A 113,404-nucleotide genomic window follows, 5' to 3' on the forward strand; every position below is an offset into this window, starting at 1 on the left:
CGCCGAGGAGCGAACTCCCCTCCTCCCCGGCGCGTCGCGAGCGCCGCGCGCCGAGGTCGGGAGCGCGGACGCGCCGGAGCTGACAGCGCCGGACGTCCTTGGGGAGGTCGAGGGGAGTCGGGGCGGCGGTCGCGCCCGGTCCCGCTCCGCAGACGCGACGGAGGGCCCGCGCGTTCGGACGCGCCGAGCGGAGTCGAACGACGACGTCGACGCCGCGGCCTCGGTCCGCGCGGCCGGTGCGCGCGGCGCCACGAGCGTCGAGTCCAGGGACCTCCGGCAGTCGGTCCGGCAGACCGACGCCTCGACGCTCGTGGTCTTCGTCGTGGACGCGAGCGCGTCGATGCGTCCGGCGATGCGAGCCGCGAAGGGGACCGTGCTGGAGCTCCTGCAGGACGCCTACCAGGAGCGCGACGAGGTCGCCTTCGTCGCCTTCGCCGGCGACGACGCGGAGGTGCTTCTCCCGCCGACCGACAGCGTCACGCTGGCGGCGCGGCACCTGAAGGACCTGCCGACCGGCGACCGAACGCCGCTGCCGGCGGGGCTCCGATCCGCGAGCGACGTGCTCGACCGGGCCGATCCCGCGGCCGGCGTGGTCGTCGTCGTCACCGACGGCCGCGCCAACGTCGCCGACGGGAGCCCCGTGAAGGAGACGCGCGCGGCGGCCCGCCGACTGGCCGAGCGCGACCCCCGCGTCCTCGTCGTCGACGCCGGCGAGGGCGAGAGAGGCAGGCGTGGGCTGACCGACCTCGTCGCGACGGAGACGGGCGGCGAGCGCGTCCCGCTGTCGGCGCTGTCGGCCGAGCGGGTCGACGCCGCCGCGGGCGCGGCCGACGAAAGCTGAGTTTCGCCGGTCCGGAAGTTTTACAATCTCACTTGATTTTTTGAAACTGTGGTTTAGAATGGCGACAGCCAACGACACCGTACACGGTCGGATCGAACAGGCGCAGGTCGAACTCTCCCCCACGAAGGTGGCCCTCGGACTCGCGCTCGCCGCAGCGCTGGGGTTCGCGCTCCTCTTCGTGCAGGAGCCGATGCTCCACGACTCGATGCACAACTTCCGCCACGCCGCGGGCATCACCTGCCACTGAGGCCGGAGAATGGAGACGCTCACCGAGTATCTGAGACGCGGCGTGCTCGCCGGGGCGGTCGCGGGCGTCGCCTTCGGACTCCTGCTCGCGCTCGTCGCCAATCCCCTCGTCGGCGTCGCCGAGGGACTCGGCCACGGCGGGCACCACGCGCTCGACGGCCACGCCCACGCGAGCCAGGATCCGAGCGTCGTCTCCGCGACGGTGACGAACGCCGTGAGCGTCGTCTCGGGCGTCCTCTGGGGGATCCTCCTCGGCGGCGTCGTCTTCGGCGCCGGGTTCTACTTCCTCGAACCGATCCTCCCGGGCCGGGGCGCGACGCAGAGCTACCTCCTCTCGGCTGCGGGCTTCGTCACCGTCTCGGGCGCGCCGTGGCTGGTGCTGCCGCCCCGACCGCCGGGCGTCGTCGAGGCGCTCCCCGCCGACACGCGGACGCTGCTCTACGCCGGGATGATGGTACTGGGCGCGGCCGTCTGCCTGCTCTCGGGCGTCGCCTACGACCGCTTCCGGGCCGAGCGGAGCCGGTCCGTCGCGGTCGCCGGCGCGCTGCTTCCGTTCGGGCTCCTCGCGGTGCCCGCGGTGCTGGCGCCGGGGGCGTCCTCCGCGGCCGCCGAGAGCGCGCTGCCGCCCGAGCTGGCCGCGGGCTTCACGGGGCTGATCGTCCTCGGGCAGGCGCTGCTGTGGCTCCTGCTCGCGGGGACGCACGCGCGGCTCCGGCGAACGGGCGCCGAGAGCGGTTCCGGAACCGTCGGCGTCGACTCTCTGGCTGACTGATGCGCGATCGCACCGCCGAGGTCCGCGAGCGCGGCGTGTCCGACCACGTGCTGGTCTGCACGCACAAACGAGAAAGCGAGTACGCGGCCTGTGCGGAGGCCCACGGGCCGGCAGTCTACGAGGCGGTCGCCGAGTGGTTCCGCGACCGCGACGTCTTCTGGTCCCGCGTCCAGGTCGCCCGGACCAGCTGTCTCGGGCTCTGCAGCGCCGAGGGGACGGCGGTTGCGATCCACCCGCGGGGGCGCTTTTACTCCGACGTCCGGCCGGCGGACGTGACCGACCTCCTCGCCTCGGAGTTCGGTCCCGACGCGACGCGGTTGGGACTCGCCGGGGCGGACGAGAGTGATTGCTCTCACTGTTTCCCGCCGAACGTCACCTCCGATGGCGGCGCTCGGCGGTAAGAGACGAGAGTAATCGCTATGAAAAGCGCGGCCGTCCGCTTCTCCTCTTACTCCTCGACCGGGAACGTCTCGTGGAGCACGTCGTGGGCGTCGCCCAGTCCGTCGAGGACGCTCTCGCCCTGGTCGGTCAGGCGCGAGAGCGCGCGTTCGGCGTCGCGGACGGCGACGAGTCGGCCGCGGAGGTAGTCGTATTCGGGATCGTCCGCGTCGCTCTCGGCGATCTCCGCTTCCAGGTCGACGAGCGCGGCGTCGAGGTGTCGCTGGAGCTCCGAGAGCGTCTCCGCGTTCGCCAGGGCCTCGATCGGGCCCTCCAGGTGACCGTCCAGTTCCTGTTCGGCGTGCTCGCGCACGCTGCGGTCGGCGGTGCCGAGCACGTTCATCAGTCCGAGTCGTAGCGCTTCGATTTCGTGGCAGCTCATTGCTTAGAGTGTCTGATCGACGAGGTCCGAGACGATGCGGTCCCGATCGAGGTGGGACGAGACGATGCGTTCGGCGTCCGCGGCGTCGACGCCGCCGTACCAGACGCCGTCGGGGTAGACGGCGACCATCGGGCCGTCGCCGCAGCGACCCAGGCACGACGAGCGCGTGATCCGCGCGTCGCAGGCGTCGGAATCGCGGGCGGCCTGCCGGAGGCGTTCGAGGACCTCCGGCGCGCCGTCGGCGGCGCAGGTCTGGTTCGTGCAGACCGCGACGTGGTGGGCCGGCGCGTCGTGGACGTGCGGGTCGTCGTCGACGTCGTCGCGGTCGGCGTGGGAGGCCTGGTGGGTCAGCGCGCGCAGCGTCGCCCGCGCGCCGCCGACGTCCGCCTCGTAGCCGTCGAGTTCGACCTTGTACTTGCAGGTGTCACACGACATCTCCACCGACTCCGTGCGCGCCTCCTGCCAGCGGTCGCCGAGCACGTCCAAGAGTCGGGGGTCGGTCCCCAGCGGGTCGCCCGCGGCGGCGTCGACGTACGGGTACTCCCCGTCGAAGTCGGCGGTCCACTCGCGGACGCGACCCGTGAGCACGCCGTCGCCGAGCATATACGGGAGCACGACGACGCCGTCGGGGCGGTCCTTCGCGAGCGTGTGGAGCGCGTCCGTCAGCTCCGGCTCCGTGACCCCGACGAACGCGGTCTCGACGCGGTCGAACGCCCGGCCCTCGTAGAGCAGCCGCGCGAGCTTGTGCGCGTCGGCGTTCGCGTCGGGGTCGCTGGAGCCGCGGGCGCAGACCACGACCGCGACGTCGTCGGTCTCACGGTCGAGCCCGAGCGTCGCCTCCACGTCGGCCGCGCGGTCGTCGAGGAGGTCGACGAGCGCGGGGTGGATCCCAAGGTGCGCGCCGTTGTGGATCGTGAGCGACGGGTGGGCGGCGCGGGCGCGCTCGACCGCCAGCGGCACGTCGTTCTTCACGTGGCTCGCGGCGAACAGCGAGAGGTGGACGACCGAGATCCGGGAGACGCTGGCGGCCAGCCCGTCGATCGCGTCCGATAGCGACGGCTTCGCCAGTTCGAGAAAGCCCGCGTCGACGGGGACGCCGAGCCGGTCCTCCAGGCCGGCGGCGAGCTCCCGCACCTGGTCGTTAGACTTCTCGCGGCGGGAGCCGTGACCGGCCAGGAGGACGGCCTCGTCGTCGAGCCTCGCCGACGCGGCCGAGGCGTTCGTCGTCATTCCGCGAGCGACCCCACCTCGCGGCCGGCCGCGCGCTCGACGCTCCGCCGGAGCTTCCCCCGCCGCGAGTCCGAGTACAGCCCCGAGGCGTCGCTTCCGGCGTAGAGCCAGCGGGCGACCTCCTCGACGTCGGCCTCGTCGGCCAGGCCGAACCAGTACCCGCCCGAGGAGGTCTCCGAGAGGTCCTCGGTGGGGGCGTGCGGCTCGGCGGCATCGAGCTGCGACCGGACCGTCTCCAGGCACGCCGCGTCGTCGTGGACGAACGAGACGCCGACCGACGCCGACGACTCCCGGAAGCAGACGGTCCCGCAGGCTTCGAGGATCCCCCGGGTCAGCTGCGGCCGGTGGTCCGCGAAGGCGTCGAGCCGGTAGCCGCCGGGTTGGTCGTCGATCGGGAGCCCGAGCGCCGCGGCGGCGCGCTCGGCCGGCGCGCCGAACACCTTGAGTTCGTACTCGTCTTCGAACCGGACGATCGAGGCGTCGTGGGCGGACTCGCGCTCTGCGACCTGGTGATCGCGATCGGTCCGCGCGGTCCCCGCCACGGTGGCGAGTGCGTCGGCCGCGGTCGGGTCCGCGGCCCGGACTGTCACGCAGTCCCGCGAGAGGTCGCCGTCGCCGACGACCCGGCCCCAGAAGTACGCCGTCTCGGGGGTCGCGGCGAGCAGGTCCGCGGCGGGCTCAGGCATCGGCGTCGCGGCGTCGCTCATCGTTCGCCCCCTTGGGCCTGCGCCGTCGCCCCTTCTGTCTCGGCGGCCGTCCGCGTCACCTCGATGGCGTCGAGCGGACACGCACGGGCGGCCGCTTCAGCGTCCCTCAGGCGGTCGTCGTCGGCGTCGACGACGAGTTCGTCGCTGTCGGTCGGATCCGCGGCGGCTCCGTCTCCCGCTTCGATCGCCGCCAGCCCGTCGTCGGCCTCGACGAAGCGGTCGTCGCGGACGAGACACGCGAAGACGCCGTCGCAGGCCTCGCGGTCGAGTCTGATGCGGTACTCAGTAGTCATACTTGGACTCGTAGCCCCGCGGCGTCACCATCCGGTCGTCCCAGACGTAGGTCTCCTCGTTGCCGACGAGGATCGTGGTCGTCATATCGATCAGGTCGGTCTCGCCCAGCTCTTCGAGCTCGCCGAGGTCGACGATCTCGACTTCCTCGTCGTCCCGGCCGGCGCCGTGGACGACGCCGACGGGGGTGTCGGGATCGCGGTGCTCAAGTAAGATCTCACAGCACTTCCGGAAGTTCTCCCGGCGCTTGCGGCTCCAGGGGTTGTAGATCGCGATGGTGAAGCCCTCCTTGGCGGCCGCGTGCAGGCGGGACTCGATCGTCGGCATCGACGTCAGGTGATCCGAGAGGGAAATGCTCACCGTGTCGTTCACGAGCGGCGCGCCCAACCGGGCGCCGCAGGACTGCGCCGCCGGGACGCCGGGGACGACCTCGAAATCGACCAGATCGGCGGTGGCGCCCTTGGATTCCAGGATTTCGAGCGCGAGCCCCGCCAGCGCGTAGACGTTGGGGTCGCCGCTGCCGACGATGGCGACGTCGTTGCCGGCGAGCGCGCGGTCGATCGCCTCCTCGGTTCGGGAGACCTCGCCGCACATCGGCGTGTCGTAGAGTTCGTCGGCCGACTCTCTGACCTCTTCGGGCAGGAGCTCGATGTAGGTCGTATAGCCCACGACGTGCTCGGCGTCGAGGAGGGCGCCGCGGGCGCGCTGGGTCATCCCCTCGGGCTCGCCCGGGCCGAGGCCGACGGCGACGAGGCGGCCCGGGTCGGCGTCGAAGTCGTCGACGCTCGCCTCGACCTTCTCCTCGGTTTGCTCGCGCTTCGAGGCGCCGCAGGCGGAGTCGGACGAGTCGGAATCGGCCGTCGCCGAGGACGGAGACGACGAGGCGCCGCACCCCGAGGAGTCGCCCGCGCTCGCGACGCCGCCGTCGGTCTCCGCGTCCGGGGCCGAGGCGCCGCATTTCGATTTCGATGTCGCGTTCGATGCCGCTTCGGTCGAATCGGTGTCGGTGGTGTCGTCAGTGCTCATTGGTGTCAGAAGTCGTCGACGTCACGCCCGCCGCGCGGGGTGACGAGGTACTTTCGCTCTCGATTCTCCCAGACCGCGGTCTCGTGGTTGCCGATCAGGATGGACGTCCCCATCCCGCCGACCTCGTCGTCGTGGTCCGTGGCTTCGCCGAGCGTAGTGATCGTGTGCGTCTCGTCGTCGAGGTTGCGCCCGGCGTCGCCGCGGCCGGCGTCGTTGAAGATGCCGACCGGGACGTCGTCGGCGCGCTCCTCGCTCACCACTTCGATCGCGCGCTCGTAGTCGCGCCAGCAGTTGTAGAGGACGATCACGAAGCCGCTGATCGCCGCCGCGCGGAGCTTCTCTTCGATCTCGTCCCAGCCGCGCCACTTGTCCGACAGCGAGACCGTACAGAAGTCGTTCGACAGCGGCGCGCCGAGGTTCGCCGCGCCGCCGAGCGCCGCCGTCACGCCGGGGACGACCTCGATCGGGACGTCGTCGGCGCCCTCGGCGTCGGCCATCGTAAAGAGGAGGTCGCTCTTGCCGTAGACGTTCGGATCGCCGCCGGAGACGTGGGCGACGTCCTGGCCCGCGCGGACGCGCTCGAAGGCCTCCCGTGCGAGTTCGATCTGCCGCCCCATCGTCGAGCGGACGAGCGTCTGCCGGCGTCCGTCCGGGCGTTCGAGGATCGTGCCCGTCTCCTCACCGGGCCTCTGATCGCCCGCCGAGGAGGCCGCGTCGCTCGCGGCCGATCCGCCGTCGGCGGCCGCCTCGACTTCGGCGGCCTCGGGGGGTAAGGTCCCGTCGCGCCGGAGGAACTCCTGGTAGAGGTTCGAGGCGATCACGCAGTCCGCCGTCGCGATCACGTCCGTCGCGCGCTGGGTCATCGCGTGCGGGAGGCCGGGGCCGATGCCGACGACGTAGAGCGTGCCGCGGTCGTCGTCGGGGGAGGCGTCGGCAGAAGTGCCGGGAGCGCCCGCCATTCTACCGCCCCACCGCCACGGTCACGGCGTCGTCGAATCGCTCTTTCTCCCGCGCGAGTTCGTGCTCGCGTCCCCCGGCGATGGCCGACGCCTCGGCGATGCCAGGCCAGCCGATGAGCTCCTTCGAGCGCGACGGCGACGGGCCCTCGAAGCCTTCGAGCGTCTCCTTCTCGAAGAGGACTACGCCCGCGCCGATCTCCTGGGCGGCCGCGTAGAGCCCGTCTTCCCCTTCTTTTCGGGTTCCGGTCGCGACGAAGTCGACGTCGTCGAAGTCGAGGTCCAGGTCGCCGAGCGCCGACTCCCAGGCGTCGAGCACCTGGGCCTTCTCGACGCCCGCGACGGTCCCGGTCCCGAGGACGACGCCCGCCTCGCCGTTGCGCTTGAGGACGGTCACGTCGTCGTCGACCAGGACGGCGCGCGGGCCGTCGAGACGGACCACGGGGCCGAGGTTCTCATTCAGGACCGCGAGGTTCGTCGCGACCGTGGAGTCGCCGTTGACCACGTGGGCGTCCAGCGCCTTCGCCTTGCTCTCGACGCCCTGCTTGCCCGCGGCCTCGCTCGCGGTCGTCATCGCGGGCACGGCCCCCAGCTGCGAGAGGTCGTGGGCGACCTGATTGGCGCCGTGGTGGCCGCCGGTGATCGGGATCGCCCAGGTGAGTTCCTCGTCGACGACGACGATCGCGGGGTCGTCCCACTTGTCGTCCAGCAGGGGCGCGGTCTTCCGCATCGCGATCCCCGAGGCCATCAGCCCGACGAAGCAGTCGTACGCGCCCCAGTGCTCGGCGAAGACGTCGCCGTGGTACTCGATTACGTCGACGGTCTCGTACGCGTCGCCGATGCCGTCGACGATCTCGCGGGCGGTGTCGAGCTTCCGCTCGAAACTGACGATCGCGATCTCTTCTGCGACCTCGCCGTCGGAGTCGGGCGTCGAGCAGTGGCCGCCCGAGCCCTCGGTGTCTGTCGCGCTGTTCGCCTCGTCCGTGCCGTCCGTGTTCGCGTCCGTGCTCATACTTTCATCTGCCTCAGTCGTCGGCCTCGCCGTTGGCCGTGTCATTCTCCCCGCTCTCGCCTGCGCCGCGGTTCGCCCAGTCGCCGTAGAGGTAGGAGCGCTCGTAGCCCTCCTTGCGCGCCGCGTCGCCGATCACGACGAGCGCGGAGGCGCGGTAGCCCGCCGCCTCGACGCGCTCGCCGATCGTCCCGATCGTGCCCTCGATGACGTCCTCGTCCGGCCAGGACGCGTGGTAGACGACCGTCACGGGCGTGTCGGGATCGCGGCCGGCGTCGAGGAGGCGGTCCATCGTCTCCGCGACGGCGTGGGTCCCGAGGTAGACGCAGGTCGTCACGTCGCCCATCTCGACGAACTCGGCGATGTGGTCGTCCTCGGGGACGAGCGTCTTGCCCTGCGGCCGCGTGAAGGCGACGTGGTTGGCGACGCCGTTCAGCGTCAGTTGGGTGCGGAGGGTGGCCGCGGCCGCGAACGACGAGGTCACGCCCGGGACGATGTAGGTCGGGACGCCCTCGTGTTCCAGTGCATCCATCTGCTCGACGGCCGCGCCGTAGATCGCGGGGTCGCCGCTGTGGAGGCGCACGACGTCCCTCCCCGCCTCGTAGGCGTCGCGCATCAGCGGGACCAACTCCTCCAAGTCCTTGCCGATGCTCGACACCGTCTCCGCGTCGGCGCAGTACTCCTCCAGGAGGTCACTGTTGACGAGCGAGCCCGCGTGGACGACGAGGTCCGCGTCCTCGACGAGCTCCCGGCCGGTGACGGTCAGGAGGCCGGGATCGCCCGGTCCGGCGCCGATGAAGGGGATGCCCTCGCCGACGTCGCCGGCGTTCCGCGCCTCGATGCGGGGATCGCGCTCCCGCGCGCCCGCCGCGGTCTCAGCGTCGATGGCGGTCTGTGGGTCGGCCGCGCCGGTGTCGGTCATCGGCGCACCCCGTCTCCCGCACGCGGGTCGTCGCCGCCGGCTTCGCCCTCGGCGCGCTCCGTCTCGCCGAGCCCGCTCGCGGCCGATCCGCCGTCGGTCTTGGCGGTCGGCTCCGCGTCGGACTCGGCCGCTTTGGACGCGTCCTCAGTGTCGAACGCGGCGGTGGCGGGCGTCGCTCCCGCGCCCCGCTTTTCGGCGTAGGCCAGCGTGTAGTAGTCGCGGTCGTCGATCTCGCTCGGGTCGTCGGTCACGACCGTCTCGCCCTGCTCCATAAACAGCCGCCGGCCGTAGACGACGTCGTAGCCGGCCTCGGTGAGACCCTCGTGGGTCGCGGGCGCGTCGGTGACCTTGAAGAGGATCAGCCGGTCCGGACCGACGGGCGCCGCGCCTCGAGCGGCTTCCCGGAGCGCGAGGCGCTCGCCGGCGGCGACTTCCACGCCGAGCGCGGTCGCGAAGGCGGTCACGGCGCTGACGCCGGGGACGACTTCGAGATCGACCTCGGGGTGGAACGCCGCGAGCGTCCGGCGCAGGTGGCCGAACGTGGAGTAGACGTTCGGGTCGCCGAGCGTGACGAACGCGGCGTCGCCGTCGCGGGCGCGCGGCGCGATCTCCGCGGCGGCCGCCTTCCAGGCGCGCCGGAGTTCGTCCTCGTCCCGCGTCATCGGGAAGTCGAGGTCGCCGATTCGCTCCTCGGGGACGTGCTCGGTCGCGACGCTCCTGGAGAGCCGGCCGGGCGAGTAGACGACGTCCGCATCGTTCAGCACGCGCTTGCCGCGCACCGTCACCAGGTCGGCGTCGCCGGGGCCAAGCCCGACGCCGTAGAGCGTCATCGGCGGCCTCCGTCCGCCGCGGCGTCGGGTGCCGCGTCGACTCCCCCGACGAGCATATACACTGGATTCTCCGAATCGAAGCTCGTCGCGCCGGCGAGCTCGTAGCCGTGACTCACCTGGAACTGGACGACCTCCTCCAGGAGGCCGCGCTCGCGGAACGCCTCCGTGGCCGCACCGGCCACTTCGAGCCGCGAGACGTTCATCACGATCCGGTCGACGCCGGTCTCGACGGCGCGGTCCAGCACCGCCTCGTAGTTCCGACTGCCGCCGAGGAAGAGGGTGTCCGCGTCGTCGGGGAGCCCCTCGGGCGCCTCGGTCGCGCGGAGCGTCACGTCGGCGTCGGCGACGTCGATACCGTTCGCCGCGAGGTTCTTGCGGGTCGTTTCGAGCCGGTCCGGCTTGCGTTCCAAGGCGGTCACGCGGCCGGCCCGGCGGGCCGCTTCGGCGGTCACGGCGCCGGTACAGGAGCCGACCTCCGCGAAGTGGTCGGCGGGGTCGAGGTCGAGTTTGGCGAGGAGCACGGCCCTGACCTCGGGCTTCGTCGGGCCGGCCTTCGCGTCGTGCGGGAGCGATACCTGAGCCATCGACGGAAACAACTTCCGTGGACCGTAAAACAATTTTGGTTGTTTTAGGAAAATCTAGATTGTTCAAAACGGCGCGAATCGGGACGCTCGCGCAATCGGACCGGAATTAGGGCAAAGGTACTTTAGTTCCCGGCCGTGAGGACGAACGATGGCCGAGAACGCGGACGACGCGGAGGAGTTCGGCGTTCTGCGGAGCAAGCGGAACGCGACCAGGTACCAGATCCTCGTCCAGATCGCCGAGCGCCAGCCCGCGGTCAATCAGCAGGAGATCGCCGACGCCATCGGCATCACGGCCCAGGCCGTCAGCGACTACCTGCAGGACCTCGTCGAGCAGAGCTACGTCAACAAACACGGCCGGGGCCGCTACGAGGTGACGAAGGAGGGCGTCGACTGGCTGATCTCCCAGACCGACGAACTGCGCCGCTTCATCGAGCACGTCTCCGAGGACGTGATCGGCCAGGTCGAGATCGAGACCGCGATCGCGACGACGGAAATCCGCGAGGGCGAGACGGTCTCGCTGACGATGCGGGACGGCGTCCTCCGGGCGATGGCCGGCGACACGGGCTCTGCGACGGCGGTCGCGGTCACCGACGCCGACCCCGGCCGGGACGTCGGGATCACGAACGTCCAGGGCGTCGTCGACTACGACCTCGGGACCGTCACCGTGGTCGCGGTGCCGCAGGTCCAGAACGGCGGCAGCGCCGCCGTCCCGACAGACCGGGTCCGAGCGCTGGCCGACGAGCACGACCTCGTGGCGGTCGCCGAGACCGTAGCGGTCGCCGTCGCCGACGCCGCCGACCTCGATCCCGACATCCGTTTTGGGAGCGCGGTCGCGGTCGGGGAAGCCGCCGCCAGGGGCTTGGACGTGCTGCTCGTGGCCGCCACCGACGTGCTGTCGAGCCACACCGACAAGCTCCGCGAGCAGAACGTCAGCTACGAGGTCGTCGACATCGTCGAGGACTGAACCGAGTACGCTCGTCTCTTAGCCCCGTCAACGGGGATGGCGCTCGGCGGGAAACAGTGAGAGCATCAGTATGACTCCCACGCTCGGATCACCGCGAGGAGTCCCGCCGCCGATAGTGCCCACACTGCCGCGTTCCCGCCCCTTATCCCCGTCAGGCTCCTCGAATCACGTATGTCGACCGACGAGAGCGATCCCGAAAGCGGGAGCGCAGACGGCAGCCCGGTCCCTGGTGAAACGGTCCAACACGGGACAGGCGTCACCTCCAACCGCGCGTTCCCGACGAGCCACTACGCCGCCCACCTGGATCCGTTCGTGCTCTTCGAGCGCTTCTACATCGATCCCGACCAGGGCTTTCCGATGCACCCCCACAAGGGGTTCGAGATCGTCTCCTATCTCCTCGACGGGGGGATGGCCCACGAGGACTCGCTCGGCGTCTCCCACACGGCCTACGAGGGCGACGCGATGCGGATCACGACCGGCGGCGGCATCCGCCACTCGGAGTTCCCAGCCGACGGCGCCGCCTGCAACGGCCTCCAGCTGTGGGTGAATCTCCCGCGGGAGGACAAGGAGATCGACGCCGACTACACCGACGCGAGCGCGGACGAGCTCCCGACCCGCGAGGCCGAGGGCGCGACGGTCACCATCGTCGTCGGCGACGGCTCGCCGATCGACCTCCGCACCGAGATGGAGTACCTCGACGCCGTCGTCGACGACGCCTGGACCTGGTCGGTTCCGGAGGGCTGGTCCGGGTTCCTGTACGGCGTCGAGGGCGACGGCACCGTCGCGGGCGAGCCCTTCGGCGAGGGCGACGTCCTCCCCGTCACGGAGGCTCGCGACGTCGCGGTCGCGACCGACTCGCGCCTCAGGGTCGTCGCCGTCGCCGGCCGACCGCACGGAGAGCCGATCCAGCAGCGCGGCCCGTTCGTCTTCTGAGGAGCGCAAGACCGGCCTTGATATCCCCCGCGCTCGAACGGCGGGTATGGCGACGGAACTGACCGAGGGCGTGTGGCACTTCTCGCTGCGGGGCGTCAACGCCTACCTCGTCTTCGACGACGTGCCGACGCTCGTGGACGCGGGGACGCCCCTGGACGAGTCGCGGCTCCGCGCGGAACTCGGCGAACTCGGGATGGAGCCCGGCGACGTCGGGCGGGTGCTCCTCACCCACTACGACCTCGACCACATCGGGACGCTCGGCGCGCTCGCCCCGGAGCTGGACGCGACCGTCTACGCCGGCCCCGACGACGCCGAGATCCTGACCGGCGCGCGCTCGCCGCCGATCTCGAACCACAAGGGCGCCTTCCAGCGGCTCGTCGGCGTCTTCACCTCGGCCCCGAACCTCGACGTCGAGCCGATCGACGACGGCGACACAATCGGCTCGTTCACGGCGTACCACACGCCCGGCCACACACCGGGCCACGTGGCGTACGTGAGCGCGGACCTCGACGCGGCGCTGCTCGGCGACCTCGTCGCGGGCGCCGACGGCGCGCTGGAGCCCTCCGGCTGGGCGATGAGCTACGACACCGAGCGGGTCCGAGAGAGCATCGACGACCTGGCCGCCCGAGCGCCGCCCTTCGAGGTGGCGTGTATGGGCCACGGGACGCCGCTCACGGCCGGCGGCTCGGAGGCGCTCGCGGCCCTCGCCCGAGAGTGATTTCAGGGCCCGAGAACGTCCAGCACGACGACTGAGAGGTAGAGCTGTCCGAGACCGGCGACGACGAGCAGGGCGCCGGCGGCCTGTTTCATCCGCCCCGCATAGCGGCCTGCGTCGCGCCAGGCAGTCACTCCGGCGTCCGCCAGCAGCGTCACTCCGACGAGCGGCGCCGCCACCGCGACCGCGTACCCCGCGAGGACGAGCGCGCCCTGTCCCGGCGGCAGCGCCGACGCCTGAGCGACGACGCCGAGGAACAGCGGAACGACACAGCCCGCGGCCGCGACGGCGTAGACCGCGCCGAAGGCGCCGAAGCCGACGAGCGACTCGGGCCGCGCCGGGAGGGACGGCGTCGGCGCCGTCCACCCCGAGAGGACTAGCAGGCCGAAGGCGACGAGCGCGAGGCCGATCGCCGGCTCGACGACCGGCAGGAGCGAGGTGAGCCGCTGGCCGAGCGCGAGCGCGAGCCCCGCGACGACGCCCAGCGAGACTACCGCGCCGGCCGCGGCGACGACGCCCGAGACGAGCCCCGAGGCGCTCTCCGTCCGCTGGAGGTAGTAGCCGACGTAGCCCGGTAGCAGCGGGAACGCACACGGCGCGAAGAACGTCGCGACGCCGGCGCCGACGGCGAACGCCGCGGTTCCGAAGAAGGCGGGGGAGAGCACGGTTAGGACCGAGGCGTCCCGGACGCCGAACCGGATTCGAGCGCGCGCTCGACCTCACGCCGGAGCGTCGCCGTCGACGCCACGCCGGCGTGGGTCCAGCGGATCTCGCCCGAGGCGTCGGCGACGGCCAAGTAGGGAAGGCCCGAGGCGCCGAGGGCGCTCATCAGGTCCGATTCGGGGTCGAGGCCGACCGTCCAGGCGCCGTCGTGGGTCCGCCACCACTCCCGGACGTCCGCGCGGGAGAGCGTGCCGCCGATCCGCTCGTTCGTCACCGAGACGAACGCGACCTGGTCGCCGTACTCTTCGTGGACAGTCGAGAGCGCGTCCATCTGCTCCTTGCAGGGCGCACACCAAGTCGCGAACAGGTCGACGACGGTGGGCGCCCCGGGCGCGGGGATCCGGACCTGCCCCGCCGTCGAGCCGCGGGCGTCCATCGTCTCGACGCGGAGCGGAAGCGCCGAGTCCGACCCGTCGAGTCCGGGGAGTCGATCGGTGACCGCGAGCGCGCTGGCGCCCGTCAGTCCGAGGCCCGCGAGCGCGGTCACGACTCGGCGGCGGTTCATCGGTCCCGGACGGTCGCGAGGTCTTCGATGATCGCTTCGGCCCTCGGCTGTTTCGTCCGGTAGGCCCGCTCGACGTAGCCGTCGGCGTTGACGAGGAACGTCAGGGCCGAGTGCCTGAACATATACATCTCCATATCCTCGGGATGGGTCCGCTGGAAGGTCACGCCGAACTCCTCCGCGACGACGGACTCGGCCCGCGATTCGGATTCGGGACGGAGGAAGTGCCAGTTGCCCGCGTCCATCGCGACGTTCATCTGCTCGCCGTAGGCCCGGAGGCGCTCGGCGTCGTCGCGCTGGGGGTCGAACGTCGTCGGGAGGAACGTCACCGCGTCGGCGTAGCCCTCCTCGATCGCGTGGGTCTGGACGCTCCGCATCGTCTGTATCAGAACAGGACAGACCGTGTTGCAGTGGCTGTAGAAGAAGGTGAGAAGCGACGGCGTCTCGACCTCGCGGGTCGACACCTCGGTCCCCTCGATCGGCGCCGGGAGCGTCACGTCGGGGACGCGCTGGCCCCACGCGGGGTACGGGAGGTCCTCGCTCGTGTACTCGCGATCGGGCTCGGGGAGCGCCACGTCGGGGTTGTCGTCGCCGAGGCCCAGACAGCCGGCGGTGCCGACCGCGCCGCCAACGCCGATCCCGCCGGCCGCGCCCCTGAGGAAGGTCCGTCGTCGCATCTTGGTCGAGCGGAGTTCGACCTTCGGGGGCATAAGCGGACGGATCGGTTCTCAGCGTCTGGGTATCGGGTGGCTCCCCTCGCCGATCGCCGTTCGCGAACCTCGGGACCTCACGGCCGCCAGTCGAGGAGCGCCGCGGCGACGAACACCGCCAGCCCGCCGAGGAAGAAGAGGAGTCCGGGCTCGGCCAGGAGGAGCACGCCGCGGACGAGCGGATGCGACGGCGCCGCGCCGAGGCTCGCCGGCTCGAAGAGCGACGCCGCCGGGCCGCCGAGGAAGCGCTCGGCGCCGACCTGGACCGCGAGGCTCGTCAGCGCGAGGACCGCGACGCCCGTCGCCCAGTCCGCGAGCGAGCGCCGGAGCGCCCCCTGCTCGGCCGACGAGGCGTCGCCGACCAAGACGATCGGGTCGGCCGCGGGCCCGTAGACGGTCATCTCGTTGCCCTTCTCGGAGAGGCGCGTCCCGACCGACTCGACGACGCCGGCCGACTGGAGCTTCGAGAGGTGGTAGTGGACGTTCTGGACCGACGTGTCGAGGTCGCGGGCCAGCTCCGAGGGCGGCGCGGGCTCCCGGTGCAGCGCGCTGTACAGCTCGCGGGCGGTCTCCGAGCCCAGCGCGTCGACCAGTTCGCCCGCGTCGTCGTCCGCGACGTCGACGACCGCCGGGGACGCGTCCGGCGCCCGCGTGCGGTCCCCCAGCCTGGCGATCGGGGATGACATACGCGACCATAGCGCCACCGGGCACATCAAGGTCCGCGTAGCTCAAACGCGCGTTTGAACGCTCCGAGAGCGGCTTCGAGAGTCGTCGAGGCTACCGCGAACGGGCGCGCTGGACCGCGGCGACGGCGTCGAGCCGACCCCATCCCGAGGCGAGGTCGGTGCCGGGGCGGCCGACGTCGCCGGCGGACGCGCGGAGCGCCGTCACGACGTCCGCGGGCGAGAGCGACGGCGCCGCGCCGCGGAGCAGGGCGACCACCCCGGCCGTGCGGGCGGCCGCGGCCGACGTCCCGGGGCTGCCGTCCGCGATCCAGGGACGCGGCGGCGCGACGACGTCGACGCCGGTCCCCCCCTCTCGGGTCGGTCCGCGGCCGCTGTACGGGGCCACGGCGTCGGCGGTCGTCGCCGTGGGCGAATCGGCGACGGCGGCCGGCGAATCCCCGTCCGTGACGCCGACGCCGACGACCCCCGGGACGCTCGCGGGGACGGCGATGCTCCCGAGCGGCCGCGCGGGCGAGAGCGCGTGCGTCGGCGTCGTGACCTCGATCCGCCCCGTTCGGGCGCCGCCCGTGGACCGGGCCGCCGCGGCCGGCCGCACGACGAGCGCGTACGTGCCGTCGTCGAGGTCGGCGACAAGGCGCTGTCCCGCCCGCGACGCGGCGGGCTGGGAGACCGCGACGAGGTTCCACCGCTCCCCGTCGTCGACGGCGCGCAGCAGCGCGAGCGTGAGGTCGGTCCGGACCTCAGCGTCCGCGACGAGCCAGGCGACGAACCGGCCGCGGACGGAGCCCGCGCCGGCGCCGTCGGCGGAGAGCGGGCGAACCCCCAGTCGCGTCGGGTCGGCGTCGCCGTCGGCGGCGACCGCCGCGAGCGGGCCGCGCCAGTGGCCGAGCGCCGCGTTCCCGGTGGGCGCGACGACGGTAGAGCCCGCCCCGATCGCGCGCCGGACCGCGCGGTAGACGTCCGTGCCCGGCCTCGCGACCGCGCCGTGGGCCGCGACCGGCGCCAGAATCACGTCCGTCCCGCGCTCGCGACACCACTCGACCGCGTCGACGAAGGCCGACTGCTCGCGGAAGGACGCGAGCGAGAGGGCGGCGTCGGGCGCGAGCCGCGCCACGGCGGCGGCGGCCGCGGTGCCGTGGGTCGTCCGGTCGACGACGGCCCGGTCGGGGCCGAACTGCCGGATGTCGGCGACCGCGTCCGCGAGCACGTCGTGCGTCGGATCGAAGCCCGTCGGATCGAGGACGGCGACGTCGACGCCCGCGCCCGCGACGCCCGCGTCGTGGATGCGTGCGATCGGCTCGTCGTCGACATCGCTTCCGCCACGTCCGCCCCCGTCGTCCGAAGGGTCGCCGGCGGCGTCGAAGCGAGGGAGCCGGCGGGCGCTCGCGAGGCTGAGCGCCGCCGCGCCGCCGACCGCGAGCGCCCGCCGCCGGCTGATTCGGAACCCCTCGTCGTCGCGTCCGTCCGTCACGTCGCCGACGGTTCCGGCCGGCGGCGCTTGAATCTCCCGGACCGGGCAGTAGCGTAAACGGCTGTCGAAGCAATCGGTCGTTCTTAACCCCGCGGCGTCGTCTGTCGACCCGTATGCCCTCCACGGAATTGCGGTCCGACGCGACGGATAGCCCGAAGCGACGACGGCGGCACAGAGAGGTGCGGGATGCGTAGCCGATTCGCCCGCGTGCTCCTGGCCGCGGTCGTGCTGACGAGCGTTCTCGCGCCCGCCGTCTTCGCGACCCCAGCCGCCGCCGATCCCAGCGTCGCGATCGAGTACGAGGGCGACCGAGTGACGGTCGCCAGCGGGCCCTCGCAGGTGATCCGCGGGACGGCGGACGCGCCGACCGGCACGGAGATCCTCGTGCGGGTCCGCTCGACCGGCGACACCTCGCCCGCGTTCCTCAAATCCGAGTCAGCGGTCGTGACCGACGACGGCACCTGGGCGGTCGCGTTCAACTTCTCGGACATCGGCGCGGGCGGCACGATCGCCCTCACCGCGCGCTTCGAGGACGGCTCGGCCGAGACGAGCGTCGACGGCGAGATCGTCGCCTGCGAGGGCGACTGCGCCGACAGCACCCCCGACGCGACGCCGACGCCGATCCCCGAGCAGACGGCGACGCCGACCCGGACCGACGGGGCCGATTCGCCCGTCGCCTTCGGCGAGAACATCTTCCTCGTGAACCGCGGCGGCGTCGCGGCGATCCCGGTCTCGTTCACCGGCGACGCGAACGCGGCCGTGATTGTCGTCGGCAACGAGACCAAGGTCAACTACGAACTCGACGCCGTCGTCCGCGACGAGGACGGCGACGGCGAGGCGGTCCTCTACGTCGACACGTCGCTGGCGGGGCGCGGCGGCGAGACGGTAAGCGTCTCCGGCGGCGACACCGTCGACGTGCGCTCGGAGACGTCGCTGGACGCGATGCTCGATCCCGCGAGCTACGACGTCTCGCTGTACGCCGGTACAGAGAGGGACGACCCGGTCGACGTGGGGAGCCTCGTCGTGCAGGAACAGTCGTCGCAGACGCCGACGAGCACGCCCGCGGAGATCGACGAGAGCGACGTGGCCTCACCCGACGGCGACGGACTCGGCCCGCTCGCGCTCGGCGGCCTCGTCAGCGGGGCCTTCCTCGTCGGCGGCGCGGCGCTGGCGGCAGTGCTGCTACGCGGGTGATGATCTGTTTACCGGATGGTAAGATACTTCCTTCCGGCGGGAAAATGGGGAGGTATGGTAGACGTAGCAATCGTCGGCGGCGGACCCGCCGGACTGAGCGCGGCGCTGTTCGCCGCGAAGAACGACCTCGACACCGTCGTGTTCGACACCGACGAGTCGTGGATGCACAAAGCACACCTGTTCAACTATCCCGGCATCCGGAGCATCAGCGGCGACGAGTTCCTCGTCGTCGCCCGCGGACAGGCCGAAGACCGGGGCGCGTCCCTTCAGGATGCCGAGGTCACGGGCGTCGAGCAGGCAGATGAGGAGTTCGTCGTCTCCACCGACGACGACGAGTACGTGGCCGACTACGTCGTCCTCGCGACGGGCGGCAACCGCGATCTCGCGGAGGACCTCGGCTGCGACTTCACAGACGAGGACGTCGTCGACGTGAACCTCGACATGGAGACCTCCGTCGAAGGCGTCTACGCGACGGGCGCGATGGGCCGCGCCGAGAAGTGGCAGGCGGCCATCGCGGCCGGCGACGGCGCGGCCGCGGTCCTCGACATCCTCTCGAAGGAGAAGGGCGAGTACTACCACGACTTCGATATGCCGTCGGACGTCCCCGAACTGTAACCGGGGGACTCATAGTGATTACTCTCGTCTCTTACCGCCGAGCGCCGTCACCGGGCGTCGCGTTCGGCGGTAAACAGTGAGAGTAATCACTATCAGGCGAGAAGCGAATCGTAGACGAACTCGTCGATAGCCCGGCGGGCCTCCGCCGGCGCGTTTTCGTGGCCGAGCGCCAGCCGCCGCTCGCGCGCGGCGTGGATCACGTCGGTGATGAGCTGGCCCATCAGGTCGGCGTCGACGTCGCGGAACGCCCCCGACTCGATGCCGGCTTCGACCACCGTGACGATGCTGTCGCGGATGTGGTCGTAGTGGTCGTTGAAGATCTCGCGGTGTTCCTCGTCGTTCTGGGCGTAGGCGAACAGCTCGTGGTACACCTTCATCCGGTCCCAGTGGGAGAACTCGTCGAACTCCGGCCCCAGGAGACACCGGTCGATCCGGGCGTCGAGTTCGGTTTTCGGGTCGGTGTCGGGCTCGACCTCGACGCTTCCCTCGTACTGTTCGATGACGTATTCGAGGAACGACGAGAGGAGATCGTACTTGCCGTCGTAGTGGTAGTGGATCACCTGCCGGGAGAGGTCCATCTCCGCGCCGATGTCCCGCATCCGGAGGTCCTTGTAGCCGTGCTCGCTCACGGCCCGGAAGGTGGCCTCCATAATCTGCTCGCGCGTGTCCGTGGTGCCGACGTCCCCCGTCGAGTCGTTCCCCCGAGATTCGCTCATACGCGTCCCTTCTCGTGAGGGACACATATCGGTTTCTCCCCGCCGAGCGCGCTCAGTCGTCTCCGGGGTCAGTCCGCGAACTCGACGCCGGTGATCTCGAACCGCGCGCCGCCGTCGTCGCTCTCGGTCGCTTTGATCTGCCAGTCGTGGGCCGAGACCACCTGCGCGACGATGCTCAGCCCGAACCCGACGCCCTTCGAGGAGGTGGAGTAGCCGGTCTCGAACACCTTCTCGCGCTCGTCGGGCGGGATCCCCGGCCCGTCGTCTGCGACGTAGAAACCGTCGTCGAGGTCGCCGACCGTCACGGTGACGTCCTCGCCGCCGTGTTCGACCGCGTTGCGGATGAGGTTCTCCAGGAGTTGCTGGAGTCGCGACTGGTCCGCGCGGACGACCCGGTCTGTGCGGGAGTCGAGCGTCGCCGACCCCGTCTGGACGCTCTGCCAACTCCGGTCGAGCAGCGTCGAGAGGTCGACCGGCGAGCGGTCGGTGACGGGCTGGTCGCTCCGCGCCATCGTCAGGAGCTCGTCGATCAGCGTCTGCATTCTCTCGTGGGCGCGAGCGACGTGGGCGAGGTGTTCGCTGTCGCACTCGCGCATCCCGAGTTCGAGCCGGCCCGAGGCGACGTTCAGGGGATTCCGGAGGTCGTGGCTGACGACCGAGGCGAACTCTTCGAGCTGCTTTTCGCGCCGCTTCCGGTTCGAGATATCGCGGCTGATGCTGAGGATGGCGGTCTCGCCCTCGTAGGTGATGAGGCTCGAGCTGATCTCGACGGGGATCGTCTCGCCGTCTTTCGTCTCCCGGACGGTCTCGACCATCTGGATCTCGTCTTCCGGCATCGTCTCGATGAGCCGGGTGATCTCCGCGGGATCGGTCCCCGCGTCGATGTCGTGGGGGCGCATCGAGAGCAGCTCCTCGCGGGAGTAGCCGGTGCGTTCGACGGCCGCGTCGTTGACCGCGAGGAAGTTCATATCCGTGTCGATGACCCAGGCGGCGTCGTTCATCCCGTTGAACAGCTCCTCGTACTCGGCGCGGGCCTGTTCGAGCTCCCGCTCCCGGCGGCGGTACTCGGTGACGTCGTGGACGGCGCCTCTGAGGGACGTCACCGCGCCGTCGGCCGTCTTCGGCTCGCCGTGGAACTGGAGCCACCGGTGGTCGTCGCCGGCCGTCCGCGCTTCGACGTCGAACGGCTCGCCCGAGTCGAACGCCCGCTCGATGGCGCCTTCGACGCGGGCGCGGTCCGCATCCCGGAGGGCCTCAAGGACGTCCGACAGCGACGGGCTGTCTCCGGGGTCGAGAGCGAGGAGTTCAGAGAGGTGATCCGTCCAGGACAGTTCACGGGTCTCGGCGTCGATCTCCCAGCCGCCGACGCCCGCGAGCCGCTCGGTCTCGTCCAGCAGGTCCCGGATCCGCACGAGCTCCCGCTCGCGATCGCGGTGCTTCGTGATGTCCCGGGCGACGGCGACGACGCCCTCGATCGACCCGTCGACGTCGAGCGGCGTCAGCCGGTACTCGACGATGGCCCGCCCGTGCTCGGGGAAGTCCGCCTCCACCTCCCCCAGCAGTTCGTCGCGCTCGCCGTCGAGGAGCTCCTGGTACGGATCGCCCTCCGAGACGGACCTGATGTGGGGGATGAGCCCGCTCATCTCCCCTTCGAGGGCCTCCCGGCTGGTCCCGTACCAGTCGGCCAGGTACTGATTCACCATCCGAAAGCGGCCCTCGGCGTCGTAGATGCACGCTGACTCGTGCATCGTGTTTATCATCCGCTCGTAGCTGCGGAGCTCACGGTTTCGCTCGGCCAGCGCGGCCTGCGACCGGTAGTGTTCGACGGCGTTCGCGATCCGGTTCGCCAGAACCGCGTACTGGTCCGTCCCCGGCTCTTTCTGGAGGTAGTCCGTCACGTCGGCCGAGATGGCCTTGCTCGCGATCTCCTCGGAGCCCTTGCCCGTAAAGAGGATGAAGGGCAGGTCGGGGTGGTCCTCGCGGACCGCTCGGAGCAGTTCGATCCCGTCGCGCTCCGGCATATCGTGGTCGGAGACGACGCAGTCGATCGCGTCCGGGTCGTCGTCGAGACGGGCGAGCGCCTCCCCCGGGGTCGTCACCGCCCGAACGGACAGGCGGTCGTCGGCCCGTTGGAGAAACGTCGCCGCCATCTCGACGAAATCCGGATCGTCGTCGACGTGGAGCACCCGGATCTCGTCGGTCGCGACGCCCATCATTGATCACCAAGCGAAGTCGATCGGGAGCGGCAATAAAACGCCCGGCGGTCGGGGGATGCCGTCGGCGGCGGGATGCTCGTCGGACCGGTCGCCGCGGTCTCTGATGCGACCACGCCTGACGTCCATCCGAGGGGATCTACGCGTGCTCGTGTTCATAAACGTCGGCCGGAAAGTCGCGTTCGCCGGCCTCGATCCGCACGTCGAGCCAGTTCGACGGCGGGACGAGCGGGCACTCGTACGCGGGGTTGTACGCGCAGGTGGGGCTGTACGCCCGATTCAGATCCAGGACCCAGGTGCCGTCGTCCCGCCGGTCCGGCCCGGGTTCGAGGTCGACGTAGCGGCCGGCGCCGTAGGTCTCCTCACCGCTCGTGACGTCGCGGAAGGGGACCCACAGCCGGTCGCTCCCGTCGGTCGGCTCGAAGGCGTCGAGAGACATTTCTGTCCCGTCGATCTCGAACTCGAAGCGACCGACGCGGCGGTAGGTCTGCTCGCCGTCGGCGGTGGTCTCGACGGTGACGGGCTCCGGCTCGTCGTACCGCCGCAGCCCGAGCTCGAATCGGTAGTCGGGGTCGGGCTCGTAGTAGTCGAGCCCAGGGAAGTCGTCGCCGCGGAGCTCCGGCGGGATCGGCGAACGCTGATTCTCCCGGAAGTACCGCTCCTTCCGTTCGCGGTTCCGCAGGAGTTCCGTCCGCCACTCGTCGTCGGGGTGTGAGGTCATAGGGGTGAGAGCCGCGCCGATTCGCGCGGGTGCCACGATATTGTACGCATCGAACAAAAACACTTTCGCGGGCGGCAGTCGGTTGCGCACGAGCGCGTGATTTGAATAATATATAAGATATAGTACTATAGTTTTTATCTTACTTATTTTACTGTATTGTATTAAGATTGTTTTTATATGCAATTCAGACCAGTATTAGAAATATTTAATCTGGTAGCTTCAAATTTCCATAACTATATTGTTCTGTTTCTATTTTCACATTCGAAGAACACTCGCTAACGCCTACCAAGCGTGAAGTCGATTTCTCGGCCCGAATTGATCGTCGAGGTAGAACGGACTGTTGCCATATTAAAATGTTTTTGACGGCCGATCCAGCTGTGGACGGATGCCGTGGCTGACCCCGGCAACGACCGAGATTCCCGTCGAAACGGACTCTGTCATACTTTCTCAAATTATAAGGTAGATGAACGCGACAGTTTTGGATATGCACCACAGTTCGACCGTCGAGGTGCCGGCAGTGAAGGATCTGTCCCGGATCGCGGCCGAGAACAACCCGGACAAGGTTGCGTTCGGGAACGGCACCGACGGCGAGACGCTGACCTGGCGGGAGTTCGACGAGCGAAGCAATCAGGCGGCGAACGCCTTCCAGCAGTATGCGGGACCGGGAGATCGCATCGCCCTCCTCTGTGAGAACTCCCTCGAACACACGGTTCTCTGGAACGGCGGACTGAAGGCCGGATGTACGGTCTCGAATCTCCACATCCGGGCGTCGCCGAACACGCTCAAACACTGCATCGACTCGCTGCGGCCGAAGGTGCTCGTCGTCGACGAGGTGACGGCCGAGACCTACGAGGAGCGCCTGAAGGACAAGATCACCTCGGACATCGACGTCGTCGTCAACACCGGATCCGCGACGACCGACTACGAGGTCGGGATGGAGCCGTTCCTCGACGGCCAGTCGAAGACCGAACCGGACGTCCGCATGCGCGAAGAAGATACCGCGGTCGTGATGTGGACCTCGGGTACCACCGGCGAGCCCAAGGGCTGGTGTCACACGAACCGCGGGCTCTACTTCCGCGCCAACGCCCTGGTCAGCGTCTACGAACTCAACCGCCCCGCGAGACAGCCCCACGTGTTCACTCCCTCCTTCGCCGCGTGGTACTCGGTGGTGTTGCCGGCGCTCGTCTCCGGGGCGACCACCTACTTCCTCAGCTCGTGGGACCCCGAAGACTACTTGGAGATGATCCAGGAGCACGAGCTCACCTCCGCCCTCTTGGTCCCGACGATGTGGCGCGAGATCCTCAACCTCGACGACCTCAACGACTACGACCTGAGTTCGCTCAACGCCATCATGTCCGCGGGCGAGGTCCTCGACGCGACGACGCTGCGGCGGCTCAGAGAGAACATCTGTGGCGTCGTGAAGAACTCCTACGCCGCCACGGAGGCGTACGCGACCGTGATGGAAGACCCCGAACTCACAGAAGAGCGCGTCGAGAGCGTCGGCAAGCCCGTCCCCGGGGTCGAGATCCGGATCATCGACGAGGACGGCACCTACGAGGACGTAAAGCCGACCGGCGAGGTCGGCGAGATCGCCGTCCGCGCGCCCGACTGTCCGGTCTGGGCGTGGGAGCGCACCGACAAGACCGAAGAGGTGTTCGAGGACGGCTGGTGGTACTCCGGCGACCTCGGCTACCGCGACGAGGACGGCTTCATCTACCTGGAGGGCCGCACCGACCTGATGATCCTGTCCAAGGGGATCAAGGTGTACCCCTCGCCGATCGAAGAGCGGCTCAACGCCCATCCCGGCGTCAACGAGTCCGCAATCGTCGGCGTCGAAGACGAGGAGTACGGGGAGAAGGTGACCGCGTACGTCTACGCCTCCGATCCCGACCTGACCGCCGAGGAGCTCGACGAGTGGTGTTTGGAGAGCGACAACCTCGCGCGGATGGAACGACCGCGGGAGTACCACTTCGTCGACGAGTCGCTGCCGCGGACCTCCACCGGGAAGCTCGATCGGCTGAGCGCGAAGAACGAAGACCTCACGTAACGGGCACCGACGGTCGGTTTCTCCGTTTGCTCCGCTTTTTCCGTGTTCTCTGTTTTCCTCTCGGATCGGACGTCGACGCCGACCCGTGTATGAGGATAGATCACACATCTCTTGTTTGAAGGTAAAGCCAATATTTATATAATATACCAGAATCTTGAATTCCGACGGGCCTACTACCTAAATCTTAAGTAGGATACGATATTCCACTAAGGTGGAATACTACAATGAGCGAAAGAGCGTGGTCCTTCAGCGATAGTATGGCAGAGGCCGTCGAAAAGGCCGGCAGTCCCGTCGAACTCACCCGTGACCTGGGCGTCGGACAGTTCACCAAGGTCCCCGACGAGATCACAAACTGGATCGAAGAGCAGCGGTCCTGGCGCGAGAGCGTCGCCTTCGCCGACCAGTCGTATCACATGACCGACCACTACGTCGAGGGCCCCGACGCGCTCGACCTCTACAAGGACTTCGCGGTCAACAGCTTCGAGAACACCGAGCCCGGCAAGGCGAAGCAGCTCGTCGTCGCCAACCCCAACGGCAACTACATCGGCGACGCGATCTGGTTCCACCTCGAAGAGGACAAATTCCTGAGCGTCGGCAGCCGCCCCGCCCACAACTGGCTCCAGTACCAGATCGAGACGGGCGACTACGACGTCGACGGACACATCCAGGGACGTCCGGTCCAGACCGGAGACGACCCGAACAACTTCCGCTTCCAGGTCCAGGGTCCGGAAGCGATCAAGGTGATGGAAGAGGCCGTCGACGACGAGATCCCCGACCTCGGCTTCTTCAACTTCGGCGACATCTCCATCGACGGCGTCGACGCCAAGCTCCTCCGCCACGGGATGGCCGGCGAGCCCGGCTTCGAGTTCTGGGGCGACTACGAGGACAGCGAGAAGGTCAAGGAGGCCGTGATGGAGGCCGGCGAGGAGTACGACATCAAGCACCTCGGCGCCGAGGCCTACCAGACGCCGAACGCGATCCTCGGCTGGATCCCGCTCGTCGTCCCGGCCATCTTCGAGGAAGGGATGGAGGACTACCTCGAGTGGCTCGACGTCGGCGACGGCCTGCTCTCGATCGGCGGGAGCTTCGACTCCGACGACATCACCGACTACTACTTCACCCCGGTCGAACTCGGCTACGGCCACATCATCAACTTCGACCACGACTTCGTGGGCGCGGAGGCCCTCGAGGACGAGGTCGAAGACCCCGACCGGAAGAAGGTCACCCTCGAATGGGACGAAGACGACATGGTCGACATCTTCGCGTCGCTGTTCCGCGAGGGCGAGACCTACCAGTACATGGACTTCCCGCACCCGCGGTCGGCCGCGTGCCCGTACGACGAGGTCCTGAAGGACGGCGAGCACATCGGCGTCTCGACGGACAAGTCCTACATCTACAACGAGCGTGAGTTCCTCTCGCTCGCCGTCATCGACACCGAGTACGCCGAGCCCGGCACGGAAGTCACCCTGGTCTGGGGCGACCCCGAGGACAACGACAACAAGCGCGTCGAGCGCCACGCCCAGAAGGAAGTCACGGCGACGGTCGCGAACGCGCCGTACAGCGAAGACAAGCGGTAATCCCCCACAGACTGACCAGTCCGGTCCGAACCTGACGTCTGTCCCACTCCCGGTTCGGGTTCCCACGTTTTCGGTTCCCTTTTCGACGAGTCGACGGCAACGAGCCTCGGCATCAACACGATCGAGGAGCCCTGGGCAGCCGATCGAATCCAGAAACTGCAAAGTACCCCGGGGGGCTTCGGAGAGATATGACACGAGCCATCGTCGATCAGGACATCACACCCACCGAGCGGTTGCTCGACCACCTCGACGACTCCTGGGAGGTGACGGTCGGCATCGACGGCGACGAGGAGACGCTCGAGACCGAACTGGCCGACTACGACGTGGCCTTCGTCACCTCTCGGATCCCGCTCACGAAGGCGGTCCTCGACAGCGCCTCGGACCTGTCGCTGATCGGCAAACTGGGCACCGGCATCGACTCGATCGATCTGGAGGCGGCCCGAGACAACGGGATCACCGTCACCCACACGCCCGGCCACAACGCGCTCTCTGTGGCCGAACACGCCCTCGGACTCACGCTGGCGACCGCGCGACGACTGCCCGTCGCCGGCGAGATCATCGCCGAGGGGCGGTGGCGCGACGAGTACCCGCTCGGGACGCGGCTCTCGGGGTCGACCGTCGGCGTCGTCGGCTTCGGGAACGTCGGCAAGCGCGTGGGAATGCTCTTTTCGGGGTTCGACGTCGACGTCCTCGTCGCCGACCCCTACGTTCCGAGCATCGACGCCGAGCTCGCCCACGGGGAGCGGACGGACCTGGAGACGCTGCTCGCCGAGAGCGACGTCGTGATCCTCACCCCCGAACTCACAGACGAGACGCGCGGGCTGATCGGCGAGGCCGAACTCGATCTGATGCGGTCCTCTGCCCTGCTGGTGAACGTCTCTCGGGGTCCCGTCGTGGAGGAGGCGGCCCTCGTCGACGCGCTCCGGAACGGTGACATCGCGGGCGCCGGCCTCGACGTCTTCGAGCACGAGCCCGTCCCGGCCGATTCGCCGCTGCAGGACCTGGACAACGCCGTGCTCACGCCGCACATCGCGGCGATGACCGCCGAGTGCCGCGCTGGGAACATCGACCAGCTCGCGGAGAACGTCACCCGACTCTTCGCGGGCGAGGACGTCCTCGACCGCTACGTCCCGGTCGATCCCTGAGGCCTGCCCCGGGACCCCCCCTGGGATACACCGGGAACCACGATCATATCATAATAAAATAACATCCGGTATGCTCGGTTTTTCTATGGATTCGTTTGTGAGCCTTCTCCCATAACGCGACGGAGTAGCAGCGCGGGGACGGAATCACAGCGGGGAACGAGCATCGAGATCACCTGAGAGGCCACCGTTGTGCATCACCGCTCGTCCTCGCAGACCATCTCGGGCGTGTACGATCGGCGCGGGCCGCGACAGCGTCGGATCGGTGGGGGATAACATATACTATTATTTACTTATCCGATATGCTCGATTTAGGTCAGTGCCGGACGACTCGCGGAACGGATGATCGACGGTATCGACGTGAGAATAACGTTCGTACACGCATTATCGATCCCGATTCGAAACTCCTGGAGCCGAGACTCACAGGAGTACGTGTGTTATCTCGACCGAATAGCGCGTACAGATGGGATATTTTGTTCTCGTATAACGAATTTATCTCCGAATATATCGGTTCAATGGGTTCGGGCCCCGATAGCGGGTACGAACGACTGAGTCGCGAACGCGAGGTCGATCTATGGAGGCGGCGTATGGCGAACCCTTTGGGACGTGCCCCCGCACGACAACAAGCCACTGGAAAGAATCGAAGTGAGTCGCGCGAACCGATAACTTTCCTTATCATTTAGGATGGTTGTGTTCCCGGAGAGGCGAACCACCGTATCCTGGGCCTGAGACGGTCGAATCGGACGTTTCTCCGAACAAATCGGAAGGTTCACAATCATCGAAGACGTTGATGAGGTATGCCTACGGATCGGACATCGCTGACGACCGTCACGCGCGCGTTCGAGATCCTGGACCTGCTCTGGGAACTCGACGGGGCGGGGCCCTCGGAGCTAGCGACGCAGATGGACCTCCCCGACAGCACCGTCTACGACTATCTGCGATCGCTGAGCGAGACGCGCTATGTGACCCGCGAGGACGGCGAGTACCGGCTGAGCTCGTACTTCCTCACGATCGGCGGGAAGATGAAACACCGGAACCGCCTGTTCCAGGTGGCAAAGCCCGAGATGAAGCGCGTCGTCTCGGAGACCGACGAGCTCGTCGGCCTGACGATCGAAAACGACGGCCGAGCGGTCGTGTACCACCAGGAAGAGGGCCGCCAAGCGCTGAGTCTCGGGACCTACACCGGCGCCGCGACGCCGATGCACACGGTCGCGACGGGGAAAGCCATCCTCGCGTATCTGCCGGACGAGCGCGTCGAAGAGATCATCGCCGAGCGCGGGCTCGAACAGCGGACCGAGTACACGATCACCGATCCCGACGAACTGAAAGCGGAACTGGAACAGATCCGCGAGGACGGCTACGCCGTCGACTGGAACGAGCAGGTCATCGGAATGGGGATGGCGGCGGTCCCGATTCTCGTCGAGGACGGCGTGCTCGGCTCCTTCGGCATCGTCGTCCCCACCGGTCGGATCCAGGACGAGTCCTACCAGGAGGAACTCCTCCAGAAGCTCCGGGAGATGGCAAACACCGTCACCATCAACTACCAGTACGGAAACTGACCGTGGGCCGGCCGTCCGTCGATTCGCGCCGTCGCTCGGGAGCGGTCCCGAGGTGACCCACAGCCCTCCACGCCGAGCGTGCGCGTCGGCTCCGTCTCTCCACGTAGCGAATATCTCGGATGTTAATGATATTTGACTGTTCGGTTAGGCTCCGACGGCGACAGAGCGGACTCGGCCGTTCCGGGTTCGGACAGAATTACTCGAGGACCGATTCGAGGGGGTCGCGGACCTCGTCGGGGAGGGGCTCCGGCTTGTTGTCCGCCTTGGAGACACAGACGTGTTGTTCGCGGGCGCTGAATCGGGTGTTGCCGTCCGCGTCGGTGGCGGTGAATTCGAGTCCGAGGCTCTTGTTACCGACGTCGGGTTCGACGGAGATGGTGAGCACGTCGCCCACCTCGACGGGGCGCTCGAAGTCGGTGTCCATCGAGACGATCGGCAGGTGGACGCCGTACTCCTCCGGGATGTCCCAGTAGGCCACGCCGAGGTCGTCCATCAGTTCCTCGCCGGCGCGGTGCATCGCGTCGATCAGATTCGGATAGTAGGCGATACCGTGGGGGTCGGCGTCACCCCAAGCGCACTTCCACTCGAACTCGAACATCATCCCGATGTTTACCGCACCACATAAGTACCTTTGCTCACCGGCAGCAAATTCGACGCGACAGACGCGAAGCTATTAATAGAGGACTTGACAACGTCTCCCGAACAGATGAGTACACGAAGCCTGGAAGACCTGCTCGGATCCGTCGATTCGCCCGTCGAGATGCTGCGGTCGCAGGGCCGCGGCGCGTTCGGCTTCCCCAACGTTCCCGACGAACACACGACCTGGATCGAAGAACAGCGCGCGTGGCGCGAGACCTGCTCGTTCGCCGACCAGTCACACCACATGGTCGACTTCTGGGTCGAAGGCCCCGACGCGCTGGAACTGTTTTCGGACCTGGCGGTGAACGGCTTCGAGGGGTACGAACCCGGCACGGCCAAGCAGCTGGTGCTCGCGAACCCCGAGGGCTACTTCATCGGCGACGGGATCCTCTTTTACTTCGACGAGGACGACTTCGCGCTCGTCGGTCCGCCGCAGGCGGCAAACTGGGTGCAGTTCCACGCCGAGACCGGCGACTACGACGTCGCGACCGAGCGCGACGAGACCTCCGGCGTTCGCGACGGGCCGCCGACGAACTACCGCTACCAGATCCAGGGGCCCAAGGCGCTCGATGTAATGCAGTCGGTGGCGGACGAGCCGCTCCCGGACCTCGGCTTCTTCAACTTCACCGACATCACGATCGACGGCCGCGAGGTGACGCTCCTGCGGCACGGGATGTCCGGCGAGGCCGGCTTCGAGTTCTGGGGTCCCTGGGAGGACGGCGAAGCGATCAAGCGGCTCGTCCTCGAGGCGGGCGAGGAACACGGCATCCGCCAGCTGGGCGGGATGAGCTACGGGAGCTCCGCGGTCGTCTCGGGCTGGCTCGGGATGCCGCTGCCCGCGGTCTACGACAGCGAGTCGATGCGCGACTACCGCGAGTGGCTCGACGCGCGAAGCGTCGAGGGCTACTACTCCATCGCTGGCAGCCTTGACGCCGACGACGTCACCGACTACTACGTCACGCCCGTCGAGATCGGCTACGGTCGGCTGGTCGACCTCGACCACGACTTCGTCGGGCGGGAGGCGATCGCCGCGGAGCTCGACGACCCCGACCGGACGCTGGTGACCCTGGAGTGGGACGACGACGACGTGATCGACGTGTTCGGGTCGCTGTTCCGCGACGGCGAGACGAAGCGCTTCCTCCAGCTGCCGATCCCGTGGCGCTCGACGTCCCACCACGACCGCATCGAGAAGGACGGCGAACTCGTCGGGACGTCGCGGATGGGCGCCTACACCTACAACGAGCGGACGATGCTTTCCCTCGCCGTCCTCAACGTCGACCTCGCCGAGCCCGGCACGGAGGTGACGGTCGTCTGGGGCGAGCCCGACGGCTCGGCGAACCCCGCGGTCGAGCGCCACGAGTCGACCGAGATCCGGGCGACGGTCGCGCCGGTCCCGTACACGGCCGACAATCGGTGAGCGGTACGCGATAGGCGGTTCGCGGGCCGATCGGGACCGCCCGCGCCGGGCCTCGCGCGGATAGAGAGCAAATTTTATGCCGGCCCTGCGCCAAGAGAGCATAGATGAGCGCTCACACAGCGTATCGTCCGCTCGGAACGCCGGCGACGGCGACCGGGCTCACACCCTAATTACCCACACATGGCTTCCCAAGGACTCTCCGCGTCTTCGACGCGTACGACCGCCGAATCGCTGCTCGAAAACCCCCGGTTCGAGCTGATGCCGTTCGACAGCTTCGACGACGAGATCGAACACCTCCCCGACGGCGCGACCATCACGATCACGGCCTCGCCGCAGTTGGAACTGGAGGCGACCATCGAGGCCGCAGAGCGCGCCGCCCAGGAGGGCTACGAGGTCGTCCCGCACGTCTCCGCGCGATACGTCCGCGGCCCCGACCACCTGGCTGAGATCTGCGAGCGCCTCAAGGCCGTCGGCATCGAGGACATCTTCGTGCCGGGCGGCGACCGCGAGGAGCCGATCGGCGAGTTCGAGTCCGCCTACGACATGCTCGTCGCGCTCGACGACCTCGACTACGAGTTCGAGGAGATCGGCATCACGGGCTATCCCGAGGGCCACGACTTCCTCTCGGACGAGACGCTGGCGGAGGCGATGGACAAGAAGGCGCCGTACGCGACCTACATCGCCACGCAGCTGTGTTACGACCCCGAGGCGGTGCTCGAGTGGATCGAGGAGATCCGCGACCGCGGCGTCGACCTCCCGATCGAGGTCGGCATCCCCGGCGTGATGAAGTACGAGAAGCTCCTGAGCATCTCCCAGAAGGTCGGCGTCGGCGACTCCGTGAAGTTCCTCCGCAAGACTTCGGGCATCGTGGGGTTCATCAAGCAGTTCATCGGCTCGCGCGGCCGGTACCGACCCGACGAGCTCGTCGACGGCCTCGCCCCGCACGCCGACGAGTACGGCATCCGCGGGCTCCACATCTACACCTTCAATCAGGTCCCCGACTCCGAGGAGTGGCGGCAGAGCCGTCTCAACTGAGCCGGATCCGCCTCTCAGCGGGAGCGTTCTTTCAGTCAGCTACCATTATTCGGCCGTCGTAGCGCGGACGTCCGGCCGATCCGTCGAATCGTCCCCGAAAAGATTATTCGGGTCAAGGTAGACCTCCCCGGTAGGAACTCAGCATGGTCGAACACATTTCCGCAGACACACCGCGCGTGGGTCCGGAACGGCGGCCGGGGGCGTCCGTCGGACCGAGGAGGAACGATGTTGTCGGTTGAGCGAGGCGAGCCCGTGCTCTCGATCGAGGGGCTCACCAAGAAGTTCGACTCGGTGGTCGCCGTCGAGGACGTGAGCTTCGAGCTCCGGGCCGGGGAGATCCACGGTCTCATCGGGCCGAACGGCGCCGGCAAGACGACTACGGTCAACCTCGTCACCGGCGAACTGGAACCGACGAGCGGGAGCGTCCGCTTCAAGGACGACGACCTCGTCGGGCGCCCGCCCTCGGACATCGCCCGCCTCGGGATCGGCCGGTCGTTCCAGGTCGTCCAGTACTTCCCCGAGATGACGGTGCGGAAGCACCTGCACCTGGCGATCCGGGACCCCTCGAAGACCGTCCGGAGCGTGGTCGACGCCGACCCCGAAGACACAGCGCGGATCGAAGAGATCGCCGAGCGCGTCCACCTGAGCGAGCGGCTCGACACGGTGGCGAAGAACCTCTCGCACGGCGAGAAACGCTTCCTCGACATCGGCGTCGTCCTGGGGATGGACTCGGAGGTGATCCTCTTCGACGAGCCCGCGGCGGGGCTGAACACCTCCGAGACCGAGGAGCTAGAGGAGATCATCGAGGACCTCCGCGGCGACTACACCATCCTGATCATCGAACACGACATCGACCTCGTGCGGCGGATCACAGACCGGATCACGGTCCTCCACAACGGGAGCGTGCTCGCGACGGGGACGCCCGAGGAGATCGTCAGCAACGAGGACGTAAAGGAGGTGTACCTCGGTGAGTGACATCCTGACGGTGGAGAACCTCGACGCGTTCTACGGCGAGAGCCAGGTGCTCTTCGACGTCTCGCTGTCGGTCGACGAGAACGGCGTCGTCGGCATCTTCGGCCGGAACGGGATGGGCAAGACCACGATCCTCGAGAGCATCGTCAACCGTATCGACAGGAAGACCGGGACCGTCCGCTTCCGCGACCGCGACATCTCCGGGCTGGCCCCCCACGAGATCATCCGCGACAAGATCGCGTACGTGCCGGAGGACCGCGAGATCTACACCGCCCTGACGGTCCGCGAGAACCTCGAACTCGCGACGCCGAAGGGGCTCTCGGAGGCCGAACAGGAAGAGCGCATCGCGAACGTCTTCGACCGCTTCGAGCGGCTCGACGAGCGCTCGGCCCAGCTCGGCGGGACCCTCTCGGGCGGCGAACAGCAGATGCTCGCGATCGGCCGCGGGCTCGTCACCGACCCCGACCTCCTGCTCCTCGACGAGCCGACGGAGGGGCTCGCGCCCATCATCGTCGACGAGGTGGTCGAGGTGCTCGACGACCTCGTGACGCAGAACCGGGCGGTCCTGCTCGTCGAGCAGAACATCACGCGGACGCTGCCGCTCATCGACCGCGGGTACATCATCGAATCCGGTCGCATCGTCGCCGATGGCGACAACGAGGAGCTCGGCGACGAGGAGCTCCACGAGGAGTACCTCACGGTCTGAGCGGCGCCGCGAGACGCGGCGTTCACGCGCCGTTGGTTTCGGTTCGCTGACGGGTGCGTCTCGCCACAAGAAGATATAATAGGCAGTGGCGTAACCATCCGGCTACCGACGAATGATCATAAAAGATCCGAAAGCAGGAACCGGACGCGGGACGGGCGCTGGACTGGACAGCACCGTGACCCGCGGGCGGTGAACACGATGGTCGAAACGCTGTTTCTGACGCCGAACGACTTCGTCACCTACCTCCTCAACGGCATCAGCCGGGGCATGATCCTGTTCCTCGTCGCCAGCGGGCTGACGCTGATCTTCGGACTCATCGGCCTCATCAACTTCGCGCACGGGGCGATGGTCACGCTCGGCGGCTATCTCACCTACTACATCACGGGCGCGACCGGGAGCTTCTGGATCGGGATCGTCTCGGGGATTCTGATCGTCTCGCTCCTGGGGCTCGTCCTCGAACGGACGATCCTGCATCACCTCTACGAGGAGCCGCTCTTGGGATTCCTCGGGACCTTCGGCATCGGCTTGGTGATCGAGGAGCTGATCGGCTTCCAGTTCGGGGACCAGTCGCGGAGCCTGACCTCGCCGTTCCCGGGGACGGTCGACCTGCTCGGGGTCTCGTACCCCACCCACCGGCTGTTCGTCATCGTCGTCGGCGTCGCCGTCGCGCTCGCCGTCGGCGCGCTCTTGGCGAAGACGCGGTTCGGCCTGGAGATCCACGCGACGGCGAACGCATCGGAGACCGCCGAGATCCTCGGGGTCGACTCCAGTAAGGTGTACACGCTGACGTTCGTGCTCGGGTCGGCCCTCGCGGCCGCCGCGGGCGGGCTGACGGCGCCGATCACGTCGCTGACGCCCGGCGTCGGGATGACGTACATGCTGCTCGCGTTCCTCGTCATCATCGTCGGCGGGATGGGGAGCTTCAAGGGCTCGTTCCTGGTCAGCCTGATCGTCGGCCAGATCATCGCGTTCGGATGGCTGGCGCTCCAACCGACCTACGTCGAGATCAGCATCTTCGTCGCGGCGATGGTGTTCATCCTGTACAAACCGCGTGGCTTCTTCGGGAAACCGGAGGTGTTCGAATGAGCGTCGCCATCGACTCCGCCCGCCGGTACCTCAGCGAAGAGCGGTACCGCTGGGTCGGGCTGCTGTTCGTGATCGGCCTGCTCTTCCTGCCGATGGGCGTCGAGAACTACATGGTCGGCCTGATCACGAAGGCCATCATCTTCGGCCTGTTCGCCATCTCGGTCGACATCGCGCTCGGCTACACGGGGCTGATCACGCTCGCGCCGGCCGCCTTCTTCGGCATCGGCGCGTACTCCATCGCGAAGCTCGTGGTCGACTACGACGCCTCCTACTGGCTCGGCTTCCCGACCGCGATCGTCCTTGCGGCGACGATCGCCTTCCTCATCGGCTACGCCCCGATCAAGCGGCGGATCGGCGAGGTGTACTTCGTGCTGTTCACGATGGCGTTCGGCGTCATCGTCCACGACTTCACGTTCGTCACGACGTCGTTCACCGGCGGCTCGAACGGCCTGGCGTACGTGTCGCCGCCGGAGGTGTTCGGCATCAACCTCGCGGAGACGCTGCCGTTCTACTACTTCTCGCTCATCGTCGTCGGCGCGCTCGTGGTCGGGCTCTACCTGCTCCTCCGCTCGGACTACGGGAGCATCCTCCACGCGTCGCGGCAGAACGAGCTCCGGATGCGGTACCTCGGCTACGACACCGACCGCGAGAAGCTGCTGGCGTGGATCATCTCCGCGGTCATCTCGGCGGTCGCCGGGGCGATCTACGTCGGCACCGTCGGCGTCGCCTCCCCGTCGCTGATGGAGTTCGCGCTCACCGGCGAGGTGATCATCTGGGTCGTCGTCGGCGGCACCGGCACCTTCGTCGGCCCCTTCATCGCGGCGTTCCTCCTGACGCTCCTGGAGGACTACCTCGGCGGCGTCTGGTCGGAGGGCTACCTCATCATCCTCGGGGTGCTCTTCGTCGCGTTCATCTTCCTCCTGCCCGAGGGCGTGATGGGCCGGATTCAGGACCGCGAGGACTGACCTCCTCCGGTCGGTTTCGGCGTTTTCGCCCGTCGACTGTCCTGCGTGTATCGGAATATTTACTGGCGTCCGACCCGACTCTTCGGGTATGATCGGTGAGATCGACCACATCGAGATCGAAGCGAGCGACGCAGAGGAGATGGCCGACTTCCTGAAGAAGCTGGGCTACGAGGAGCTCCGCACCACAGAGCACCACGGCGAGTCCTTCGAGCTCGTCCCCGGCGAGGAGGACGGTCCCCTCTTCGAGATCCACACCGTCGAGGGCGAGGAGGTCCCCGGTATCAACCACATCGCCTTCGCCGTCGACAACATCGACGAGATCACCGACGAACTCGAATCCCAGAACGTCGACTCCATCGTCGGCCCCTACGACGTCGAGGAGACCGGCCGCACGATCACGAACTTCCGCGACCCCGACGGCCGCCGCTTCCAGATCGTCGACGACAGCGAGTAATCTCGCTCCCCAGTTCCTCGATTCTTTCACGGCCGCCAGCCGCGGCGCCGTCACGATCTCGGAGCGTCGGCATCGGAATTTATAACCCGGGCGCTGACCCATCAGTCGCGTATGGACCAGCACAACAGCTTCCGACACGCGATCGAGAACGACGAGGTGATCTTCGGCGCGCGCTCGTCGACGTTCTCCTCGACGGTGATCGAGATCTACGGCGAACTCGGCATCGACTTCGTCTGGCTCGACTTCGAGCACATGGGCCCGAGCCCCTGGGACAGCACCGTCTTCGAGGAACTGACCCGCGCGGCCGACGTCGGCGGCACCGAACTGTTCGTCCGCCTCCCGACCGGCGATCCCTCGCTGATCCGGAAGGTGCTCGACGCCGGCGTCCGCAACGTCTTCATCCCGCGGGTCGACACCGCCGAGGAGGTCCGCGAGGCCGTCAAAGCGACCCGCTTCGAGTACGACGGCGAGCCCGGCGAGCGCGGGATGGCCAGCGGCCGCTCGCGCACCTGGGGACTCGCCGGCGACGGCTACATCGGGACCGAAGACGAGGAGGTCTGCATCGGCGTGATGATCGAGAAGACCACCGCCGTCGACGAACTCGACGAGATCCTCTCGGTCCCGGAACTGGGCTTCGTCTTCATCGGCCCCTCGGACCTCTCGGTCCAGATGGGCCACCCCGGCGACAAGACCCACCCCGACGTCGCGAACCAGATCACCGAGATCCGCGAGGCCGCCCACGACGCCGGCGTCCCGACCGGCGTGATCGCAAACGACCCCGACGCCATCGAGGACGCCGTCGAGAAGGGCCACCAGATCATCCGGATGGGCGGCGACCTCGCCTCCGTCAAGTCCGTCCTCTCGAAGCGACTCGACGCGGTCGATCACCTGCGGTAGGAAGCGAGCCCCCGCCGAGGGCGCTCGCGCGACGCTCGCGACCGCACGAGGAGGCCGCACTGTCGAATGAATTATTATGGACGACGCGAGAGGTCGTGGTGTATGTCGCCGGAGCTTGCCCGTCTCAGTCACGTAGCGCTCGAAACGCCCGACCTCGAGGGGTCGCTAGAGTTTTTCGTCGACGCGGTCGGCTTCGAGGAGGTCGAACGCGAGGGCGACACCTCGTACCTCCGCGCGGTCGACGAGTTCGACCACCACTCGATCGTCCTCTCGGAGGCCGAGGAGGCCGGCGTCGACCACGTCGGCTGGCAGACGCGAAAGCCCGAGTACCTGAGCGAGTTCGAGGCGATCCTCGACGAGGAGGGCATCGACGTGACCTGGATCGACGCCGGCGAGGAGCTCGGCCAGGGCGAGGCGTTCCGCTTCACCACGCCAACGGGCCACGAGTTCGAGTTCTACCACGAGATGGAAAAGCCGGACCCGCCGGCCGAGCGGCGCTCGAAGCTCAAGAACAAGACCTACTCGCGGACCACCACGAACCCGATCGCGCCGCGGCGGATCGACCACGTCCAGCTGTGGGACCCCGAGGCCAACGACTTCCGCGCGTGGCTGAAGGAGGCGCTGAACTTCCGCGTCCAGGAGCGGTATAATCGAGAAGACGGCTCCCGCTGGGGGACGTTCCTCAGCGCCAACGGCAACAAGATCGAGGCCGCCGTGATCGAAGACGAAGAGGCCGCGAACGACCCCGCGCTGCACCACATCGCCTACAAGGTGGACTCCGCCGACGACCTCTTCGACGCCCACGACGCGATGAACGAACACGGCATCCCGACCGACGGGATCGGCCAGCACTCGATCTCCCGCGGGAAGTTCCTCTACGTGCGCGACCCCGTCAGCGGCCACCGGATCGAGTTCAACGCCGGCGGCTACCTCGTCTTCGACCCCACCTGGGAGACGGTCGAGTGGCAGGAGGGCGACCTCGAAGACCGGCAGTGGATCGGCCAGATCGAGTCGAAGGCGCGCGTCGAATACTAAACAGTCCTCGCGTTCGCGGTGGCCTCTGCGAACGGCGCTCCGCTCGGTTCCGGATCGAATATATCGGGAATTAACATCCAAATCTATTTAAGTCTCACCACCTACTTGCCAACCGTTGCCATGGCCAAAGAGACTAGTAGCCGGATCCGAAACACCCGACGACGAACGTTCATCAAGACCGCCGGGACCGCCGTCACGCTCGCTGGACTCGCCGGCTGTTCCAGCGGCGGGAACGGCGGAGGCGGCGGCGATACGGAGACGTCCGGAGGCGACGGCGGCGGCGACGGTCAGACGGGGACGACGACGAGCCCGTCGCTCGACGGCCCCGTCCGCGTCGGCCTGCTGACGCCCCTGAGCGGTCCGTTCGCGCTCACCGGACAGGAAGTCCAGCGCGGCGTCGAGATGGCGCGAGAGCACCTCGGCGGCGAGATCCTCGGACAGAGCATCGAGGTCGTCTCCCGCGACTCCGAGGGGAGTTCCTCCGGCGCGCTCGAAGGCGCCCGCTCGCTCGTCGAGCAGGAGGACGTCGACGCCATCATCGGCCCGTCGATCAGCTCGGCCGGGCTGGCGGTGCTCCCGTACATCCGGGACCAGGCCCAGATCCCGATCCTGCCCACGCAGGTGTCCTCGGTCAACGCCCGCGAGGGCGAGAACTGCACCGACTACTCGTACTTCATCTGGGTGAGCAACCGACACACGGTGCCCGTCGGCGTGGACTTCATCTACGACCTGCAGGAGAACATCGACCGCGACTACAACCCCGATCAGGTCCACTTCTTCGCGCCGGACTACGCGCTCGGACAGAACAACCTCGAGCTGCTCCGCGAGGAGATGAGCTCCCGCGGCGGCGAGGTCGTCGGCAGCACGCTCGCGCCGATCGGCACCCAGGACCTCTCGTCGTACATCTCCGAGCTGTCCAACAGCGAGGCCGACGTGATCACCGGCGTCCTCACGCCCGGGATGGCCGTCCGCCTCATCAATCAGGCGACGGACTTCGGCCTGCCGGACGAGAAGATCATGATGTTCAACTCCGGGAAGCCGGTCGACCAGATCACGCAGGCCAGCGTCGGCGCGACCGCCGACGGCTGGTACGGGACGTACTTCTACAACCCCGCCAGCGAGAGCGAGATCAATCAGGCGTTCATGGACCTGTACCCCTCCGAGAGCGACCTGCTGCCGAACGCCTCCTGCGGGAGCGGGTTCGAGACGATGCGCGCCATCGCGCAGTCGATCGAACAGGGCGGCTCGACGAACCCCGACGACATGGTCGACCAGCTCGGCGGCCTGAGCTGGGAGTCGATCTTCGGCCCGGCGCAGTTCCGCGAGGGCGACGGCCAGATCGAACTCAACTTCGTCGGCGCGACCCGTCAGGACACCGAGTTCACCGTCCTCGAAGAGTACCCGGACATCATCCCCGAGAACCGGTGCTGACGCCGCCTCGCGGCGTCCGCCCGCTCGGTCCGCCGGCCTGAGGCGGTCCCCCGGCTACGCGGTCTTTGCTCGTGAACCGTCACATACCCCGCGAGCCGTCGGTATCGACAGAAAGCGGAAAACCGCGCGTCGGTCAGTAATCGAGGACGTCTTCGATCCCCGCGGCGATCCGCGGCGGGTGCGGAATGTAGTAATCCTCCATCGACAGGAGCGGCACCGGGATGTCGTAGCCGGTGATGCGCTCGACCGGCGCTTCGAGGTACATCAGCACCTCGTCGTTGATCGTGGCGATGATCTCGCTCGCCCAGCCGCCGCTGTAGGGCGCCTCGTGGACGACGACACAGCGGCCGGTCTTCTTCACCGACTCGACGACCGTCTCGCGGTCCATCGGCGAGATCGTCCGGAGGTCGATCACCTCGGCGTCGGCGTCGATGCGGTCGACCGCTTCGAGGGTCTTCTGCATCATCGCTCCCCAGGAGATCACCGTGACGTCTTCGCCCTCGCGACGCACGGCGGCCTCGCCGATCGGGACCTCGTAGTCGTCGTCGGGGACGTCCTCCCGGACGGAGCGGTAGATGTGCTTCGGCTCCATAAACAGCACCGGGTCGGGGCTCCGGATCGCCGACTTGAGAAGCCCCTTCGTGTCGTAAGGCGTGCTCGGAATCACGACCTGGAGGCCCGGCACGTGGGCGTAGGCGCCCTCCAGGCTCTCGGAGTGGTGCTCCAAGGCGCGGATGCCGGCGCCGTAGGGCGTCCGGACGACCATCGGCGCGCTCCACTGCCCGCGGGTCCGCCAGCGAATCCGGCTGGCGTGCGTCACGAGCTGGTCGAACGCCGGGGGCAGGAACCCCGAGAACTGGATCTCCGCGACCGGGCGGAGCCCGAACACCGCGAGGCCGACCGCGCCGCCGGCGATGGCGATCTCCGACAGCGGCGTGTCGACGACGCGGTCGCCGCCGAACTGCTCTTTCAGGCCTTCGGTGGCCCGGAAGACGCCGCCGGTCTCGGCGACGTCCTCGCCGAAGACGACGACTCCGTCGTCCCGTTCCATCTCCTCTCGCAGCGCCATATTGATGGCGTTGATGATAGTTTCAGCCATTGGTCACCCCTTGGGTCGCCGCTCGATGTACGCTTCGAGGTCGTCGAGGTCTTCGAGGTCGCCCTCCATCTCGTCGAGCTGTCCCCGGAGGATCGGCGGCAGGTCCTCGTAGACGTACTCGAACAGTTCGTCCACGTCACGGGGGCCGTACGCGTCTGCGGCCTCGACCGCGGCGGAGAACTCCTCGTCGACCTCGGCGACGAGCGCCTCCTTGTCGACCGCGTCCCAGAGCCCCTCCGATTTGAGGAACGACTCGTAGCGCTCGATCGGGTCGCGTTCGAGCCACTCTTCGACCTCCTCGCGACCCCGGTACTCGGTGGGGTCGTCGCTCGTGGAGTGGCCCTCGGTGCGGTAGGTGAGCGCCTCGAAGAGGACCGGATGGCCCGCGCGAGCGAGCTCTCTGGCCTCTCGCATCGCGTCGTACACCGCGAGGACGTCGTTGCCGTCGACCCGGATGCCGTGGACGCCGTAGCCGAGGCCGCGTTGCGCGATGGAGTTGGCGTTCGTCTGCTTCTCGAACGGCGTCGAGATGGCCCACTGATTGTTCTGGCAGTAGAAGATCGCCGGGGCGTCGAGGACGCCCGCGAAGTTCACCGCTTCGTGGAACGCGCCGGTGCTCGTCGCGCCGTCGCCGAAGTGCGCGGTGACGACCGCGTCCGTGTCGGTGAGGTTCATCCCCCAGCCGACGCCGGTGGTCATCGGGAGGTAGCCCCCGACGGAGATGCCGATCATACAGTTCTGCTCGGTCAGGAAGCGCTGGGCGTCCTCGACCCCGCGCCAGAAGAGGATGATGTCCCGGAGCGAGACGCCCCGCTGGAGCATCGCGCTGGTCTCTCGGCCCATCCCGAGGAGCCAGTCGCCGTCCTGGAGGGCGTAGCCGCTCCCGACGATGCTGGCCTCGTGACCGCGGCTGGAGCCGACCGTGCCCATCTGGCCCCGGCGCTGGAGCTTGATCATCCGCTCGGCGTAGCGCTTCTCGACGAGCATCCAGCGGTACAGATCGAGGAACTCCGTTTCCTCTAGGTCCGGGACGTCGTCGGGGTCGTACCCCCCGTCTTCGTCGACGATCTGGTACTTCTCCACCGGGAGATCCTCCTGTGAGATCCAGGGAGCGTCCAGATCGATCGCCTCCTGTGATGTGTTTGTGACCATAGTGCGTGCCGTGCGTACTGGGGTCAACCGCAGGCCGCACAATAAGTATATCGCACCTTCGTCTATGATAGATTTCCAACTCGATCGTCCCGGCGGCAAAATTTAAATAAACATAAATTAACGATTGGAACGATGGTCCCGACCCAACCGATCCGGGAGAACGGGCGTATCGCCGCCACAGGCGGGGTGACAGCGCGATGATCGACGCCGAAGCGGAGACGGTCGTCGACTGCGACTGGCACTACCAGGACTCGTTCAAGGAGGTCGCCGAGTATATGCCCGAGCCCTGGCACACCAAGTACAAGAACAGCTTCTGGGAGGACAGCGGCGTCACCCAGGCGCTGAGTTCGTTCTTCCCGACGTCGACGGGGGATCGGCAGAACTACGGGAAAGTCCTCCGAGAACACTCGAACTACCCCGAAGAGCCCGAGGACCCCGAGCGCGTCACCGAGGGAATGGACTTCCTCGACATCGACGTCTCCCTGCAGATCTCGCATCTCATCCTCGCGATGGGCGGGGTCACCGCCGACGACGAGCGCGTCCAAGCGTTCACCAAAGGCTACATCGAGTACATGCTCGAAGAGGTCCTGGACCCCGACGAGGGCGTCTACGGCCTCGCCCCGATGCCCTACGGCGACGTCGAAGCCTCCCTCGACATCTTAGAGCGCGTCGAGGACGAGGAAGCCTACGTCGGCGCGTGCTTCGTCACCGCGGGCGCGAGCCCCCCGCTCGGCAATCGGAAGTACGACCCGATCTACGAGCGCTGCGAGGAGATGGACTTCCCCGTCGTCTATCACACGGGCGGATCAGGTCTCGACGAGTACGTCCGCGCCGGCTACCAGGAAATGATCGAGACCCACACGCTCGGCTTCCTCGAATCGAATATGTCCCAAATCGTCAGCGTCGCCTGCCAGGGCGTCCCCGAGAAGTACCCCGACCTCGACATCGTCTTTATGGAATCCGGCGTTACGTATATTCCCGGTCTGGTGAGCCGGCTGGACGAAGAATATCTCAAACGCCCCGAAGAAGCCCCACTCTTGGATACGCGTCCCAGCGAGTACATCACTGATTTCTACTTCGGGACTCAGCCACTAGAAGTCTCCGCGCGCAACGATCTCTTGGAACTGTGCTTCGATATGATCGGCACCGATCGCCTGCTCTATGCCTCCGATTACCCCCACTGGGACTTCGACAGCCCCTCGATCATCAACGAACTCCCGATGCTCGACGACGACGAACGTCGAGCGATTCTGGGCGGCAACGCCCTGGAGGTGTTCGAGATATGAGCGACGCGGAGAATCTGGTCGAGGTCGGGCCCGCCTCGGAGTTCGAGGACGGCGACGCCGAGATCGTCCAGGTCGGCCGCGCGGAAGTCGGTGTAATCCGGGCAGAGGGCGAGTTCTACGCGATCCGCAATCAGTGCCCCCACGACGGCGGCCCCGTCTGCAAGGGCAACGTTCAGAAGGAGTTAGTTGGGGAATTCAAAGGCACGGGCAAGCGCGTCGACCAACAGTACAGCGACACGGACATCATCTCCTGCCCCTGGCACGGCTGGTCCTTCGAGTTAGAGACGGGCATCCACATCGGCGACGACCGCATCCGCGTCCCCACCTACGACGTCGTCGTCGACGACGGCATCGTCTACGTCGACAGCGGTGACTAGGCGCGATTAGACGGGCGAAAAAATCGAGAACGAAGCGAACCGATCGACCCGTCGCCGATCAGTTCTCGGGGATGTACTCGTTGGTCGCGTACTGCGTCACGTCGAAGCCCTCCTCGACGAAGCCGAGGTTCACGAGCTCGTCCATCGTGTACTGGAGGCTGTCGAAGTCGATCGTGAGGTCCTGCCGGTAGTAGTCGTTGTTGGTCAGGAAGAAGCCGTCCACGAGCGGCTCGGGAAGCTCGAAGTACTCCGCGGCCAGCGAGACGACCTCGTCGCGGTTGTCGTAGGCGTAGTTGACCATCTCGCGGAAGTCCTCGCCCCAGGAGCTGATGGCGTCGCCCTTCTGGTCGAGGGAGTCGTTCGAGGCGACCGTGTACGCGAACGGGTAGGGCTGCTCCCAGGTCCCCTGGCTGTCGTAGACCTTGGTGAAGCCCTCACCGCGCGCCGAGACGGCGAAGATGGCCGGGAAGACGCCGCAGTCGATCCGGCCGTCGTTGATCGCGGAGACGAACGTCGGGAACGGCAGCTCGACGATCTCGGCGTCGTTCTCGGGGTCGAGGCCGACCTGCTGCATCTTCTTGACGACCAGCGCGTGGACGCCCGTGCCGGTGGCGTTGATGCCGATGTTAGCGCCCTCCATATCCTCGGGCTCCTGGATGTCGGAGTCCGGGCCGGAGAAGATCGTGATCCCGTACCAGTCGGGGTGGGCGTCCCAGAAGTCGGTCGCGATCATCGAGATGTTACCCGGCACGGCCTCCTGGCGGACGGCGGAGGCGTAACTCACCGTCGACAGCAGCGCCATATCGACGTTTCCGGCCGCCATCGAGTTCAGCGAGTCCGGCGTGCTCTGGTCGCGCTGGACGGTCAGTTCGTACTCCGAGCCCAGGTTCGAGAGCTGGTCTTGGATCTCCGGGATCGCAAACAGCGACGCGATGTTTTCGACCGGGACGGTGAACGCCAGCGTGAGCGACGGCGTGCCGCCGCCGGTGACGCCGGAACAACCCGCGAGACCGGATACGCCAACGGTGCCGAGCGCTGCGCCCGCTTTGAGGAACGATCGACGGTTGCTAAGTGTCATCATAAAGTATGGGCTATCAGAAGTACATAATTGTTTTGTTTATACTGGAACAGAAGCGTGAGGAAAATCCCTTATCACGGGAGAAATTGTCCCGGACGGGCAGGCTACTGGCCCTCGATCGTGATCCGGGGATCGATGAGCGTGTAGAAGATGTCGACGAGGAAGTTCCCGAGGACGATCCAGATCGCCACCAGGAGGAAGATGAACTGAATGACCGGGGTGTCGCGGGCGATCACGGAGTTGAAGAGTAGCTGGCCGACCCCGGGCCAGTTGAAGACGATCTCGATGAGAACCAGCCCGCTGATCGCGCGCGCCGAAACGGAGGGGAAGACGGTGATGACCGGCAGCGACGCGTGCTTCATAATGTGTCTGAAGCGGCGCCACTTTCCGAGGCCGAGCAGCCGCTGGTAGGTGGCGAACTCCTGGTTCCGCACCTCGACGACGCTGCCGCGCATCACCATCGCCGGGTAGTACATGTACTTGATCACGACCGTCAGGAACGGCAGCGCGTAGTGGTACCAGAAGCTCTGGGTCAGGAAGATCCCCCAGCCGGAGACCTGCGTCTGGACGTCGATCGAGACCATACTCCCCGAGGGGAACCACCCGAGCGCCGAGGAGAACACGTACACGAGCAGGATCGCGACGAAGAAGTCCGGCGTGGTCCCGAAGATGTTGGGCGGGATGATCCCGTAGCGTTCGAGCCGCGAGTCGGGGTTGTTGCCCATCAGCGCGCCGTACAGCGACCCGACGATGAACGCGACGATGACCCCCGGCAGCGCCAGGATCATCGAGTTGCGGACGGCGGTGCCGACGACGTCGACGACGGGCGTGCCGAACTGCCGGGACGTCCCGGCGTTGCCCGTCAGCATATTCGACATCCAGTTGAAGTACTGCACGTAGAGCGGCTCGTCGAGCCCCCAGGCCGCCCGGATCTTCTCGACCTGCTCCGGGGAGGCGCCCTGCTGTAACAGCAGGGTCGCGTAGTCGCCGGGCATCAGACGGAACGCGACGAACAGGAACGTCGCGATCGCGAAGATCAGGACGATCGAGACGGCGATCCGCCGCAGGTAGTAGTAGAGTTGGCTCACCGCGAGTCACCTCCGTCGCTGAGGACCGTCGGCGTATCGGCGCCCTGGGACGCCTCCTCGCCCTCGTCGGTGTGGAGGTGACAGGCGGCGTGGTGGCCGTCGCCCGTCACGTCCTCGAAGGCGGGCTTGCGGTCGCAGACATCCATCCGCTCGGGACAGCGGTCCTTGAACCGACAGCCCGTCGGGAGGTCCGTGGCGTCGCCGGGCGTCCCCGGGAGCTCCGCCCACTCGCGCTCGTGGTGGGGATCGGGGACGGGAATCGCCTGCAACATCGACTGCGTATAGGGGTGTTTCGGGTCGTTGAGGAGTTCGTGCGTCGAGGCGCTCTCGACGATCCGCCCGAGGTACATCACGTTCACCCGGTCGCACACGTACGAGACCGTCGAGAGGTCGTGGGAGATGTACAGCATCGAGACGCCGAACTCGTTCGTCAGATCGTTGAGTAGATCAAGAATTGACGCTTGCGTCGATACGTCCAACATCGACACCGGCTCGTCGGCAAGGATCACGTCCGGTTCGAGAATCAGCGCCCGAGCGATCGAGATACGCTGCTTTTCGCCGCCGGAGAGCTGTGACTCCGTCCGGTCGATGTAGTCCTCAGCGGGCGTAAGTCTCACTCGTTCGAGTATGTCAAGTATCCGTTCTTCGCTCCGCTCCATATCGTGGATTCGGAGCGGCTCCATCAGCGTCTGTCGGACGGTGAAGTGGGGATTGAGGGTGTTGAACGGGTCCTGGAAGATGATCTGGACGCGCCGGCGGAACTCCTTCCAGTCGGCCTTGCTGAACTCCGAGACCGGGTCGCCGTCGAGGTAGATCTCGCCGTCGGTGGGCTCGTGTTTGCCCATCACCGTCTTCAGGAGCGTCGACTTCCCGCAGCCGCTCTCGCCGATGACGCCCTGGATCTGGTTCTCCTCCAGTTTGAGATCGACGCCGTCGACGGCTCTGACGGCGTCTTGCTCCTCGCCACCGAACTTCGCGCGCAGCGTTTCCAGGATGTTGGCGCTGGTGTCGAAGTGCTTGTGGAGGTTCTCGAGTTCGACGACCGGGTCGTCGCCGTCGCCTCCCGACTGGGACGCCGCGTCGCGGCGGCCGGCCGGACCGACCCGCTCGGACGTCGTCCCCGATCGATCCGGCCCCGACGCCTCGGCGGACTCGGCCGGCTCCGTCCGGTCGTCCAGGTACTCCGACGCCAGCGACTCCATCTCGTCGCGCCGGATGCAGGAGACCTCGTGGGAGGCGTCTTTCGGCATCTGCTCGGCCGGCGGCGCCCCGTCGTAACACTCCGGTTCGGCCCACGGACACCGATCCGCGAAGGTGCAGAAGTCCACCTCCTCGCCGAGCGACGGAGGCGCGCCCTCGATGCCTTCCAGCTCCCGGTTCGGGAATCGGATGTCGGGGAACGCCCGCTGGAGCAGGATCGTGTAGGGGTGTCTGGACTCGTCGAAGATGGCGGTCGTCTCGCCCTGCTCGGCGATCTGGCCGCCGTGCATCACCGCCATCGAGTCGCACATCTCGAAGACGACGGCGATGTCGTGGGTGATGAAGAGAACGCTGAAGTCCCGGATCTCCCGCAGGTCGTCGAGGTACTTCAGGAACTGATCCTGCATGATGACGTCCAGCGCGGTCGTGGGCTCGTCGGCGATGATGAGCGAGGGGTCGAGCAGGAGCGAGAAGGCGATGATCGCGCGCTGTTTCATCCCGCCGGAGAACTGATGCGGGTAGTCGTGGACGCGCGACTCCGGCAGCCCCACGACGTCGAACAGCTCCTTGAGCTTGTCGACGGCCGTCTGGGCCGACCAGTCGGTGTGCGCCTGCGCCACCTCGATGGCCTGCTCGCTGACCTTCGAGAGGGGGTTGAGGCTGTTCATCGCGGACTGGGGGATCACGGCGATCTCCTCCCAGCGGATCTCCTCGTCGTACTGATCGTCGGGAAGGTCCTGGATCTCCCGACCCTTGTACTTCACAGAGCCCGCGGAGATCCGCCCGTTGCGATCGAGGGAGTTGATCACCGCGTGCGCGAGGGTGCTCTTGCCGCACCCGCTCTCGCCCACGAGGCCGAAGTACTCGTTCGAATCGATCGAGAACGACGCGTCGGAGACCGCCTTGAGGTCGCCGCTTTTCGTCTCGTAGGTGACGTCGAGGCCGTCGACTTCCAGTAGTGGGTCCGTCATCTTACTCACCGAACTCCGAGATGTCAGTTTCGTGGACTCGTTCGTAGCCGCGTCCCAGCATAAAGATCGAAAGCACCGTCAGCGAGATGGCGAACCCGGTCGTGAGGGTCCACCACCACGCGTCGGTCATATAGCCGGACTGGTAGGCGTTCCGAAGCATCAGGCCCCAAGTCGGCAGTTCGAGGTTCGCGAAGCCGAGGAACGCAAGCGAGGCGCTGATCAGGATCGTGAGCCCCGTGCCGAGCGCGAAGAAGAGGACGATCATCCCGCCGATGTTCGGCAGGATGTGTCGCGTGATGATGTAGAGGTCGCTCGCGCCGAGCATCTTCGCGGCCTGGACGTGCTCGCGCTCCCTGATCTGGAGGACCTGCGACCGAAAGACGCGGGCGTTGTTCCGCCACAGCAACACGCCGATCACGAGGATCGTGCTCCAGAAGCCGACGCCGAAGTACGCCGCCAGCACGATCGCGGTCGGGATCAGCGGGATGCCGAACGCGAAGTCGGTAAAGCGCATCAGCACGTCGTCGACGCGACCGCCGTAGTAGCCCGCGGTCACGCCGATCAGCGTCCCGATGCCGACGATGATCGCGCCGCCGAAGAGCCCCGTCGTGATCGTCGGTCGGGCCCCGATCAGGAGCCGCGAGAGCACGTCCTGGCCGCGGGAGGTCGTCCCCAGCGGGTGCGTCGCCGACGGCGGCTCCAACTGGGCGATCTCGCCGTTGACGATGAAGATCTTGTTCGGGTCGTACGGCGCGAGCTGCGGGCCGACGGCCGCCAGAAACAGGACGAAGAGGAACGCGAGGAGGAACACGACTGTCAGCCGGTCTTCGAGGTACAGCCGGAGCGACGATCGGAGATTCCGGAAGAGATAGTGATTCCTCAGCCTGCGTATGGGTTTCATATTGGCAAGAGGGCTCATACCAAGCCCAATGGAGTTGTGGTTTATAGTTCTTGCCAATAGTTCGTGTAGGTGTTCCGGAACGCTACACGCCGGCCTCGTCGAGGAGGACGGACAGTTCGGTTTCGAGCGCGTCGACGCCGGGGGTGCCGACGTACCGCGAGTCGATCTCCCCGCCCGCACAGAAGAGGATCGTCGGCGCCGCGCCGACCTCGTACTCCTCGCGGAGCGTGTCGACGTAGTCGGGACCGTAGACGGCCGCGAACCCGACGCTCTCGGGAATCCGATTCCGGTCGAGGACCGTCTCGAAGTCCCGCTTGACCGACTCGCAGGGCTCGCAGTCGTCGCGCCAGAAGTACAGTACCGAGGCCGCGTGCTGCTCGATAAACGGCTCGATCTCCTCGGCCGACAGCGACAGGAACCCGGAGGGGACGGGCTCGTCGGCGGCCGCCTCGCTCCGGCGGATCGACTGGGCGACGAGGACGCTCGTCGGTCGGTCCAGCGTCTCCGTGGTCTCGAAGACCGCCACGGCGTCGGCGAGGAGGTCCGGACTCGACGCCAGATCCTCGCGCGGCACGCGTTCCTCGTTGGCGTAGTCAGCCAGGAGATCCTCGCGGGCGTCGTCGTCGAGCGAGTCGACGCGATCGCTCGCGTCCGCACGCGCCGCCGCGAACGCGTCGGTGACGATCAGGTCGCCGTCGGACTCGGCGAAGAGGCCCTCCGCGCGGAGTCTGTCGTAGAGGTCGTCGGGGTCCGGTTGCATACTCAGCATAACTCGGAAGGCGGAGATAAGCGTTGTTCTGCCCCTCAGGAGATGTCGATGCAGACGTTCTTCGTCTGGAGGTGGGACTCGAAGGCGTACATCCCCATCTCGCGGCCGATCCCGCTCTTCTTGTAGCCGCCGAACGGGGTCGCCGTCGAGCCGCCGAACCACTGATTCACGTAGACGGTGCCGGCCTCGATCTCCTTTGTCATCCGCAGCGCCGTGTCGAGGTCCTGGGAGAAGACGCCGCTCGTGAGGCCGAGTTCGATATCGTTGGCGATCTCGATCGCCTCGTCCTGGTCGGAGAAGGGGATCACACAGAGGACCGGGCCGAAGATCTCCTCTTGGGCGATCGTCATCCCGGTGTCGACGTCGGAGAACACCGTCGGCTCGACGAAGTAACCGTCGCGGTCGGGGGCTTCGCCGCCCGTCTCCAGCGTGGCGCCCTCCTCGATACCGGTCTCGATGTAGTCCATCACCTCTTCGAGGTGGGCCTCGTGGTTGAGCGGGCCCATATCGGGGTCGTCCATCCCGGCGCCGAGTTCGTACCCCTCGGCGCGCTCGACGATCATCTCGACGAACTCGTCGTAGACGTCCTCGTGGACGATCGCGCGGTCGGCGGCCGCACAGATCTGGCCGGTGTTGCTGAAGATGCCGATCTGGACCGCGGTGACGGCCCCTTCGAGGTCGGCATCGGGCATCACCACGGCGGGGTTCTTCCCGCCGAGTTCGAGGGTGACGGGCGTGATGTTCTTCGCGGCGGACTCCATCACGGCCTGGCCGGTCGGGACGCTCCCAGTAAAGGAGATGGTGTCGACGTCCTCGTGGCCCGACAGCGCCGCGCCGGGTTCGGTCGCGCCGGTGACGACGTTGATCAGCCCGTCGGGGACGCCCGCCTCCGTGCAGATCTCCGCGAGGTGCAGCGGCGGGAGGGGCGTCGTGGGCGCGGGCTTGACGACGACCGCGTTGCCCGCAGCGAGCGCGGGGGCGATCCCCTGGGCCGTGAGGTTCAGGGGCGTGTTCCAGGGGATGATCTGCGCGCTCACGCCGTATGGCTCGCGCATCGTGAAGTCGACGCCGTCCTCGCCGATCGGGATGCTGTCGCCCTGGATCTTGTCGGCCGCGCCCGCGTAGAAGTCGAACGTCGCCGCCGCGCCCTGGATCAACTGCTTCGCGTATCCGAGCGGCTTGCCCTGATCGCGCGTCTCGATCTCCGCGAGTCGGTTGGCGTTCTCCCGGACCGCGTCAGCGACGTCCCGGAGGAGCGCGCCGCGCTCACCGGGGTCTTTCGTCTCCCACTCGGCCTGGGCGCGCTGGGCGGCCGCGACCGCGCGGTCGACGTCTTCTGCCGTCGCGGCGGCGTACTCCGCGATCGGTTTCTCGGTCGCGGGGTCGATCGTCGTCCGGTACTCCTCGCCGGCGGGCGCTGCGTCTTCGCCGTCGATGAACAGGTGGTATCGTTCCTGGGTTGCGAGTGACATTGTCTGGTGCCTGTGGAGCGGTCGCGAGGCTCCGACGAACCGCTGTGAGACACGGATTCGAACGTCCGATACATAACTCTATTCATAACTTTCGTTATAGAACACGGGGCCGACGGGACGAGTCCCGAGCGAGCACGGGAAAATCGAGCGGCGAAAATGCGAGACGGCGGGCGTATGCCACGGACGGTGAGGCCGGATCCGACGACGGCGATGACGGGGCCGAACCGCCCCGAGGGACCCTCACTCGCAGAGCTCGGGCAGGCAGGGGAAGTCGTCGGGGTTCTCACACGGCGAGGAGCCCTCGGGCCACTGCGGCGTCAGGTCCTTGTCCGGCGGGTAGTGGAGCCGGCCCTGATTGTCCCAGCCCCAGCCCGCGTCGCTGAGGATCTGCCGCGCACGCTCGCGGTTCGCCGTCGGCGAGTCCGCGATCCGCGTGAGCGGGTCGTTGCTGTCGGGCCGCCACGGGTGCGCCTTGCCCAGGAGCGAGGAGTGCAGTTCGGGCTCGCCGTCGCCGCCGTTGAGGAACTGGTCGATCAGCGTGCGGTTGATCGACTGGGAGACGGCGTGGCGGAACTCGGGGAACATCGTCGGCGCGAAGGAGTGCTGGGAGCGGAGCTCGTAGGAGACGAAGGAGTTCGAGCTCACGACGCGGACGTTGTCGCCGAGGGCCTCGCTCACCTGATTTTGGGTCTCGTTGGAGATGTTCAAGATCAGATTGAGCGAGCCCTCCTCGAAGGCCCGGCGGGCGCTCTGGTTGTCCTGGAAGCCCCGGTAGGTGAGGTTGCCCTGGACGTCGATGAAGTGGTCCTCGTAGGGCTCCATCGCGAGGAGCTGGCGGGGCTGGAAGTCGGTGACCTGGTACGGCCCGGAGCCGACGATCTCGTCGAGGTCCGGGTCCGTCGGGTTGTCCTCGGCGCCCGCGTCGACCCAGACGTCCTGGGGGAGCACGCCGCTCCAGACCGGGACGAAACCGGGGAGCCACCCGGGCTGGGAGTTCTCCATCGTGACCTCCAGGGTCGTCTCGTCGACCGCGGTGATCGACTCGTAGGGGTAGCTCGCGACGGGCGGGAACTGCGCGGCGTTCTCGTCGAGGAACTCCAGGGTCCACTTGGCGTCCTGTGCGGTGACGGGCTCGCCGTTGTGGAAGGTCGCCTCTTCGTTGAGCTGGAAGGTGAACGTCTGGTACTGGTCCTCGACCGTCCAGTCGGTCGCGATCCCCGGGCGCAGTTCGTAGTTCTTGTCGCGGATGACCAGGGGGAGATAGACCGTGCCGTTCCACGGCGTCGACGGGCGACCGGCCATATAGGCGACGCTCGGCATATTGCCGGGCGTCATACTGGAGACGATGCCGTCGGCGCCGCCCCGCGGCGAGGTGTTCCAGAGCCACTCGGGGTTCCGCGTGTTGGGGCCCGCTTCGCCGACCTCGGCGCCGTCGAGTTGGTCGGTTCGGAACGCGCTGGCGTTCGTGACGGTGGTCAGCGTGATCGGCGTGATGTCCTCTGATGCGGACGCGACGGCCTCAGTGACGAGCTCCCGGCGCTGTTCCGGATTCGGCGCGGACTGCTGCTGGGTGACGAGCTCGGAGAACTCACAGTCGGCGTAGTTGGCGACGTTGTCGCCGCCGTTGGCGCCCGCGTTGCGGATGTGGTAGGGGACGATCATCCCGTTCGGATCGAGGTTCCGCGGGAACGGCGGCGAGAGGTCGACGTGGAGATTGAACGTCCGGGCGTCGTTGTACGCCTCGTTCCAGAAGGTCGTGAGCTCCTTGACGTCGACGTTCATCCGGACGCCGAGGATCTCGCTCAGTTGCGTCTGGACGTGCAGCATCGACTGCTCGATGCCCGAGGCGCCGGCGACGCCGCCGAGCGCGACCCCGTTGAACGCCGGCACCCGCTCGCCGAGTTCCTGACTGCCGCCACCGTCCGATCCCGAGCCGTCGGAGCCGCCGGAACCGGACCCGCCGCCTCCGCCGCCACCGCCACCGCCGCAGCCGGCCAGGCCGGTCGCCGCGGTGGTCGCGAGGGCCGCGAGGTACGTTCGTCGGTCGAGACTCCCATCGTCTGGTGTGTCGTCTGTCATTGTATCACCGAGTTTACTGCGTCAGGATCTCCCGCGTGATGCACCCCGTACACCGCCGAAAGCGGGGTGGTATCTTCGGACCCCTTGGCCGGGGTTCTATATCTATAATAATAAATCCTTGGTATAGGGAGAACGCTGTATGGCTCCCCAACGGAGGGGATATCCGCCGTCACTCGCCGTGCCGGGCGATGTACTCCTTCGCCGCGGTGATCGCCGTGGTGCCGTCGCCGACCGCGGCGGCGATCTCGAGGGGGCTGTCCTGGCGGGCGTCGCCGGCGGCGTAGATGCCCGGCGCGCTCGACTCCATCCGGTGGTCGACGACGATTCGCCCCTCGTCGTCGAGGTCGACGGTCCCCTCCAGGAAGCCGGTGTTCGGGACGCAGCCGACGTTGACGTTGAGGCCGCCCAGCTCCAGCCTCTCGGTCTCGCTCGAGCCGCCGCGCTCGACCTCGACGCCGGTCAGGAGGCCGTCCTCGCCGACGACTTCGGTGACGGTCGTGTCGGTCCGCACCTCGATGTCGGGGTGGGATGTCACCTCGTCGACGAGCGTGTCGTCGCCGTCGAGCTCCGGCTTCGAGTCGACGAGAAGCACCTCCGAGGCGTACTCGGTCAGGAACACGGCGTCGATGAGCGCGTGGTTCCGGCCGCCGACGACCGCGATCCGCTCGTCGCGGTACAGCGGGCCGTCGCAGGCCGCACAGTGGAAGACGCCGCGGCCCTCGTACTCCTCCTCGCTGGGGACGCCGAGGCGCTGTTCGGTCCCGCCGGGCGCGAGGATGACGGCGGTCGCCTCGTACTCGTTGCCCCCGGTGTGGAGGACGTGCGGCTCGCCCGGTTCGATCCGCTCGACGGTCTCCAGTTGGACCTCGGGGTCGTACGCCTCCGCGGCCTCGACCATCTTGCCGCGGAGCTCCGTCCCGGAGATGCCGTCGGGGAAGCCGGGATACGACCGGACCTCGTGGCGGTTGACCAGGTCGCCGCCGATGGACTCGCGCTCGAAGAACAGGACGTCGAGACCGCTCCGGCCCGCGTAGGCGCCTGCGGTCAGTCCGGCCGGTCCGGTCCCGACGATGATGAGATCGTGTGTCACGGGTACTACCGGGATTCTGCCAGGGCGTTGAAAAAGGTTTCTACGAGCCGATTCGATCGTGAAGGCGTGCGACCCGATCGGTCCGACCAGTACCCTTAATAATAATTGGTATGGATTGCCAGCCGTGAAAGCAGCCAGACTCTACGGTGAGGAAGACATCCGTATCGACGACGTGGAGGCGCCGACGCCGGGGCCCGGAGAGGTCCTCGTGGACGTCGCGGCCTGCGGGATCTGCGGCTCGGACCTGCACTTCTACCAGCACCCCGACGACTTCTTCGACGACGAGGACCTCCCGCTGACGCTCGGCCACGAGATCGGCGGGACGATCGCCGAGACCGGCGAGGGCGTCGACATCGAAGTCGGCACCGAAGTCGTCCTCGGCCCCCACACCCCCTGCGGCGAGTGCTGGTGCTGCGAGGAGGGCAAGTACAACCTCTGTCGCGACCTGAACGCGACGTCGGCCCGCCCCGGCGGCTACGCCGAGCAGGTCGTCGAGAGCGCCGACAACGCGGTCCCTCTCCCCGAAAATGTCTCCCCCGAGGACGCCGCGATCGCCCAGCCGGTCAGCGTCGGCCTCCACGCGGTCCGCCAGTCCCCGCTCGGCATCGGCGACAGCGTCGCCGTCGTCGGCGCGGGGCCCATCGGCCTCGGCGCGATCCGCTCGGCGAAGGCGGCCGGCGCGGGACCGATCTACGTCTCCGAGCCCCAGGACTCGCGCCGCGAGGTGGCCGCGGAGTTCGGCGCGGACGTCCTCGTCGATCCGAGCGAGGAGGACGCCGTCGAGCGGATCCGCGAGGAGACGGGCCGCGGCGTCGACGTCGCCTTCGAGGCCGTCGGCCACGAGAACACGCTGCGTCAGGCCGTGGAATCGACCCGCGCGGACGGCCACACCACGGTGATCGGCGTGTTCAGCGACTCGGTCGAGTTCGAGCCGCAACTGCTCGTCCAGGACCAGCGGACGGTCGGCGGGTCGACCTCGCACCTTCTCGGGCCGCGCCTGACCGAGGAGTACGGCGTGGTGATCCGCCAGCTCGAACGCGGCGACCTCGACGCCGACCGCTACGTCACCTCGCGGATCGGCCTCGACGACGTCGTTTCCGACGGCTTCGAGGCGCTCCTGGCCGACGACAGCGACGAGCGGAAGATCCTCGTCTGTCCGTAGCCGAGTCCCGTCGCGAACGCGGAAAGAATCGGTAGAATCGGCGATTTCGACGATTTCGACGATTTCGACGACGACCGATTACTCGTAGAAGCCCTCGGTGGGCACCCAGTTCCGCTCGACGTCGCCGGAGTACTCCTCCAGAAGGGACTCCCAGTTGTCGGGGAAGCGGATCTTCTTCGTGACCGGGCCGCCGATCGACGTCCCGATGATGGCGTTGACCCGGCCGGGGCCGCCGATGGTGGCGATCTTCACCGCGTCGACGTCCTGGTACTGCTTGATCTGCCGCGGCGGGATCCCGTCGCCGTCGTCGTAGGAGCGCTTGTACTCGTTGAGCGTGTGATGGGAGTTCTCGACGAGGTACTCCTTGATCTCGTCTTTGCTCAGGTCTTCTTTTTCCAGCTCCTCGGCGTTGTAGGGGTTGATCGCGTGAGTGATCGTCGCGTTCAGATCCTCGCCCGAACTGGCGCGCATCGAGTCGGGCGTGTTCCGGATCATCCCGCGCAGGACGTGTTCGGCCTCGTTCTCGCTGGGGAACCACTGGACCCAGCCGTTGGGGCCGGCCAGCGAAATGGTGCTGTCCTCCTCCTCGTAGCCGTGGGTGACGTGGTAGGGCTCCCAGGGGCTGGCCTCCTCGTTCTCGCCGGCGAGCATATAGAACTTCCCGGGGTTGCCCATCACGCCCATGTCCTTCTCGCCGGGGTAGATCTTCGCCGTGTTGCGGTAGGCCATCCCCAGGGCGCGAGCGATCGTCTGGTTCGCGTGGAAGCTCGGGCCGAACGCGCCCGATCCGCTCTCGATGTCGAGCATCTCCCGGACGGGCCCGTTGACGATCCACTGGTAGGCCCAGGAGGCCGTCGATACGGAGAACTGGATCGAGTTCGAGTCGGGATCCGCCAGCGCGCGAACGCCCGCTTCGAGGACGGGCATATACGTGGGGAGACAGCCCGCCATCACGGCGTTGGCGGCGAGCTTCTCCACGGTGAGGGCGTTCCCGTTGTTGCCGAGGCGACCGACGACGTCGTCGCGGGGGCGGTCGATCCCGCGGAGCATCTCCTCGACGCGCTCGTCGGTCGGCGGGATGACGGGGAGCCCGTCGGTCATCCCCTCGCGGTACAGCGACTTGTTGATCTCGTCTAACGACTGCTCGGGGGCTTCGTTGTCGGACATAAATCGGAGAGAAGGCCTTACTGCGGCACCGGGTCGGCGCGTTCCTTGTCGTTCAGTTCGCGGGTGAGCTCGTCGACGATGCCGTCGACGACCTCTTCTGTGACCTCCTCGCGCACGCGGTCGAGGTCGGTCGTCTCACAGCGCACGGGCGTCTTCTTGTAGCGCAGGGGTCGGCCGCGCTCGATCGCGTTCGACTGGTAGTCGAGCTCGAAGCCCTCGTCGATCAGGCCGACGCCGGGCGTGCCGGCGTCCTCGATGAGCTCGACGCCCCACGCGAGGAACTTCGTACAGGAGCCGCAGTCGCCGATGGCGCCGATCGCGGTGTCGACTCCGGCGGCCCACTCCTTGACGGCGTCCTGCTCGTCGTCGTTCTTGATCTGATTGAGGTGCTCGACGTGGTACCACGTGAACTCGGCGTCGGGGTAGCGCGCTTCCAGTTTCTCCTTGACGGCCGTGAGAAGCGGCTCCGCGGCCGGCTTGCCGTTGTCGTAGAGGCCGATGGTCTTGCCGTCGAGCGAGTCGACGCGGGGGACGAGCGGCTGCTGTTCGGTGTCTTCGGTGTCCGAACCGGGTGTGATGAGTCCCATAGGCAATGTAACATTCTACCACGACATATAGTTTGGGTTGGCGGGTCCACGAGGGCCGAAGAGAGGAGGTTCGTCGGCTCCCGGCGGCGGCAACGAGCCCGCTATCCGTTATGTTAAAATATGTGGTTCTCAAAGCGCAACCCAGTATGGCGGATGTCTACGATCCGATCGAAACGCGGCCGTGGGAGGAGGTGCGCGCCGAGCACGAGCGCATCCTTCCCGAGCAGATCGACTACCTCCGGGAGAACTCCGATTTCTACCGTCGCCGGTTCCGCGAGTGGGACGTCGACCCCGACGACCTGACGACCCTCGACGCGCTCAGCGAGGTGCCGTTCACGACGAAGCAGGACGAGCGCGACTCCCAGACCGACACCGTTCCGGCCAAGCCGCTCGGCGAGCACCAGGCCGCGCCGAAGTCCGCGCTCAACCGGACGATCTCCTCGTCGGGCACGACGGGCAAGCCCACCTACTTCGGGCTCACCGCCCAGGACCGACGCAACTGGAACACCGTCCAGAAGCGCTCGTTCTACACCGTCGGCGTCCGGCCGGAGGACACCGTCCTCTTCGGCGCGGGCCAGACGATGATCACCGGCGGGACGCCGTACTTCGAGACCCTGACGAAGCTCGGGGCGAACGTGGTGCCCGCCGGCGGCGAGAGCACGGAGCGCCTGCTCTCCGTCGCGCTCGACGTCGAGCCGGACATCCTCTGGACGACCACCTCCCACATCCGCTACCTCTCGGAGAACGCCGAAGACGCCGTCGGCGTCGCGCCCGGCGACTTCGGCATCACGAAGGTTATCGGCGGCGCCGCGCCGGGCATCGCCAACCCCGAGATCCGCGCGGAGTTCTACGACATCTGGAACGCGGACCTCGTCCGCGAGGCGATGGGCCTCGGCGACGTCCTCGGGAGTATGTGGGCCGAATGCGAGGAGGAAAACGGGATGCACTTCCACGCGCAGGGGTTCGTCCACCCCGAGCTGATCGACCCCGAGACCGAGGCGGTGAAGCCGTTCGAGGCCGGCGCCGAGGGCGAACTCGTCTACACCCACCTGCGCCGCGAGGCGACGCCGCTGCTCCGCTTCCGCTCGGGCGACTACGTGAAGGTGATCGACACCGAGTGCTCCTGCGGGCGGACCGCTCCGAAGATCCGCGTCGTCGGCCGCGCCGACGACATGCTCATCTACAAGGGGATGAACGTCTTCCCCTCGGCGATCCGCGACGTCATCTCCGACGTCGAGGACGTGGCCCCGCGGCTCCGCGTGGTCCTCCCCGAGGAGGGCAAGGTGAACTTCGAGGAGCCGATCCCGATCGAGATCGCCCGCGAACCGGACAGCGACCGCGACGAGGCCGCGCTGGTCGACGAAGTCATCACCGAGGTCCGCGCGCAACTGAAGGCGCGGGTCGACCCCACTGTCGTCGACGTCGACGACCTGCCCGCCGGGGAGTACAAGACCAAGCTCATCGAAGAGCGCGACGGGTAAGCGCGACCGCGTTCGTTTTCTCGGTTCTCGACTGCGGTTTCGACCGCGATGGTCCGCGGACGGAGTAGGGAGTCAGAAGCGGCAGCGACGACCGGCCGCGTCGCTGCCGGACGGGACGAAATCCGGCGCGAAACGCCGGAAAACGGTATGTCTCTCGTCGGCGACGGTCGAGGCGTTACTGGGCCTCCTTCAGCAGATCGGCGCCCTTCTCGGCGATGGCGATGGTCGGCGCGTTCGTGTTCCCGCTCGTGATCTGCGGCATCACGGAGGCGTCGATCACGCGCAGGGAGTTCAGGCCGTGGACCCGGAGGTCGTCGTCGACGACGGCCATCTCGTCGTCGCCCATCTTCGCCGTGCAGGTCGCGTGATAGCCCGTGACGGCGTGGTTCCGGATGTACTCGGCGATCGCCTCGTCGGACTCCGCGTCGGGCCCGGGGCGGTGTTCCTCGTCGCGGATGTCAGCAAGCGCGTCGGCCTCGCCGATCTTCCGCGCCCAGCGGACGCAGGTGACGAAGTCGTCGACGTCCTTCTCGGTCGAGAGGTAGTTCGGGTCGATCTTCGGGTGGTCGAAGGGGTCGTCCGAGGTGAGGGTGAGCCGCCCCCGGCTGGTCGGCCGGAGCGGGAGCACCGTGATGGCGTAGCCGCTGCCGGGGTTCTGCGGCGAGAGGCCGGGCGCCATCCCGAACTGCATATCCGGCGCGGGGGGGTCGGGGTCCGAGCGCTTGAACGCACCGACGCTGACGCGGTCGTAGCGGCTGCCGCGACCGGCCTTGTCGGTGACGGACTCGACCTCCTCTGTGGTCTCGAAGGCGACGTCGACGCGGAGGTGGTCCTGGAGGTTGCGGCCGACGCCCGGGAGGTCGACCTTGACGTCGATGTCGTGTTCTTCGAGGTGGTCGGCGGGGCCGATCCCCGAGAGCATCAGGAGCTGGGGCGACTGGATCGCGCCCGCCGAGAGGACGACTTCGCCGTCCTCGGCGATGGCGGCCTGGTCGCTCGTCCAGCCCTTGTTGTAGACCACGCCGGTCGCGGTGTCGCCGCTGAAGGTGAGCTCGGTGACGTGCGCGCCGGTCTCGATGTGGAGGTTGTCGCGGTCGAGGATGGGCTTGATGAACGCCGCGGCGGTGCTGTGTCTGTGGCCGTCGGCGATCGTCGAGTGATAGAGGCCGACGCCGGTCTGGCGCTCCCCGTTGAAGTCCGTGTTCCGCTCGAAGCCGACCTCCTCGGCGGCCTCGATGAGCGTCTGGTCGAGGTCGTTCGGTTCCTCGCCGCGGGAGACCGTGAGCGGGCCGTCGGTGCCGTGGTACTCGGCGTCGCCCTCGGCGGTGAGGTTCTCCGAGCGCTTGAAGTACGGGAGCAGGTCGTCGTATCCCCAGCCGTCGTTGCCGAGGTCGGCCCAGTTGTCGAAGTCGTAGGCGTGGCCGCGGACGTAGGCCATCCCGTTGATCACGGTCGATCCGCCCAGCGCCTTCCCGCGCGGCCAGGCGATCGAGCGGCCGTTCAGTCCGGGCTGGGGCTCGGTCTCGAAGCCCCAGTCGATGTCCGAACCCAGGAGATCCCACACGCGTGTGGGGTCCTTCACCGCGGTTCGGTTCTCTTCTGGGTTCCCCGATTCGAGGAGCAGCACCTCGACCGACGGGTCCTCGGTCAGCCGGTGGGCGAGGGTACAGCCGGCTGCGCCGCCGCCGACGATAATGTAGTCGTACATCACGTACTATTGTGTACGAAAACTGTAACTAATACGTTTCGGAATAGGTAACACAGACGACTCGAACGTGCAGGGTCGTCCCGCCGCTGAATCTCCGACGTTCAGGAACGACCATCAGAGTTTGACGTGGTCAAATTAGCTACTGTCCTCCTTCGACCCGGATTACGCCAACAATTTCTCGCACGAAACGTCTCAGATTTAATTCGATAAATTCGACGCGTGCGTGAGACGGTAACAAACCGTATCCTCGCGACCCTGCGTTCAGGAATAACAGGCGTACACGAGTTATTCAAAATGGTCGTTCATTTTAGAGTGTTTGATGAGGTCAAAGATCACAGGTCCGCGCCGGTGTAGATCTCGATCTCGGCGTTGTTGGCCGAGCGGATCACGGCCTCGATGAGTTCCTCTTCGATGGCCGAACTGCGCCAGTTGTTGGCCGGCCCGGAGATGCTGATCGCGCCGGCGACGTCGCCGTCGTCGTGGATCACGGGCGCGCCGATCCCCTTGTTGCCGTGGACGACCTCCTCGTTGTTGACGGCGTACCGCTGTTCGCGGATCCGTTCGAGTTCGTCGTAGAGCGTCTCCTCGTCGGTGATCGTATGCGAGGTGTAGGACGGCAGGCCCTCCTCGTCGATGATCGCCGCGACCTCCTCTTCCGGCATATGCGCCATAATCGCCTTCCCCGCCGCCGTGCAGTGCATATGCGTCTGCGGCTCGTCCCGCTTTTCGACGTGGATCTGCTTGCCGACCGCCTCCTCGCCGAAGGTCTCGTGGAGGATCAGCAGCTTGCCGTTGTACTCCGTCGCGAGGTGGGCGACCGCGTCGTGCTTGTGCGCCAGTTTGTCCACCTCGTCCTTCCCCGCGCGGTAGAGGGAGGTCTGATTCCGGACGCGCTCGCTGAACGGGATGAACTCCATCCCCAGCAGGTAGCGGTCGCCCTCCTGCTGGACGAACCCGCGCCGCTTGAGGGTCGTCAGGTGGGTGTGGACGGTGCCGGGCGCGAGATCGACGGCGTCGGCGATCTCCGAGACCGTCGTGTCGCCGCGCTCCGCGATGCACCGCAGGATGTCGAAGGTCTTGTCGACCGCCTTGATCCGTCGTCCGCCGTGTTCGGCCGCCATAGTGGTTCGTGATAGCTCTGTGAGAATAAATTTGTTGTGATCAAACCGGAGTGATACCGTCCGAGAGGGCGCCGTCGCTGGGAGGCAACCGATCCAAAGAACCGCGGCGCTCGCGACGCCGTTCGGGAGCCGCTCAGTTCGAGATCGCTCAGTTCGAGGCGCTCGGCGTGAGCTGGCCGCCGCCGTCGACCTCGACGAGCGTGCCCGTGACGAACGAGGAGATCTCCGTCGAGAGGTACAGCACCGTCTTGGCGACGTCTTCGGCCTGGATGCCGCGGCCCATCGGCGAGTCGGGGCCGCCGCCGGGACAGACCGCGTTGGCCCTGACGTCGGGGCCGAGGTCCCGCGCGAGGTGCTTCGAGAGCCCGATGACGCCCCACTTCGAGGCCGTGTAGTTGGCGTTGCCGTTCAGGGTGACGTTGCGGCCCGCCATCGAGGAGATGTTGACGATCCGGCCGTTGCCGTGTTCGAGCATCTTCGGGACCGCGGAGTACGAGCAGTTGAACGTCCCGTCGAGGTTGAGCGAGACGACGCGCCGCCACTCCTCGGGCGAGAGGTCGGTGAACGTCCCGCCGCCGCCGCCGCCGGCGTTGTTGACGAGGACTTCGAGGCTCCCGTACCGATCGCAGGTCTGTTCGACCAGGGCGTCGGTGTGGTCGACGTCGGTCACGTCGCACTCGACGACCATCGCCTCGCCGCCGTCGTCGCGGATGCCCGCCGCCACGTCTTCGGCCTTCTCCATCTGGACATCCGCGAGGACGACGTTCGCGCCCGCCTCCGCCAGCAGTTCCGCGATCGCTTTGCCGAAGCCCTGTGCCGCGCCGGTGACGATAGCCGTCTCTCCGTCTAGATCGTACATACCTCGTCGACTCCGCGGGAGGTTATTAAATTTATGTTAAGGATAGGGCCCGGCGGGACTACAGTTGGTCCATCCGGGTGACGACGGGACAGTCGACGTTCAGGAGGACCTTCTGGGTCGTGTTGCCGAAGAGGGCCTTGCCGGTAGGCGAACGGCGGCGACCGCCGATGACGAGGAACCGGGGATCCTCGCGTCCGGCCTCGGTGATGATCTCCTCGGCGGCGTCGCCGATGCGGCCGCGGGGGTCGAGCCGCTCCGTGTCGAGGTCCTCGACGGTTTCCAACACGAGCTTTCTGGCGAAGCGCTCGGCGCTTTCGACCTCGTCGTTGAGCGAGAAGTCCTGGAACTCGGGGATGTCGCGGATCGACTGGCGGTGCTCGTCGTACTCCTCGGTCGGGATGACGTGCAGGACCGCGAGCGAGTCGTCGTAGGTCGTCGCGAGGTTGTGGGCGATCTCGATGACGCGCTTCGAACGCTCGCTTTCGTCGACGGCGGCGAGTATGGTCATCTCGACCGCGTGTTCAGCCCCGAGTGATAAAATAGTATCCTTCGGTGCGGCGACGGCGATCGACGGCGGGAGCGGAAAGCGGCGACAGAGCGGGACGTTCGAGCGGAGACCGGAGAACGAGCGGCGGGGAGTGAACCGGAAGTGGCCGAGAGACGCGGAAGCCGGTCGGGGCCGGACTCAGTCGAGCCCGCGGATCATATCGGAGGCCTTCTCGGCGATGGCGATGGTCGGCGCGTTCGTGTTGCCCGTCGTGATCCGGGGCATAATCGAGGCGTCGACGACCCGGAGGTCGTTCAGGCCGTGGACGCGCAGGCGCTCGTCGACGACGGCCATCTCGTCGTCGCCCATCTTGCACGTCCCGACCGGGTGGTAGATCGTCTGGACCGTCTCGCGGACGTGCTCGCGGAGGTCCTCGTCGCTCTCGACCTCGCCCTCGGGCCAGACCTCCTCGCCGCGGTACTCGTCGAGCGCGCTGGCGTGGGCGATCTCCCGGGTGCGCTTGACGCCCTCGACGAGCTTGTCGAGGTCCTCCTCGTGGGCGAGGTAGTTCGGATCGATGACCGGCTCGTCGAACGGGTCGTCGGAGGCGAGGGAGATCCGGCCGCGGCTCTTGGGGTGCAAGAGCGTGGTGCTCGGCGTGAGCCCGTCGCCCTCGGGGTTGTCGAAGCCGTGGTTCATAAAGTAGACGCGGGCGAGGAAGTACTGGAGGTCCGGCGCCGGGAGGTCCGAGTCGGTCCGCTCGAAGCCGGTGACCTGACAGAGGACCTCGCCGGGCTCGATCTCGGGGTCGCCCTGGAGTTCGTACGCCGAGGAGGCGACGAGGTGGTCCTGGAGGTTGCGGCCGACACCCGGGAGGTCGTGCTTCACGTCGATGCCGTGGTCTTCGAGGTGGTCGGCGGGGCCGACGCCCGACAGCAGGAGGAGCTGGACGGAGTCGATCGCGCCCGCCGAGAGGATGACCTCCTCGTCGGCCTCGGCGGTGTACGACGAGCCGTCCTGGACGTAGGTGACGCCCGCGGCGGTGTCGCCGTCGAACTCGATCTGGGTGACGCGGGCGCCCGTTTGGGCCGTGAGGTTCTCCCGGTCCAAGACCGGGTGGAGGTACGCGACGGCCGTGCTCTGGCGCTCGCCGTCCTCGACGGTGAGCGGGAGGGGGCCCATTCCCTCCTGCTGGCCGGCGTTGACGTCCTCGTTGCGGTCGAAGCCGACCTCGACGGCGGCGTCGATCAGCGCGTTCGTGACGTCGCCGTAGGGGTGCTCCTGCTCGACGCGGAGCGGGCCGCCCTCGCCGTGGTGGGCTGACTCGCCGCTCTCGTGGTCCTCCATCCGCTTGAAGTACGGCAGCATCTCGTCCCAGCTCCAGCCGTCGTTGCCGAGGTCGGCCCACCGGTCGTAGTCGTGGGGGTTCCCCCGGACGTACATCATCGCGTTGATCGCCGAGGAGCCGCCGAGGGTCTTGCCGCGCGGCCAATACTCCTCGCGGCCGTTGAGCCCCTCCTGGGGGACCGTCGAGTAGTCCCAGTCCACCTCCGACTTCATCAAGTGGGGGAACATCGTGGGGTTGTGGATCGCCTCTTTCTCGTCCGGTTCGCCCGCTTCCAGCAGCAGTACGTCGGCGTCCTCGTCGGCCGAGAGTCGGTTCGCCAGCACGCAGCCGGCGGACCCGGCGCCGACGACGACGTAGTCGTACGTGTTCGGCATGAAACATCAGGCCGGTCGGAACGATACATAATGAATTTTTTGAATGATATCGAGCTGTCACGAAAGCGGCGATTTGTTCCTCACGAACAACAATTAAGTTTTGAACACCGATATCTTCCCCCGATGTCTAGCGCCAGCGACGACGTCAGCCAGTCGAAGGAGACGATTCTCTCTCGGCACCGCGAGGCCGCCGCGGAGGTCGTCCCCGACCACACGCAAATGTACATCGGCGGCGAGTGGCAGGCGGCCGCGAGCGGCGAGACGTTCGACACGCTCGATCCGACGACCGGCGAGGTACTCGCGTCGGTCGCGCGGGGCGGCGCCGAGGACGTCGACCGCGCCGTCGAGGCCGCCTGGGAGGCCTTCGACGAGGAGTGGGCCGACACGACAGAGAGCGAGCGACAGGCGGTCCTCCTGGAGATCGCCGACCGCGTCGAGGAACACGCCGAGGAGCTCGCGAAACTGGAGACCCTCGACAACGGCAAGACGCTGATGGAGGCCCGGATCGATATGGGCTCGACCGCCGAGCAGTTCCGCTACTTCGCCGGCGCGATTGAGATCGACCGCGGCCAGACCGAGTCCGGCGACGGCTACCACGGCCAGGTGATCAAAGAGCCCTACGGCGTCGTCGGCCAGATCATCCCGTGGAACTTCCCGCTGACGATGGCGTCCTGGAAGCTCGCGCCGGCGCTGGCGGCGGGCAACTGCTCGGTCATCAAGCCGGCCGAGCAGACGCCGCTGTCCCTCCTCCGCCTGATGGAGATCGTCGGCGACGTGGTGCCCGACGGCGTCGTCAACGTCGTGACCGGCTACGGCGAGGAGGCGGGCGAGCCGATCTCGACCCACGAGGACGTCCGCAAGATCGCGTTCACCGGGTCGACGACGGTCGGCAAGCAGATCATGCGGAACGCCGCCGACACCGTCACCGACGTCACGCTCGAACTGGGCGGCAAGAGCCCGATCGTCGTCCACGAGGACGCCGACCCCCACGAGGCGGTCGAGACCATCGCCTTCGCCATCTTCGCCAACACCGGCGAGTGCTGTGAGGCCGGCTCGCGGCTGTTCGTCCACGAGGACGTCGCCGACGCGGTGCTGGAGGGCCTCCAGGGCGCCGCCGAGGGAATGACCGTCGGCGACCCCCTCGACGAGGAGACCGACCTCGGACCGAAGGTCTCCCGCGAGCAGGTCGAGCGGACGATGGAGTACCTAGAGAGCGCCAAAGAGGGCGGCGCGGAGTTCCTCGCGGGCGGCGACGCGCCCGACGACGAGGCGCTCGAAGACGGCTGCTTCGTCGCGCCGACGCTGGTCGAGGGCCTCGACCACGACCACGAGGCCGTCCAGGAGGAGATCTTCGGCCCCGTCCTGGAGGTCTTCCGCTGGGAGGACTACGACGAGATGATCGAACTCGCGAACGACGTCGACTACGGCCTCGCCGGCGGCGTCATCACGAACGACATCGAGAAGGCCGACCGCACGGCCCGGGACATCGAAGCGGGGTACATCTGGGTCAACACCTGGCACGAGATGTCGCCCGGCCTCCCCTACGGCGGCTACAAGCAGTCAGGCATCGGCCGCGAGATGTCGGTCGACACCCTGGACCACTACACGCAGACGAAAAGTATCAAGTACGGGCTCGACTGATAGTGATTTGGGGCCGCACTGCGTCACGGTACCAGACACCACTATCGTCACCACAAAACGAGCCATAGCGGATCACGGTCGCAGTCGCCAGCCCCACCTGTGCGGCGGTACCGCGGCCGCGACGCGCGGACCTCGGCACCGTCGTCATCTCCCTTCCGCCGTCCGAACGAGAGCCTCGGACCCGCGGGTCAAATTTTATATACCGAATCGATCATCAACGATTATGGCCCTCGTCGTCCCGCCGACGGCATCCGGTCGATCCCCGCCGCGCGGGAGAGACGCGCCGCCGAGGCGTCCCTCCGGACTCCCGACGGCGCCGCTTCGGGGTCGCTAGGAAACAGGAAAACCAATGTCCGAAAACTCACAGACGCCGCAGTCGTACGACGAGACGTACCGATCGCTCTACGAGGAGGGAATGACGGACGGGCTCCCGGTGGTCCCCCCGACCGAGGAGCGCGTCGAGGAGATGCTCCGCGGGATCGACCGCCCCCGCGACGACGTCGTCGGTCGCCTCGGCAACAACGAAAATCCCCTGACCGTCGAGGACCTCGCCGCCAACGCGGTGATGGCGGGCTGTGTGCCGCCGTATATGCCGGTGCTCGAAGCCGGCGCGCGGGCCCTCGCGGACCCCGAGTCGAACTCGATCCAGTTCTCCGTGAGCACGGGCTCGTGGGCCTACCAGTGGATCGTCAACGGGCCCGTACGCCAGAAATTGAACATCGAGAGCGGGTCGGGCGCGTTCGGCCCGAACTTCCACGCGAACCAGACCATCTCGCGGGCGCTCGGCATCGCCTACCGCAACACGGCGAAGATATACCCCGGCGAGAAGGATATGGGCGTGATGGGCAATCCCGGGAAGTTCTACCTCCTCGCGGGCGAAAACGAGGAGGCCAGCCCCTGGGAGCCCTACCACGTCACCCACGGCTACGAGGAGGACGACAGCACCGTCACGCTGTCGGGCCCCAACGGCTGGGTGCAGTGGCTGCCCGACGAGAACAGCCCCGAGAGCGTCCTGCGCGGGATGATCAAGAACACCCCGCGCGCGATGCGGTCGCGCTCGGGGGAGGACCTCAACGCGACGATCACCCACGCGATCAACCCCTACAACGCCGAGGAGTTAGAGCGGGCCGACCTGAGCAAGGACCAGATCAAGCGGTACCTCGTCGAGAACTCCGACGTCCGGACGGAGGCGCGACCCGATCCGTTGTCCACGTCGGCGACGTTCGAAGACACAGACATACCGAACCGACAGATATCACAGTACGGTGATGTTAATTCAGTGAAGATCACTTCGATCGGAGGTCCAGGCCGAGTAAACGCGATTATCGGAATGTCCATTGGCGGACCGGTAACGAAAAAGATCCGATTTCCGAATAACTGGGAATCGCTCGTCGAGGAGTACGAGTTCGAGCGGAACTGGGTGCCGACCGAGGGCTTCTACGAGTAGCCCGCGCGCCGCCGCCGCGCCCCGAGCGTGACCGGGCCGGTCACGACTCTGTCGGGAGTTCGACGACGAAGATCGCGCCCGGACCGTCGCCCTCGCCGAGGTCGTCGCGGTCTTCGACCCAGACGTCCCCGCCGTAGCTGTCGACGAGCGTGCGGACCAGATAGAGGCCGATCCCCGTCCCGGCGCTGTCGAGGCCCGCCTCGCCCTTGCCGAAGATCGACTCCTTCTGGGCGTCGGAAACGCCGGGGCCATTGTCGGCGACGCGGATCCGGACCGCTCCCTCCGCTCGCTCGATTCCGACCGAGACCTCGGGCACGTCCTTGTCGTTGTGCTGGACGGCGTTCTTCAGCACGTTCCGGAAGACCGAGCCGAGCAGGTCGTCGGCGACGACCTCGACGTCCGGGATCGACTCGCAGCGGACGACCGCCTCGGGGTAGCCGGACCTGATCTCGTCGACCTCGGACTCCAGGACGGGCCGGAGACGCCGGCTCTCCGGGTCGCTGTCGGAGATCAGGACGTTCGCCATATCGCGGGCCGTCGTCGTGAGTTCGACGGTGTGTTCTGCGTGTTCGCTGATCGTGTCGATGTACTCCTGGATCTGACTGTCGTCGCACTCGTCGGCCAGGAGGTCCGCGTACGCCGTCACGAGCTGGAGGTCGTTGCGGATGTCGTGTCTGAGGACCTGATTCAGGAGTTCGAGATCGTCGCGCTGGGCTTCGAGCCGGTCTTCGTACCGCTTCCGATCGGTGATGTCAGTGATAAATCCCTCCAGATACTCGGGGCCCTCCGTCGGGCCGTCGAGGTGCTGGCCGCGCTCCCACATCCACTTGATCGAGCCGTCGGCGGTGCGGATGCGGTACGTGACCTCGAACGCCGAGCCCTCGTCGACGGCGGTCTGGACCTCGGCGTCGACCCGCTCCCTGTCCTCGGGGTGGATGACGTCGAGCCCCCAGCTCACCGCCCCGGACTCGACGGTCTCGGACTCGTAGCCGGTGAGTTCCGCACAGCGGCCGCCGACGAACTCCATCGGCCATCCGGCCTCGTTCCGGCACCGATAGACGACCCCCGGGAGGTTCTCGATGAGCGTCTGGAAGCGCCGCTCGGCCTCCTTTCGCCCCTGGATGTCGCGCACGACCGCGAGGACGCGCGGGCCGTCGTCCGTGTCGATCCGGCTGAGCTTCATCGACACCCAAAAGCGCGCGCCGTCGCTGTCGCGGGCGCGCCACTCGAACTGCCGGGCTTCGCCGGTTTCGGCCGTGCGCTCGATCCGGCGGACCGCCTCCTCGTGGGTGTACGGATCGACGCCCGCGCTGAGGGTCTCGACGGCGCCGTCGCGGAGGGCCGACGGGGAGTGGCCGTACAGGTCCGCGGCCGCGGCGTTGACGTCGACGATGGTCCCGTCGGGCCGGTGGACGAACACCGCCTCGGTGACCGCGTCGAACGCGCCGCGGAGTTCGTCGATCGACAGCGGCGAGCCGTCGGCCGGCGTCCGCTCTGTGGTCATTGTCCCGGATAGCGCCTTCGGCGATATAAATGACAGTGCCGGACCGACCAGCAAGCACTACTCTAATACGCCACCCGGCCGAACCGAGGCTATGGTCAACTACCGATACGCCGGCGACGCCCACGAACGGCTGTTCGCCTCGTATCAGGACGACTCGGACCCGTTCCCGACGAGCGTGACGGCGTGCTTCCCCGACCGGGAGCACCGACGCGAGGAGGTCGCGCTCCTCCAGGAACTGCTGTTTCCCACCTGCTGGAACGCCCCCGAACTGGTCCGCGACGAGCTGGCGGTCCTCGATCAGCTCGACGACCTCGGGACGCTCGTGAAGGCCGGGATCTGCCCGTACACCGACGGCCGGCCCGACGAGACGGTCTCGGCACTCATCGACAGCCTGCCGCGGATCCGCGACGTCCTGAAGCGGGACGTCGAGGCCGCCTACAAGGGCGACCCCGCGGCGAAGACGTACATGGAGATCATCCGGTCGTACCCCGGCTTCCTCGCGATCTCGGTCCAGCGGGTCGCCCACGTCCTCTACGACATCGGCGCGCCCGAGTACGCACGCGAACTGACCGAGTACGCGAAGACCCAGACCGGGATCGACATCCACCCGGGCGCCGAGATCGGCGAGTACTTCTTCGTCGACCACGGCACCGGCGTCGTCATCGGGGAGACCGCGACCGTCGGCGAGTGGGTCCGCCTGTACCAGGACGTGACCCTCGGCGCGCTCCACTTCGAAGAGGAGGAGGGCCAAGAGCACGCGCTCAAGAAGGGGTACAAGCGCCACCCCGACATCGGCGACCACGTCGTCATCGGCGCCGGCACGAAGGTGCTCGGGGACATCACCGTCGGCGACCACGTGAGCATCGGCGCGAACTCCTGGATCACGGAGGACGTCCCGGACCGGACGAAGGTCTACATCAAGGACCACCCGACACAGGAGCGGAAGCGCTACGACTGATCGCGGTCACTCCTCGAACTCGATGGTCGCGATGCGGTGCCGCGGCTGTTCGTCGTCGTCGTTCTCGTACTTGTAGTCGACGCCCTCGTCCTCGTCGACCGTCGCGGTGTGGGAGCCGTCGCAGAACGGCTTGTCCTCCGAGAGCCCGCACCGGCAGACGTAGATGTCGCCGTCGTGATCGTCGGGGTCGATGACGTCGGGGCCGTTCGCGTCGTGTGTGACTTCGCGTGACATCGTGTAGCACACGTGTCGCCACCCAGTTATAGTTCGTGGGCGAGCGCGCCCGTGACGAAAAACCGAAGCCCCTCGGTCGCGTGCGATCGTTTATGTCGAACGACCAGACGCTCGTCAGCGACGTGATGTCGACGGCGCTCGTGACGATCAGCCCGGACGCGACGCTCGTAGAGGCGGCAGCGCGGATGCGCGAACACAACATCAACGCGCTGTTGGTGCCGTCGACGGAGATCGCGATCGTGACGAGCACGGACGTGCTCGACGCGGTCGCGCGGGAGCTCGACCCCGCCGAGGTCAGTGTCGGCGACGTGATGACAAGGTCCGTCGAGACGGTCACGCCCGACCTGCGACTCACCGAGGCCGCGGCGATGATGGAGAACTTCGGCTTCAGCCACCTCCCGGTCGTCGACGACGACCTCGTCGGGATGGTCTCTTCGACCGACATCACCGCGCAGCTCTCCTGAGATGGACGTCGTCACCGCACTCCGAGCCCAGGAAGGCGTCACCTGCGTCGTCGGAGCGGGCGGGAAGAAGACGACGATGCGGACGCTCGCGGACGAACTGGGCCGGGCGGTCGTCACCGCGACGGTCCGGATCCCGATCTTCGACGACTGGGTGGGCCGGGTCGTCGTCATCGACGACCCCGTCGCGGCCCTCAGAGAGGCCGAGGGCGACCCCGACGCGTGGCCGCTCGGCGTCGTGCCCGAGCGCGAGCGCGAGGACCGCTACCTCGGCTACGAACTCGACGCGATCGACAGTCTCGCCGCGCGGGACGTCCCGGTGCTGGTGAAGGCCGACGGCGCGCGGATGCGGCGGTTCAAGGCCCCGAACGAGCGGGAGCCGCGGATTCCCAGGTGCGCGGACACGGTCGTCCCGATCGCGAGCGCCCACGTCGTCGGCGAGCCGCTCTCGGAGGGGATGGTCCACCGAGTCGAGGAGGTCGCGTCGCTCACGGGGCTCGACCCCGGCGAGGAGATCCGGCCCGCGGACGTCGCGGCGGTGCTCGCCAGCGACGATGGCGGACTGAAGGGGGTGCCCGACGGCGCGACGCCGATCCCGCTCGTGAATATGGTCGACGACGACGCCCTCGAAGCGAGCGCGCGCGAGATCGCCGCCGAGATCCACGAGCGCGCCGACGTGCCGGGGGTCGTCCTCGCGGAGATGCGGGCCGACGAGCCGATCGTCGACGTGGTCTAACGTCCGTCCCCGCGGAGGCGCTCGACGGCGCGGTCGAACTCCTCGCGGGTGTTGAGGTTCTCGAAGGTCTCTACCGACGTCACCCGCTCGATCTCCTCGCGATCGAGGACGACCTTCTCCAGGTCCGAGAGCGGCGCGACGATCCGGCTGTCGTCGCGTTCGAGCGCCCGGAGACAGGCCTCGCGCATCGGGGCGGCCCGGTAGACCGCCTGCGTCGTCTGGAACCACTCGTCGAGGCGCGGGACCGCGGCGTCGTGGCCCGCGGCCCGCTCGAAGAGGTGCTCCGCGAACGCGGGGTCGACGAACGGCATATCGCAGGCGACGACGAACGCGTACTCCGCGGAGACGGCCTCCAGGCCGCGGGCGATGCCGGCCATCGGACCCGCGTCTGGCTCGCGGTCGACGGCGAACGCCGGGTCGACCTCGGCGTCGGCGAACGCGTCGCTGATGGCGTCCTCCTGGTCCGATCGGCAGTTGATCACGACCTCGTCGACGACGCCCGCGACGCGGTCGACCACCCGGCGGATCATCGGCGTCCCGGCGAGGTCGGCGACGGCCTTGTCGCGGTCGCCGAAACGGGTCGAGCGACCCCCGGCGAGGACGAGTGCGGCGCGCATAGGAGCGCTTTCCCGTCCGGCGCAAAGAAGGTGACGAGCCGCGGGTCCCCCGGCGCACACAGCGGAGCGCATTTATCCCGCGGGCGAGTGCTTCCGAGCGATGCGGGAGGACGCGTGATGCGGGAAGACGAGCTCGCGACGGCCGTGGTCGAGCACTTCGAGGCCGCCTTCGACGACCCCGAGATCAGCCTCGAAGAGCCCTACGACCACTACGGCAACCGCGGGGCCGTCGACGTGTACGTCCGCACGGCGCCGCCCGAGCGCGTGTCCTATCTCGTCGAACTGAAGGCCGACCCCGCGGTGCGGATGGCCTCGGGCGCGAACGAGATCCTCCGGCAGTACCGGCGGATGGAGCGGTACTTCTACGCCGACGACGCCCACGACCTCCGGACGCGACTCGCCCGCGACGGGCCCGGCGTCCACCTGCTCTTGCTCTTCGCGCCGACCCGGAAGTGCGTCGAACACGTCTTCGAACACCGGCGCCTCTACGGCTCGGTCGACCCGGAGCTGGCGATCGACGGCGTCGACGCCGAGCGCAAGGTCGCCTTTCTGGTCAATCTCGACGACGCGGCCTCGGGCGGGCTCGGCTTCCTCTCGGTCAACGGCGAGGTCGGCGTCGACTCCCCCGGGTTTCTGGAGGCGGTTCCCGACGGGTCCCACCTGGCGGCGGCGATCCGGGAGGCCGACATCGACCTCGAAGGCGCCGACGGGGGCTCCGAGACGTCCTGACGCCGCTACCAGGCCCGCTCCAGGATGGCGACGATGGCTTCGGGAGTGGGATCGAGGCCGTCCGGCGCGACCGCCAGCAGGTCGTCGTCGTGAATCGCGGCCGCGACGTCGGGGAAGTCGGACTGATCGACCCCGTCGATGTCGCGGAGGCGGTTCGGGAGCCCCAGGTCGTCGCGGACGCCCGCGACGGCCTGGATGACCGCGCCGGCGGTCGCCTCCGGACCGCCGGTCGCGTCGACGCCGAGCGCCTCCGCCAGCAGGTCCCGGCGGCCGTCGATCTCGCTGAAGAGGTAGCGGAGGACGTGCGGCGCGACGACGCCGTGGATCGTGCCCTGGTGGACGTCGTACCCGTGGGAGAAGCCGTGGCCGAAGGCGTGGATGATCGACGCGCGGTAGCCCTCGCGCCCCGCGAGCCCGTACTGGACGGCGACGATCCCCGAGAGCACCTCGCGGAGCCGCGCCTCGTTCATCGGCTCGGCGCGGAGCGTTCCCAGCCCCGACCGGAGTAGTCGAAGCCCGCGAGCGGCCGTGCCGTCCGTGATCGGCGTCGCGAGCGGCGAGTAGAGCGCCTCGATTCCCTTGTCGAAGCCGTTCATCGCCGACGCGGTGAGGACCGAGGTGGGCGTCGTCCGATACAGGTCGGAATCGTAGAACAGCGCCTCCGGCATCAGGCGCGGATCCGAGACGCCGCCGCTCGGCGGGCCCTCGCCGGAGGATCCGGCGTCCGCTCCGTCCAGTTCGGTGCCGCGGTCGAGCGTGAGCGTCACGCCCGCCAGATCCGAGAGGTCGGCGCCGGCCAGCGTAGTCGGCACGGCGACTATCGGGAGTGGCTCGCCCCCGTCCGAAACCGATAGATCTCCCGTCTCGATCGCCCGTTCGGCTGTCGCCCGGGCGTCGTCGTGTGACGACAGCGCACCAAGGACCTTTGCGACGTCGAGGGTGCTCCCGCCGCCGACCGCGACGGCGACGTCGACGTCGTGATCGCGGGCGGTCTCCAGCCCGTCGAGCGCCGTTCCCAGGGTCTTCTCGGGCGTCGTCTCGGGGAACTCCGCGACCAGTCGATCGCCGAGCCCCTCGCGGATCGGATCCACGACGGCGTCGGTCCGACCGACGGTCCTCCCGCTCACGAGCATCGCGCGGTCGTACCCCAGGCGGTCGAGTTCGTCGCCGAGGCGCGCGACGCAGCCCGCGCCGACGCGGATCGCGCCGGGGCGGAAGTCGAAGGTGAAGCCCTCGGTGGGTGTCATAGCACCCTCTATGCCGGGATCCCCCAAAGGCCTACTCCCGCCACGGCGGCAGAATCCCACGGGCGAGAGTTTATGTCCGAACACGGAACCAGGGCACGCGTGCGGTGACCATCGCCCCGCGCCGTCCGCGGTTGTCCGGCACAGCGACGCGGGGGCAGTTCGAGTGCCGGCTGTCCGCCCCTACTCCGCCGCTTCGAGCGCCGCGATCGCGTCGTCGAACGCCTCCCGCGCGAGGTCGTCCGCGTCCTCGCCCGGGTGCGCCTCGCGGACCGCGGCCAGCGCCTCCGGATCGCCCAGCCGTCCGAGGACGTCCGCCGCCCACGACGGATAGCCGTTGCCGCGGCCGCGGTCGAGCAGGTCACAGAGCTCGTCTCGGAGCCACTCGCGGGACACCAGTCCCGGCGAGTCCGCCTCCGCCAGCCCGACGACGAAAAGCAGGTACCGTGAGACGTTCCGATCGCTCCGGAGTCGCGTCGCCATCTCCTCGGCGTGCGGAACGAAGAGCGACGGCTCTCGCTGCGCCACGCGAGCGAGCGCGTCGGTCGCGTAGACGGTCGCTCTGACGTGCGGCGAGCCCATCCACACCGCCGGCGCGGGAATCCCCTCGAAGTCGTCCGGATACGACGCGGCCGCCGAGAGCAGCGCCTCGATGTAGGGTGCGAAGAGCGCCGGCCGGTCGTAGAGGTGCTGCAGCGCCTTCGCGGCCGTCGATCGAGCCTCGCCGTCGTCCACGGAGAGCAGCGCGACGATCTGCGCCATCTCGTCGCGGGAGACGTCCCCAGGGTCGCTCTCGGCCGCATCGAGCAGGTCTGACGCCATCGACCGCCGGTCGTCGACGCTGTCGGGGACGGACACCTCCGACGGCGACGGAGCAGTCCCCTCCTCGCGGGCGTCGGTCTGATCTCGGATCGAATCGGATCTCTCCCCCGTCATCGTTCGAGCTCCAGCGTCAGGTCGTGCGAGTCGATGATCGCGCGGTAGACCGCGCGCTTGTCCATCCCCGTCTCGGCACAGAGGCGATCGATCTCCCCGCGCGTGAACTCGGGGCCGAGTTCGCGCAGGACCTGATGGAACGACGCCGAGTAGCGGGGCCGCCGGTCGTCGGTGCGCGCGATCAGCCCCGCGTCGACGAGTTCGTCGAGCACCATCTCGAAGTCGGGCTCGGTCGCCGGCGCGTCCGAGCGCACGCCGTACTCGTCGTGGCTCTCGAACTGGTAGAAGTGGTCCGCCGCCGAGCGGAGCGGCTCGTCGTCCTCCCCGAGGAACTCGTACACTTGGACGTGGGTGTCTTCGAGGGCCTCCGGGTCCGGGACCGGGAGGTCCGCCTCGAAGCGCCACAACAGCCCCTCGATCAGCTCGGGTTCGAGGTCGTATTCGTCGATCAGTTCCCGTGTGCGGTCGGTCACACGCCCACCTGGAACGGCGACACAATAAAAATACGGAGCAGGCCGGCGGGACGGGAGACCGAACCGCGTAAGTTCCCGAACCGACTCGGAGCGGGTATGGAGGTCCTCGGCCGCCTGCTCGGGCTCCTCGTGCTCTTGTTCGCCGGGACGGGTCTCCGTCGGGTCGGGATCCTGGGCCCCACGCGCACCAGGCGGCTCAACGACCTCGCGTACTACGTCGCGCTCCCGGCGCTCGTCTTCGTCTCGACGTACGACCGGGCGATCGGGGACCTGCTCACGCCGGCGCTCGTCGCCGGTACCCTGGCGGTGCTCTTCGGGACCGCCGGCGTCGCGTGGCTGCTCCATCGGAACCGCGTCGATCGGGAGCGCCGGGGCGTCGCGATCGTCCAGTCCTATCACTCGAATCTGGGCTATCTCGGCCTGCCGCTCATCGCCGCGACGTTCAGCGGCGACGTCACCGCGGTCGCGAGCGTCGTCCTCGGCGTCGTCTCGCTGACGCAGGTCCCGCTGACGATCGCCGTCCTGACGGGGATCAACGGGGCCGGAGCGTCGATCGGCGACGAGCTGACGGAGCTGGTCCGGAACCCGGTGTTGCTGACGCTCGTGCTCGGGCTGACGGTCGGCTCGATCGGCGTCTCGGTGCCGGGCCCGCTGACCGTCGGCCTCGACGCGCTCGGGTCGCTGGCGCTCCCGCTCGCGTTGCTGTGCGTCGGCGCGTCGCTCCAGTTCGAGCTCCCCGACGGCGACCTCGGGACGAGCGCGGCGGTCGTCGCCCTGAAGATGGCGTGGATGCCGGCGCTGGCCTGGGCCGTGTTTTCCACGCTGGATGTCGGCGCCGCCGCGTTCACCGCCGCGGTCGTGATGCTCGGGATGCCGACGGCCGTCTCGACGTACGTGTTCGCGAACGAACTCGGCGGCGACCCCGAGTTCGCGTCGCTGAACGTCTTCCTGACCACTCTCGCTTCGGTCGGGACGCTGTTCGTGCTCATTCAGACCGTCGGGTGAGCCCGACGAGCCGGCCTCACAGTGATTACTCTCGTCGCTTCCTGCCGAACGCCGTCACCGGGGGTGGCGGCGGTAAACAGTGAGAGTCATCACTATCAGTCGTCGCCCCGCGGGAGTCGCCCGGAGACGGCGAGGTAGTCGCGGACGAACACCGCGAGGGACGGCGCGAGCACGAGCGCCGCCAGCGGTCGGATCGCCGACAGGGACAGGACCGGCGCGAGGGCGAACGCGATGAACGCCATCTGGAGCCCGGCGAGCGGTCGCCGCAGGCGGCTCGGCGGGAGGTCGTAGACGGGCTTGCCGCGACGCCGACGGAGCCCGCGGCCCAGTTTGAACAAGTAGCGCGCCGCCGAGAGCGACAGGTACCAGACCGGGAGCTGTCCCCAGAGCACGGCGACGACGGGCGCGACGAGGAAGCCGGTGGTGTCGATCGCGAGGTCCAGTTTCGCGCCGAGCTCCGTCGTACGGTCGCGGCGGCGCGCCAGGAATCCGTCGACGGCGTCCAGCGCACACCCCGCGCCGTAGAGGATCGCCGGCGCCCACGCGACCGCGGGCGTCGGCGCGAGCAGTCCGAAGCCCGCGACGCCGGCGAACAGCGCGCCGCGGACGAGCGTCACGAGGTTCGGAAGCCCGAGCGACGCGTACGCGTCGGCGGGGGTCGCGGCGGCCTCGGCGGAGCGTTCCGGGCGATTCGCGTCCAGCCGGCGATACGTGAACGTCGCCTCGAACGCGAGGACGGTGAAGGCGGCCGCGAGCCAGCGGACGGTGGGCGACCGCGGCAGCACGCCGAAGTCGATCCCGATGGGGTCGGTCGGAGCGAGTGCGGGGCCGAGAGCGGCGGCGCCGCCCAGGGTCGAGAGCGCGAGGAGGGCGACCGCGGCGGCCCACTCGCGCCGGAGCGCCCGCGGCACTCGGTCGGCGGCGGTCACCGTTCGAACCCCGGGTCGGCGAGCGTCGCCAGCCGCTCGCGGTCCGCTTCGGTGAGGCGGAGTCGCGCGGCCGCGAGGTTGTCGACGACGTGGTCGGGATCGTTGCTGGCCGGGATGGGTACGACGCCGCGGTCGACATGGAACGCGAGCGCCGCGGCGGCCGGCGAGGCCTCGTGGGCGTCGGCGACGGCCGCCAGCGCGGGCTCGTCGAGCAGGCCCGGCGCCGACAGCGGCGAGTGCGCGAGCACGCGGATCCCACGGGCGTGGCACGCCTCGATCAGTTCGGTCCGGGGGAGATAGGGATGGGACTCGATCTGCACGATCGCGGGCGGCACGCGCGCCGATTCGAGGATCGTCTCCAGGTCCGACAGCGAGACGTTGCAGACGCCCAGCGTCCGCGTCAGCCCGCGGTCGACGAGCCGCTCCATCCGCGCCCACGTCTCGGCGAGCGGCACGTCGACGGCGTCGGGATCGCCGTCGGCGTCGGTCGGGAAGGTGAGCGCCTCCTGCTCGTCCGGCGGACGCTCGGCGAGCGCCCGGAGCGGACCCTGATAGCGCCAGGCGTCGGGCCAGTGGAGCAGGTACGAATCGAGGGCGTCGACGCCGAGTTCCGCGAGCGTGCCCTCGCAGGCCTCGGCGACGTGCTCGTGGTTCGTGTTCCAGACCTTGCTGAGCAGGAAGAGGCCCTCGCGGTCCGGCGCGCCGGGCGAATCGAGCAGGTCGCCGATCCGCGCCTCGTTGCCGTAGAGCTCCGCGGAGTCGAGGAGTCTGTAGCCGGCGTCCAGCGCCGTCGCGATCGAGTCGATGCGCTCGACGTAGTCGCCGTCGCGGTAGCGCGAGCAGCCGAAGCCGATCGGCGGGAGCCGGAGCGCCGCGTCACGGCCGGGGGAACCGACGCCGCGCACGACCGATTCGACGGATCGATCGGCGTCTTCGAGCGGACGGACGGGCGGTGGCGAGCGCTCGGTCTCCAGCGCGGCCCGCGTCGAGTCGTCCGTGTCGACGCCGACTGACTCGCCCGTCTCTGCGGCGCGTTCGATCGCGTTACAGACGGCGACGACGTGGGCGGCGCGTCGCGCGCCCGCGGTCGTCGGCCCGTCGGCCGCGACGCGCTCTGCGAGCCGTTCCGGCCCGGCGAGGTAGGCGCGTCGGCGTCGCGGGGCCGGATAGGGTGCCGAGACGTAGGGCCTGCCGGCGCCGCCGACGGCGACGGTGTCGCGGTCGGCCGCGAGCGCGCCGCTGTCGGCGAGGTAGAGCGAGCCGTCGTCGCCGTGGAGTTCGAGGCTGTTGAACTCCCGGCTCCGGTGGGGGGCATAGAGGCTCGCGGTCAGCCGGACGACGGGACCGGTCTCGAAGGCGAGCGTCGCCTCGACGTGCGCGGGACGCTCGGGCCGTCGGTTCTCGCGCGCGGGCCAGACGTCGAGCGCGTCCGCGGTCCGAACGCGATCGACGGGGCCGAACCACGTGACAAGGAGATTCAGCGGGTACACCGCGCCGTCGTACAGCGGACCGACCGCGAGGAACGATTCCGGCGAGTTGTGCCACTCGGTCACGCGGCCCACGTGAGCGTGGGCGTAGCCGAGGCGGATCGGCCCGAGGCGGCCGTCGCCGAGGAGCCACCGCGCGTGTCGTTGGGCGTCGCAGCGGTGATTGATCGGCGCACAGCCGAGCGCGAGACCGCGTCGCTCGGCCGTCTCGACGAGGGCGAACGCGCGGTCGGCGTCCAAGGCCAGCGGCTTCTCGCTGAAGACGTGCCGATCGCGAGAGAGGCACGCCTCGGTGACGTCCGCGTGAGCGGCGTGGCTCGTGAGGTTCGCGACGAGCGGCGCGGCCTCGGCGTCCAGCAGCGCGTCGAGGTCGTCGTAGGCGGCCGCGTCGTACGAGTCGGCGAGGCGCTCGGCGCGCTCCGCGTCGAGATCGCAGACGGCGGTCAGTTCGAGCGGGGACGCGTCGAGACCGGCGGCGTACTTCTCGGCCACCGCGCCCGCGCCGACGAACGCGCACTCCATCGGCGGCCGTTCGGACGGGGGCGACAAAAACGCGTGGGCGGATTCGGTTCGCTGGGAGACCAACAGTAATCACGCGGCCGACCCAACGGACGGTATGGCGCGCGTGGCCGTCCTCCACAACACCCTCGACCTCCAGGGCGGCGCCGACGTGGTCTGTCTGTCGACCTGCGCGGCCCTCCAGGACGACCACGACGTGACGCTGTACACGCTGTCGACGACCGATCCGGCGGCACTGGCCGAGCGGTTCGACATCGGTCTCGATCCCGCGGGGCTTTCGGTCCGGTCGCCGCGGGGCGGGAGCACGGCCGCGCGAGCGCTCTCCGCGGCGACGCCCGTGTTCGGACCGCAACTCCCCTTCCGGACCGTCCTCGTCCGTGCGATCTTCGAGCGCGAGGCCGACCGCTACGACCTGGCGGTGAGCACCGCGAACGAGGTGTCGCTGTCGCTTCCGTCTGTACAGTACGTCCACTATCCGCAGTTCCGCGGGCACCGATCGGGCGAGGCCGACGGAGACGGCGACGCCGGCAGACTGAACCGCCTGTGGAGTCGGCTGGCGGCCCCGACCGACGGCGATCTGAAATCGACGACGCTGCTCGCGAACTCCGCGTGGACCGCGGGCGTCGTCGAGCGGCGCTACGGCGTCGAACCGACCGTCGTCCACCCGCCGGTCGCGCCGATCGAGGGCGGCCGCCCGTGGCAGGAGCGGGAGAACGGCATCGTCGTGGTGGGGCGACTCGCGCCGGACAAGCGGATCCTCGATGCGGTCGAGATCGTCGACGGCCTCCGAGATCGGGGCCACGACGTCCACCTCCACGTGGTCGGCGCCGCACCGCCGGCGTACCGACAGTACGTCCGAAGGGTCGAGTCGGCGGCCGGGGAGCGCTCGTACGTCGCCGTCGAGACCGACGTCCCGCGATCGCGGATCGAGGAGTTGCTCCGGACGCACCGCTACGGCCTGAACTGTAAGCCCGACGAGCACTTCGGGCTCTCGGTGGCCGAATACGTCGCGGGCGGGATGATCGCGTTCGCGCCCGACGGCGGGGGTCAGCGCGACGTCCTCGACGGTCGCGACGATCGGCTGTTCGCCGGGACGAGCGAGGCGATCGATCTCGTTTCGGCCGCCATCGAGGAGGGGCATCGACCGCGGCTCGCCACCGACCGGTTCGCCCCGGAGCGCTTCCGGGACGCGCTCGGCAGCGCCGTCGAGCGGGCACTACATTGAAGTCGAACTGTGTCCATTGCGAACGTATGGCAACGAGCACGTCGACCGGCGGAACCCTCCGAACGGAGTCGCTCTCGGGACTGCACTGGCTCGGCATCGCGCTGGCGGCCGTCACCGGCGTGCTGCACCTCGCGCTGGGGGTCAGCTTCGTCGCCGGATCGCTCGGGAGCGGCCTGGGCTGGGCGTTCATCGTCGCCGGCGTCGGCTTCCTCGGCGGGATCGCCGCGATCCTCCTGGACTACCGACGGCGGCTCGTGTACCTCCTGGGAATTCCGTTTACGGCCGGACAGATCGTGATCTGGTACGTCGTCAACGCGCCGGACTTCTCGCCGCCGGGGATCGGGGATAAAATCGTCCAAGTGCTGTTCGTCGCCGTGCTGATCGTCCTGTATCGACGATCGTAGGCGTCCGTCGGGCGGTCGCTATTCGATGTGACCTTCTTGCCGGAGCTGGTCTGCGTCCTGCTCCGAGTAGCGCCACTCGATGTTGGCCTTCTCGTCCTGCCAGTCCCACGGCTCGACGAGGACGACGTCGCCCTCGTTGATCCAGGTCCGGTACTTCATTCGGCCGGGGATCCGGCCCATGCGGTTTTTGCCGTCCGCACAGCGGACGCGTACGTGGTTGCCACCGTTGTGTTCCGTGACAGTGGCGAACAGCTCGTCTCCGTTGGGCATTCGAAGGTTTCGACGCCCTGTTTCCTCAGTCACAATTACAGTACGTCGGGAAGACGGATAAAGTACCGGGTCCGACGCGTGTAGCGGTATCGCGTGACTCGGTATTTGCTCACACAATCGGGTGGTGTAGTCCGTTCGAGGCCCACTGAAACAAAATATAAATTATATATAATATAAATACAATATTTTTGTTTTATATGATTTGGGAAATTTGCTCAATACTCTCGAAAAGCTGTTTCAAATCCACTCTGATTCATATATAGTATATCAAATAAAATATAAGTATCTGGTATATAAAAAATTTGTACTTTTAGTAGTCCAAAATCTTGTCCGAAAATAGCGGACGAATTATATCACCTGTCCAGTCGAGAATTGAATCGTAGAATATCGAACACCCACGGATCTGAGAGCCGAAAATCAGCGTTAGAGAGCCGAATTCGTGATTATAAGACGTGACAGATGCACTTGGTGATTAACGCGATTTGGAATTCCCATAACAGACGTACTTCTGTTACTTCGATATCTGATAGTCGCCCACGTCGGGACAGCCAGTGTGACGAATAGCCGCTGTCGGGCGATCTTAGTCGGATTGTGCTCCGATCGGCGCACGGATCATCTCGTCCGGTATTGACGGACGTATTTTGTGAGAGCTCGGAGGTGGCGGTGAGGCCGTCGCTCCGACCCAGGTCTTACTCGTCGGCGCGGGATTCGAGCTTGTAGCGCTCGATCTTCCCGCTCGGGTTGCGCGGGAGTCCGTCGACGAAGCGGTACTCCCGCGGTCGCTTGTAGTCCGCGAGGTCGTCGCTGTCGCGACACCACTGGTCTAGTTCCGTCTCGGTCACGTCGCCGCTGCGTTCGACGAACGCCACAACGATCTCGCCCCACTCCTCGTCGGGGTGCCCGACGACGCCGGCGTCCGCGACATCGGGGTGGGTGAGGAGGACGTCTTCGACCTCCGTGGGGTGGATGTTCTCGCCCCCGCTGATGATCATATCGTCGACGCGCCCGGTGATGACGATCCGGTTCTCCTCGGTTCGGCGCGCCGCATCGCCCGTGTACAGCCACCCCTCGTGGATGGCTTCCTCGGTGGCCTCGGGCTTGTTCCAGTAGCCGTCGAAGGCCACCGGCGAGTCCGTGTTGACGATGAGTTCGCCCTGGGTACCCGGTTCGACCGTGTCCGCGGGATCGTCGCTCTCGACCGCGACGACGCGCGTTTCGAGGCCGACGTTCGCGGGGCCGGTCACGGTCGGGTCGCGGATGTCCTGGAGGTCGATGTACGCGAGCGTCCCGTAGACTTCGGTCGTCCCGTAGAGGTTCGCGATGTGATCCGGGTCGAACGTCTCGATCGTCCGCTCGAAGACGGACTGGCTCATCGGTGCCCCGGAGTAGCCGATCGTATCGACCGAGGAGATGTCGACCTCCTCGATCGCGTCGGTGTCGAGCATATTCGCGAAGATGGTCGGTGCCTCGTGGAGCGCCGTGACCCCGTAGTCCTCGATGGCGCGGACGGCGATCTCGGGGTCGAACTCCGACATACAGAGGTAGGTGCCGCTCATCGAGAGCAGGCCGCAGAGGATGCCGTGGAGGCCGACGGTGTGGTACAGCGGCATAATCCCGATCATCGTCTCCTCAAGGTAGTAGTGCTGGCCGAGAGAATTGATGATCCACCGCGAGGACGTCGAGTCTTGGTCGATCGGGATCCCCTTCGGATCGCCGGTCGTCCCCGAACTGTACAGCATCACGCTCGGGTCGTCGTAGTCGATGTCGACGTCGGGCTTCTCGGCCGAGGCGTCGGCGAAGTCCGCGAACGGCTCCGCGAAGTCGGGCGCGTCGTCGCCGACGTACACCATCGGGACGTCGATGTCGTCTGCGACCGACGTGACCGCCTCGCGGGAAATCTCATCGAAGAGGAACAGTTCGGGATCGGAGTCCTCAATGTGATACCGCACGCCGCTGGCGGCCAAGCGGAAATTGAACGGGACGGCGACGATGCCGGCCAGCTGGGTGGCGACGAACGTCACGACGTGCTCGGGCCGGTTCGCCATACAGATCGCCACTCGATCCCCCGGGTCGAGTCCCCGGTCGCGGAGCGCGGTGGCGAGACGGTAGGCGCGAGTCTGGAGTTCGGTATAGGTCAGCTCGGACCCGTCGTTCAGGTGGGCTATCGCGGTCCGGTCGGGCGTCCGGGCGACCGATTGCTCGAACGTGAGAGGGAACAACATACGCTACGATCTATTCGAACAGATGCTAATAATTTTTCCTCTGTGAACGGCGTCGGTGCGTAGGAGGCTGAACGCCGCCGAGCCGGGCGGGCTCAGTAGTAACGGTAATTGACGGCGATCTCCTCGGCGGCCGCGCGGACGTTCCGGATCAGGTCCTCCCGGTAGTCGTCCTGTTCGAGGCGGCCCGTTGGACACGCGACGGAGACGCTGCCGAGCAGTTCGCCGTCTTCGATCACTGGACAGGCGACGAAGCCGATGCCGACGACCTGTTCCTCCCGATCGATGGCGTAGCCTTCGTCGTTGATCGCGTCGAGTTCTGTCCGGAGTACGTCGGGATCGGTGACCGTGTGTTCGGTCACGGCTTCGAGTTCGTCGACGTCGAGCAGTTCGTCGACGCGCTCGTCGGGGAGGTGTGCGAGCAGAACCTTTCCGGCGGCGTGAGAGTGGATCGGCGTCCGGAAGCCGGGGTAGGTCCCGGTCTGGACGGAGGTGAGGTCGCCCTCTTCGTGGAGCATCACCCACTCGCCGTCTTCCTCCTGGCCGAGCTGGGCGAGTTCGTCGGACTGCTCGGAGAGCTTCCGGAGGACCACGTCCGAAGAGTGGAAGAATCGGTTGCGATACTTGAGCAGGCTCCCGCGTTCGAGGAAGCGGTAACCGATCCGGTACCGTCCCGCCTCCCTGACGACGAAGCCCGTGGCTTCGAGCGAGACGAGGTAGTCGTGGGCGGTGCTCCGATTGACGCCCATCAGCTCCGCGATCTCCGCGGGGCCGGCCTCCCGTTCGCGCTCCAGCAGGTCGAGGACCTCGAACGCCCGCGCGACCGTCTGGAGTGGGACGTCGGATGTCACAGGTACACGTCCGTCGCGGTCGGTATGAAACTCTGTCGCTCGGTGGGACCGCGACGAACCGGCGCCGCGGCGATTCTCCGACGGACTGTCGTCGAGTCCGAGAAAGTTTTAAATAATATTATGTGGAAGTTAGCGCCAGGCAGCACTATGACAGAGAGCCTCGAAGACGCGCTTCAGCAAGCCGACAGTCCCGTCGATTTCGTTCGCTCCCCCGCCCGAGGGGCCGATACCGGCCACCTCCGCCTGTTCACGGACCTACCCGACGAGGTGACGAACTGGCGCGAAGAGCAGTCCGCGTGGGCCGACAGCGTCGCGCTGGCGGACCTCTCGCACCATATGACGGACCTCTACGTCGAGGGCCCCGACGCGCTCGACCTGTTCGCGGATCTCGGAATCAACGACTTCTCGTCGTTCGAGCCGGGGCAGGCCAAGCAGTTCGCCGCGACCAGTCCCGACGGGTACCTGATCGGCGACGGGATCCTCTTCCACCTCGGCGAGGATGAGTTCAATCTGGTCGGCTACGGCCCGATCAACTGGGTCGAATTCCACGCCGAGACCGGCGACTACGATGTCGCGACCGAGCGCGACGAACACGGCGGCCTGCGCGAGGGGCCGCCGAAGACGTTCCGCTATCAGGTCCAGGGGCCCGACGCCCTCGACCTTATCAAGGACGTCGTCGACGGCGACCTCCCCGATGTGCCGTTCTTCAACTTCCGTCCGGTCTCGATCGCCGGCCACGAGATCAACGCCTTGCGCCACGGAATGCTGAACGAGCCCGGCTTCGAGTTCTTCGGCCCCTGGGAGCACGCCGAGGACGTTCGCACCGCCATTATGGAGACGGGGCGAGACTACGACATCCGCCGGATCGGCTCGAAGGCCTACCCGACGAACGTGATCACGGCGGCGTGGATGTCGATCCCGCTGCCGGCCATCTACCACGACCACGAGCTCTTAGAGGAGTACCGCGAGTGGCTCGACGTGAACAGCTTCGAGGGCGCACTCGCCATCGGCGGCAGCCTCGATTCCGAAGACATCACCGACCACTACCTGACGCCGGTCGAGGCGGGTCACGGTCGCTTCGTCGATCTCGATCACGACTTCGTCGGCCGCGACGCGGTGGCGGAACAGCTCAAGCAGAAAGAGCGGACCCGCGTCACCCTCGTGTGGGACCAGGCGGCCACGACGGACCTGTACGGCGGGGCGCTCTTCGACGACGACGCCACCTACCGCTACACCGACCTCCCGGTCGCCGACTGGGCGCTGACCCAGAACGACAAAGTCCTGAAAGACGGCGACGTCGTCGGGATCGCGAACAACACCCGCTACCTCTACTTCGAGCGGCGGATGTTCTCTCTGTGTGCCATCGACGAGGAGTACGCCGAGCCCGGGACGGAGGTCTCGATCCTCTGGGGCGAGCCCGACTCCGGTAACCCCCGCGTCGAGGACCACGAACAGACCGAAGTCACCGCGACCGTCGCGCCGGCCCCGTACTTCGAGGACAAGCGAAAGACCGCGGACTACAACGCCGACTGAGCACTCGACCACGCGCGGTCGGTCACGAGCCGCCTCGGCGGGGCACCCCCGCCGCAGCCGCCGTTCCGGACGATGACTCCGACCCGTAACGTGAGCTACAGAAAAATTTATAACATTCTTTCACAAAGGAGAGTCCGTGCCGATGAGTAACAGACGACAATTTATCACAGCCGCCGGGACGGGCGCGGTCGCGCTCGTCACGGGCTGTCTCGGATCGGGCGGCGACGGCGACAGCACCGATTCGGGAACCACCGACAGCGGGGGTAGCACGACGACGATGGGTTCGAGCGGGAGCGACGAGCCGATCACCATCGCGGCGACGGTCTCGCGGACGGGGTCGTTCTCGAGCGCGGGCGAGGACGTCGAGACCGCCTACCGGCTGGGCGAACAGTTGATCAACGACAACGGCGGCATCCTCGGCCGCGACGTCGACGTCATCATCCGAGACGACGAGAGCGACCCGCAGAAGGTCCGCGAGTCGCTGCAGACGATCCTCGACAACAACGACGTGGATATGATCTGGGGGACGTTCGGCAGCCTGCTCGTCGGGGCGGCAGCGTCGATCGCAGAGCGCGAGGGGCTCCCGATGCTGAGTGCGAACTTCGCGTATATGGAGCCACACCTCAACAACAACTACCAGTGGACGTTCGCGCCCTTCCCGAAGAGCCGCGATATGGCCAACGGCGCGGTGAAGCTCGCGAACCTCGCGCCGGAGGACAACAGGCCGGTGAACGTCGGCATCTGGCAGACGAACACCGGCTGGGGCGCCGAACTCGGCCGCGTCTGGTCCGAGGCCCTGGAGGCGAACGGCCACGAGGTCGTCGTCAACGAGAAGTTCCAGATCGGCGCCTCGGACTTCTCGACGCTCATCTCGCAGGCCAAGAGCGCCAACGTGGAGTACCTCCTCACGAACCCCGCGCCGGGCGGCGGGATCACGATGGTGAACCAGATGCAGGAAAACAGCTTCAATCCGAAGCTCGCGACGATCGAGCGCGCGGCGACGATCACGACCTGGCTGGACGCGACCGGCGTCGCGGGGCTCTACACCAACTCCACGCCGGGATGGGTCCCCGGACTGACGGGCGGCGGGAATCAGCGGATGCTGGAGGCCTTCCGGGCGCAAGACGACGTCGCGGCCGACGCCTACCCGGCGCCGACGGTCGGCGGCTCGTACAACGTCACCCAGACCGCGAAGCAGGCCATCGAGGCCGCGGGGTCGGTCGAGCCCGAAGCCGTCCGCGACACGCTCCTCGACACGGAGTTCCGAACGGTCCTCGGTTCGTTCCGGTTCGACGAGAACGGGATGCCCGTCGAGGGCGACCTCGCACCGCCGATGGGCCAGTGGCAGGACGGCCTGCTCCGACTGGTCATCCCCTCGGACGTCGACAGCGAGGCCTCGACCGACATCGAGTATCCGGCGCCGGCGTACGGCGACCGCTCGATGTGACGGTCCGCGACCGCCGTCAGGGAGAATCTTTCAGCCCCTATAAAAAATAACGAAACTGATACGATGGAAGACCTACGTGTATTCCGACGTGTAGTAGACCGGTACGGCGACCGGACGGCGCTCGTGACCGCGGACGCGACGACCCGGACCTACGGCGAACTGGGGCGGCGGACCGACGCGCTGGCGAGCGCGCTCGACGCCCGGATCGGAGACGCCCGGACTGCGTCGCTCCTCCGCAACGGCCCCGCGGCCATCGAGATGATGCTCGCCGCACAGAAGCGCGGCCGGGCGAACGCCCAGTTGAGCTTTCGCGGCGCCGCCGGCGAGCTCGATCGAATGGTCCGGACCGCCGAGGCGGAGGCGCTCGTCTACGACGCGGCGAACGCCGAGATGGCCGAGGCGGTCCTCGACCGATCGGATCTCGACGTCGCGCTGTACGTCGGCGACGACGCCCCTGACCGGCCCGAGGTGGAGTCCTACGAGGCGGCGGTCGAATCGGCGGACGCCGACTACGACGCCGTCGAGGATCCCGATGCCGAGACGGGTGTCCTCTACACGAGCGGATCGACGAGCGAGCCGAAAGCCATCTTGGAGGACCAGCGGCGCGTCTGGCTGGCGAGCTCCCAGGCGGTGATGGAGATGCGTCTCGGCCCCGACGACGTCGCCCTGGTGACGACGCCGTGGTACCACGACGTCACGACCGTCGCGTGGATCTACCCGCACCTCCAGGTGGGCGCGACGCTCGTGCTCCAGCCGGAGTTCGCCCCGCCGGAGACGATGCGGCTTCTCGACGAACACGACGTGACGGGCCTGCTCGCGGTGCCCGCCCAGCTCGAAGCGCTGCTCGACGCCGATTCGGAGGGCGACTACGACCTCTCGTCGCTGTCGTACGTCCGGACGGGGGGTGCGGTCGTCTCGCCGTCGCTCGTCGAGCGCGTCCGCGAGCGGATGACCGAGGGCGTCCACAACACCTACGGGCTGACCGAGGGCATCGCGAATCTGACCCACGCGTACCCCACAGAGCAATTGGAGAGTCCGGGTACGGTCGGGAACGCGTCGTTCAACTGGGACCTCCGGGTCGTCGAGGCCGCAGAGCCCGACGAGACTCCCGACCCGACGGCCACCGTCGATCGCGGCGAGACGGGCGAACTCATCGGCCGGGGACCGTTCGCCGACGGCTACCTGAACAGCCCCGAGGCGGAGGCGCGGCTGTTCGTCGACGGCGAGTGGCTCCGGACGATGGACGTCGCCCACGTCGACGAACACGGCCGGCTGCACATCGTGGACCGCGTGGACAATATGCTCGTGAGCGGCGGCGAGAACATCTATCCCCAGGAGGTCGAACTGGCGCTCGCGGACCACCCGGCGGTCCGAGAGGTCGCGGTCGTCGGCGTGCCCGACGAGGAGTGGGGCGAACGTGTCGGCGCCGTCGTCGTCGGCGACGTCGATCCGGACGCCCTCGACGAGTACTGCCGCGATCACGACGACCTGGCCGATTTCAAGCGGCCACGTTCGTACGTCGTCACCGACGACCCGCTTCCGCGGTCCGATACCGGAACGCTGCTTCGATCGGAGGTCCGGGAAAGGTATTTTAGCCGTTGATTTCGGAGTCGAATCTTTATAATTTGTAGAATAAATAGATAGTATTCCGATATATTATTCAAGTGATTAATATCCGATCTATCGGCTGTCGTCCGCGGTATGTGTCTAAAATACCAAATTAATATAATATCTGTAAATATTATAAACGGTCGGTATTATCTCTCCCATCGGCTGTGACACAACTCCTAAGCCGGTACGTAATAATGTATAGATATGGCTGATTCGCACAAGACAAAGAAAGCACATCGAGCGGAGACCCGGCGACGATGACGACGGACTCGGGGAATAGAACCGAAGAGGAAGATACAGAGTCCCCGGCGGAGTCGACGACCGACGCAAGCCCGTACGTCGGAGCCGGCCTGCTGGACGAGGCGATGGGACCGAGTTCGGCGATGGCGCACCTGTACCGCGGCGAGATCCACCGGATGAAACTCTGGCGCGAGCGGCTGGACAAGACGACGAACTGGGCCGTCGTGGTGATCGCGGCGATCGTCACCTGGGCCTTCTCCAGTCCCGACAATCCGCACTACATCATCCTCATCGGCGTGGCCACGCTCGTCGTCTTCCTGCTGATCGAAGCGCGTCGCTACCGGGGGTACGACATCTGGCGGACGCGTGTGCGCACGATACAGGAGAACGTCTGGGCCTACGGCCTGGATCCGGACGGCGGCCTCGCCGACGAGGCGTGGCGGCAGCACCTCGGCGACGACTATCGAACGCCGACGGTGAAGATCACCACCGAGGAGGCGGTCGCCCACCGCCTGCGACGGGTCTACCTCCCGCTGTTTGTGGTGTTGCTCGCGGCCTGGCTGGTCCGCATCACGGTGTTTTCACCGCGGGACTGGGTCGGGGCCGCCGCCGTCGGGATGATCCCCGGCGCCGTCGTCGTCGGGGCTGTCGCCGCCTGCTACGTCGCGGGCGCGGTCGTCGCGCTTCGCCCGCGGACCTGGCACGCCGAGGCCGAACTCCGGACCGAAGACCTTCGGAAACGGCGATGAGTGACGTCGTCTGAGAGGGATCGAATCCGAGTGTCGTCGCGAGAGCACTCCGTCGGGGGTCGCAGTTGGTGATGGCGCTTTTCCGGTCGGATGTACCCGCCGCAAGAAATTGTTTTCCGAAACGGAAAGAGTGCTTGGCTACAACCGAGACGTTGTTTTTGAATTAGACAATTTTATCAAGGTGAAAGAAGCATCTACGGGTGTATGACCTGGTCAAATCAGGACTGGTGGCCGAATCTGTTGCGGCTCGATATTCTCGACGACAACGCCGCAGACCTCAATCCGTACGGTGAGGACTTCGACTACGCCGAGGAGTTCCAGAAGCTCGACCTCGAGGAGGTGAAGGCGGACATCCAGGAAGTGATGATGTCGCCCCAGGAGTGGTGGCCGGCCGACTACGGCACCTACGGACCGCTCTTCATCCGGATGGCCTGGCACAGCGCCGGGACGTATCGCACCCTCGACGGCCGCGCCGGTGCGTCTGGCGCCCTCCAGCGCCTCCCGCCGGAGAGCAGTTGGCCGGACAACGTGAACCTCGACAAGGCCCGCCGCCTGCTGCAGCCGGTCAAACAGAAGTACGGACGGAAGCTCTCGTGGGCCGACCTGATCGTGCTCGCCGGGAACGTCGCCCTGGAGACGATGGGCTTCGAGACGTTCGGCTTCGCCGGCGGTCGCGAAGACGAGTACAAGTCCAACGAGGCCACCGAGTGGGGTCCCGAGACCGAGTGGGAGACGACCTCCCCCGAGCGCTTCAAGGACGGCGAGGTCGGCGATCTCAAGGACCCGCTCGCGAACACCGTGATGGGCCTCATCTACGTGAACCCCGAGGGCCCCTACGGCGAGCCCGATCTCGAAGGGTCGGCGGCGAACATCCGCGAGGAGTTCTCCCGGATGGCGATGAACGACGAGGAGACGGTCGCGCTCATCGCCGGCGGCCACACCTTCGGGAAGGTCCACGGCGCCGACGACGAGACGGAAGTCGGCCCCGAGCCCGAGGCGGCGCCCATCGAACAGCAGGGCCTCGGCTGGGACCACGACTTCGAGAAGGCCGGGATGATCACGAGCGGTATCGAGGGGCCGTGGAACGCGACGCCGACCCAGTGGGACACGGGCTACGTCGACAACCTCCTCGAGTACGAGTGGGAGCCTCACAAGGGCCCCGGCGGCGCGTGGCAGTGGCGCCCCGCCAGCGAGGAAGAGCGCGAGGACATCGAGAAGGCGCCGTCCGCACAGGACTTCGACGAGTCCGCAGACCCGATGATGCTGACGACGGACGTCGCCCTGAAGCACGACGAGGACTACCGCGAGGTCCTCGAGCGCTTCCAGGAGAACCCCGACGAGTTCCAGCAGGCGTTCGCGAAGGCCTGGTACAAGCTCCTCCACCGCGACATGGGTCCGAAAGAGCGGCTCCTCGGTCCCGAGGTTCCGGACGACACCTTCGTCTGGCAGGATCCGATCCCCGACGCCGACTACGACCTGATCGGCGACGAGGAGGTCGCCGAGCTCAAAGCGGAGATCCTCGATTCGGACCTCTCCGTCTCGCAACTCGCCAAGACCGCGTGGGCGTCGGCGTCGACCTACCGCGACAGCGACAAGCGCGGCGGCGCGAACGGCGCTCGCATCCGCCTCGAACCCCAGCGGAGCTGGGAGGTCAACGAGCCCGAGGAGCTCGAAACCGTCCTGGAGACCTACGAGGAGATCCAGGCGGCGTTCAACGACTCCCGCTCCGACGACGTCCGCGTCTCGCTCGCGGACCTGATCGTCCTGGGCGGCAACGCGGCGGTCGAGCAGGCCGCGGCCGACGCCGGCTACGACGTCGAAGTGTCGTTCGAGCCGGGTCGCACGGACGCCACCCAAGAGCAGACCGACGTCGAGTCCTTCGAGGTCCTCGAACCGAAGGTCGACGGCTTCCGGAACTACCTCGGTAACGCCGCCGAACTGGACGACCTCTACGACACGCCCGAAGAGCGGCTCGTCGACAAGGCGGAACTGCTCAATCTGTCCGTGTCGGAGATGACGGTCCTGGTCGGCGGGATGCGCGCGCTCGGTGCCACCTACGGCGACTCCGACCGCGGCGTCTTCACCGACGAGCCGGGGACGCTCACAAACGACTTCTTCGTGAATCTGCTCGACATGGACTACGAGTGGGAGTCGATCTCGGAGAACGACGAGGTCTTCGAGGTCCGCGACCGCGAGACCGGCGAGGTCGAGTGGGAGGCGACCCGCTTCGATCTCATCTTCGGCTCGAACGCTCGGCTCCGCGCGATCGCCGACGTCTACGGCGCCGAGGACGGCGAAGAGGAGTTCGTCGAGGACTTCGTCGAGGCCTGGAGCAAAGTGATGCAGCTCGACCGCTTCGACCTGGAGTAACGCCGCTCCCGGCGGTCCGTACGGATTTTTTCGTCCCAGTCGTTGAACGAGCCGCGGGTCCCCCCGAAGACCCGGAACTCACGCTCCCGGAACAGCGAAAAACGTTTATAGACACTATCGGCAAGGTAGAGACGAACGATTTCGTCCGCCCGGGCGCGTCGGCGTCGCCGACGGCGACCCACCAGGGCGATCCCGACGGTACGGGCCACTGATTTTGGTGGTACCTGCCCACGGCTTTCCAGATATGTATGAGCACTAACGACACCACGGACCCGCTCGAAACGGTCAGCGCACGGCTCGAAGAGGAGATCCCCGACGACCTCGTCGTCTCTCGGGTGGCCTACGAGGGACCCGAACTGGTCATCTACACCGAGACGCCGCGGAAGTTCGCCGAGCGCGACGGGCTGATCCGACAGCTCGCCAGCACGCTGCGCAAGCGGATCACCGTGCGGCCCGCCGCGGGGACGCAGTTGGACCCCGCCGAGGCGAAGCCGAAGATCCTCGAACTGATCCCCGACGAGGCCGGGATCACGAACCTCCAGTTCTACCCCGCGACCGGCGAGGTGCTGATCGAGGCCGAAAAGCCCGGCCTCGCCATCGGACGCCGCGCGAGCACGCTCCGGGAGATCACCCAGGAGGTCGGCTGGACGCCAGAGGTGCTCCGGACGCCGCCGATGGAGTCCTCGACGGTCGAGAACGTCCGCAACTTCCTGATGCAGGAACGGGACGACCGCCGAGACTTCCTCGAACGCGTCGGCCAGCGGATCCACCGGGAGCCCGACGAAGAGACCGACTGGGTCCGCGTGACCACCCTCGGTTGCTGCCGGGAGGTCGGCCGCGCGAGCTTCGTCCTCAGCACGCCGAACACGCGCGTGCTCATCGACTGCGGCGACAAGCCCGGCGCCGAGGGCGAGGTCCCGTACCTCCAGGTCCCCGAGGCGAACCCGATCGCCGACCTCGACGCGGTGGTGCTCACCCACGCCCACCTCGACCACTCCGCGCTGTTGCCGCTCCTGTTCAAGTACGGGTACGACGGCCCGGTCTACACGACCGAGCCGACCCGCGACCTGATGGGGCTGCTGCAACTGGACTACATCGACGTCGCGGCCAAGGAGGGTCGGACGCCGCCCTACGACTCCGAGATGGTCCGCGAGGAGCTCAAGCACACGATCACGCTCGACTACGGCGACGTCACGGACATCGCGCCCGACATCAAGCTCACGTTCCACAACGCGGGCCACATCCTCGGATCGGCCGTCTCGCACTTCCACATCGGCGACGGCTTCCACAACGTCGTCTTCTCGGGCGACGTCCACTACACCGACACCCGACTGTTCAACGGCGCCTCGAACGACTTCCCGCGCGTGGAGACGCTGGTGATGGAGTCGACCTACGGCCAGCGTGACGACTACCAGACCGACCAGGAGGACTCCGAGCGCAAGCTGATCCAACTGATCAAGGAGACCCACGACCGCGGCGGGAAGGTCGTGATCCCGGCGTTCGCGGTGGGGCGCTCCCAAGAGCTGATGCTCGTCCTCGAAGAGGCGATGCGCGAGGGCGACCTCCCGACGGTGCCGATCTACCTCGACGGGATGATCCGCGAGGCCACGGCGATCCACACGGCGTACCCGGAGTTCCTCCGGGACGGCCTCCGCGATCGGATCCTCCACGAGGACGAAAACCCCTTCCTGGCAGAGCAGTTCCAGCAGGTCGACGGCGGCCAGGAGATGCGCGAGGAGATCGCGGGCGGCGGCCCCTGCATCGTGCTCTCGACGTCGGGGATGGTCACCGGCGGGCCGATCATGTCCTGGCTCGAACTCCTCGGGGCCGACGCGGCGAACCGGCTCATCTTCGTCGGCTACCAGGCCCAGGGGACGCTCGGCCGCCGCATCCAGAGCGGCCGGCGGGAGATCCCGTTCAGCGACCGGGGCGGCCGCAGCGAACAGCTGACCCTCCGACTCGACGTCGAGTCCGTCAGCGGCTTCTCCGGTCACGCCGACCGGAGCGGCCTGGAGAACTTCGTCGGGACGATGAACCCCCGTCCCGAGGAGGTGCTCTGCGTCCACGGCGACGAGGCCGCGACCGATCAGCTCTCCTCGGGGCTCTACCAGAAGTACGACCTCCGGACGTACGCCCCGCGGAACCTCGAGACGTTCCGGTTCGACTGATAGTGATTACTCTCACTGTCTACCGCCACCACCCCCGGTGACGGCGTTCGGCGGGAAGAGACGAGGGTAATCGCTATGAACGGCCGACGGGCCCTCCGAAGTCGCCGCGAAAACGGGAAGAAAGAGCGGACCGAGAGCGTCAGCCTTCGACGGCCAGTTCGGCGTCCTGGGGCTGATCGTACTTCTCTTCGAACTCGCTGATGAGCTGGCCCATCTTCGCGTACCAGTCGTTGAGCATCCGCTGCATACTGTCGGCGATCCGCTCGGCGTCGGTCGGCGAGTAGACGTGGTAGTAGCCGCCCTGCTCGTAGTTCACCTGCTCCTTCTGGATGAACCCCGCCTTGAGCAGGCGCTGGATCGAGCGGTAGGCCGTCGAGCGCTCGCGGTCGACGATCTCGGCGATCTCGTCGACCGTCAGCGGCTCGTCGGCCTGCACCAGGACCTGGAAACACTGCTTGTCGAGTTGCTTGAGCCCGTGAAAACACTCCAGGAGACCTTCGCACTCCATATCCCGCTGGAGTTGCTCGGACATCGAGTCTGGCATTTTATCTGCCGGCACGTACGGACCGTTGGCTTATAAGGCTTGTTCAGACACTTCACAATTCTGTGGTACGACCCCGCGTGCCCGCCCGCGAGCGGCGATTCGGGCACGAGGCCGGAGCGCGGGAGCGGGGATCGACCGCGGTTCGGTCCGACCCGCCGCCGCGTCCTTTGAGTCGATGGCGGCCGGGGTTCCGAGCCGGCATCCGTTCAAACCGCGTGAAATCGACACGCTCGGCGAGTCAGCAGTCGTGATCTGTCGTGTAATGATTCCGAACGATACGAGAGACACACCGGCGATGATTCCCGTCTCATCGAACCGAATCTATCCGACCTGTCCGCGCCCGAACGCTCGCACGTCGTCCGATTCCGGCGCCGGATAGCACGCATAACTTATCTCAAACCATACGTGGGATACCCGGATATAGTATTGTACATCAAACCCAATACCGTTAAGTGAACGCGTCGGCTACGGTTCGCTGCGCAGAAATCCATGAAGTTCACAAGATCGCACGCAGGTGGTTTCGATGTTCGGGCTTGAGAGCGTCGCCGGACCGTTCGGGGCGGCGCTCCTGATCGGCGTCGTACTCGTCGAGGCGCTGCTGCTGTACGTCGGGTACGGACTGCTGGAGAGCGCGTTGGGGCCGACGATCGCCCGCGCCATCCGGGGTGACTGACCGATGGAGATACTCGGCGTCGCTGCGGGTCTGTTGGCGATGTTCGCGGGGTTCGGCGTCCTGATCGGCCTGCTCTTCGGCTTCTTCGGGATGGGCGGGTCGTTCCTCGTCACCCCGGCGCTGCTCGTGATGGGGTATCGGACCGACGTCGCGGTCGCCTCGGGGCTGGCGTTCGTCTTCGGGACGTCCGTGATCGCGACGCTGAAACACCGCGACCTGGGGCAGGTCGACTACAAGCTCGGCGCGCTGATGATCGCCGGGACGACCGCCGGCATCGAGGTCGGGAAGATCGGGCTGCATTGGCTCCAGGACCTCGGGCTGGCGAACACGGTCGTCAGCGTCGCCTACGTGGCGCTCCTCGGCGGGATCGGCGTGTTCATCACCTACAACGCGCTGCGGGGCGACGGCGACGGCGGCGTCAGCCACGACGCCGAGATGGACGCCGAGGAGGCCGCCGAGGACATCCCCGAGATCGCGAAGACGATCCAGTCCTACCGGGTGCCGCCGATGATGTCGATCAAGGGCGGCCTCCGCGTCTCGCTGTGGATGATCCTCGGCGTCGCGTTCGCGACGGGGCTTTTGTCGGGGTTCCTCGGCGTCGGCGGCGGCTTCATCAGGATGCCCGCGCTGTTCTACCTGATCGGCGTCCCGGTGCCGGTCGCGGTCGGGACCGACCTGTTCGAGATCGTCTTCTCGGGCGGGATCGGGAGCTTCCTCTACGCGATGGACGGCGCGGTCGACCTCGCGATCGTCGTCCCGCTCTTGGCGGGGAGCGCGCTCGGGGCCCGCCTGGGCGCCGCCGCCACGAGCCTCGTCGACGAGGACGACATCAAGGTCTACTTCGGCGTGATGCTCCTGCTCGGGTCGGTCGCCGTCGCGGTCCGCGAGGTCGGCGGCGCCATCGAGATGCCCGTGCTCAACGCGGTCTCGCTCGCGATCATCGTCGGCGCGGCGGTGCTCGTGAGCGGCGCCGTCGTCGTCAGTTCGGTCCGCGAACTCCGCGCGACCGAGCCCTCGGGCGCGGCGCAGTCTGCCGACTGATCGGCGAAGCAATCGACGGAGGCCGAAAAGCGAACTGCGAAAATCACGGTCCGGACGGACCGGTTCGGAGAGTTACTTGTTGTACGATTCGGGGATCAGCACGACGCCGTGGCGGCCGACGAACCGGCTGACCACGTCGCCGAGCCGGTCGTAGACCGCGGAGATCGACGCCCCGGGGAGGTAGAAGTCGGTCTCTGTCGTTCCGTTCGGTTTGGGTTTGCTTACTGTCGCCATCGTATATACCGATACGTACCGCACCCCTATGAGACTTCGTTAGGACTCGTTCGGGTATTTTTATTCTTCATCCATAATTTGTAGCCTGTTTTTGATTTTAGTATAGAAATGACGCCGCCGCCGGTCCATATCTATAATTCGTGAACGACCGGTCAGCCGGAGAGCACCTCGACGAGGTTCCCCTCCGGGTCCCGCACGAAGAAGATCGTCGTGCCGGACTCTGTGGTCTGGGGGTCGCTGACAGTCTCGACGTCGTCCGGCAGCGACTCGTAGCACGCCTCGACGTCGTCGACGGCGAGGCCGACGTGTGCGGCCCCGGCGGTGTCGATCCGCGGCTCCCCCTCCGGCTCGCCGGTCGAGTCGTAGGAGACGAGTTCGAGGCGGGCACCGCCGGCGTCGAGGTGTGCGAAGTCCGCGTGCGCGCCGTCGACGCCGACGCCGGTGGCGAAGGCGTCGCCGCCGACCGAAAAGCGCGAGAGCACCTCCAGATCGAAGGTGTCGCGGTAGAACGCGACGGCGCGGTCGAGGTCCGAGACGGTTAGGCCGACGTGGTGGGCGGTGGGCTCCATACCGGCGTTCGTGTGCCCGCTCCCAAAGCACCACCGGACGCCGGGCGCGGGCGGGTCCACGAGAGACGCCTTACGGGAGGTCGACGGCGACGCCCGATCGCTTACTCGCGGCCGCGACGGTGTTGTAGAGGAGCATCGCGACGGTCATCGGGCCGACGCCCCCCGGCACGGGCGTGATCGCGCTGGCCTTCTCCTTGGCGCTCTCGAAGTCGACGTCGCCGACGAGGCGCGGCCCCCGCTCGGTCGCGGACACGCGGTTGATCCCGACGTCGACGACGACCACGCCCTCGGCGAGCATCTCGCCGTCGATCAGTTCGGGCTCTCCCGCGGCCGCGATTAGAATGTCCGCCGTCCGGGTCTTCGCCGCGAGGTCCTGCGTCCGTGAGTGACAGACGGTCACGGTCGCGTCGCCGCCGGGCGCGCGCCGGAGCAGGAGGTTCGCCGTCGGCCGCCCGACGACGTTCGAGCGACCGACGACGACCGCGTCCTTGCCGGCCGGGTCGACGTCGTACGCCCGGAGGAGCTTCTGGATCCCGTGGGGCGTGCAGGGTCGGTACCGCGGCTCGCCGGCGACGAGGCGGCCGACGTTCTCGGGGTGGAAGGCGTCGACGTCCTTCTCGGGGCGGATCCGCCGGAAGACCTCGCGCTCGTCGACGTGGTCCGGCAGCGGCAGCTGCACGAGGATGCCGTCGACCGTGTCGTCGTCGTTCAGTCGGTCGATGCGGTCGAAGAGCGCCGCGGCCGGCGCGCCGGAGTCGATCTCGTGGTGGTCGCTTTCGATCCCCAGTTCCGCGCACGCCTGCCGCTTCATCGTGACGTAGGTCTTGCTCGCGCCGTCGTCGGCCATCCGGACCGTCGCCAGTCGTGGCGTGACACCAGCCCGGTCCAACGTGGCGACGCAGTTCCTGAGGGCCCCCCTGACCCGCTCGCTGACTTCGGTCCCGTCGATCGTGATCGCCTGTGATTCCTGTTGCATCGTTCGGAGTCGCCGTCGCTCCCTCGTCGCTTCGCCGTGTTCCCGACACGGGAGGCTCTGTCGGTCCAAAGAGCCCGTCGGTCATATTTGATCCCGATTAATAGTCAACCTCTTGAAGTGCGGTGGCCGATCCGGACCGAGAGCGCGCGCTGGCGATCCGACCGCGCGGTCGGTTCTCCGACGTCGCCCCGACAAAACCGCCGTTCACGCAAGGCTTTTGGCCGACTCGGCGCTACAGTCGACTCGACAGCTCCGGGGCGCGCGATGTGACCCCGGTGGAGGAAGCCGTTCCAGATGAGTGATATAACGGTCGTCACCGAGCGAGCAGCGTTCGTCAAGACGGCGGCGTCGGCGCCGTCGGAGGCCCGCGTCCCCGTGGAGGTCCGGGTCGCCGTCGCGGATCCATTCGAGGCGTACCGCCGCGTCCGCGGTCCCGACACCGACGGAGTCTACCTCGAAACCACGGGCGGACAGTCCGGCTGGGGGTACTTCGCCGTCGATCCGATCGAGCGGATCCAGGTCGACGAGCCCGACGGAGGCGGATCCGCCGACGCGGGAGGGACCGAGGCCGAGAGCGACTCCGAGACCGGAGACGCGAGCGCGGTCGCCATCCCGACGCCGGAGAGCCCGACCGTCGACGCGATCGACGGGCTCCTCGACCGCGAGCAGTTGGTCCGCGGCGACTGCGAGGTCCCCTACCCCTGCGGCGCGTTCGGCTGGCTCTCCTACGACGTCGCACGGGAGCTCGAAGACCTGCCCGACACGACCGAGTCGGACGGGCTCCCGCGGCTCCAGCTCGGCGTGTTCGACCGCGTGGCCGCCTGGGAGGAGCCGCGCGCCGAGGGCGAACCCGTCGAGCTCCGCGTGACCGCCTGCCCGGTCGTCGGCGACGACCCGGAAGCCGCCTACGAGGCCGGCCTGGCCGACGCGAAGGACCTCGCGGAGTCGGCGCTGAACGGCACGCCCGCGGAGGTCTCGCCGCCGGTCGACGCCGACAGCGCGGTCTTCGAGAGCGAGTGCGGCGAGGCGGCCTTCGCCGACCGCGTCCGCGCGATCAAGCAGTACGTCCACGACGGCGACACCTTCCAGACGAACGTCTCGCACAGATTAGTCGCGCCCGCGGCGGTCCACCCGGTCGAGGCGTTCGACGCGGTGCGGCGGGTGAACCCCGCGCCGTACTCCGGCCTCCTGGAGTTTCCGGGCGTCGACCTCGTCAGTGCGAGCCCCGAGCTCCTCTTGGAGGTCGAGGGCGACCGACTCGTCACAGAACCCATCGCGGGGACGCGCCCGCGCGGGGACACCCCCGAGGAGGACACCCAACTGGAAGCAGACCTCACGACGGACGAGAAGGAGCGCGCCGAACACGCGATGCTCGTCGACCTCGAACGCAACGACCTCGGGAAGGTCAGCGAGTACGGGACAGTCGAGGTCGCCGAATACCGGCGAGTCGACCGCTACTCCGAGGTGATGCACCTGGTCTCGCTCGTCGAGGGCCGGCGCCGCGAGGACGCGAGCCTCGCCGACGCCGTCGCGGCGGTCTTCCCCGGCGGCACGATCACCGGCGCGCCGAAACCCCGGACGATGGAGATCATCGACGAGGTCGAACAGACTCGCCGGGGGCCCTACACCGGCAGTATGGCGGTCTTCGGGTTCGACGACCGCGCGACGCTCAACATCACGATCCGCACGCTGGTCCGCCGCGGCGACGAGTACCGGCTCCGGGTCGGCGCGGGGATCGTCCACGACTCCGTGCCCGAGGCGGAGTACCAGGAGACCCTCGACAAGGCCCGCGCGCTCTTGAACGCCGTCGACGAGGCGCTCGGCGAGACCGCCTCGTTCGCCGTCGGCGACGACGAGCGAGGGTCGGAGGCAGAGGCGGGAGCGGACGTCGAAGCCGACGGCGGCGTCGACGTCGGAGAGTCACCGACCGCCTCCGAGCGGATCGAGACAGAGACCGAAACAGAGACAGGGACCGACACGGAGGCGGGAGAGCGATGATCCTCATCGTCGACAACTACGACTCCTTCGCGTACAACCTCGTCCAGTACGTCGGGGAGTTCGAAGACGTCGTCGTCAGGCGAAACGACGCCGTCGACGTCGAGGCGATCCGAGAGCTGGATCCGGACGGCATCGTCGTCTCGCCGGGCCCGGGAACGCCCCAGGAGGCCGGCGTCTCCATCGACGTCTTCGCGGAGACGGAGTACCCCGCACTCGGGGTCTGTCTCGGCCACCAGGCGCTGTGTGCCGCCTACGGCTCGCGCGTCGGGCACGCGCCCGAGGTCGTCCACGGCAAGCCCTCGCTGGTCCGCCACGGCGGCAGCCCGCTGTACGACGGCGTCGAGAACCCCTTCGAGGTCGGGCGCTACCACTCGCTGGCGGTCGAGCGCGGCGACCTGCCCGAGGAACTGGAAGAGACCGCCGCCACCGACGCGGAGGGCGTCGTGATGGGCGTCCAACACCGGGAAAAGCCCCAGTACGGCGTGCAGTTCCACCCCGAGAGCATCCTCACCGACGCGGGCAAGCGGATCGTCCGCAACTTCTGTACCTCGATCGCGGACTAGTCGTCCTTCCCTCGGTCGGGCGGCTCGACGTCGTGGTGAGTCTCGATCTTCGGGAGGCGATCGACCACGACGCGGACGATCGAGGTGTGCGCGTCGCCCCGTCCCTCGCGGTACAGCGACAGCGACAGCCCGACGGCGGCCAGCACCGCCAGGATCGAGAAGGGCGCGCCCGTGAGCACCGCCAGCGCCTGGAGGGTGTCGCCGCCGCCGACGAGCAGCACCGCGAGCGCGACGGCGGCCTGGAAGATCCCCCACAGCGCGATGGTCCCGCGGGAGGGCGCGACGCCACGCTTCGAGGCCAGGATGGCGGTGACGAGCGTCGCGGTGTCGGCGGAGGTCACGATGAAGACCACGATGAGCGCGAGGAACAGGAAGAGCAGCAGATCGCCGAGCGGGAGCGCCGACAGGAGCGGGAAGCCGGCGACGGCCTCCGAGCCGCCGCGGGCGTCTATCGCGCCCAGGAGGTCGACGCCGCCGCGGCGCTGCATCCACAGCGACGTCCCGCCGACGACGAGGAACCACGCGCCCGTCGCCAGCGAGGTCGCGCCGACGCTCGTGAGCACGACGGTCCGGAGCCGCCGGCCGCGGGAGAGCGCCGCCAGAAAGAGGCCGGCGAAGGGCGCCCACGAGAACCACCACGCCCAGTTCCAGACGGTCCACGCGGTGACCCACGAACCGCCCGTGTAGAGGCTCATCGGAACGAAGTTGACCAGATAGGCGCCGACCGCGTCGGCCCCGCGCTCGAAGACGAAACCCCGCGGCCCGACCACGAGGAGCAGGAGCGCGAACAGCGCGAAGAGCACGAGCGTGAGCCCGGCGATCCGGCGGATGCCGCGGTGGAGTCCAGAGACCGCAGAGAGCGTGTAGACCGCGGCCAGACCGCCGACGAACAGGATCGGACCGACCGCGCCGGCGGGGACGCCCCACTGGAACTGGACGCCCGCGAGGAACTGCTGGGAGACGAGGCCGATGGAGGTCGCGACGCCGCCGACGGTGGCGAAGACCGCGAGCGTGTCGACCAGTCGGCTCCACGGGGAGTCGAGGCCGTCGGCGCCGAGGAACGGCGTCAGGATCGACGAGACGCGGAGCGGCGCGCCCCGCTCGAAGACGAAGTACGCGATGGGGACGCCGAGGACGGCGTAGGCGCTCCAGGCGGAGACGCCCCAGTGGAAGAGCGCGTAGACGAGCGCGGCGTCGACGGCGCCGGCCGAGCGCGGCGCGACGTCGAAGTACGGCGGCGGCTGTCGGTAGTGAAAGAGCGCCTCGGCGGGCCCCCAGAACACGATGCCGGCGGCGATGCCGGCAGTGAAGACGAGCGCGAAGTACGTCGGGTAGGTGTAGGTCGGCTCCGTGTCCTCGCCGCCGAGCCGGACGCCGCCCCACGAGCTGAAGAAGACGACGACACAGAAGCCGACCGCGAGGAGCATCGCCCCCAGCAGGACCGGCCCCAGCCCCTGCAGGACCGCGCCGGTGAGCGCGTCGACGGCGGCGGTCGTGCCGGCGGGGAAGGCGAGCCGGAGCGCGAAGTAGAGCGCGAACACGACGAGCGGGAGCCCGAGGGTCACCCGGTCGTGGACGGCGACGAGTTCGGAGAGGAGCGTCCGCACCGAAGTCCGGCGGACGCGGACGAGCGAGGCGACCCCCGCGTCGTCAGGGCGGACGCGCTCGTACGGCAGCGTCGCGAGGTAGCCCAGCCCCGAGCCGAAAAAGAGGAGCGAGAGCCCGAGCCAGGTCTGCCCGCCGAGCGCGCGGCCGACGACGCCGGGGAAGAAGAAGCCGACGAGGACGACGGCGCCCGACCCGACGAACGCGAGCAGCAGCGCTTCCGAGAGGAGGCGCTGCGCGTCCGTCCCGTCTGGGGCGCTCATACGCTACGTGTTAGCGAGGACCATTATTAGCGTGTTGACTGGTCCGACGCGTCGTCGCCCGCCGGACCGTCGGTCGGCGGGCGGTCGTCGGGCGCTCCCGTGTCGGCGGCGTCGCCCTCGGCTGTCGATCCGCCGAAGCCCACGAGATCCGATCCGAGGCGGTCGCCGTCGTCCGGGTCTGCGCCGAGGACCGACGCGCCGAGGAGCCGGCCGCCGATCGAGCGGAGGTCGATCACCTCGTCGGCGCCGACGGCGTCGAGCTTCCGGACGTGGGTCTCCTCGTTGGCGACGGCGACGACCCGGACGTCGGGGTTGACCTCGCGGGCCGCGAGCACCGCGAGGACGTTCTCGGCGTCGTCGTCGCCGGCGACGGCCACGCCGCGGGCGACGTCGACGCGGGCGTCCTCCAGGGTGGACTCGTCGGTCGGGTCAGCGGTCAGGACCTCGAAGCCTGCGTCCCGCAGCCGGGAGGCGGCCTCGGCGTCTTCGGTGACGACGACGAGATCCGTGTCGTCGTCGGTGCGGTCGAGAAACGATTCGGCCACGTCGCCGTACCCGAGGACCACGACGTGGCCCTCCAGGAGTGAGAGGTCTGATGCGGTCATCGTTCCGAAGGCGGCCGCCATCCGCGATTCGATCGCCGGCCCGACTAGGGCGCCGACCGCGACGGTGAACGCGCCGGTGCCGAGGAGGATCACCGACAGCGAGAACAGTTTCGCTTCGAGGGTCGTGGGCGTGATGTCGCCGTAGCCGACCGTCGCGATCGTCACGATCACGTAGTAGAAGGCGTCGCCCCAGCCGTCGAGTTCGAGGAACTGCCCGCGGAGCCCGTATGCGCCGACGGTCCCGTAGAGCCCGACGCCCAGGATCGCCGTCAGCGACGCGATCTGGAACGGCGAGAGGTCGAGCGATCGGCCGAACTCCTCGCGGTTCGCCCCCAGGAGCGGCAGCGTCACGAGGACCGCGAGGAGGAGCGGGATCTCCGTCGTGCGGCCGGTCGTGAGCGGGAGCAGCGCCAGCCCCGGCAGAAGCGCCACCGCGGCGTACCACGCGATCCGGCGCCGCCGTCGCAGCCCGAACGTGACGAGCCCGAGCGGGAAGGCAAAGAGCACGCCCGCAAACCGGACGAAGATCGGCGCCATCGGCACCACCGACGCCAGCGGGCCCGCGACGACCGGCCGGGCCTGGCTCAGGTTCGAGAGGCCGGTCACGAACGCCAGGACCGTGATCGCCGCCACGAGTGCGACCGTGGGCTTCGCGCCGGAGAACTCCCGCCACTCGACGAACGGCACCCGCTCTGTCGGGTAGAAGACCTCCTCGAACGGCCGCGGCCCGGGCTCGCCTTGCGAGTCAACCACTATCGCATACACGCGGATCGGGGATAAAAACTGTACTGTCAGAGAAATTATGAGATGTGTTCGCGGCAGCCTCAAAACCCACCTCGCCGTAGGATCTGTATGCACACCACGGACCCGAGAGCCCCGCGAGGTGACCGCGCGTGAATCCCGCGATCCTCTTCGGCGCGGGCACGATGATCGCGTGGGGCTTTTGGATCATCTTCGGCGACGTCGCCTCCAACACCATCGATCCCGAGACGGCCGCGTTCCTCTCGTATCTCACGGCCACGGTCGTCACCGGGCTGTACGTCCTCCTCTCGGACGCCTCGTTCGCGGTGACCCACCGCGGCCTGGTCTTCTCGGCGGTCGCGGGCGTCGCGGCCGCCGTCGGCGTCGTCTCCACGTTCGTCGGGGTGACGGTCGGCTCGACGGCCGTGGTCTCGACGATCGGCGGGATGTACTTCGTGACCGCCGCGGTGATAAGCGTCGCCGCGCTGGGCGAACCGCTGTCGCTCCAGAAGGCCGCGGGGATCGGCCTGGCGCTCGTCGCGATCGTCGTCATCAATCAGTGAGGCCGCGAGCGTCCCGGCACAGATGATCAGTTCGCTGTCACGCTGTGGCCGAATGGGCGCTCCGCCGACTTTTATGATCTCCCACCGGGTACGCCCTGGCGGATGAAACGAACTATCAGCACCGACGACGCACCCGCCGCAGTCGGCGCGTACAGCCAGGCGACGACGAACGGCGATCTGGTCTTCACCGCGGGCCAGCTCCCGCTGACGACCGACGGCGAACTGCTCGACGACGAACCCGTAGACGAACAGACCCGCCAGTGCCTCCGGAACGTGGAGGCGATCCTCGAATCCGAGGGGCTCTCGCTGTCGGACGTCGTGAAGACGACAGTCTTCCTCGACGACATCGACGACTTCGACGCGTTCAACGAGGCCTACAGCGAGTTCTTCGACGAGGAGCCGCCCGCCCGCAGCGCCGTCGGCGCGGGGGCGGTCCCGAAGGGCGCGGCCGTCGAGATCGAGGCCGTCGCGACGACCGAGTAGCGGGGGCTGTCCGGGATCCGTCCGCGACCCATCCGCGATCCGTCCGCGGATCCCGACCCTTCCGATAACGAACGCTTAATGGATCCCGGTGGGTTATCCTTCAGCGATGACCGACGGGGCCCCCACCGACCTGCTCGTCGTCGACCTGACCGAGCGAACGGTCGAACGCGAGCGCCTCCCGGATCGGTGGCTCCGTGAGTACGTCGGCGGCAAGGGCCTCGGCGCGCGCTACCTCTACGACCGGCTCGACCCGGGGACGGACCCGCTCGGCCCGGACAATCACCTGCTGTTTATGCTCGGCCCCCTGAGCGGGCTGCTCCCGGGCGAGCCCCAGTTCGCGGCGATCACGCGGTCGCCGCTCACCGGGACGTTCCTCGACTCCTACAGCGGCGGCGCCTTCGCGGGCGCCCTCGTCGGCGCGCTTGACGGCGCGCTCGGCGTCGCCGTGACGGGCGCGAGCGACGAGCCGCAGGCGCTCGAACTCGAAGCGGGCGAGGCGACCCTCGCCCCGGCCGAGGACCTGTGGGGCCGGGACGTCGTCGAGACCTGCGCGGCGTTCGACGCGCCCGTCGCCTGCGTCGGCCCCGCGGGCGAACACCGCGTGCGCTACGCGACGATCGCCTCCGACGGCGGCGACCACCACGCTGGACGCGGCGGCGCGGGCGCGGTGATGGGCGCGAAGGGGCTGAAGGCCGTCGTCGCGCGCGGCGCGCCGCCGGAGCGTCCCCCCGAGATCGAGTCGCTCCGCGAGGCGTACGAATCGAAATACCGCGACGACGACGTCGGCCGCTGGCACGCCGCCAGCGCGACCCTTGAAACCGTCGACTTCGCCGACGAGGTCGGCGTCCTCTCGACGCGCGGCTGGCAGGAGGGCTCTTTCGACGGCGCGGACGACATCGGGATCGAAGCGGTCCGGGAGGCCGCCGTCGAGCGCGAGCGCGACGGCGAGGCGATCCCTGGCGGCTTCCGCGTCGAGACCGAGGACGGTCAGTCGGTCCCCCGCGGCGCCACGCCGATGTCGCTCGGCGCGGGCCTCGGCATCGACGACTTCGACGCCGTCGCGACGCTGGGGCAGGCCTGCGACCGTCTCGGCCTCGACGTGATCAGCGCGGGCAACGCCGTCGCCTGGGCGATCCGGGCGAGCGAGTCGGGGCTCGTCGACGCCGACTTCGGCCTCGACGAACCGCTCTCGTTCGGCGACGAGCGGGTCGCGGAGGCGCTCATCGAGTCGATCTCGCGCCGGGACACCGACGCCGCCGACGCGCTCGCCGACGGCGTCGACGCGGCGGCCGAACGGCTCGGCGCCGAGCAGTTGGTGCCGACCGTCAAGTCGATGGAGGTGCCCGCCTACGACCCGCGCGGGTCGCCGACGATGGCGCTGGCGTACGCGACGAGCGACCGCGGGGCCTGTCACCGGCGGTCGCTGCCGGCCGAGACCGAGGTGTTCCGCGACGAGTGGGACGAGGCCGACCGCGTCCGACTGGTGATCCGCGAGCAGACGATCAGTTCGGCGCTGTGGTGTCTCATCGCCGACGACTTCGCCGGCGCCGCCCTCGAAGACGACCTCGGCGCGGAGTGGCTGGCGGCGATCGATGCGCGGGCGCCGACGGATCCGGCCGAACTGCTCCGCGTCGGCGAGCGCACCTGGACGCTGACGCGCCTGTTCAACGTCCGCGAGGGGTTCGACGCCGGCGACGAGTCGCTGCCGACGGCGTTCCAACAGCCCCTGTCCGAGGGCCCCAGCGACGGGGCGGCGCTGGATCCCGGATGGTTCGACCGACTGCGGCGGCGCTACTACGCCGCCCGGGAGTGGAGCGCCGAGGGGATCCCGGCGCGGTCGCTGCTCGACCGCTTGGACCTCCTCGACGTCGTCGACGACGACACGCCCGTCGCGGCGTCGCCGCTCGCCAGCCACGACGAGTAGGCGTTGTCGTCCCGTCGCGAGGCGCATCGAAATTGATGCGGTGGACGCCGATTCGCAAAGCCGCCAGTCGGTCGAGAGGGCCGAGAAGATAGCCGTCGCTGGCGATCGTCGCGTCCGCGAAAGAACAGCGTGAATCTGTGAGCGGCGCCGACTGGTCGCGTCGCGGCGGCGGTGGCGATCAGTCGTCGGCGGGCACGTCGCTCGGCTCGGCCTCGTCGGGCTCGATCTCGACTTCGAGTTCGGCCGCGGCGGCCTTGTACTCGGGGATCTTCGCGCGCTCGTCGAGCACGGCGTTCGTCAGCTTGTTCGCGGAGGCGGCCGCGAAGTGCGGCGTCGTCCAGATGACGCCCTCTTTGATGTCTTCTGTGACGTGCGCTTCGACCTCGATCTCGCCGCGCCGGGACTTGACCGTGATCGTGTCGCCGTCCTCGATGCCGTAGCGCTCGGCGTCGTTCGGGTGGACGTCGACGAAGTTCTCGGGGTACTGCTTGTTGAGCCGCGGCGAGCGCCGGCTCATCGTCCCGGTGTTGTAGTGCTCTTCGAGGCGGGCCGTCGTGAGGACGAGCGGGTACTCCTCGTCGGGGACCTCCTTGGGCTCCTGGTGGGTGACGCCCTCGATCTGACCGAGGCCGCTCTCGGTGTCGAAGCTGTCCTCGTAGAGGAACTGGTCGCCCTCGTCGCCGGGCTCGTAGCAGGGCCAGTGGATGCCCTCCTCGCCGAGCGCGTCGTAGGTCATCCCGTGGTAGCTCGGACAGACCTGGCGGAGCTCCTCGAAGACGTCCTCGGGGTCGTCGAAGTCGAAGCCCTCGCCGAAGAGGCGCGTGCCGACCTCACAGAGGATGTCGAGGTCGTGCTTGGTGTTCTCGTGGACCTTCTGGACCGGACGCATCCGCTGGACGCGCCGGTCGGTGTTGGTGACCGTGCCGCCGCGCTCGGCCCACGTCGTCGCCGGGAGGACGACGTCGGCGTACTCGGCGGACTCGGTCATGAAGATGTCCTGGACGACCATAAACTCGACCTCGTCGAGGAGTTCGGCGACGTGGTTGGCGTCCGGCTCCGACATTACCGGATTCTCGCCCATCACGTACATCCCGTGGATCCCGTCGCCGATCGAGGAGGTGATCTCGACGTTCGTCAGGCCGGGCTCGTCGGGGATCTCGAAGCCCCAGACCTCCTCGACGCTCTCGCGCGCCTCGTCGTCGTCGACGAGCTGATAGCCGGGAAGGACGTTCGGCATCGCGCCGACGTCGGAGGTGCCCTGGACGTTGTTCTGGCCGCGCAGGGGGTTGACGCCGGTGCCGGGGCGACCGACGTTGCCGGTGATGAGCGCGAGGTTGATCTCGTTTTGGACGTTGTCGACGCCGCAGGCGTGCTGGCTCATCCCCATCCCGGTGAAGATGGCGGCGTTGTCGGCCTCGGCGTACTTCTTGGCCGCGAGCTCGATGTCTTCGAGCGGGACGCCGCACTCCTCGGCGGCGGCCTCCTTGTCGAAGTCTTCGAGCGTCTCGCGCAGGTGCTCGATGCCCTCGGTGCGCTCTTCGATGAAGTCCTCGTCGACCCAGTCGTTCTCCAGGATCGTCTTGAGGACGATGTTGAGAAGCGGGATGTCGGTCCCGGGCTTGAGCTGGAGGTGCTGGTGGCGCTCGGTCTCCTCGATGTCGAACGAGCGCGTGGTCTTGTTCGCGTGGGGGTCGACCTGGATGACGGTCGCGCCGTCGAGCATCGCCTGGCGGAAGTAGTTGCTGTTGGCGATGGGGTGCTGCTCGGCGGGGTTCGCGCCCTGGATCCAGAAGAGGTCGGCCTCCTCCTGGAGGTCCTCCATACTGTTTGTCATCGCGCCCGCACCGAGGCTGGTCCGGAGCGCCCACACCGTCGAGGCGTGGCACATCCGGGTGCAGTTGTCGACGTTGTTGGTGCCGAAGCGGCGCGCGAGCTTCTGGAGGAGGTAGTTCTCCTCGTTCATCGTCTTCGAGGAGCCGAAGAAGCCCATCGCGTCGGGGCCGTACTCGTCGCGGATCTCCTCCATCTCGGAGACGATGCGCTCGTAGGCCTCCTCCCAGGTGGCCTCGCGGAACTCGCCGTCCTCTTTGATGAGGGGGTCTGTCAGTCGGTCCTCGTGGTCGACGACCTGCGTCGCCGCGCCGCCCTTGATGCAGACGCGGCCGTCGTTGACGGGCGCGTCGCCCCACGGCATAAACCGCATATCGCTCGGATCCTCGCCGGGGTTTACCTGAATGCCGCAGCCGACGCCGCAGTACGGACAGATCGTCTTCACCGGCTCCTGATCTTGTTGCTCACTTGACATAATTTGTTTCCTCCGCGTGGTGGGTCATCTCGTTTGAAGAACTACTCTGCCAACCGTATGAATCTTTCTCACATACCGCTGCCGAGATACCCGGACGATACCCCGAGATGGCCGTTTTGCCCGGATGACCGCGATCGGCGATCCCGGAAGCGATTGCGGGTATCCGGACCCGCGGTCGGACGGGCGCCGAGAATACGTATCAGAAATCGGTTGTGTTATCGTCTATACAACGGCGGTCAGTACGTCACGCGCTTCAGGGAGTCGATGCCGCCGATCCACTGGTGGTCGTCGCCGTCGCTGATGTCGTTTTCCTCCCAGGCGACCGGCTCCCAGTGCGGGTCCAGCGTGAGGTAACTGCCCGTGTTGAACTCGATCCGGTGGCCGCTCGTCGGATCGCGGCCGTACATAAATTCGCCGCGGGAGATGCCGTGCTGGCCGATCCCGTCGACCGGGACGTCGTTCTCGTTCAGCACGTTGTGCGCCGCGAAGAGGTCGTTCGCGTCGTCGACCTCGAAGGCGATGTGGTGGACCGCGGCGGGGTCGTCGTCGTTCTCGGACTGGACGATCGCCAGGTCGATCTTGACGCCGCAGGCGCTGAGGAACGTCCCCCACCGGGAGCCGTCCTGGAGGTCGTAGTACTCCTGGAGCTGGAAGCCCAGCACGTCCTGGATCCACTCGGCGCACTCCTTCGCGTCCTGGTCCCAGATCTGGAGGTGGTCGATCCGATTCGGTGCGATCGGGTGGTTGTTCGTGGGGTCGTATTGGCGGTTCTTGAGCTTCGAGCGGCGCTCCTTCGGCGGCTCGGGCTTTTCCATCTCGCCGTAGAGCTCGAACTGGTGGCCGTTCGGGACCTCGAAGCGGATCGCCTCGCCCTGCCCCGCTTCGGCGCCCGCTTCGACCCACGTGACGTCTATCCCCCGCTCTTCGAGTCGCTCGGCGAAGGCCGCCACGTGCTCGGGCTCTTCGGTCTGCCAGCCGATGTGGTCGACACCCGCCTCGTCGGCTTCGGTCAGGCTGAGTGAGTGGTGATCGTACTCCTCGACGGCCCGCAGGTACGCCGTCTCGTCCGTTCGCTCGACGATCTCCATCCCGGAGGTGTCGACGTAGAACGACAGCGACTCGTCCAGATCCGGTGTCTCCAGTGCGACGTGTCCGAGTCGTGCGACTTCAGGCGACATCACCCGCTCGTTGGCGTGAATTTATAATAAAAAGGCGTGTAGATACTCAGATTCTGGGATTTTCGCCATTGAGTGCTGAGAGCGTCGATATACGGAATCTCTGGAAATTCGAATCTGGCCGTCCGGGCGGTGGTCCGCAAGCGCCACGCTAAGAACCCCGGCGGACGTAGCACCCGTATGGAACTCACGCCAGCGGACGTCGAGGCGTACGTCGCGGACTATCCCGAGTACCAGCCGCTGTCGACCCAGGAGGACGAACACGTCGAGCTGCTGCCGGAGACGCTCGCCAGCGGCGACTACGGCTGGCGCGACGCCGAGTGGGTCGTTCAGTGGTACGGCCGACGGTTCCTCGGCCGGATGCCGAACGCCGACCGCCGGGAACTGGAGGCGGTCTACGACGAGAACGACTACGAGGACGTCCACGACGCCATCGCTGCGGCCGTCGACGCCGACGGCGTCGGCGAGATGATCGCGGCGCTGTCAGACCTCGCGGGCGTCGACGTCGCGATCGGATCGGCGTTCTGCCAGTTCATCGATCCCGAGCGCTACGTCGTGATCGACAGCCGCCAGTGGGACCTCCTCCGGGAACTGGGCGCTCTCGACGAGGCCTATCCGGACCCGCCGACGGTCGACGACTACGGGACGTACCTGGCGGCCTACCGGTCGGTGGCCGAAGGCTGTGAGTGCTCGCTGTGGGACCTCTACCGGGCGCTGTGGGTCATCGCCGAAGAGAACGAGTAGCGTAGAGAGGGAAGAAAAGGGAGCGGCGAGAAAGGAGGCGAAGAGAAAGGAAGCGGAGAGGAAAGAAGAAGAGAAGAGCCGCAAACCGAGGCGAGACGGCCTAGAACAGGCCGCTGATGTTACCGTCGGCGTCGATGTCCATCCCGGCGGCGGCCGGCTCGGCCGGCAGCCCGGGCATATCGAGGACGTCGCCGGTCAGCGCGACGATGAAGCCCGCGCCCGCCGAGGGGTAGAGCTCGCGGACTTCCAGTTCCCAGCCCTCGGGCGCGCCCTTCTTCGAGGGGTCGTCACTGAGGGAGTGGAAGGTCTTCGAGAGGCAGACCGGCACCTCGTCGAAGCCGAGGTCCTCCAGGCGCTCGATGTCGTCTTCGGCGCTGCCGGTGAAGTTGACGCCGTCGGCGCCGTAGATCTCGGTCGCGACGGTCTCGATCTTCTCTTTGATCGGCGCGTCGTCGGGGTAGAGGTGCTCGAAGTCCTCGGGGTCGTTCTCCTCGACTGCGTCGATGACGTGCTCTGCGAGGTCGACGCCGCCCTCGCTGCCCTCCGCGAAGACGTTCGACTCGGCGATCTCGACGCCGAGGTCCTCGCGGCAGTGCTCGACGACGGCTTCGATCTCCTCGTCGGTGTCGTCGGGGAAGCGGTTGAGCGCGACGACGACCGGGACGCCGAACTTCTGGAGGTTCGTGACGTGCTTGTCGAGGTTGGCGAAGCCGGCTTCGAGCTCCTCGATGCCGGCCTCCTTGACCTCGTCGAGGTCGACGGGCCACATCCCCATCCCGTGGTACTTGAGCGCGCGCACGGTGGAGACGAGCACGACCGCGTTCGGCGTCATATCGCCGAGGCGGCAGACGATGTTCATGAACTTCTCGGCGCCGAGGTCCGAGCCGAAGCCGGCCTCGGTGACGAGGTAATCGCCCATCCCGAAGGCCGCCTTGTCGGCGATGAGGGAGTTGGTGCCGTGGGCGATGTTCGCGAAGGGGCCGCCGTGGACGAACGCGGGCGTGCCCTCGATGGTCTGGACGAGGTTCGGCTTGATGGCGTCCTTCAGGAGCATCGCGGCGGGGCCGGTCGCGTCGATGTCGTCGACGGTGATCGGCTCGCCGTCCTCGGTGTACGCGAGGATGATCCGCGAGATGCGCTCTTTGAGGTCCGCGAGGTCCTCGGCGAGGCACAGAACGGCCATCAGCTCGGAGGCCGCCGTCAGGAGGAAGCGGCTCTCGCGGGGGGTGCCGCCGGAGGAGCCGCCGAGGCCGACGACGATGTCGCGGAGGGCGCGCTCGTTCATGTCCATCGCGCGCGGCCACGAGACGTCGTTGACGTCGACGTCGAACTCGTCGCTCTGGGAGATCTTCGCGTCGAGCATCGCCGCGATGAGGTTGTGCGCGGAGGTGAGCGCGTGGAGGTCGCCCGTGAAGTGGAGGTTGATGTCCTCCATCGGGAGCACCTGCGAGTAGCCGCCGCCGGCCGCGCCGCCCTTGACGCCGAAGACCGGCCCCAGCGAGGGCTCGCGGATGGCGATCAGCGCGTCTTCGCCGACGTGATTGAGCGTCTGACCGAGGCCGACCGTCGTGACGGTCTTGCCCTCGCCCAGCGGCGTCGGCGTCATCCCCGTCACCAGGACGAGGTTGCCCTCCTTCTCGTCGGCCTGGTCGCGGAAGCGGTTCACCGCGTCGTGGGTCAGTTTGGCCTTGTAGTCGCCGTACTGCTCGATGTCGTCGGAGCTGACGCCCCAGGAGTCCAGTACGTCCGTGATATGTTCCTTCTCGGCGTCCTGTGCGATCTCGTAGTCTGTCGGGAAGCCACCGTCTTCGTCAGACATTGTTGTCGGTGTTCCGGGGAGGCTACGTAAGCGTACCGGAAAAAAGTAACCGATATCCGATAAGTCGTGTTTCGTCGCGCCGACCGGCCACCGAAAACTCGTCCGATAAGGTCGGAGAAAGGATCGTGCTCGAACCGTGATCTCGATGGCTGTACGAGCTGCGAAGCGGCCTCTAACGCAGTATATTCGGGATATTGCCCACTAAGGGACCACCGGATGCGGCAGTTCGTGTGGGCAATGCTACCCCGATTTCGTCCGACATTATCGGTTATTTCGATTTTCTCGTATACATACGATATCTGAGTTTTTCCGCCCGGAGCGGTCTCGCTGCGATAGGTTAATCAGGCGACCGACGCC

The 113,404-nt window shown here is 67.6% G+C and carries 106 protein-coding genes (1 of these 106 running past the window's edge); 50 read left to right on the forward strand and 56 right to left on the reverse strand.

The genetic code is table 11. The features are described from left to right. The 4 genes in view from OS889_RS11370 to OS889_RS11385 are tightly spaced (at most 58 nt apart) and all read left to right on the forward strand, a layout consistent with a single transcriptional unit that may run on beyond the window. A protein-coding gene (locus OS889_RS11370) for a VWA domain-containing protein (protein ID WP_372389924.1) crosses the window boundary here: on the forward strand, positions 1 to 841 show its final stretch. Its footprint begins 1,418 nt before the window's first position; only the last 841 of its 2,259 coding nucleotides appear in the window; its start codon lies off the left edge, out of view; its stop codon occupies positions 839 to 841. 58 nt (positions 842 to 899) lie between these two features. Next, entirely contained in the window at positions 900 to 1,088 is a 189-nt protein-coding gene (locus OS889_RS11375) for a CbtB domain-containing protein (RefSeq protein WP_372389925.1), read from the forward strand. A gap of 9 nt (positions 1,089 to 1,097) precedes the next feature. Continuing rightward, complete coding sequence (locus OS889_RS11380; protein WP_372389926.1) at positions 1,098 to 1,859, forward strand: CbtA family protein; 762 nt, start codon at positions 1,098 to 1,100, stop codon at positions 1,857 to 1,859. Continuing rightward, on the forward strand, positions 1,859 to 2,260 hold the full coding sequence (locus tag OS889_RS11385; protein WP_372389927.1) for a (2Fe-2S) ferredoxin domain-containing protein: 402 nt from the start codon (positions 1,859 to 1,861) through the stop codon (positions 2,258 to 2,260). The genes OS889_RS11380 and OS889_RS11385 overlap by 1 nt, the downstream gene beginning before the upstream one ends. A 47-nt stretch (positions 2,261 to 2,307) precedes the next feature. On the opposite strand, the gene OS889_RS11390 is transcribed toward OS889_RS11385, so the two are convergent. Genes OS889_RS11390 through cbiT form a run of 10 tightly spaced genes read right to left on the reverse strand, consistent with a single transcriptional unit; the run spans position 2,308 to position 10,234 of the window. Further along, positions 2,308 to 2,679 carry a DUF3209 family protein gene (locus tag OS889_RS11390; RefSeq protein ID WP_372389928.1) on the reverse strand — a complete coding sequence of 124 codons (372 nt, stop codon included), beginning with the start codon at positions 2,677 to 2,679 and terminating at the stop codon, positions 2,308 to 2,310. A 3-nt stretch (positions 2,680 to 2,682) separates the two neighbouring features. Continuing rightward, entirely contained in the window at positions 2,683 to 3,909 is a 1,227-nt protein-coding gene (locus OS889_RS11395) for a CbiX/SirB N-terminal domain-containing protein (protein ID WP_372389929.1), read from the reverse strand. After that, a complete protein-coding gene (locus tag OS889_RS11400) occupies positions 3,906 to 4,616 on the reverse strand; it encodes a cobalamin biosynthesis protein (protein WP_372389931.1) in 711 nt (236 codons plus the stop codon). The genes OS889_RS11395 and OS889_RS11400 overlap by 4 nt, the downstream gene beginning before the upstream one ends. Beyond that, entirely contained in the window at positions 4,613 to 4,909 is a 297-nt protein-coding gene (locus tag OS889_RS11405; RefSeq protein WP_372389932.1) for a ferredoxin, read from the reverse strand. Before OS889_RS11405 ends, OS889_RS11400 begins: the two co-directional genes overlap by 4 nt. Continuing rightward, entirely contained in the window at positions 4,899 to 5,933 is a 1,035-nt protein-coding gene (gene cobJ / locus OS889_RS11410) for a precorrin-3B C(17)-methyltransferase (protein WP_372389933.1), read from the reverse strand. The genes OS889_RS11405 and cobJ overlap by 11 nt, the downstream gene beginning before the upstream one ends. A gap of 5 nt (positions 5,934 to 5,938) precedes the next feature. Next, positions 5,939 to 6,892, reverse strand: a complete 954-nt coding sequence (locus OS889_RS11415) for a precorrin-3B C(17)-methyltransferase (protein WP_372389934.1) — start codon at positions 6,890 to 6,892, stop codon at positions 5,939 to 5,941. A 1-nt stretch (position 6,893) separates the two neighbouring features. After that, entirely contained in the window at positions 6,894 to 7,901 is a 1,008-nt protein-coding gene (gene cbiG / locus OS889_RS11420; RefSeq protein WP_372389935.1) for a cobalt-precorrin 5A hydrolase, read from the reverse strand. Positions 7,902 to 7,914: 13 nt separating this feature from the next. Continuing rightward, a complete protein-coding gene (locus OS889_RS11425; RefSeq protein WP_372389937.1) occupies positions 7,915 to 8,820 on the reverse strand; it encodes a cobalt-precorrin-4/precorrin-4 C(11)-methyltransferase in 906 nt (301 codons plus the stop codon). Further along, positions 8,817 to 9,650 (reverse strand): cobalt-factor II C(20)-methyltransferase, encoded by an 834-nt coding sequence (locus OS889_RS11430; protein WP_372389938.1) that lies wholly within the window; start codon positions 9,648 to 9,650, stop codon positions 8,817 to 8,819. Before OS889_RS11430 ends, OS889_RS11425 begins: the two co-directional genes overlap by 4 nt. Next, positions 9,647 to 10,234, reverse strand: coding sequence for a precorrin-6Y C5,15-methyltransferase (decarboxylating) subunit CbiT (gene cbiT / locus OS889_RS11435; protein WP_372389939.1), 588 nt, complete (start codon positions 10,232 to 10,234; stop codon positions 9,647 to 9,649). Before cbiT ends, OS889_RS11430 begins: the two co-directional genes overlap by 4 nt. A gap of 148 nt (positions 10,235 to 10,382) precedes the next feature. Here cbiT and OS889_RS11440 point away from each other — a divergent pair, with 148 nt between their 5' ends. From OS889_RS11440 to OS889_RS11450, 3 genes are all read left to right on the forward strand, one after another. Next, entirely contained in the window at positions 10,383 to 11,198 is an 816-nt protein-coding gene (locus OS889_RS11440) for a DUF7839 domain-containing protein (protein WP_372389941.1), read from the forward strand. A gap of 171 nt (positions 11,199 to 11,369) precedes the next feature. Then, complete coding sequence (locus tag OS889_RS11445) at positions 11,370 to 12,131, forward strand: pirin family protein (RefSeq protein WP_372389942.1); 762 nt, start codon at positions 11,370 to 11,372, stop codon at positions 12,129 to 12,131. Positions 12,132 to 12,177: 46 nt separating this feature from the next. Further along, positions 12,178 to 12,849, forward strand: a complete 672-nt coding sequence (locus tag OS889_RS11450) for an MBL fold metallo-hydrolase (protein ID WP_372389944.1) — start codon at positions 12,178 to 12,180, stop codon at positions 12,847 to 12,849. Positions 12,850 to 12,851: 2 nt separating this feature from the next. Here OS889_RS11450 and OS889_RS11455 read toward each other — a convergent pair whose 3' ends face one another. The 5 genes from OS889_RS11455 to OS889_RS11475 all read right to left on the reverse strand — a co-directional run bounded on the left by OS889_RS11455 (position 12,852) and on the right by OS889_RS11475 (position 16,938). Further along, a complete protein-coding gene (locus OS889_RS11455) occupies positions 12,852 to 13,511 on the reverse strand; it encodes a cytochrome c biogenesis protein CcdA (RefSeq protein WP_372389945.1) in 660 nt (219 codons plus the stop codon). 2 nt (positions 13,512 to 13,513) lie between these two features. Beyond that, complete coding sequence (locus OS889_RS11460; protein WP_372389947.1) at positions 13,514 to 14,074, reverse strand: TlpA family protein disulfide reductase; 561 nt, start codon at positions 14,072 to 14,074, stop codon at positions 13,514 to 13,516. Then, positions 14,071 to 14,748 carry an SCO family protein gene (locus tag OS889_RS11465; RefSeq protein WP_372389949.1) on the reverse strand — a complete coding sequence of 226 codons (678 nt, stop codon included), beginning with the start codon at positions 14,746 to 14,748 and terminating at the stop codon, positions 14,071 to 14,073. The genes OS889_RS11460 and OS889_RS11465 overlap by 4 nt, the downstream gene beginning before the upstream one ends. Positions 14,749 to 14,858: 110 nt before the next feature. Next, the gene (locus OS889_RS11470) at positions 14,859 to 15,467 is read right to left on the reverse strand and encodes an ArsR/SmtB family transcription factor (protein ID WP_372389951.1); all 609 of its coding nucleotides are present in this window, start codon (positions 15,465 to 15,467) and stop codon (positions 14,859 to 14,861) included. 91 nt (positions 15,468 to 15,558) lie between these two features. Next, on the reverse strand, positions 15,559 to 16,938 hold the full coding sequence (locus OS889_RS11475; protein WP_372389953.1) for a S8 family serine peptidase: 1,380 nt from the start codon (positions 16,936 to 16,938) through the stop codon (positions 15,559 to 15,561). Between the two features lie 186 nt (positions 16,939 to 17,124). Here OS889_RS11475 and OS889_RS11480 point away from each other — a divergent pair, with 186 nt between their 5' ends. Together OS889_RS11480 and OS889_RS11485 are read left to right on the forward strand one after the other, a co-directional pair. Next, positions 17,125 to 18,132 (forward strand): BGTF surface domain-containing protein, encoded by a 1,008-nt coding sequence (locus OS889_RS11480; protein ID WP_372389955.1) that lies wholly within the window; start codon positions 17,125 to 17,127, stop codon positions 18,130 to 18,132. A gap of 54 nt (positions 18,133 to 18,186) precedes the next feature. Then, complete coding sequence (locus OS889_RS11485) at positions 18,187 to 18,747, forward strand: NAD(P)/FAD-dependent oxidoreductase (RefSeq protein ID WP_372389956.1); 561 nt, start codon at positions 18,187 to 18,189, stop codon at positions 18,745 to 18,747. A 92-nt stretch (positions 18,748 to 18,839) separates the two neighbouring features. Here the strand turns inward: OS889_RS11485 and OS889_RS11490 are convergent, their stop codons facing one another. The 3 genes from OS889_RS11490 to OS889_RS11500 all read right to left on the reverse strand — a co-directional run bounded on the left by OS889_RS11490 (position 18,840) and on the right by OS889_RS11500 (position 22,397). Further along, the gene (locus OS889_RS11490) at positions 18,840 to 19,463 is read right to left on the reverse strand and encodes a TetR/AcrR family transcriptional regulator (RefSeq protein ID WP_372389958.1); all 624 of its coding nucleotides are present in this window, start codon (positions 19,461 to 19,463) and stop codon (positions 18,840 to 18,842) included. 68 nt (positions 19,464 to 19,531) lie between these two features. Beyond that, complete coding sequence (locus OS889_RS11495) at positions 19,532 to 21,676, reverse strand: PAS domain S-box protein (RefSeq protein WP_372389960.1); 2,145 nt, start codon at positions 21,674 to 21,676, stop codon at positions 19,532 to 19,534. Between the two features lie 139 nt (positions 21,677 to 21,815). Continuing rightward, positions 21,816 to 22,397: a DUF1684 domain-containing protein gene (locus OS889_RS11500; RefSeq protein WP_372389962.1), complete on the reverse strand. Its 582-nt coding sequence runs from the start codon at positions 22,395 to 22,397 to the stop codon at positions 21,816 to 21,818. A 484-nt stretch (positions 22,398 to 22,881) separates the two neighbouring features. On the opposite strand from OS889_RS11500, the gene OS889_RS11505 reads away from it, so the two are divergent. From OS889_RS11505 to OS889_RS11520, 4 genes are all read left to right on the forward strand, one after another. Further along, on the forward strand, positions 22,882 to 24,444 hold the full coding sequence (locus OS889_RS11505; RefSeq protein ID WP_372389964.1) for a class I adenylate-forming enzyme family protein: 1,563 nt from the start codon (positions 22,882 to 22,884) through the stop codon (positions 24,442 to 24,444). Positions 24,445 to 24,668: 224 nt separating this feature from the next. Continuing rightward, entirely contained in the window at positions 24,669 to 26,021 is a 1,353-nt protein-coding gene (locus tag OS889_RS11510; RefSeq protein WP_372389965.1) for an aminomethyl transferase family protein, read from the forward strand. Positions 26,022 to 26,209: 188 nt separating this feature from the next. Further along, positions 26,210 to 27,166: an NAD(P)-dependent oxidoreductase gene (locus OS889_RS11515; protein WP_372389966.1), complete on the forward strand. Its 957-nt coding sequence runs from the start codon at positions 26,210 to 26,212 to the stop codon at positions 27,164 to 27,166. A gap of 794 nt (positions 27,167 to 27,960) precedes the next feature. Continuing rightward, a complete protein-coding gene (locus OS889_RS11520; protein ID WP_372389967.1) occupies positions 27,961 to 28,722 on the forward strand; it encodes an IclR family transcriptional regulator in 762 nt (253 codons plus the stop codon). 196 nt (positions 28,723 to 28,918) lie between these two features. On the opposite strand, the gene OS889_RS11525 is transcribed toward OS889_RS11520, so the two are convergent. Continuing rightward, positions 28,919 to 29,320, reverse strand: a complete 402-nt coding sequence (locus tag OS889_RS11525) for an acyl-CoA thioesterase (RefSeq protein WP_372389969.1) — start codon at positions 29,318 to 29,320, stop codon at positions 28,919 to 28,921. 108 nt (positions 29,321 to 29,428) lie between these two features. Between OS889_RS11525 and OS889_RS11530 the strand changes: the two genes are divergently transcribed. The 10 genes from OS889_RS11530 to OS889_RS11575 all read left to right on the forward strand — a co-directional run bounded on the left by OS889_RS11530 (position 29,429) and on the right by OS889_RS11575 (position 39,359). Beyond that, positions 29,429 to 30,778 (forward strand): aminomethyl transferase family protein, encoded by a 1,350-nt coding sequence (locus OS889_RS11530; protein ID WP_372389970.1) that lies wholly within the window; start codon positions 29,429 to 29,431, stop codon positions 30,776 to 30,778. Positions 30,779 to 30,958: 180 nt separating this feature from the next. Next, complete coding sequence (locus tag OS889_RS11535; RefSeq protein ID WP_372389971.1) at positions 30,959 to 31,813, forward strand: methylenetetrahydrofolate reductase; 855 nt, start codon at positions 30,959 to 30,961, stop codon at positions 31,811 to 31,813. Between the two features lie 228 nt (positions 31,814 to 32,041). Further along, a complete protein-coding gene (locus OS889_RS11540) occupies positions 32,042 to 32,788 on the forward strand; it encodes an ABC transporter ATP-binding protein (protein ID WP_372389972.1) in 747 nt (248 codons plus the stop codon). Beyond that, positions 32,781 to 33,491 carry an ABC transporter ATP-binding protein gene (locus OS889_RS11545; RefSeq protein WP_372389973.1) on the forward strand — a complete coding sequence of 237 codons (711 nt, stop codon included), beginning with the start codon at positions 32,781 to 32,783 and terminating at the stop codon, positions 33,489 to 33,491. The genes OS889_RS11540 and OS889_RS11545 overlap by 8 nt, the downstream gene beginning before the upstream one ends. 198 nt (positions 33,492 to 33,689) lie before the next feature. After that, positions 33,690 to 34,577: a branched-chain amino acid ABC transporter permease gene (locus tag OS889_RS11550; protein ID WP_372389974.1), complete on the forward strand. Its 888-nt coding sequence runs from the start codon at positions 33,690 to 33,692 to the stop codon at positions 34,575 to 34,577. Further along, positions 34,574 to 35,542 carry a branched-chain amino acid ABC transporter permease gene (locus OS889_RS11555; RefSeq protein ID WP_372389976.1) on the forward strand — a complete coding sequence of 323 codons (969 nt, stop codon included), beginning with the start codon at positions 34,574 to 34,576 and terminating at the stop codon, positions 35,540 to 35,542. Before OS889_RS11550 ends, OS889_RS11555 begins: the two co-directional genes overlap by 4 nt. Before the next feature lie 88 nt (positions 35,543 to 35,630). Then, the gene (locus OS889_RS11560) at positions 35,631 to 35,996 is read left to right on the forward strand and encodes a VOC family protein (RefSeq protein WP_372389978.1); all 366 of its coding nucleotides are present in this window, start codon (positions 35,631 to 35,633) and stop codon (positions 35,994 to 35,996) included. A 111-nt stretch (positions 35,997 to 36,107) separates the two neighbouring features. Continuing rightward, on the forward strand, positions 36,108 to 36,893 hold the full coding sequence (locus tag OS889_RS11565) for an HpcH/HpaI aldolase family protein (protein WP_372389980.1): 786 nt from the start codon (positions 36,108 to 36,110) through the stop codon (positions 36,891 to 36,893). 102 nt (positions 36,894 to 36,995) lie between these two features. Beyond that, positions 36,996 to 37,928, forward strand: coding sequence for a VOC family protein (locus OS889_RS11570; protein ID WP_372389981.1), 933 nt, complete (start codon positions 36,996 to 36,998; stop codon positions 37,926 to 37,928). Between the two features lie 120 nt (positions 37,929 to 38,048). Continuing rightward, positions 38,049 to 39,359, forward strand: a complete 1,311-nt coding sequence (locus tag OS889_RS11575) for an ABC transporter substrate-binding protein (RefSeq protein ID WP_372389983.1) — start codon at positions 38,049 to 38,051, stop codon at positions 39,357 to 39,359. Positions 39,360 to 39,492: 133 nt separating this feature from the next. Here the strand turns inward: OS889_RS11575 and OS889_RS11580 are convergent, their stop codons facing one another. Continuing rightward, positions 39,493 to 40,458 carry an alpha-ketoacid dehydrogenase subunit beta gene (locus OS889_RS11580; protein ID WP_372389985.1) on the reverse strand — a complete coding sequence of 322 codons (966 nt, stop codon included), beginning with the start codon at positions 40,456 to 40,458 and terminating at the stop codon, positions 39,493 to 39,495. Between the two features lie 3 nt (positions 40,459 to 40,461). Beyond that, positions 40,462 to 41,610, reverse strand: coding sequence for a thiamine pyrophosphate-dependent enzyme (locus tag OS889_RS11585; protein ID WP_372389986.1), 1,149 nt, complete (start codon positions 41,608 to 41,610; stop codon positions 40,462 to 40,464). A 197-nt stretch (positions 41,611 to 41,807) separates the two neighbouring features. Between OS889_RS11585 and OS889_RS11590 the strand changes: the two genes are divergently transcribed. Together OS889_RS11590 and OS889_RS11595 are read left to right on the forward strand one after the other, a co-directional pair. After that, entirely contained in the window at positions 41,808 to 42,896 is a 1,089-nt protein-coding gene (locus tag OS889_RS11590; protein WP_372389987.1) for an amidohydrolase family protein, read from the forward strand. After that, complete coding sequence (locus tag OS889_RS11595) at positions 42,893 to 43,273, forward strand: Rieske (2Fe-2S) protein (protein WP_372389988.1); 381 nt, start codon at positions 42,893 to 42,895, stop codon at positions 43,271 to 43,273. Before OS889_RS11590 ends, OS889_RS11595 begins: the two co-directional genes overlap by 4 nt. A gap of 58 nt (positions 43,274 to 43,331) precedes the next feature. Here OS889_RS11595 and OS889_RS11600 read toward each other — a convergent pair whose 3' ends face one another. The 8 genes from OS889_RS11600 to OS889_RS11635 form a co-directional block, all read right to left on the reverse strand. Beyond that, positions 43,332 to 44,351 carry an ABC transporter substrate-binding protein gene (locus tag OS889_RS11600; protein ID WP_372389990.1) on the reverse strand — a complete coding sequence of 340 codons (1,020 nt, stop codon included), beginning with the start codon at positions 44,349 to 44,351 and terminating at the stop codon, positions 43,332 to 43,334. A 104-nt stretch (positions 44,352 to 44,455) separates the two neighbouring features. Further along, complete coding sequence (locus OS889_RS11605) at positions 44,456 to 45,439, reverse strand: ABC transporter permease (RefSeq protein ID WP_372389991.1); 984 nt, start codon at positions 45,437 to 45,439, stop codon at positions 44,456 to 44,458. Next, the gene (locus tag OS889_RS11610) at positions 45,436 to 47,610 is read right to left on the reverse strand and encodes an ABC transporter ATP-binding protein (RefSeq protein WP_372389993.1); all 2,175 of its coding nucleotides are present in this window, start codon (positions 47,608 to 47,610) and stop codon (positions 45,436 to 45,438) included. Before OS889_RS11610 ends, OS889_RS11605 begins: the two co-directional genes overlap by 4 nt. Position 47,611: 1 nt before the next feature. Beyond that, a complete protein-coding gene (locus tag OS889_RS11615) occupies positions 47,612 to 48,529 on the reverse strand; it encodes an ABC transporter permease (protein ID WP_372389994.1) in 918 nt (305 codons plus the stop codon). Positions 48,530 to 48,593: 64 nt separating this feature from the next. Next, positions 48,594 to 49,271, reverse strand: a complete 678-nt coding sequence (locus OS889_RS11620) for a thioredoxin family protein (RefSeq protein ID WP_372389995.1) — start codon at positions 49,269 to 49,271, stop codon at positions 48,594 to 48,596. A 44-nt stretch (positions 49,272 to 49,315) separates the two neighbouring features. Beyond that, entirely contained in the window at positions 49,316 to 50,752 is a 1,437-nt protein-coding gene (locus OS889_RS11625; protein ID WP_372389996.1) for an aldehyde dehydrogenase family protein, read from the reverse strand. A gap of 240 nt (positions 50,753 to 50,992) precedes the next feature. Next, positions 50,993 to 52,831, reverse strand: a complete 1,839-nt coding sequence (locus OS889_RS11630) for an ABC transporter substrate-binding protein (RefSeq protein ID WP_372389998.1) — start codon at positions 52,829 to 52,831, stop codon at positions 50,993 to 50,995. 169 nt (positions 52,832 to 53,000) lie between these two features. Next, positions 53,001 to 53,921, reverse strand: coding sequence for an NAD(P)/FAD-dependent oxidoreductase (locus tag OS889_RS11635; RefSeq protein ID WP_372389999.1), 921 nt, complete (start codon positions 53,919 to 53,921; stop codon positions 53,001 to 53,003). 124 nt (positions 53,922 to 54,045) lie between these two features. On the opposite strand from OS889_RS11635, the gene OS889_RS11640 reads away from it, so the two are divergent. Continuing rightward, positions 54,046 to 55,083 carry a zinc-binding dehydrogenase gene (locus OS889_RS11640; RefSeq protein WP_372390001.1) on the forward strand — a complete coding sequence of 346 codons (1,038 nt, stop codon included), beginning with the start codon at positions 54,046 to 54,048 and terminating at the stop codon, positions 55,081 to 55,083. A 78-nt stretch (positions 55,084 to 55,161) separates the two neighbouring features. Here OS889_RS11640 and OS889_RS11645 read toward each other — a convergent pair whose 3' ends face one another. Further along, positions 55,162 to 56,250, reverse strand: coding sequence for a hypothetical protein (locus tag OS889_RS11645; RefSeq protein WP_372390002.1), 1,089 nt, complete (start codon positions 56,248 to 56,250; stop codon positions 55,162 to 55,164). A 17-nt stretch (positions 56,251 to 56,267) separates the two neighbouring features. Beyond that, entirely contained in the window at positions 56,268 to 56,837 is a 570-nt protein-coding gene (locus OS889_RS11650) for a UGSC family (seleno)protein (protein WP_372390003.1), read from the reverse strand. Positions 56,838 to 56,983: 146 nt separating this feature from the next. Between OS889_RS11650 and OS889_RS11655 the strand changes: the two genes are divergently transcribed. Beyond that, a complete protein-coding gene (locus tag OS889_RS11655; protein WP_372390005.1) occupies positions 56,984 to 58,318 on the forward strand; it encodes a phenylacetate--CoA ligase family protein in 1,335 nt (444 codons plus the stop codon). A gap of 175 nt (positions 58,319 to 58,493) precedes the next feature. On the opposite strand, the gene OS889_RS11660 is transcribed toward OS889_RS11655, so the two are convergent. From OS889_RS11660 to OS889_RS11680, 5 genes are all read right to left on the reverse strand, one after another. Beyond that, entirely contained in the window at positions 58,494 to 60,026 is a 1,533-nt protein-coding gene (locus OS889_RS11660) for a GMC family oxidoreductase (protein WP_372390006.1), read from the reverse strand. A 332-nt stretch (positions 60,027 to 60,358) separates the two neighbouring features. Continuing rightward, a complete protein-coding gene (locus OS889_RS11665; protein WP_372390007.1) occupies positions 60,359 to 61,147 on the reverse strand; it encodes an IclR family transcriptional regulator in 789 nt (262 codons plus the stop codon). A gap of 148 nt (positions 61,148 to 61,295) precedes the next feature. After that, complete coding sequence (locus OS889_RS11670) at positions 61,296 to 62,006, reverse strand: SDR family NAD(P)-dependent oxidoreductase (RefSeq protein ID WP_372390008.1); 711 nt, start codon at positions 62,004 to 62,006, stop codon at positions 61,296 to 61,298. Positions 62,007 to 62,064: 58 nt separating this feature from the next. After that, positions 62,065 to 62,514 (reverse strand): universal stress protein, encoded by a 450-nt coding sequence (locus tag OS889_RS11675; protein WP_372390010.1) that lies wholly within the window; start codon positions 62,512 to 62,514, stop codon positions 62,065 to 62,067. A 177-nt stretch (positions 62,515 to 62,691) separates the two neighbouring features. Beyond that, entirely contained in the window at positions 62,692 to 64,215 is a 1,524-nt protein-coding gene (locus OS889_RS11680) for a GMC family oxidoreductase (protein ID WP_372390011.1), read from the reverse strand. A gap of 123 nt (positions 64,216 to 64,338) precedes the next feature. Between OS889_RS11680 and OS889_RS11685 the strand changes: the two genes are divergently transcribed. Beyond that, positions 64,339 to 65,856, forward strand: a complete 1,518-nt coding sequence (locus tag OS889_RS11685) for an aldehyde dehydrogenase family protein (protein ID WP_372390012.1) — start codon at positions 64,339 to 64,341, stop codon at positions 65,854 to 65,856. Positions 65,857 to 66,205: 349 nt separating this feature from the next. Further along, on the forward strand, positions 66,206 to 67,303 hold the full coding sequence (locus OS889_RS11690; protein WP_372390013.1) for a hypothetical protein: 1,098 nt from the start codon (positions 66,206 to 66,208) through the stop codon (positions 67,301 to 67,303). 40 nt (positions 67,304 to 67,343) lie between these two features. Here the strand turns inward: OS889_RS11690 and OS889_RS11695 are convergent, their stop codons facing one another. Beyond that, positions 67,344 to 68,807: a sensor histidine kinase gene (locus OS889_RS11695; RefSeq protein ID WP_372390015.1), complete on the reverse strand. Its 1,464-nt coding sequence runs from the start codon at positions 68,805 to 68,807 to the stop codon at positions 67,344 to 67,346. A 91-nt stretch (positions 68,808 to 68,898) separates the two neighbouring features. Between OS889_RS11695 and epsC the strand changes: the two genes are divergently transcribed. Continuing rightward, positions 68,899 to 69,765 carry a serine O-acetyltransferase EpsC gene (gene epsC / locus OS889_RS11700; protein WP_372390017.1) on the forward strand — a complete coding sequence of 289 codons (867 nt, stop codon included), beginning with the start codon at positions 68,899 to 68,901 and terminating at the stop codon, positions 69,763 to 69,765. Positions 69,766 to 69,771: 6 nt separating this feature from the next. On the opposite strand, the gene OS889_RS11705 is transcribed toward epsC, so the two are convergent. Further along, entirely contained in the window at positions 69,772 to 69,999 is a 228-nt protein-coding gene (locus OS889_RS11705; RefSeq protein ID WP_372390019.1) for a CDGSH iron-sulfur domain-containing protein, read from the reverse strand. A 92-nt stretch (positions 70,000 to 70,091) separates the two neighbouring features. Between OS889_RS11705 and OS889_RS11710 the strand changes: the two genes are divergently transcribed. Together OS889_RS11710 and yqeC are read left to right on the forward strand one after the other, a co-directional pair. Next, complete coding sequence (locus tag OS889_RS11710; protein ID WP_372390020.1) at positions 70,092 to 70,463, forward strand: CBS domain-containing protein; 372 nt, start codon at positions 70,092 to 70,094, stop codon at positions 70,461 to 70,463. 1 nt (position 70,464) lies between these two features. Continuing rightward, entirely contained in the window at positions 70,465 to 71,196 is a 732-nt protein-coding gene (gene yqeC, locus OS889_RS11715; RefSeq protein ID WP_372390022.1) for a selenium cofactor biosynthesis protein YqeC, read from the forward strand. Here yqeC and OS889_RS11720 read toward each other — a convergent pair. Next, positions 71,193 to 71,813, reverse strand: a complete 621-nt coding sequence (locus OS889_RS11720; RefSeq protein ID WP_372390024.1) for a molybdenum cofactor guanylyltransferase — start codon at positions 71,811 to 71,813, stop codon at positions 71,193 to 71,195. The two genes, yqeC and OS889_RS11720, sit on opposite strands and share 4 nt — an antisense overlap. Positions 71,814 to 71,930: 117 nt before the next feature. Here OS889_RS11720 and OS889_RS11725 point away from each other — a divergent pair, with 117 nt between their 5' ends. After that, on the forward strand, positions 71,931 to 72,542 hold the full coding sequence (locus tag OS889_RS11725) for a hypothetical protein (protein WP_372390026.1): 612 nt from the start codon (positions 71,931 to 71,933) through the stop codon (positions 72,540 to 72,542). Positions 72,543 to 72,547: 5 nt separating this feature from the next. Here OS889_RS11725 and OS889_RS11730 read toward each other — a convergent pair whose 3' ends face one another. The 3 genes from OS889_RS11730 to OS889_RS11740 all read right to left on the reverse strand — a co-directional run bounded on the left by OS889_RS11730 (position 72,548) and on the right by OS889_RS11740 (position 75,195). Further along, a complete protein-coding gene (locus OS889_RS11730) occupies positions 72,548 to 73,789 on the reverse strand; it encodes an iron-containing alcohol dehydrogenase family protein (protein ID WP_372390028.1) in 1,242 nt (413 codons plus the stop codon). A 180-nt stretch (positions 73,790 to 73,969) separates the two neighbouring features. After that, positions 73,970 to 74,722, reverse strand: a complete 753-nt coding sequence (locus tag OS889_RS11735) for a hypothetical protein (protein WP_372390029.1) — start codon at positions 74,720 to 74,722, stop codon at positions 73,970 to 73,972. Next, positions 74,719 to 75,195, reverse strand: a complete 477-nt coding sequence (locus tag OS889_RS11740; RefSeq protein WP_372390030.1) for a hypothetical protein — start codon at positions 75,193 to 75,195, stop codon at positions 74,719 to 74,721. Before OS889_RS11740 ends, OS889_RS11735 begins: the two co-directional genes overlap by 4 nt. Positions 75,196 to 75,291: 96 nt before the next feature. Between OS889_RS11740 and OS889_RS11745 the strand changes: the two genes are divergently transcribed. Further along, positions 75,292 to 76,200: an AEC family transporter gene (locus OS889_RS11745; RefSeq protein ID WP_372390031.1), complete on the forward strand. Its 909-nt coding sequence runs from the start codon at positions 75,292 to 75,294 to the stop codon at positions 76,198 to 76,200. Positions 76,201 to 76,295: 95 nt separating this feature from the next. On the opposite strand, the gene OS889_RS11750 is transcribed toward OS889_RS11745, so the two are convergent. Beyond that, positions 76,296 to 77,129: a CDP-alcohol phosphatidyltransferase family protein gene (locus OS889_RS11750; protein ID WP_372390032.1), complete on the reverse strand. Its 834-nt coding sequence runs from the start codon at positions 77,127 to 77,129 to the stop codon at positions 76,296 to 76,298. Beyond that, positions 77,126 to 79,138 carry an aldo/keto reductase gene (locus OS889_RS11755; protein ID WP_372390033.1) on the reverse strand — a complete coding sequence of 671 codons (2,013 nt, stop codon included), beginning with the start codon at positions 79,136 to 79,138 and terminating at the stop codon, positions 77,126 to 77,128. The genes OS889_RS11750 and OS889_RS11755 overlap by 4 nt, the downstream gene beginning before the upstream one ends. Positions 79,139 to 79,232: 94 nt before the next feature. Here OS889_RS11755 and OS889_RS11760 point away from each other — a divergent pair, with 94 nt between their 5' ends. Both OS889_RS11760 and OS889_RS11765 read left to right on the forward strand, forming a co-directional pair. Continuing rightward, on the forward strand, positions 79,233 to 80,360 hold the full coding sequence (locus OS889_RS11760; protein ID WP_372390034.1) for a glycosyltransferase family 4 protein: 1,128 nt from the start codon (positions 79,233 to 79,235) through the stop codon (positions 80,358 to 80,360). A 26-nt stretch (positions 80,361 to 80,386) separates the two neighbouring features. Then, positions 80,387 to 80,764, forward strand: a complete 378-nt coding sequence (locus OS889_RS11765; protein WP_372390035.1) for a DUF7475 family protein — start codon at positions 80,387 to 80,389, stop codon at positions 80,762 to 80,764. An 18-nt stretch (positions 80,765 to 80,782) separates the two neighbouring features. Here the strand turns inward: OS889_RS11765 and OS889_RS11770 are convergent, their stop codons facing one another. The 3 genes from OS889_RS11770 to OS889_RS11780 form a co-directional block, all read right to left on the reverse strand. Then, positions 80,783 to 81,067 carry a translation initiation factor eIF-1A gene (locus tag OS889_RS11770; protein ID WP_372390036.1) on the reverse strand — a complete coding sequence of 95 codons (285 nt, stop codon included), beginning with the start codon at positions 81,065 to 81,067 and terminating at the stop codon, positions 80,783 to 80,785. Positions 81,068 to 81,723: 656 nt separating this feature from the next. Then, positions 81,724 to 83,256 carry a class I adenylate-forming enzyme family protein gene (locus tag OS889_RS11775; protein WP_372390037.1) on the reverse strand — a complete coding sequence of 511 codons (1,533 nt, stop codon included), beginning with the start codon at positions 83,254 to 83,256 and terminating at the stop codon, positions 81,724 to 81,726. A gap of 92 nt (positions 83,257 to 83,348) precedes the next feature. After that, on the reverse strand, positions 83,349 to 84,104 hold the full coding sequence (locus OS889_RS11780) for an IclR family transcriptional regulator (RefSeq protein WP_372390038.1): 756 nt from the start codon (positions 84,102 to 84,104) through the stop codon (positions 83,349 to 83,351). 147 nt (positions 84,105 to 84,251) lie between these two features. Here OS889_RS11780 and OS889_RS11785 point away from each other — a divergent pair, with 147 nt between their 5' ends. From OS889_RS11785 to OS889_RS11810, 6 genes are all read left to right on the forward strand, one after another. Further along, positions 84,252 to 85,637: an aminomethyl transferase family protein gene (locus OS889_RS11785; RefSeq protein ID WP_372390039.1), complete on the forward strand. Its 1,386-nt coding sequence runs from the start codon at positions 84,252 to 84,254 to the stop codon at positions 85,635 to 85,637. 142 nt (positions 85,638 to 85,779) lie between these two features. Continuing rightward, the gene (locus OS889_RS11790; RefSeq protein ID WP_372390040.1) at positions 85,780 to 87,084 is read left to right on the forward strand and encodes an amino acid ABC transporter substrate-binding protein; all 1,305 of its coding nucleotides are present in this window, start codon (positions 85,780 to 85,782) and stop codon (positions 87,082 to 87,084) included. A gap of 63 nt (positions 87,085 to 87,147) precedes the next feature. Then, entirely contained in the window at positions 87,148 to 88,686 is a 1,539-nt protein-coding gene (locus OS889_RS11795; RefSeq protein ID WP_372390041.1) for a class I adenylate-forming enzyme family protein, read from the forward strand. 374 nt (positions 88,687 to 89,060) lie between these two features. Beyond that, a complete protein-coding gene (locus OS889_RS11800) occupies positions 89,061 to 89,684 on the forward strand; it encodes a DUF2270 domain-containing protein (protein WP_372391609.1) in 624 nt (207 codons plus the stop codon). A gap of 204 nt (positions 89,685 to 89,888) precedes the next feature. Beyond that, on the forward strand, positions 89,889 to 92,054 hold the full coding sequence (gene katG / locus OS889_RS11805) for a catalase/peroxidase HPI (protein ID WP_372390042.1): 2,166 nt from the start codon (positions 89,889 to 89,891) through the stop codon (positions 92,052 to 92,054). A gap of 248 nt (positions 92,055 to 92,302) precedes the next feature. Continuing rightward, positions 92,303 to 94,222, forward strand: coding sequence for a beta-CASP ribonuclease aCPSF1 (locus OS889_RS11810; RefSeq protein ID WP_372390043.1), 1,920 nt, complete (start codon positions 92,303 to 92,305; stop codon positions 94,220 to 94,222). Positions 94,223 to 94,361: 139 nt separating this feature from the next. Here OS889_RS11810 and OS889_RS11815 read toward each other — a convergent pair whose 3' ends face one another. Further along, a complete protein-coding gene (locus tag OS889_RS11815; protein ID WP_372390044.1) occupies positions 94,362 to 94,766 on the reverse strand; it encodes a helix-turn-helix domain-containing protein in 405 nt (134 codons plus the stop codon). 523 nt (positions 94,767 to 95,289) lie between these two features. On the opposite strand from OS889_RS11815, the gene OS889_RS11820 reads away from it, so the two are divergent. Next, positions 95,290 to 95,439 (forward strand): DUF7512 family protein, encoded by a 150-nt coding sequence (locus OS889_RS11820; RefSeq protein WP_372390045.1) that lies wholly within the window; start codon positions 95,290 to 95,292, stop codon positions 95,437 to 95,439. A 3-nt stretch (positions 95,440 to 95,442) separates the two neighbouring features. Then, positions 95,443 to 96,480, forward strand: a complete 1,038-nt coding sequence (locus OS889_RS11825; protein ID WP_372390046.1) for a sulfite exporter TauE/SafE family protein — start codon at positions 95,443 to 95,445, stop codon at positions 96,478 to 96,480. Positions 96,481 to 96,552: 72 nt separating this feature from the next. Here OS889_RS11825 and OS889_RS11830 read toward each other — a convergent pair whose 3' ends face one another. The 3 genes from OS889_RS11830 to folD form a co-directional block, all read right to left on the reverse strand. Further along, positions 96,553 to 96,714, reverse strand: coding sequence for a hypothetical protein (locus OS889_RS11830; protein WP_372390047.1), 162 nt, complete (start codon positions 96,712 to 96,714; stop codon positions 96,553 to 96,555). A 152-nt stretch (positions 96,715 to 96,866) separates the two neighbouring features. After that, positions 96,867 to 97,283: a VOC family protein gene (locus OS889_RS11835; RefSeq protein WP_372390048.1), complete on the reverse strand. Its 417-nt coding sequence runs from the start codon at positions 97,281 to 97,283 to the stop codon at positions 96,867 to 96,869. 70 nt (positions 97,284 to 97,353) lie between these two features. After that, entirely contained in the window at positions 97,354 to 98,259 is a 906-nt protein-coding gene (gene folD / locus OS889_RS11840; RefSeq protein ID WP_372390049.1) for a bifunctional methylenetetrahydrofolate dehydrogenase/methenyltetrahydrofolate cyclohydrolase FolD, read from the reverse strand. Positions 98,260 to 98,553: 294 nt separating this feature from the next. Between folD and OS889_RS11845 the strand changes: the two genes are divergently transcribed. Both OS889_RS11845 and OS889_RS11850 read left to right on the forward strand, forming a co-directional pair. Beyond that, positions 98,554 to 100,257, forward strand: coding sequence for an anthranilate synthase component I family protein (locus tag OS889_RS11845; RefSeq protein WP_372390050.1), 1,704 nt, complete (start codon positions 98,554 to 98,556; stop codon positions 100,255 to 100,257). Then, entirely contained in the window at positions 100,254 to 100,820 is a 567-nt protein-coding gene (locus tag OS889_RS11850; RefSeq protein ID WP_372390051.1) for an anthranilate synthase component II, read from the forward strand. Before OS889_RS11845 ends, OS889_RS11850 begins: the two co-directional genes overlap by 4 nt. Here OS889_RS11850 and OS889_RS11855 read toward each other — a convergent pair. Then, a complete protein-coding gene (locus tag OS889_RS11855; RefSeq protein WP_372390052.1) occupies positions 100,817 to 102,688 on the reverse strand; it encodes a BCCT family transporter in 1,872 nt (623 codons plus the stop codon). The two genes, OS889_RS11850 and OS889_RS11855, sit on opposite strands and share 4 nt — an antisense overlap. Before the next feature lie 26 nt (positions 102,689 to 102,714). After that, entirely contained in the window at positions 102,715 to 104,046 is a 1,332-nt protein-coding gene (locus tag OS889_RS11860; RefSeq protein WP_372390053.1) for an NAD-binding protein, read from the reverse strand. Between the two features lie 140 nt (positions 104,047 to 104,186). Here OS889_RS11860 and OS889_RS11865 point away from each other — a divergent pair, with 140 nt between their 5' ends. The 3 genes from OS889_RS11865 to OS889_RS11875 all read left to right on the forward strand — a co-directional run bounded on the left by OS889_RS11865 (position 104,187) and on the right by OS889_RS11875 (position 107,004). Continuing rightward, entirely contained in the window at positions 104,187 to 104,597 is a 411-nt protein-coding gene (locus OS889_RS11865) for an EamA family transporter (RefSeq protein WP_372390055.1), read from the forward strand. Between the two features lie 102 nt (positions 104,598 to 104,699). Further along, positions 104,700 to 105,080, forward strand: a complete 381-nt coding sequence (locus OS889_RS11870) for a Rid family detoxifying hydrolase (RefSeq protein WP_372390056.1) — start codon at positions 104,700 to 104,702, stop codon at positions 105,078 to 105,080. 106 nt (positions 105,081 to 105,186) lie between these two features. Continuing rightward, on the forward strand, positions 105,187 to 107,004 hold the full coding sequence (locus OS889_RS11875; RefSeq protein ID WP_372390057.1) for an aldehyde ferredoxin oxidoreductase family protein: 1,818 nt from the start codon (positions 105,187 to 105,189) through the stop codon (positions 107,002 to 107,004). A 178-nt stretch (positions 107,005 to 107,182) separates the two neighbouring features. On the opposite strand, the gene fdhF is transcribed toward OS889_RS11875, so the two are convergent. Continuing rightward, positions 107,183 to 109,309: a formate dehydrogenase subunit alpha gene (gene fdhF / locus OS889_RS11880; RefSeq protein ID WP_372390058.1), complete on the reverse strand. Its 2,127-nt coding sequence runs from the start codon at positions 109,307 to 109,309 to the stop codon at positions 107,183 to 107,185. A 236-nt stretch (positions 109,310 to 109,545) separates the two neighbouring features. After that, positions 109,546 to 110,487 (reverse strand): VOC family protein, encoded by a 942-nt coding sequence (locus OS889_RS11885; protein WP_372390059.1) that lies wholly within the window; start codon positions 110,485 to 110,487, stop codon positions 109,546 to 109,548. A 177-nt stretch (positions 110,488 to 110,664) separates the two neighbouring features. Between OS889_RS11885 and OS889_RS11890 the strand changes: the two genes are divergently transcribed. After that, entirely contained in the window at positions 110,665 to 111,228 is a 564-nt protein-coding gene (locus OS889_RS11890; RefSeq protein WP_372390060.1) for a hypothetical protein, read from the forward strand. 100 nt (positions 111,229 to 111,328) lie between these two features. On the opposite strand, the gene OS889_RS11895 is transcribed toward OS889_RS11890, so the two are convergent. After that, on the reverse strand, positions 111,329 to 113,047 hold the full coding sequence (locus tag OS889_RS11895) for a formate--tetrahydrofolate ligase (RefSeq protein ID WP_372390062.1): 1,719 nt from the start codon (positions 113,045 to 113,047) through the stop codon (positions 111,329 to 111,331). Positions 113,048 to 113,404 lie beyond the last annotated feature (357 nt).

It is taken from the genome of Halobellus sp. MBLA0158 (genome assembly GCF_041477585.1).
Classification (GTDB): domain Archaea; phylum Halobacteriota; class Halobacteria; order Halobacteriales; family Haloferacaceae; genus Haloquadratum; species Haloquadratum rubicundus.

Coding starts and splice junctions, on each gene's coding strand:
- OS889_RS11835 (WP_372390048.1), bottom strand. CDS start 97,283: ATGGAGCCCACCGCCCACCACGTCGGCCTAACCGTCTCGGACCTCGAC.
- OS889_RS11760 (WP_372390034.1), top strand. CDS start 79,233: ATGGCGCGCGTGGCCGTCCTCCACAACACCCTCGACCTCCAGGGCGGC.
- OS889_RS11895 (WP_372390062.1), bottom strand. CDS start 113,047: ATGTCTGACGAAGACGGTGGCTTCCCGACAGACTACGAGATCGCACAG.
- OS889_RS11375 (WP_372389925.1), top strand. CDS start 900: ATGGCGACAGCCAACGACACCGTACACGGTCGGATCGAACAGGCGCAG.
- OS889_RS11415 (WP_372389934.1), bottom strand. CDS start 6,892: ATGGCGGGCGCTCCCGGCACTTCTGCCGACGCCTCCCCCGACGACGAC.
- OS889_RS11590 (WP_372389987.1), top strand. CDS start 41,808: ATGATCGACGCCGAAGCGGAGACGGTCGTCGACTGCGACTGGCACTAC.
- OS889_RS11790 (WP_372390040.1), top strand. CDS start 85,780: ATGAGTAACAGACGACAATTTATCACAGCCGCCGGGACGGGCGCGGTC.
- OS889_RS11465 (WP_372389949.1), bottom strand. CDS start 14,748: ATGCGACGACGGACCTTCCTCAGGGGCGCGGCCGGCGGGATCGGCGTT.
- yqeC (WP_372390022.1), top strand. CDS start 70,465: ATGGACGTCGTCACCGCACTCCGAGCCCAGGAAGGCGTCACCTGCGTC.
- OS889_RS11595 (WP_372389988.1), top strand. CDS start 42,893: ATGAGCGACGCGGAGAATCTGGTCGAGGTCGGGCCCGCCTCGGAGTTC.
- OS889_RS11490 (WP_372389958.1), bottom strand. CDS start 19,463: ATGAGCGAATCTCGGGGGAACGACTCGACGGGGGACGTCGGCACCACG.
- OS889_RS11755 (WP_372390033.1), bottom strand. CDS start 79,138: ATGGAGTGCGCGTTCGTCGGCGCGGGCGCGGTGGCCGAGAAGTACGCC.
- epsC (WP_372390017.1), top strand. CDS start 68,899: ATGGTCAACTACCGATACGCCGGCGACGCCCACGAACGGCTGTTCGCC.
- OS889_RS11575 (WP_372389983.1), top strand. CDS start 38,049: ATGGCCAAAGAGACTAGTAGCCGGATCCGAAACACCCGACGACGAACG.
- OS889_RS11560 (WP_372389978.1), top strand. CDS start 35,631: ATGATCGGTGAGATCGACCACATCGAGATCGAAGCGAGCGACGCAGAG.
- OS889_RS11850 (WP_372390051.1), top strand. CDS start 100,254: ATGATCCTCATCGTCGACAACTACGACTCCTTCGCGTACAACCTCGTC.
- OS889_RS11890 (WP_372390060.1), top strand. CDS start 110,665: ATGGAACTCACGCCAGCGGACGTCGAGGCGTACGTCGCGGACTATCCC.
- OS889_RS11400 (WP_372389931.1), bottom strand. CDS start 4,616: ATGAGCGACGCCGCGACGCCGATGCCTGAGCCCGCCGCGGACCTGCTC.
- OS889_RS11515 (WP_372389966.1), top strand. CDS start 26,210: ATGACACGAGCCATCGTCGATCAGGACATCACACCCACCGAGCGGTTG.
- OS889_RS11530 (WP_372389970.1), top strand. CDS start 29,429: ATGAGTACACGAAGCCTGGAAGACCTGCTCGGATCCGTCGATTCGCCC.
- OS889_RS11565 (WP_372389980.1), top strand. CDS start 36,108: ATGGACCAGCACAACAGCTTCCGACACGCGATCGAGAACGACGAGGTG.
- katG (WP_372390042.1), top strand. CDS start 89,889: ATGACCTGGTCAAATCAGGACTGGTGGCCGAATCTGTTGCGGCTCGAT.
- OS889_RS11825 (WP_372390046.1), top strand. CDS start 95,443: ATGGAGATACTCGGCGTCGCTGCGGGTCTGTTGGCGATGTTCGCGGGG.
- OS889_RS11765 (WP_372390035.1), top strand. CDS start 80,387: ATGGCAACGAGCACGTCGACCGGCGGAACCCTCCGAACGGAGTCGCTC.
- OS889_RS11810 (WP_372390043.1), top strand. CDS start 92,303: ATGAGCACTAACGACACCACGGACCCGCTCGAAACGGTCAGCGCACGG.
- OS889_RS11570 (WP_372389981.1), top strand. CDS start 36,996: ATGTCGCCGGAGCTTGCCCGTCTCAGTCACGTAGCGCTCGAAACGCCC.
- OS889_RS11480 (WP_372389955.1), top strand. CDS start 17,125: ATGCGTAGCCGATTCGCCCGCGTGCTCCTGGCCGCGGTCGTGCTGACG.
- OS889_RS11430 (WP_372389938.1), bottom strand. CDS start 9,650: ATGACGCTCTACGGCGTCGGGCTTGGCCCCGGCGACGCCGACCTGGTG.
- OS889_RS11815 (WP_372390044.1), bottom strand. CDS start 94,766: ATGCCAGACTCGATGTCCGAGCAACTCCAGCGGGATATGGAGTGCGAA.
- OS889_RS11665 (WP_372390007.1), bottom strand. CDS start 61,147: ATGGCGGCCGAACACGGCGGACGACGGATCAAGGCGGTCGACAAGACC.
- OS889_RS11520 (WP_372389967.1), top strand. CDS start 27,961: ATGCCTACGGATCGGACATCGCTGACGACCGTCACGCGCGCGTTCGAG.
- OS889_RS11775 (WP_372390037.1), bottom strand. CDS start 83,256: ATGTTGTTCCCTCTCACGTTCGAGCAATCGGTCGCCCGGACGCCCGAC.
- OS889_RS11710 (WP_372390020.1), top strand. CDS start 70,092: ATGTCGAACGACCAGACGCTCGTCAGCGACGTGATGTCGACGGCGCTC.
- OS889_RS11535 (WP_372389971.1), top strand. CDS start 30,959: ATGGCTTCCCAAGGACTCTCCGCGTCTTCGACGCGTACGACCGCCGAA.
- OS889_RS11380 (WP_372389926.1), top strand. CDS start 1,098: ATGGAGACGCTCACCGAGTATCTGAGACGCGGCGTGCTCGCCGGGGCG.
- OS889_RS11680 (WP_372390011.1), bottom strand. CDS start 64,215: ATGCCGAACACGTACGACTACGTCGTCGTCGGCGCCGGGTCCGCCGGC.
- OS889_RS11470 (WP_372389951.1), bottom strand. CDS start 15,467: ATGTCATCCCCGATCGCCAGGCTGGGGGACCGCACGCGGGCGCCGGAC.
- OS889_RS11485 (WP_372389956.1), top strand. CDS start 18,187: ATGGTAGACGTAGCAATCGTCGGCGGCGGACCCGCCGGACTGAGCGCG.
- OS889_RS11450 (WP_372389944.1), top strand. CDS start 12,178: ATGGCGACGGAACTGACCGAGGGCGTGTGGCACTTCTCGCTGCGGGGC.
- OS889_RS11580 (WP_372389985.1), bottom strand. CDS start 40,458: ATGGCTGAAACTATCATCAACGCCATCAATATGGCGCTGCGAGAGGAG.
- OS889_RS11385 (WP_372389927.1), top strand. CDS start 1,859: ATGCGCGATCGCACCGCCGAGGTCCGCGAGCGCGGCGTGTCCGACCAC.
- OS889_RS11875 (WP_372390057.1), top strand. CDS start 105,187: ATGACCGACGGGGCCCCCACCGACCTGCTCGTCGTCGACCTGACCGAG.
- fdhF (WP_372390058.1), bottom strand. CDS start 109,309: ATGTCAAGTGAGCAACAAGATCAGGAGCCGGTGAAGACGATCTGTCCG.
- OS889_RS11745 (WP_372390031.1), top strand. CDS start 75,292: ATGGAGGTCCTCGGCCGCCTGCTCGGGCTCCTCGTGCTCTTGTTCGCC.
- OS889_RS11425 (WP_372389937.1), bottom strand. CDS start 8,820: ATGACCGACACCGGCGCGGCCGACCCACAGACCGCCATCGACGCTGAG.
- OS889_RS11650 (WP_372390003.1), bottom strand. CDS start 56,837: ATGGGACTCATCACACCCGGTTCGGACACCGAAGACACCGAACAGCAG.
- OS889_RS11855 (WP_372390052.1), bottom strand. CDS start 102,688: ATGAGCGCCCCAGACGGGACGGACGCGCAGCGCCTCCTCTCGGAAGCG.
- OS889_RS11885 (WP_372390059.1), bottom strand. CDS start 110,487: ATGTCGCCTGAAGTCGCACGACTCGGACACGTCGCACTGGAGACACCG.
- OS889_RS11445 (WP_372389942.1), top strand. CDS start 11,370: ATGTCGACCGACGAGAGCGATCCCGAAAGCGGGAGCGCAGACGGCAGC.
- OS889_RS11630 (WP_372389998.1), bottom strand. CDS start 52,831: ATGACAGACGACACACCAGACGATGGGAGTCTCGACCGACGAACGTAC.
- OS889_RS11550 (WP_372389974.1), top strand. CDS start 33,690: ATGGTCGAAACGCTGTTTCTGACGCCGAACGACTTCGTCACCTACCTC.
- OS889_RS11735 (WP_372390029.1), bottom strand. CDS start 74,722: ATGACGGGGGAGAGATCCGATTCGATCCGAGATCAGACCGACGCCCGC.
- OS889_RS11390 (WP_372389928.1), bottom strand. CDS start 2,679: ATGAGCTGCCACGAAATCGAAGCGCTACGACTCGGACTGATGAACGTG.
- OS889_RS11615 (WP_372389994.1), bottom strand. CDS start 48,529: ATGAGCCCTCTTGCCAATATGAAACCCATACGCAGGCTGAGGAATCAC.
- OS889_RS11585 (WP_372389986.1), bottom strand. CDS start 41,610: ATGGTCACAAACACATCACAGGAGGCGATCGATCTGGACGCTCCCTGG.
- OS889_RS11645 (WP_372390002.1), bottom strand. CDS start 56,250: ATGTCCGACAACGAAGCCCCCGAGCAGTCGTTAGACGAGATCAACAAG.
- OS889_RS11690 (WP_372390013.1), top strand. CDS start 66,206: ATGTCCGAAAACTCACAGACGCCGCAGTCGTACGACGAGACGTACCGA.
- OS889_RS11555 (WP_372389976.1), top strand. CDS start 34,574: ATGAGCGTCGCCATCGACTCCGCCCGCCGGTACCTCAGCGAAGAGCGG.
- cbiT (WP_372389939.1), bottom strand. CDS start 10,234: ATGGCTCAGGTATCGCTCCCGCACGACGCGAAGGCCGGCCCGACGAAG.
- OS889_RS11525 (WP_372389969.1), bottom strand. CDS start 29,320: ATGTTCGAGTTCGAGTGGAAGTGCGCTTGGGGTGACGCCGACCCCCAC.
- OS889_RS11500 (WP_372389962.1), bottom strand. CDS start 22,397: ATGACCTCACACCCCGACGACGAGTGGCGGACGGAACTCCTGCGGAAC.
- OS889_RS11610 (WP_372389993.1), bottom strand. CDS start 47,610: ATGACGGACCCACTACTGGAAGTCGACGGCCTCGACGTCACCTACGAG.
- OS889_RS11460 (WP_372389947.1), bottom strand. CDS start 14,074: ATGAACCGCCGCCGAGTCGTGACCGCGCTCGCGGGCCTCGGACTGACG.
- OS889_RS11405 (WP_372389932.1), bottom strand. CDS start 4,909: ATGACTACTGAGTACCGCATCAGACTCGACCGCGAGGCCTGCGACGGC.
- OS889_RS11655 (WP_372390005.1), top strand. CDS start 56,984: ATGGCGGATGTCTACGATCCGATCGAAACGCGGCCGTGGGAGGAGGTG.
- OS889_RS11675 (WP_372390010.1), bottom strand. CDS start 62,514: ATGACCATACTCGCCGCCGTCGACGAAAGCGAGCGTTCGAAGCGCGTC.
- OS889_RS11395 (WP_372389929.1), bottom strand. CDS start 3,909: ATGACGACGAACGCCTCGGCCGCGTCGGCGAGGCTCGACGACGAGGCC.
- OS889_RS11830 (WP_372390047.1), bottom strand. CDS start 96,714: ATGGCGACAGTAAGCAAACCCAAACCGAACGGAACGACAGAGACCGAC.
- OS889_RS11505 (WP_372389964.1), top strand. CDS start 22,882: ATGCACCACAGTTCGACCGTCGAGGTGCCGGCAGTGAAGGATCTGTCC.
- OS889_RS11845 (WP_372390050.1), top strand. CDS start 98,554: ATGAGTGATATAACGGTCGTCACCGAGCGAGCAGCGTTCGTCAAGACG.
- OS889_RS11800 (WP_372391609.1), top strand. CDS start 89,061: ATGGGACCGAGTTCGGCGATGGCGCACCTGTACCGCGGCGAGATCCAC.
- OS889_RS11695 (WP_372390015.1), bottom strand. CDS start 68,807: ATGACCACAGAGCGGACGCCGGCCGACGGCTCGCCGCTGTCGATCGAC.
- cbiG (WP_372389935.1), bottom strand. CDS start 7,901: ATGAGCACGGACGCGAACACGGACGGCACGGACGAGGCGAACAGCGCG.
- OS889_RS11720 (WP_372390024.1), bottom strand. CDS start 71,813: ATGCGCGCCGCACTCGTCCTCGCCGGGGGTCGCTCGACCCGTTTCGGC.
- OS889_RS11620 (WP_372389995.1), bottom strand. CDS start 49,271: ATGCAACCGGACCCCGACGACCTCTACGACAGACTCCGCGCGGAGGGC.
- OS889_RS11660 (WP_372390006.1), bottom strand. CDS start 60,026: ATGTACGACTACATTATCGTCGGCGGCGGCGCAGCCGGCTGTACCCTC.
- OS889_RS11625 (WP_372389996.1), bottom strand. CDS start 50,752: ATGTCACTCGCAACCCAGGAACGATACCACCTGTTCATCGACGGCGAA.
- OS889_RS11870 (WP_372390056.1), top strand. CDS start 104,700: ATGAAACGAACTATCAGCACCGACGACGCACCCGCCGCAGTCGGCGCG.
- OS889_RS11495 (WP_372389960.1), bottom strand. CDS start 21,676: ATGGGCGTCGCGACCGACGAGATCCGGGTGCTCCACGTCGACGACGAT.
- OS889_RS11795 (WP_372390041.1), top strand. CDS start 87,148: ATGGAAGACCTACGTGTATTCCGACGTGTAGTAGACCGGTACGGCGAC.
- OS889_RS11730 (WP_372390028.1), bottom strand. CDS start 73,789: ATGACACCCACCGAGGGCTTCACCTTCGACTTCCGCCCCGGCGCGATC.
- OS889_RS11440 (WP_372389941.1), top strand. CDS start 10,383: ATGGCCGAGAACGCGGACGACGCGGAGGAGTTCGGCGTTCTGCGGAGC.
- OS889_RS11600 (WP_372389990.1), bottom strand. CDS start 44,351: ATGACACTTAGCAACCGTCGATCGTTCCTCAAAGCGGGCGCAGCGCTC.
- OS889_RS11670 (WP_372390008.1), bottom strand. CDS start 62,006: ATGTACGATCTAGACGGAGAGACGGCTATCGTCACCGGCGCGGCACAG.
- OS889_RS11510 (WP_372389965.1), top strand. CDS start 24,669: ATGAGCGAAAGAGCGTGGTCCTTCAGCGATAGTATGGCAGAGGCCGTC.
- OS889_RS11705 (WP_372390019.1), bottom strand. CDS start 69,999: ATGTCACGCGAAGTCACACACGACGCGAACGGCCCCGACGTCATCGAC.
- OS889_RS11725 (WP_372390026.1), top strand. CDS start 71,931: ATGCGGGAAGACGAGCTCGCGACGGCCGTGGTCGAGCACTTCGAGGCC.
- OS889_RS11685 (WP_372390012.1), top strand. CDS start 64,339: ATGTCTAGCGCCAGCGACGACGTCAGCCAGTCGAAGGAGACGATTCTC.
- cobJ (WP_372389933.1), bottom strand. CDS start 5,933: ATGAGCACTGACGACACCACCGACACCGATTCGACCGAAGCGGCATCG.
- OS889_RS11820 (WP_372390045.1), top strand. CDS start 95,290: ATGTTCGGGCTTGAGAGCGTCGCCGGACCGTTCGGGGCGGCGCTCCTG.
- folD (WP_372390049.1), bottom strand. CDS start 98,259: ATGCAACAGGAATCACAGGCGATCACGATCGACGGGACCGAAGTCAGC.
- OS889_RS11785 (WP_372390039.1), top strand. CDS start 84,252: ATGACAGAGAGCCTCGAAGACGCGCTTCAGCAAGCCGACAGTCCCGTC.